Source organism: Pseudomonas sp. WSY_20 (genome assembly GCF_043104335.1).
Lineage (GTDB): Bacteria > Pseudomonadota > Gammaproteobacteria > Pseudomonadales > Pseudomonadaceae > Aquipseudomonas > Aquipseudomonas parafulva_B.
Genome location: NZ_JBICKP010000014.1, coordinates 1 through 113,477, shown reverse-complemented (window position 1 = coordinate 113,477; position 113,477 = coordinate 1). Strand labels below are relative to the sequence as shown.

General features: G+C 60.8%; 111 protein-coding genes and 1 tRNA gene (1 of these 112 running past the window's edge). 42 read left to right on the top strand and 70 right to left on the bottom strand.

The features are described from left to right. A protein-coding gene (locus ACF8E5_RS02700; protein ID WP_392474879.1) for a hypothetical protein crosses the window boundary here: on the top strand, positions 1-258 show its final stretch. The gene continues 615 nt to the left of window position 1, outside the view; the window shows 258 of its 873 coding nt (coding positions 616-873); the start codon falls outside the window, past its left edge; the stop codon is at positions 256-258. On the opposite strand, the gene ACF8E5_RS02695 is transcribed toward ACF8E5_RS02700, so the two are convergent. The 12 genes from ACF8E5_RS02695 to ACF8E5_RS02640 all read right to left on the bottom strand — a co-directional run bounded on the left by ACF8E5_RS02695 (position 237) and on the right by ACF8E5_RS02640 (position 10,154). Next, positions 237-722 carry a nuclear transport factor 2 family protein gene (locus tag ACF8E5_RS02695; protein ID WP_392474878.1) on the bottom strand — a complete coding sequence of 162 codons (486 nt, stop codon included), beginning with the start codon at positions 720-722 and terminating at the stop codon, positions 237-239. The two genes, ACF8E5_RS02700 and ACF8E5_RS02695, sit on opposite strands and share 22 nt — an antisense overlap. Before the next feature lie 75 nt (positions 723-797). Beyond that, positions 798-2,078 (bottom strand): CynX/NimT family MFS transporter, encoded by a 1,281-nt coding sequence (locus tag ACF8E5_RS02690; protein WP_392474877.1) that lies wholly within the window; start codon positions 2,076-2,078, stop codon positions 798-800. Positions 2,079-2,199: 121 nt separating this feature from the next. Then, on the bottom strand, positions 2,200-3,246 hold the full coding sequence (gene hisC / locus ACF8E5_RS02685) for a histidinol-phosphate transaminase (protein WP_058637510.1): 1,047 nt from the start codon (positions 3,244-3,246) through the stop codon (positions 2,200-2,202). A 2-nt stretch (positions 3,247-3,248) separates the two neighbouring features. Continuing rightward, positions 3,249-4,574: a histidinol dehydrogenase gene (gene hisD / locus ACF8E5_RS02680; protein ID WP_145255740.1), complete on the bottom strand. Its 1,326-nt coding sequence runs from the start codon at positions 4,572-4,574 to the stop codon at positions 3,249-3,251. Between the two features lie 126 nt (positions 4,575-4,700). Further along, a complete protein-coding gene (hisG, locus tag ACF8E5_RS02675) occupies positions 4,701-5,336 on the bottom strand; it encodes an ATP phosphoribosyltransferase (protein WP_058604418.1) in 636 nt (211 codons plus the stop codon). 121 nt (positions 5,337-5,457) lie between these two features. Next, positions 5,458-6,723: a UDP-N-acetylglucosamine 1-carboxyvinyltransferase gene (gene murA, locus ACF8E5_RS02670; protein ID WP_058604417.1), complete on the bottom strand. Its 1,266-nt coding sequence runs from the start codon at positions 6,721-6,723 to the stop codon at positions 5,458-5,460. 23 nt (positions 6,724-6,746) lie between these two features. Further along, positions 6,747-6,986, bottom strand: coding sequence for a BolA family protein (locus ACF8E5_RS02665; RefSeq protein WP_058637508.1), 240 nt, complete (start codon positions 6,984-6,986; stop codon positions 6,747-6,749). Between the two features lie 117 nt (positions 6,987-7,103). Continuing rightward, positions 7,104-7,409 (bottom strand): lipid asymmetry maintenance protein MlaB, encoded by a 306-nt coding sequence (locus ACF8E5_RS02660; RefSeq protein WP_058637507.1) that lies wholly within the window; start codon positions 7,407-7,409, stop codon positions 7,104-7,106. After that, positions 7,406-8,053, bottom strand: coding sequence for a phospholipid-binding protein MlaC (locus tag ACF8E5_RS02655; RefSeq protein WP_058637506.1), 648 nt, complete (start codon positions 8,051-8,053; stop codon positions 7,406-7,408). The genes ACF8E5_RS02660 and ACF8E5_RS02655 overlap by 4 nt, the downstream gene beginning before the upstream one ends. 9 nt (positions 8,054-8,062) lie before the next feature. Further along, positions 8,063-8,548, bottom strand: coding sequence for an outer membrane lipid asymmetry maintenance protein MlaD (gene mlaD, locus ACF8E5_RS02650; RefSeq protein WP_023533426.1), 486 nt, complete (start codon positions 8,546-8,548; stop codon positions 8,063-8,065). Beyond that, positions 8,548-9,345: a lipid asymmetry maintenance ABC transporter permease subunit MlaE gene (gene mlaE, locus ACF8E5_RS02645; RefSeq protein WP_058604415.1), complete on the bottom strand. Its 798-nt coding sequence runs from the start codon at positions 9,343-9,345 to the stop codon at positions 8,548-8,550. Before mlaE ends, mlaD begins: the two co-directional genes overlap by 1 nt. Then, positions 9,345-10,154, bottom strand: a complete 810-nt coding sequence (locus ACF8E5_RS02640) for an ATP-binding cassette domain-containing protein (protein WP_023533446.1) — start codon at positions 10,152-10,154, stop codon at positions 9,345-9,347. The genes mlaE and ACF8E5_RS02640 overlap by 1 nt, the downstream gene beginning before the upstream one ends. Positions 10,155-10,401: 247 nt before the next feature. On the opposite strand from ACF8E5_RS02640, the gene ACF8E5_RS02635 reads away from it, so the two are divergent. From ACF8E5_RS02635 to ACF8E5_RS02590, 10 genes are all read left to right on the top strand, one after another. Beyond that, positions 10,402-11,376 carry a KpsF/GutQ family sugar-phosphate isomerase gene (locus ACF8E5_RS02635; RefSeq protein WP_058637505.1) on the top strand — a complete coding sequence of 325 codons (975 nt, stop codon included), beginning with the start codon at positions 10,402-10,404 and terminating at the stop codon, positions 11,374-11,376. A gap of 11 nt (positions 11,377-11,387) precedes the next feature. Further along, the gene (locus ACF8E5_RS02630) at positions 11,388-11,912 is read left to right on the top strand and encodes an HAD family hydrolase (RefSeq protein ID WP_078479049.1); all 525 of its coding nucleotides are present in this window, start codon (positions 11,388-11,390) and stop codon (positions 11,910-11,912) included. A gap of 8 nt (positions 11,913-11,920) precedes the next feature. Further along, positions 11,921-12,493 carry an LPS export ABC transporter periplasmic protein LptC gene (gene lptC, locus ACF8E5_RS02625; protein WP_196121712.1) on the top strand — a complete coding sequence of 191 codons (573 nt, stop codon included), beginning with the start codon at positions 11,921-11,923 and terminating at the stop codon, positions 12,491-12,493. Then, positions 12,480-13,004: a lipopolysaccharide transport periplasmic protein LptA gene (gene lptA / locus ACF8E5_RS02620; protein ID WP_078479051.1), complete on the top strand. Its 525-nt coding sequence runs from the start codon at positions 12,480-12,482 to the stop codon at positions 13,002-13,004. Before lptC ends, lptA begins: the two co-directional genes overlap by 14 nt. Continuing rightward, positions 13,005-13,730 carry an LPS export ABC transporter ATP-binding protein gene (gene lptB, locus ACF8E5_RS02615; protein WP_058604413.1) on the top strand — a complete coding sequence of 242 codons (726 nt, stop codon included), beginning with the start codon at positions 13,005-13,007 and terminating at the stop codon, positions 13,728-13,730. Between the two features lie 175 nt (positions 13,731-13,905). Next, positions 13,906-15,399, top strand: coding sequence for an RNA polymerase factor sigma-54 (locus tag ACF8E5_RS02610; protein WP_058637503.1), 1,494 nt, complete (start codon positions 13,906-13,908; stop codon positions 15,397-15,399). An 81-nt stretch (positions 15,400-15,480) separates the two neighbouring features. Further along, complete coding sequence (gene hpf, locus ACF8E5_RS02605; RefSeq protein WP_058604411.1) at positions 15,481-15,789, top strand: ribosome hibernation-promoting factor, HPF/YfiA family; 309 nt, start codon at positions 15,481-15,483, stop codon at positions 15,787-15,789. Between the two features lie 12 nt (positions 15,790-15,801). Further along, positions 15,802-16,266, top strand: a complete 465-nt coding sequence (ptsN, locus tag ACF8E5_RS02600; protein ID WP_027913742.1) for a PTS IIA-like nitrogen regulatory protein PtsN — start codon at positions 15,802-15,804, stop codon at positions 16,264-16,266. Positions 16,267-16,268: 2 nt separating this feature from the next. Beyond that, on the top strand, positions 16,269-17,123 hold the full coding sequence (rapZ, locus tag ACF8E5_RS02595) for an RNase adapter RapZ (protein WP_058637502.1): 855 nt from the start codon (positions 16,269-16,271) through the stop codon (positions 17,121-17,123). Positions 17,124-17,142: 19 nt separating this feature from the next. Further along, positions 17,143-17,415, top strand: a complete 273-nt coding sequence (locus tag ACF8E5_RS02590; protein ID WP_058637501.1) for an HPr family phosphocarrier protein — start codon at positions 17,143-17,145, stop codon at positions 17,413-17,415. Positions 17,416-17,500: 85 nt separating this feature from the next. On the opposite strand, the gene ACF8E5_RS02585 is transcribed toward ACF8E5_RS02590, so the two are convergent. From ACF8E5_RS02585 to pmbA, 6 genes are all read right to left on the bottom strand, one after another. Further along, complete coding sequence (locus tag ACF8E5_RS02585) at positions 17,501-18,388, bottom strand: ZIP family metal transporter (RefSeq protein WP_392474891.1); 888 nt, start codon at positions 18,386-18,388, stop codon at positions 17,501-17,503. An 11-nt stretch (positions 18,389-18,399) separates the two neighbouring features. Further along, positions 18,400-19,011 carry a superoxide dismutase gene (locus ACF8E5_RS02580; protein WP_196185427.1) on the bottom strand — a complete coding sequence of 204 codons (612 nt, stop codon included), beginning with the start codon at positions 19,009-19,011 and terminating at the stop codon, positions 18,400-18,402. Between the two features lies 1 nt (position 19,012). After that, on the bottom strand, positions 19,013-19,441 hold the full coding sequence (locus tag ACF8E5_RS02575; protein ID WP_100852174.1) for a hypothetical protein: 429 nt from the start codon (positions 19,439-19,441) through the stop codon (positions 19,013-19,015). Positions 19,442-19,468: 27 nt separating this feature from the next. Next, the gene (locus ACF8E5_RS02570) at positions 19,469-20,845 is read right to left on the bottom strand and encodes a class II fumarate hydratase (RefSeq protein ID WP_392474876.1); all 1,377 of its coding nucleotides are present in this window, start codon (positions 20,843-20,845) and stop codon (positions 19,469-19,471) included. Next, a complete protein-coding gene (locus ACF8E5_RS02565; protein ID WP_058637550.1) occupies positions 20,820-21,239 on the bottom strand; it encodes a hypothetical protein in 420 nt (139 codons plus the stop codon). The genes ACF8E5_RS02570 and ACF8E5_RS02565 overlap by 26 nt, the downstream gene beginning before the upstream one ends. A 159-nt stretch (positions 21,240-21,398) precedes the next feature. Continuing rightward, entirely contained in the window at positions 21,399-22,745 is a 1,347-nt protein-coding gene (gene pmbA / locus ACF8E5_RS02560) for a metalloprotease PmbA (protein ID WP_144964403.1), read from the bottom strand. Between the two features lie 109 nt (positions 22,746-22,854). Between pmbA and yjgA the strand changes: the two genes are divergently transcribed. After that, entirely contained in the window at positions 22,855-23,376 is a 522-nt protein-coding gene (gene yjgA, locus ACF8E5_RS02555; protein WP_058637496.1) for a ribosome biogenesis factor YjgA, read from the top strand. A 35-nt stretch (positions 23,377-23,411) separates the two neighbouring features. Here the strand turns inward: yjgA and tldD are convergent, their stop codons facing one another. The 8 genes from tldD to mreB form a co-directional block, all read right to left on the bottom strand. After that, a complete protein-coding gene (gene tldD, locus ACF8E5_RS02550; RefSeq protein WP_058604405.1) occupies positions 23,412-24,851 on the bottom strand; it encodes a metalloprotease TldD in 1,440 nt (479 codons plus the stop codon). A gap of 2 nt (positions 24,852-24,853) precedes the next feature. Next, positions 24,854-25,705 (bottom strand): carbon-nitrogen hydrolase family protein, encoded by an 852-nt coding sequence (locus ACF8E5_RS02545; protein WP_392474875.1) that lies wholly within the window; start codon positions 25,703-25,705, stop codon positions 24,854-24,856. A gap of 14 nt (positions 25,706-25,719) precedes the next feature. After that, positions 25,720-29,529 carry a YhdP family protein gene (locus tag ACF8E5_RS02540; protein WP_392474874.1) on the bottom strand — a complete coding sequence of 1,270 codons (3,810 nt, stop codon included), beginning with the start codon at positions 29,527-29,529 and terminating at the stop codon, positions 25,720-25,722. An 82-nt stretch (positions 29,530-29,611) separates the two neighbouring features. After that, complete coding sequence (rng, locus tag ACF8E5_RS02535) at positions 29,612-31,069, bottom strand: ribonuclease G (RefSeq protein ID WP_058604402.1); 1,458 nt, start codon at positions 31,067-31,069, stop codon at positions 29,612-29,614. Between the two features lie 55 nt (positions 31,070-31,124). Further along, positions 31,125-31,754 carry a nucleoside triphosphate pyrophosphatase gene (locus tag ACF8E5_RS02530; RefSeq protein ID WP_058637492.1) on the bottom strand — a complete coding sequence of 210 codons (630 nt, stop codon included), beginning with the start codon at positions 31,752-31,754 and terminating at the stop codon, positions 31,125-31,127. 33 nt (positions 31,755-31,787) lie between these two features. After that, complete coding sequence (gene mreD, locus ACF8E5_RS02525; protein ID WP_058637491.1) at positions 31,788-32,276, bottom strand: rod shape-determining protein MreD; 489 nt, start codon at positions 32,274-32,276, stop codon at positions 31,788-31,790. Next, positions 32,276-33,307: a rod shape-determining protein MreC gene (gene mreC, locus ACF8E5_RS02520; RefSeq protein ID WP_230384360.1), complete on the bottom strand. Its 1,032-nt coding sequence runs from the start codon at positions 33,305-33,307 to the stop codon at positions 32,276-32,278. The genes mreD and mreC overlap by 1 nt, the downstream gene beginning before the upstream one ends. A 206-nt stretch (positions 33,308-33,513) precedes the next feature. Next, on the bottom strand, positions 33,514-34,551 hold the full coding sequence (gene mreB, locus ACF8E5_RS02515) for a rod shape-determining protein MreB (protein WP_003255163.1): 1,038 nt from the start codon (positions 34,549-34,551) through the stop codon (positions 33,514-33,516). Between the two features lie 206 nt (positions 34,552-34,757). On the opposite strand from mreB, the gene gatC reads away from it, so the two are divergent. The 5 genes from gatC to ACF8E5_RS02490 all read left to right on the top strand — a co-directional run bounded on the left by gatC (position 34,758) and on the right by ACF8E5_RS02490 (position 39,568). After that, positions 34,758-35,045, top strand: coding sequence for an Asp-tRNA(Asn)/Glu-tRNA(Gln) amidotransferase subunit GatC (gene gatC, locus ACF8E5_RS02510; RefSeq protein ID WP_023533299.1), 288 nt, complete (start codon positions 34,758-34,760; stop codon positions 35,043-35,045). Between the two features lie 15 nt (positions 35,046-35,060). Then, entirely contained in the window at positions 35,061-36,512 is a 1,452-nt protein-coding gene (gatA, locus tag ACF8E5_RS02505; protein WP_392474872.1) for an Asp-tRNA(Asn)/Glu-tRNA(Gln) amidotransferase subunit GatA, read from the top strand. A gap of 11 nt (positions 36,513-36,523) precedes the next feature. Next, positions 36,524-37,969: an Asp-tRNA(Asn)/Glu-tRNA(Gln) amidotransferase subunit GatB gene (gene gatB / locus ACF8E5_RS02500; RefSeq protein WP_182139080.1), complete on the top strand. Its 1,446-nt coding sequence runs from the start codon at positions 36,524-36,526 to the stop codon at positions 37,967-37,969. Positions 37,970-38,090: 121 nt separating this feature from the next. Then, positions 38,091-38,465 carry a septal ring lytic transglycosylase RlpA family protein gene (locus ACF8E5_RS02495; RefSeq protein WP_078479061.1) on the top strand — a complete coding sequence of 125 codons (375 nt, stop codon included), beginning with the start codon at positions 38,091-38,093 and terminating at the stop codon, positions 38,463-38,465. A gap of 59 nt (positions 38,466-38,524) precedes the next feature. Then, complete coding sequence (locus tag ACF8E5_RS02490; RefSeq protein ID WP_058604398.1) at positions 38,525-39,568, top strand: calcium/sodium antiporter; 1,044 nt, start codon at positions 38,525-38,527, stop codon at positions 39,566-39,568. Between the two features lie 15 nt (positions 39,569-39,583). Here ACF8E5_RS02490 and ACF8E5_RS02485 read toward each other — a convergent pair whose 3' ends face one another. The 4 genes from ACF8E5_RS02485 to ACF8E5_RS02470 all read right to left on the bottom strand — a co-directional run bounded on the left by ACF8E5_RS02485 (position 39,584) and on the right by ACF8E5_RS02470 (position 43,988). Next, positions 39,584-40,945 (bottom strand): amino acid permease, encoded by a 1,362-nt coding sequence (locus tag ACF8E5_RS02485; protein WP_058637488.1) that lies wholly within the window; start codon positions 40,943-40,945, stop codon positions 39,584-39,586. Positions 40,946-41,001: 56 nt separating this feature from the next. Continuing rightward, a complete protein-coding gene (locus ACF8E5_RS02480) occupies positions 41,002-41,943 on the bottom strand; it encodes an AEC family transporter (RefSeq protein ID WP_078479064.1) in 942 nt (313 codons plus the stop codon). 228 nt (positions 41,944-42,171) lie between these two features. Then, positions 42,172-42,732 carry a response regulator transcription factor gene (locus tag ACF8E5_RS02475; RefSeq protein WP_058637486.1) on the bottom strand — a complete coding sequence of 187 codons (561 nt, stop codon included), beginning with the start codon at positions 42,730-42,732 and terminating at the stop codon, positions 42,172-42,174. Beyond that, a complete protein-coding gene (locus tag ACF8E5_RS02470; protein WP_196121706.1) occupies positions 42,732-43,988 on the bottom strand; it encodes an ATP-binding protein in 1,257 nt (418 codons plus the stop codon). The genes ACF8E5_RS02475 and ACF8E5_RS02470 overlap by 1 nt, the downstream gene beginning before the upstream one ends. A gap of 201 nt (positions 43,989-44,189) precedes the next feature. On the opposite strand from ACF8E5_RS02470, the gene ACF8E5_RS02465 reads away from it, so the two are divergent. The 9 genes from ACF8E5_RS02465 (at position 44,190) to ACF8E5_RS02425 (ending at position 55,841) form a co-directional block, all read left to right on the top strand. After that, positions 44,190-44,906, top strand: a complete 717-nt coding sequence (locus ACF8E5_RS02465) for an SIMPL domain-containing protein (RefSeq protein ID WP_058604393.1) — start codon at positions 44,190-44,192, stop codon at positions 44,904-44,906. Between the two features lie 374 nt (positions 44,907-45,280). Next, entirely contained in the window at positions 45,281-46,906 is a 1,626-nt protein-coding gene (locus ACF8E5_RS02460) for an ABC transporter substrate-binding protein (RefSeq protein WP_058637484.1), read from the top strand. A 138-nt stretch (positions 46,907-47,044) separates the two neighbouring features. Continuing rightward, on the top strand, positions 47,045-48,637 hold the full coding sequence (locus tag ACF8E5_RS02455) for an ABC transporter substrate-binding protein (RefSeq protein WP_392474871.1): 1,593 nt from the start codon (positions 47,045-47,047) through the stop codon (positions 48,635-48,637). 161 nt (positions 48,638-48,798) lie between these two features. Beyond that, the gene (locus tag ACF8E5_RS02450) at positions 48,799-50,178 is read left to right on the top strand and encodes an OprD family porin (protein ID WP_144964413.1); all 1,380 of its coding nucleotides are present in this window, start codon (positions 48,799-48,801) and stop codon (positions 50,176-50,178) included. Positions 50,179-50,247: 69 nt separating this feature from the next. Then, positions 50,248-51,858, top strand: coding sequence for an ABC transporter substrate-binding protein (locus ACF8E5_RS02445; RefSeq protein WP_392474870.1), 1,611 nt, complete (start codon positions 50,248-50,250; stop codon positions 51,856-51,858). An 88-nt stretch (positions 51,859-51,946) separates the two neighbouring features. Further along, the gene (locus ACF8E5_RS02440; protein ID WP_058637549.1) at positions 51,947-52,957 is read left to right on the top strand and encodes an ABC transporter permease subunit; all 1,011 of its coding nucleotides are present in this window, start codon (positions 51,947-51,949) and stop codon (positions 52,955-52,957) included. A 9-nt stretch (positions 52,958-52,966) separates the two neighbouring features. Further along, a complete protein-coding gene (locus ACF8E5_RS02435; RefSeq protein WP_144964415.1) occupies positions 52,967-53,893 on the top strand; it encodes an ABC transporter permease subunit in 927 nt (308 codons plus the stop codon). Between the two features lie 11 nt (positions 53,894-53,904). Further along, entirely contained in the window at positions 53,905-54,873 is a 969-nt protein-coding gene (locus ACF8E5_RS02430) for an ABC transporter ATP-binding protein (protein WP_145255776.1), read from the top strand. Further along, positions 54,873-55,841: a peptide ABC transporter ATP-binding protein gene (locus ACF8E5_RS02425; RefSeq protein ID WP_058604386.1), complete on the top strand. Its 969-nt coding sequence runs from the start codon at positions 54,873-54,875 to the stop codon at positions 55,839-55,841. Before ACF8E5_RS02430 ends, ACF8E5_RS02425 begins: the two co-directional genes overlap by 1 nt. 221 nt (positions 55,842-56,062) lie before the next feature. Here the strand turns inward: ACF8E5_RS02425 and ACF8E5_RS02420 are convergent, their stop codons facing one another. Continuing rightward, the gene (locus ACF8E5_RS02420) at positions 56,063-56,962 is read right to left on the bottom strand and encodes a hypothetical protein (RefSeq protein WP_078479070.1); all 900 of its coding nucleotides are present in this window, start codon (positions 56,960-56,962) and stop codon (positions 56,063-56,065) included. 211 nt (positions 56,963-57,173) lie between these two features. Here ACF8E5_RS02420 and ACF8E5_RS02415 point away from each other — a divergent pair, with 211 nt between their 5' ends. The 4 genes from ACF8E5_RS02415 (at position 57,174) to ACF8E5_RS02400 (ending at position 60,945) form a co-directional block, all read left to right on the top strand. After that, positions 57,174-57,974 carry a helix-turn-helix domain-containing protein gene (locus ACF8E5_RS02415; RefSeq protein WP_392474869.1) on the top strand — a complete coding sequence of 267 codons (801 nt, stop codon included), beginning with the start codon at positions 57,174-57,176 and terminating at the stop codon, positions 57,972-57,974. Positions 57,975-58,037: 63 nt separating this feature from the next. Continuing rightward, positions 58,038-59,444 (top strand): FAD-binding oxidoreductase, encoded by a 1,407-nt coding sequence (locus tag ACF8E5_RS02410; protein ID WP_058637476.1) that lies wholly within the window; start codon positions 58,038-58,040, stop codon positions 59,442-59,444. Between the two features lie 28 nt (positions 59,445-59,472). Then, complete coding sequence (locus ACF8E5_RS02405; protein WP_058604382.1) at positions 59,473-59,814, top strand: cupin domain-containing protein; 342 nt, start codon at positions 59,473-59,475, stop codon at positions 59,812-59,814. 51 nt (positions 59,815-59,865) lie between these two features. After that, positions 59,866-60,945 carry a polyamine ABC transporter substrate-binding protein gene (locus ACF8E5_RS02400; protein ID WP_027913706.1) on the top strand — a complete coding sequence of 360 codons (1,080 nt, stop codon included), beginning with the start codon at positions 59,866-59,868 and terminating at the stop codon, positions 60,943-60,945. A 109-nt stretch (positions 60,946-61,054) separates the two neighbouring features. Here ACF8E5_RS02400 and ACF8E5_RS02395 read toward each other — a convergent pair whose 3' ends face one another. Beyond that, complete coding sequence (locus ACF8E5_RS02395; protein ID WP_078479072.1) at positions 61,055-62,638, bottom strand: peptide chain release factor 3; 1,584 nt, start codon at positions 62,636-62,638, stop codon at positions 61,055-61,057. Between the two features lie 512 nt (positions 62,639-63,150). Here ACF8E5_RS02395 and ACF8E5_RS02390 point away from each other — a divergent pair. From ACF8E5_RS02390 to ACF8E5_RS02365, 6 genes are all read left to right on the top strand, one after another. Further along, positions 63,151-63,864, top strand: coding sequence for an ABC transporter permease (locus ACF8E5_RS02390; RefSeq protein WP_027913703.1), 714 nt, complete (start codon positions 63,151-63,153; stop codon positions 63,862-63,864). Between the two features lie 13 nt (positions 63,865-63,877). Then, entirely contained in the window at positions 63,878-64,789 is a 912-nt protein-coding gene (locus tag ACF8E5_RS02385) for a glycine betaine ABC transporter substrate-binding protein (RefSeq protein ID WP_058637469.1), read from the top strand. Next, positions 64,786-65,439 (top strand): ABC transporter permease, encoded by a 654-nt coding sequence (locus ACF8E5_RS02380; protein ID WP_023533317.1) that lies wholly within the window; start codon positions 64,786-64,788, stop codon positions 65,437-65,439. The genes ACF8E5_RS02385 and ACF8E5_RS02380 overlap by 4 nt, the downstream gene beginning before the upstream one ends. Further along, entirely contained in the window at positions 65,436-66,593 is a 1,158-nt protein-coding gene (locus ACF8E5_RS02375; protein ID WP_058637468.1) for a betaine/proline/choline family ABC transporter ATP-binding protein, read from the top strand. Before ACF8E5_RS02380 ends, ACF8E5_RS02375 begins: the two co-directional genes overlap by 4 nt. 468 nt (positions 66,594-67,061) lie before the next feature. Beyond that, positions 67,062-68,225 (top strand): type III PLP-dependent enzyme, encoded by a 1,164-nt coding sequence (locus tag ACF8E5_RS02370; RefSeq protein WP_058637467.1) that lies wholly within the window; start codon positions 67,062-67,064, stop codon positions 68,223-68,225. Positions 68,226-68,415: 190 nt separating this feature from the next. Beyond that, the gene (locus ACF8E5_RS02365; RefSeq protein WP_392474868.1) at positions 68,416-70,971 is read left to right on the top strand and encodes a PepSY domain-containing protein; all 2,556 of its coding nucleotides are present in this window, start codon (positions 68,416-68,418) and stop codon (positions 70,969-70,971) included. 58 nt (positions 70,972-71,029) lie between these two features. Here the strand turns inward: ACF8E5_RS02365 and ACF8E5_RS02360 are convergent, their stop codons facing one another. From ACF8E5_RS02360 to trmJ, 22 genes are all read right to left on the bottom strand, one after another. Then, the gene (locus tag ACF8E5_RS02360) at positions 71,030-71,821 is read right to left on the bottom strand and encodes an amidohydrolase (RefSeq protein ID WP_058604374.1); all 792 of its coding nucleotides are present in this window, start codon (positions 71,819-71,821) and stop codon (positions 71,030-71,032) included. Further along, complete coding sequence (locus tag ACF8E5_RS02355) at positions 71,809-72,957, bottom strand: pyridoxal phosphate-dependent aminotransferase (protein WP_058637465.1); 1,149 nt, start codon at positions 72,955-72,957, stop codon at positions 71,809-71,811. Before ACF8E5_RS02355 ends, ACF8E5_RS02360 begins: the two co-directional genes overlap by 13 nt. A gap of 138 nt (positions 72,958-73,095) precedes the next feature. Beyond that, a complete protein-coding gene (locus ACF8E5_RS02350) occupies positions 73,096-73,644 on the bottom strand; it encodes a hypothetical protein (RefSeq protein WP_058637464.1) in 549 nt (182 codons plus the stop codon). A gap of 268 nt (positions 73,645-73,912) precedes the next feature. Continuing rightward, positions 73,913-75,376, bottom strand: a complete 1,464-nt coding sequence (gene der, locus ACF8E5_RS02345; RefSeq protein ID WP_023533412.1) for a ribosome biogenesis GTPase Der — start codon at positions 75,374-75,376, stop codon at positions 73,913-73,915. 115 nt (positions 75,377-75,491) lie between these two features. Beyond that, complete coding sequence (gene bamB / locus ACF8E5_RS02340) at positions 75,492-76,634, bottom strand: outer membrane protein assembly factor BamB (RefSeq protein WP_058637463.1); 1,143 nt, start codon at positions 76,632-76,634, stop codon at positions 75,492-75,494. Beyond that, complete coding sequence (locus tag ACF8E5_RS02335) at positions 76,635-77,276, bottom strand: tetratricopeptide repeat protein (RefSeq protein WP_392474867.1); 642 nt, start codon at positions 77,274-77,276, stop codon at positions 76,635-76,637. Positions 77,277-77,315: 39 nt separating this feature from the next. Then, positions 77,316-78,605, bottom strand: a complete 1,290-nt coding sequence (gene hisS / locus ACF8E5_RS02330; RefSeq protein ID WP_058637461.1) for a histidine--tRNA ligase — start codon at positions 78,603-78,605, stop codon at positions 77,316-77,318. 25 nt (positions 78,606-78,630) lie between these two features. Then, a complete protein-coding gene (gene ispG, locus ACF8E5_RS02325; protein ID WP_058637460.1) occupies positions 78,631-79,740 on the bottom strand; it encodes a flavodoxin-dependent (E)-4-hydroxy-3-methylbut-2-enyl-diphosphate synthase in 1,110 nt (369 codons plus the stop codon). 3 nt (positions 79,741-79,743) lie between these two features. Beyond that, positions 79,744-80,754, bottom strand: a complete 1,011-nt coding sequence (locus tag ACF8E5_RS02320; RefSeq protein ID WP_078479077.1) for a RodZ family helix-turn-helix domain-containing protein — start codon at positions 80,752-80,754, stop codon at positions 79,744-79,746. Continuing rightward, positions 80,751-81,512, bottom strand: a complete 762-nt coding sequence (pilW, locus tag ACF8E5_RS02315) for a type IV pilus biogenesis/stability protein PilW (RefSeq protein WP_058637458.1) — start codon at positions 81,510-81,512, stop codon at positions 80,751-80,753. Before pilW ends, ACF8E5_RS02320 begins: the two co-directional genes overlap by 4 nt. 13 nt (positions 81,513-81,525) lie before the next feature. Next, positions 81,526-82,671 carry a 23S rRNA (adenine(2503)-C(2))-methyltransferase RlmN gene (gene rlmN / locus ACF8E5_RS02310; RefSeq protein WP_078479078.1) on the bottom strand — a complete coding sequence of 382 codons (1,146 nt, stop codon included), beginning with the start codon at positions 82,669-82,671 and terminating at the stop codon, positions 81,526-81,528. Positions 82,672-82,699: 28 nt separating this feature from the next. Beyond that, a complete protein-coding gene (ndk, locus tag ACF8E5_RS02305) occupies positions 82,700-83,125 on the bottom strand; it encodes a nucleoside-diphosphate kinase (protein ID WP_023533373.1) in 426 nt (141 codons plus the stop codon). Between the two features lie 88 nt (positions 83,126-83,213). Further along, complete coding sequence (gene iscX / locus ACF8E5_RS02300) at positions 83,214-83,414, bottom strand: Fe-S cluster assembly protein IscX (RefSeq protein ID WP_023533289.1); 201 nt, start codon at positions 83,412-83,414, stop codon at positions 83,214-83,216. A gap of 10 nt (positions 83,415-83,424) precedes the next feature. After that, positions 83,425-83,766: an ISC system 2Fe-2S type ferredoxin gene (gene fdx / locus ACF8E5_RS02295; RefSeq protein WP_058637455.1), complete on the bottom strand. Its 342-nt coding sequence runs from the start codon at positions 83,764-83,766 to the stop codon at positions 83,425-83,427. A gap of 3 nt (positions 83,767-83,769) precedes the next feature. Beyond that, complete coding sequence (gene hscA / locus ACF8E5_RS02290) at positions 83,770-85,635, bottom strand: Fe-S protein assembly chaperone HscA (RefSeq protein ID WP_196142572.1); 1,866 nt, start codon at positions 85,633-85,635, stop codon at positions 83,770-83,772. Between the two features lie 42 nt (positions 85,636-85,677). Continuing rightward, a complete protein-coding gene (gene hscB, locus ACF8E5_RS02285) occupies positions 85,678-86,199 on the bottom strand; it encodes a co-chaperone HscB (protein WP_392474866.1) in 522 nt (173 codons plus the stop codon). Positions 86,200-86,207: 8 nt separating this feature from the next. After that, the gene (gene iscA / locus ACF8E5_RS02280) at positions 86,208-86,531 is read right to left on the bottom strand and encodes an iron-sulfur cluster assembly protein IscA (protein WP_023533425.1); all 324 of its coding nucleotides are present in this window, start codon (positions 86,529-86,531) and stop codon (positions 86,208-86,210) included. A 29-nt stretch (positions 86,532-86,560) separates the two neighbouring features. Then, positions 86,561-86,947: a Fe-S cluster assembly scaffold IscU gene (gene iscU, locus ACF8E5_RS02275; protein WP_003248539.1), complete on the bottom strand. Its 387-nt coding sequence runs from the start codon at positions 86,945-86,947 to the stop codon at positions 86,561-86,563. Between the two features lie 46 nt (positions 86,948-86,993). After that, entirely contained in the window at positions 86,994-88,208 is a 1,215-nt protein-coding gene (locus ACF8E5_RS02270; protein ID WP_058637453.1) for an IscS subfamily cysteine desulfurase, read from the bottom strand. 45 nt (positions 88,209-88,253) lie between these two features. Further along, positions 88,254-88,745 (bottom strand): Fe-S cluster assembly transcriptional regulator IscR, encoded by a 492-nt coding sequence (gene iscR / locus ACF8E5_RS02265; protein WP_023533322.1) that lies wholly within the window; start codon positions 88,743-88,745, stop codon positions 88,254-88,256. 182 nt (positions 88,746-88,927) lie between these two features. Further along, a complete protein-coding gene (cysE, locus tag ACF8E5_RS02260; RefSeq protein ID WP_326383371.1) occupies positions 88,928-89,713 on the bottom strand; it encodes a serine O-acetyltransferase in 786 nt (261 codons plus the stop codon). Positions 89,714-89,716: 3 nt separating this feature from the next. Next, positions 89,717-90,472, bottom strand: a complete 756-nt coding sequence (gene trmJ / locus ACF8E5_RS02255) for a tRNA (cytosine(32)/uridine(32)-2'-O)-methyltransferase TrmJ (protein WP_145255812.1) — start codon at positions 90,470-90,472, stop codon at positions 89,717-89,719. Between the two features lie 150 nt (positions 90,473-90,622). Here trmJ and suhB point away from each other — a divergent pair, with 150 nt between their 5' ends. Continuing rightward, positions 90,623-91,441, top strand: a complete 819-nt coding sequence (gene suhB / locus ACF8E5_RS02250) for an inositol-phosphate phosphatase (RefSeq protein ID WP_058604358.1) — start codon at positions 90,623-90,625, stop codon at positions 91,439-91,441. A 102-nt stretch (positions 91,442-91,543) separates the two neighbouring features. On the opposite strand, the gene ACF8E5_RS02245 is transcribed toward suhB, so the two are convergent. The 6 genes from ACF8E5_RS02245 to queA form a co-directional block, all read right to left on the bottom strand. Next, positions 91,544-92,086, bottom strand: a complete 543-nt coding sequence (locus tag ACF8E5_RS02245) for a glycine zipper 2TM domain-containing protein (RefSeq protein WP_392474865.1) — start codon at positions 92,084-92,086, stop codon at positions 91,544-91,546. Positions 92,087-92,204: 118 nt separating this feature from the next. After that, complete coding sequence (gene secF / locus ACF8E5_RS02240; RefSeq protein ID WP_058637451.1) at positions 92,205-93,113, bottom strand: protein translocase subunit SecF; 909 nt, start codon at positions 93,111-93,113, stop codon at positions 92,205-92,207. Between the two features lie 10 nt (positions 93,114-93,123). Next, positions 93,124-94,986 (bottom strand): protein translocase subunit SecD, encoded by a 1,863-nt coding sequence (gene secD, locus ACF8E5_RS02235; protein ID WP_392474864.1) that lies wholly within the window; start codon positions 94,984-94,986, stop codon positions 93,124-93,126. Between the two features lie 64 nt (positions 94,987-95,050). Next, a complete protein-coding gene (yajC, locus tag ACF8E5_RS02230; protein ID WP_023533309.1) occupies positions 95,051-95,386 on the bottom strand; it encodes a preprotein translocase subunit YajC in 336 nt (111 codons plus the stop codon). A 44-nt stretch (positions 95,387-95,430) separates the two neighbouring features. Next, positions 95,431-96,546 (bottom strand): tRNA guanosine(34) transglycosylase Tgt, encoded by a 1,116-nt coding sequence (gene tgt, locus ACF8E5_RS02225; RefSeq protein WP_178091268.1) that lies wholly within the window; start codon positions 96,544-96,546, stop codon positions 95,431-95,433. Between the two features lie 14 nt (positions 96,547-96,560). Next, a complete protein-coding gene (queA, locus tag ACF8E5_RS02220) occupies positions 96,561-97,610 on the bottom strand; it encodes a tRNA preQ1(34) S-adenosylmethionine ribosyltransferase-isomerase QueA (RefSeq protein WP_392474863.1) in 1,050 nt (349 codons plus the stop codon). Positions 97,611-97,715: 105 nt separating this feature from the next. Here queA and ACF8E5_RS02215 point away from each other — a divergent pair. Next, a tRNA-Leu gene (locus tag ACF8E5_RS02215) sits at positions 97,716-97,800 on the top strand. Positions 97,801-99,111: 1,311 nt separating this feature from the next. Here the strand turns inward: ACF8E5_RS02215 and ACF8E5_RS02210 are convergent. The 5 genes from ACF8E5_RS02210 to ACF8E5_RS02190 all read right to left on the bottom strand — a co-directional run bounded on the left by ACF8E5_RS02210 (position 99,112) and on the right by ACF8E5_RS02190 (position 104,393). Next, the gene (locus ACF8E5_RS02210) at positions 99,112-101,109 is read right to left on the bottom strand and encodes a relaxase/mobilization nuclease domain-containing protein (RefSeq protein WP_392474862.1); all 1,998 of its coding nucleotides are present in this window, start codon (positions 101,107-101,109) and stop codon (positions 99,112-99,114) included. Further along, positions 101,106-101,474: a plasmid mobilization protein gene (locus ACF8E5_RS02205; RefSeq protein WP_392474861.1), complete on the bottom strand. Its 369-nt coding sequence runs from the start codon at positions 101,472-101,474 to the stop codon at positions 101,106-101,108. Before ACF8E5_RS02205 ends, ACF8E5_RS02210 begins: the two co-directional genes overlap by 4 nt. A gap of 408 nt (positions 101,475-101,882) precedes the next feature. After that, a complete protein-coding gene (locus ACF8E5_RS02200) occupies positions 101,883-102,428 on the bottom strand; it encodes a hypothetical protein (protein WP_392474860.1) in 546 nt (181 codons plus the stop codon). An 18-nt stretch (positions 102,429-102,446) separates the two neighbouring features. Beyond that, positions 102,447-102,992 (bottom strand): hypothetical protein, encoded by a 546-nt coding sequence (locus ACF8E5_RS02195; RefSeq protein ID WP_392474859.1) that lies wholly within the window; start codon positions 102,990-102,992, stop codon positions 102,447-102,449. Between the two features lie 81 nt (positions 102,993-103,073). Continuing rightward, positions 103,074-104,393 carry a tyrosine-type recombinase/integrase gene (locus ACF8E5_RS02190; RefSeq protein ID WP_392474858.1) on the bottom strand — a complete coding sequence of 440 codons (1,320 nt, stop codon included), beginning with the start codon at positions 104,391-104,393 and terminating at the stop codon, positions 103,074-103,076. A 416-nt stretch (positions 104,394-104,809) separates the two neighbouring features. Here ACF8E5_RS02190 and ACF8E5_RS02185 point away from each other — a divergent pair, with 416 nt between their 5' ends. Further along, the gene (locus ACF8E5_RS02185; protein WP_058604354.1) at positions 104,810-105,457 is read left to right on the top strand and encodes a trypsin-like peptidase domain-containing protein; all 648 of its coding nucleotides are present in this window, start codon (positions 104,810-104,812) and stop codon (positions 105,455-105,457) included. On the opposite strand, the gene ACF8E5_RS02180 is transcribed toward ACF8E5_RS02185, so the two are convergent. After that, positions 105,458-106,513, bottom strand: a complete 1,056-nt coding sequence (locus tag ACF8E5_RS02180) for a diguanylate cyclase (RefSeq protein WP_392474857.1) — start codon at positions 106,511-106,513, stop codon at positions 105,458-105,460. It lies immediately after the preceding gene. 246 nt (positions 106,514-106,759) lie between these two features. Between ACF8E5_RS02180 and ACF8E5_RS02175 the strand changes: the two genes are divergently transcribed. After that, positions 106,760-107,653: a bestrophin family protein gene (locus ACF8E5_RS02175; protein WP_058637447.1), complete on the top strand. Its 894-nt coding sequence runs from the start codon at positions 106,760-106,762 to the stop codon at positions 107,651-107,653. 33 nt (positions 107,654-107,686) lie between these two features. Here the strand turns inward: ACF8E5_RS02175 and phnE are convergent, their stop codons facing one another. The 4 genes from phnE to ACF8E5_RS02155 are packed head-to-tail and all read right to left on the bottom strand — an operon-like array spanning position 107,687 to position 110,941. After that, entirely contained in the window at positions 107,687-108,454 is a 768-nt protein-coding gene (phnE, locus tag ACF8E5_RS02170; RefSeq protein ID WP_392474856.1) for a phosphonate ABC transporter, permease protein PhnE, read from the bottom strand. Further along, the gene (locus ACF8E5_RS02165) at positions 108,451-109,278 is read right to left on the bottom strand and encodes an ABC transporter permease (protein ID WP_100852195.1); all 828 of its coding nucleotides are present in this window, start codon (positions 109,276-109,278) and stop codon (positions 108,451-108,453) included. Before ACF8E5_RS02165 ends, phnE begins: the two co-directional genes overlap by 4 nt. Beyond that, on the bottom strand, positions 109,272-110,078 hold the full coding sequence (locus tag ACF8E5_RS02160) for a phosphonate ABC transporter ATP-binding protein (protein WP_078479450.1): 807 nt from the start codon (positions 110,076-110,078) through the stop codon (positions 109,272-109,274). Before ACF8E5_RS02160 ends, ACF8E5_RS02165 begins: the two co-directional genes overlap by 7 nt. A gap of 8 nt (positions 110,079-110,086) precedes the next feature. After that, positions 110,087-110,941, bottom strand: coding sequence for a putative selenate ABC transporter substrate-binding protein (locus tag ACF8E5_RS02155; protein WP_058604349.1), 855 nt, complete (start codon positions 110,939-110,941; stop codon positions 110,087-110,089). Positions 110,942-111,136: 195 nt separating this feature from the next. On the opposite strand from ACF8E5_RS02155, the gene selD reads away from it, so the two are divergent. After that, positions 111,137-112,171, top strand: a complete 1,035-nt coding sequence (selD, locus tag ACF8E5_RS02150) for a selenide, water dikinase SelD (RefSeq protein WP_392474855.1) — start codon at positions 111,137-111,139, stop codon at positions 112,169-112,171. Continuing rightward, positions 112,171-113,304, top strand: coding sequence for a tRNA 2-selenouridine(34) synthase MnmH (gene mnmH, locus ACF8E5_RS02145; RefSeq protein WP_392474853.1), 1,134 nt, complete (start codon positions 112,171-112,173; stop codon positions 113,302-113,304). Before selD ends, mnmH begins: the two co-directional genes overlap by 1 nt. Positions 113,305-113,477: the final 173 nt, after the last annotated feature.

The following is a 113,477-nucleotide window of genomic DNA, read 5'->3' as shown; positions in this document are numbered from 1 at the left end:
GACGAGCTGCCCTTTGTCTGGAACGAGGTAGTAATCGGCGCTTGGGATGAAGCCCACGCGGGCGATTTGCCCATCCAGTCATTCTTCTACATCGACGGGGAGTACGGTGCCCTGGAGCAAGCTCAAGCTGATCAAAAAGACTGGCACCGCACCCATGGCGGCTTCATACCCGTGATCAAGATACGGCTACCCTGGCAGGCCGGCGAGCGTGCCACGTTCACCTATCATGAGCCTGATCAGGCGGTCGCCGCCCCTTGAGCGTGCTGGTACGCGCGCAAGCCCTTGAATGCCTGGTGGCGTACTTTCGCTTGCAGCCAGGGTGTCCAGCCCAGCAGCAGCCCTGGCGCACCCAAGGCCTGGCGGGACCAGGCCCACAGGTCGAAGTTGTCTTCATGCCGGTGTATCAGCCCATCGCGGATTTCAAAACGTGCCTGGATGGTGTTGACCACGCCTCGTCCGGTCTGGGCGAAGACGTAAGTGGCAATCCATTGCGCCGAACCACCGCGCTCATCGGCACGCACGTTGTCGTAGCGCAGGGAGAAATCCTTGGCGCGCCGGGTCAGCATCCGCCACATGTCGTCGGCGTCCTTGCCACGCAGCGTGCCGAAGACCGGATCACTGAACACCACGTCATCGCTGTAACAGGCGACCATGGCCTGGGCATCAAGCCGTTGGAAAGCCTGGTAGAAACGGGTGATCAACTCGCGGTTGGCATCGCTCATCAAAGGGGCTTCCTGAGGGTGAAAACCGCACGATAATCTGCCTCGCCGGGTTACGCCAGTACCACCGCGAAGCTATCAGACCTTCTCGCTGGTAACCTGCACATGCAACGCGCGCCCGGCCCCCAGGCCGAACACGATGGCCCCTGCACCGAGCACGGCAAACACCCAACCCAAAGCATTCCAGCCTCCGGTCAGGTCATGCACCAGGCCCACGGCGAACGGGCCCATCGACGCCAGCGTGTAGCCAACGCCCTGAGCCATGCTGGAGAGGTTCGCCGCCACATGCGCATCCCTTGAGCGCAGCACGATCAAGGTCAGAGCCAGGGCAAACGTGCCGCCTTGGCCCAGGCCCAGCAGCACTGCCCAGCCCCACAGCCCCGACAAGGGTGCGTAGAGGCAGCCGAACAGCCCGCACAGGGTCACCAGCATGACCACCACGATCGCCAGGCGCTGATCACGCCCACGGGTGGCCAGCCAAGGTGCCGCAAGCGAGCTGACCAGCTGCATGATCACCGACCCCGACAGCACCAGGCCCGCCTGGGTTGGACTGAGGCCGCGGCCAATCAGAATCGAGGGCAGCCAGCCGAAGACAATGTAGGCGAGCGAGGACTGCAGCCCCATGTACAGCGTGACCTGCCATGCCAGCGGATCACGCCAAAGGCCACGCACGCGATAGGCGACCTTGTGCACGCCATGACCGTTGCGCGCCTGCGGCAGCCATACCAGCATGGCCAGCACGGCCGGTAGCATCCAGAACCCCAGTGCCGGGGCCCAGTTGTCGCCCAACGCGTGCGCCAACGGCACGGTCGCCCCCGCCGCCATCGCCGCCCCCAGGCACAGCGCCATGGTATAGACGCCGGTCAGCGTGCCGGCATGCTGTGGAAAGTCGCGCTTGACGATACCCGGCAGCAGTACACCGATGATGCCGATACTGGCACCGGCCACCAGGCTGCCCAGAAACAGACCTGTCGTGCCCAGGACACTGCGCAGTACGATGCCCAGCGCCAAGGTCGCCAGAATGCCCAGCACCACCCGTTCGCTGCCCAGACGGCGCGCCAGCATGGGCGCGAGCGGCGCGAACAAGCCCAGGCACAGCACCGGCAATGTCGTCAGCAGGCCTGCCTGCGCTGCGCTGAGCCCCAGCCCGTCGGAAACCTGCCCCAGCACCGGCGCCATGCTCGACAACGAAGGGCGCAGGTTCAAGGCCACCAGTACCAGGCCGAGTAACAGCAGCCAGGGCTTGTGCCTGATCGGCGGCTGGCGCTGTACCTGCTCGTCGTCCGCCTCGGCGTCGATGAGCAACGGGTCGCGGTCAGGATCCACTGCGGGGGTTTTGGGCGTTCTAGGTTCAGGCATTGGTAACTCGTGTCAGAAGGCGAGCAGGATCAGGTGCGTCGCCTGGTCCGCACTCGTGGTTCGATAACCTTGAAAAAGGCATTCGCCATGACCCTTGCAGGACATGGCGAACGCAACGGCGTCAGACCAGGGCGTCGAGCAACGCCTGATTCATTTCAGGAGTGCCAATGGTGATGCGCAGGAACTGATCGATCCGCGCCTGCTTGAAGTGACGCACGATCACCCCTTGCTCGCGTAGCCGGGCTGCGAGGGCGGCGGCATCGTGTTGGGGATGGCGGGCGAAGACGAAGTTGGCTGCCGATGGCAGCACCTCGAAGCCACGCGCTTGCAACTCGCCCACCAGCGATTCGCGACTGTCGATCACTTTCTGGCAGGTCTGCTGGAAATAAGCGCGATCGGCGAATGCCGCTGCCGCACCGACGATGGCGGCGCGGTCCAGCGGGTAGGAGTTGAAACTGTTCTTGATCCGCTCCAGCGCCTCGATCAGGTCCGGATGACCTACCGCCAGGCCCACCCGCAGGCCGGCCAGGGAGCGCGATTTCGACAGGGTCTGGGTGACCAGCAAATTGTCGTAACGGCCTACCAGGCTGATCGCCGTCTGACCGCCGAAATCGATATAGGCCTCATCGACGACCACCACCGAATCCGGGTTCTGCTGCAACAGCTGCTCGATGGCCTGCAACGGCATCAGGCAGCCAGTCGGCGCATTGGGATTGGGGAAAATGATGCCGGCATTGGGCTTGCGGTAATCCTCGACGCGAATCTGGAACTGCTCGTCCAGAGGCACCTGCTCGTAGGCAATACCGTACAGCCCGCAATACACTGGATAGAAGCTGTAGCTGATGTCTGGGAACAGCAGAGGTGCATCGTGCTGGAACAGGCCATGGAAGATGTGCGCCAGCACCTCGTCCGAGCCGTTGCCGACAAACACCTGGGCAGCGGTGATGCCGTAGTAGTCCGCTACCGCCTGCTTCAGGTGATCGCCATTGGGATCAGGGTAAAGGCGCAGGCTGTCGTTGATTTCACCGCGCATGGCTTCGAGCGCCTTGGGCGACGGGCCATAGGGGTTCTCGTTGGTGTTCAGCTTGACCAGGCGGGCAAGCTTGGGTTGCTCACCAGGGACATAGGGCACCAGCGCCTTGACGAAAGGGCTCCAGAATCGACTCATGTTCAGTTCCCCTTCTCGGTAGTCAGAATGCGGTATTCGGCGCTGCGCGCGTGAGCGGTCAGCGACTCGCCGCGGGCCAGCACGGAGGCCGTGCGCCCCAGTTCGGACGCGCCCTGCTCCGAACAGAAGATGATCGATGAACGTTTCTGGAAGTCATAGACCCCCAGCGGCGACGAGAAGCGTGCAGTGCCGGAGGTGGGCAATACATGGTTCGGGCCCGCGCAGTAGTCACCCAGCGCCTCGCTGGTGTGACGCCCCATGAAGATGGCGCCGGCATGACGGATGTGCGGCAGCCACGCCTGTGGATTTGCCACTGACAACTCGAGGTGCTCAGGCGCGATACGGTTAGCCACCTCAATGGCCTGCTGCATGTCGCGCACCTGGATCAATGCACCCCGCCCATTGACCGACTTCTCGATGATGTCGGCCCGCTCCATGGTCGGCAGCAGCTTGTCGATGCTCGCCGCGACGCGGTCGAGGAAAGCGGCGTCCGGGCTTACCAGGATGGCCTGGGCGTCCTCGTCGTGCTCGGCCTGGGAGAACAGGTCCATGGCGATCCAGTCAGGATCGGTCTGGCCGTCACACACCACCAGGATCTCGGAGGGGCCGGCGATCATGTCGATCCCGACCTGCCCGAACACATGACGCTTGGCCGTGGCGACATAGATGTTGCCCGGGCCGACGATCTTGTCGACCTTGGGTACGCTGGCAGTGCCATAGGCCAGGGCAGCCACCGCCTGGGCGCCACCGACGGTGAACACCCGATCGACACCGGCGATACAGGCCGCGGCCAGCACCAGTTCGTTGACCTCGCCACGCGGTGTGGGCACCACCATGACCACCTCGCCCACACCCGCCACCTTGGCTGGAATGGCGTTCATCAGCACGGATGAGGGGTAGGACGCCTTGCCGCCAGGTACGTACAACCCGGCGCGATCCAGCGGGGTAACCTTCTGGCCCAGCACTGTGCCATCGGCTTCGGTGTACTGCCAGGAGTCCTGTTTTTGCCGCTCGTGGTAAAGGCGCACGCGCTGGGCGGCTTTTTCAAGGGCCGCACGCTGGGTGTCGGTGATGCGCGTCAGTGCAAGCTCAAGCCGCTGATGATCGAGGATCAAGTCCTGGATGGAGTCGGCTTGCAGGCCATCGAAGCGCTGGGTGAACTCTACCAAGGCGTCGTCGCCGCGCTCGCGCACAGCCTTGATGATGTCGAGCACGCGCTGGTTGACCGCCTCATCGGACACACTCTCCCAGCTCAGCAGATGATCCAGATGTCGGGCGAAGTCCGGGTCAGCAGCGTTGAGACGGGCAATTGCAGTGGACACGGTCATGGCGAGGGCCTCGGTTGATAGCGAATGCTCAGGCGCCCTAGGCTACCAGTCCATCCGCGCGGGCACCTGAGAAAAGTGGCTATGACGCGGATAGACGGGCGCGACAGCAAAGGTCGCGCGCAGAAGTCAGCCGCGGTGTCGCGATTCGACCGCTTTGCGCAGGGTGTCGATCAGGCTTTGGATGCGGGCGTGCTGCATTTTCATGGAGGCCTTGTTGACCACCAGGCGGGAACTGATGTCGGCGATCATCTCTTGGGGTTCCAGGCCGTTGGCACGCAAGGTGTTACCGGTATCGACCACGTCGATGATCTTGTCGGCCAGGTTGATCAGCGGCGCCAGCTCCATGGAACCGTACAGCTTGATGATGTCGACTTGGCGGCCTTGCTCGGCATAGTAACGCTTGGCCACGTTGACGAACTTGGTGGCCACCCGCAGACGCCCCTTGGGCTCTGGCGCACCGACCACCCCGGCCGTCATCAGCTTGCAGCGAGCAATCTGCAGGTCCAGCGGTTCGTAGAGGCCTTGGCCGCCGTACTCCATCAGCACGTCTTTGCCGGCCACGCCCAGGTCGGCGGCGCCATGCTCGACATAGGTCGGCACGTCGGTGGCACGCACGATCAGCAAGCGTACGTCGTCCTGCGTGGTGGGAATGATCAGCTTGCGGCTCTTGTCCGGGTTCTCGGTAGGTGCGATACCGGCTTCGGCCAGCAACGGCAGGGTATCGTCGAGAATTCGGCCTTTGGAAAGCGCGATGGTCAGCATTGGAACGTCAGTCCTTAAGCGGCTACTGCTGGCCAGGTCAACGACCTGGCGGCATTCAATTCATGAGGCACAGGCAGGGCAAGCGAGGCTGCAAGCCTTCCTACACTGCGCCAACGGGCTCCTAGCCCGGAACGCGACGGATCTTCGCGCCCAGCATCTGCAGTTTTTCCTCGATGCACTCGTAACCACGGTCGATGTGGTAGATGCGATCAATCAGGGTGTCGCCCTCGGCAACCAGGGCCGACAGTACCAGACTGGCCGATGCGCGCAAGTCGGTGGCCATGACCGGGGCGCCCTTGAGCGCATTGACGCCAGTGACGATGGCCGTGTTGCCCTCGACCTGGATCTGCGCGCCCATACGGTGCATTTCATACACGTGCATGAAGCGGTTTTCAAAGATTGTCTCGATGACAGCGCCAGTGCCTTCGGCGATGGCGTTGAGCGAGATGAACTGCGCCTGCATGTCGGTCGGGAACGCAGGATAGGGCGCGGTGCGCAGGTTGACAGCCTTGGGCCGCTTGCCGTGCATGTCCAGCTCGATCCAGTCCGCGCCGGTGTTGATATCGGCACCGGCTTCCTTGAGTTTTTCCAGTACGGCTTCAAGGATGGTTGGATCGGTGTCCTTGACCTTGACGCGGCCACCGGTCACGGCAGCGGCGACCAGGTAGGTACCGGTCTCGATACGGTCGGGCATGACCCGGTAGTTGGCCGAACCCAAACGCTCCACGCCATCGATGGTGATGGTGTCGGTGCCCGCGCCCTGCACGTTACCGCCCATGGCATTGATGAAGTTGGCCAAGTCGACCACTTCAGGCTCGCGCGCGGCGTTCTGCAACACGCTGCGGCCTTTGGCCAGGGCTGCGGCCATCATGATGTTCTCGGTGCCGGTCACGCTGACGGTATCGAAGAAGAAGTGCGCACCACGCAGCCCGCCTTCAGGCGCCTTGGCCTTGATGTAGCCGGCCTCGACTTCGATCGTTGCCCCCATGGCCTCCAGGCCGCGGATGTGCAGGTCGACCGGGCGTGAGCCAATGGCGCAACCGCCGGGCAAGGCCACTTCGGCTTCACCGAAGCGGGCGACCATGGGGCCGAGCACCAGGATCGAGGCACGCATGGTCTTGACCAGTTCATACGGCGCGACCAGGGTCTTGATGCTGCGCGGGTCGATTTCCACAGCCAGCTTTTCGTCGATCACAGGCTCGATGCCCATGCGCCCGAACAGCTCGATCATGGTAGTGATGTCGTGCAGGTGCGGCAGGTTGCCTACGGTGACCGGGCCATCGGCCAGCAAGGTGGCGGCCAGGATCGGCAGGGCGGCGTTTTTCGCACCCGAAATGCGGATCTCGCCGTCAAGACGAGCGCCACCAGTGATAATCAGTTTGTCCATTTGGAATCTCGCCGCCTTGTGGCTCAGGTGCGCTCAGCCCAAGCTGCGCTGCTGAAAAATTTCATGGTTACCGCATGAATGCTGCCATCGGCGATCCATGGATTGAGGTGGGCGTAGATCGCCTGCTGACGCTTGACCGGGCTAAGGCCAGCCAGCTCGTCGCTGATCACGTTCAACTGGAAGTTGCAGCCTTCGCCTTCAACTTCGACCCGGGAACCCGGCAATTTTTCTTCAAGGAAGCTTTTAACTTCTAGGGCCTGCATGCTCAACCTCAATCGGCGCCCGATGCGCACGGGTCGGCCATCATACAAAAAAGCCCCTCGCCTGCGAAGCCCAACGAAGGGGTTCACTGACCGAGGGGCGATTCTACCGCTAGCGCTTCAGCTCGCCAGCACCTCGTCGAGGTCATAAACCTGGGCGATGTCGCGCATGTCATCAGGCATGCCACGCACCTGGCAACGCTTGCCAGCGGCCTGGGCGTCGCGCAGGAAAGCCAGTAACAGCGACAGACCCACGCTCGTGGAGCGCTCCACAGCCGTGCAGTCGATGATCAACTGCGCGTCACCGCTGGCCTTGATCAGCGCCTGGCCCTGCTTGCGCAGCGCAGGGCCACTGCGGTAGTCCAGCACGCCGGCCAGGCGCAGTACGCCAGGCTCGGTCATGCTTGCGGTGGCGGCCTGGCTCATTTGACAGCCTTTTCCGGCGAGCTGTCGGCGCTCTGCTTGGCCTTGGCCACTTCACCGGCCCAGCCGTCGATGGTCTTGTCCAAGTCGTTGCCGTTGCGCTGCATGGCATCGGCGAACTGGTCACGGAACAGCTTGCCGATGTTGATGCCGTTGACAATCACATTGCGGACCTTCCACTCGCCAGCGATGTTCTGCAACGTGTACTGCACCGGGTATACCGCGCCGTTGTTGCCGGTGACCTTCATGCCAACACTGGCACGCTTGCCATCATCGGCCTTGGTCGGGTCGACCACGATTCCTTCGTTGTTGTATTCGAGCAGGGCATTGCCGTAGAACTGCAGCAGGCTGCGCTTGAAGTTTTCCTGGAAACGCTGCATCTGCTCAGGCGTGGCCTTGCGCGAATACTTGACGGTCATGATGCTCCTGGAGATACCGTCGGCATCGACCACCGGACCGAGAATCCGATTGAGCGACTCGTAGAACGCATTGGGGTTGGCCTTGTACTGCTGCTTGTTGGCCTTCAGATCAGTCAACAGCTCGTTGGTGGTGCTCTGGATTACATCGTGGGGCGATTGTGCCGCCACGGCCAGCAAGGGGAAAGCCGCCAGCAGAACCAGCAGGCCACGTCGCAGAATCGATATCATGGAAACTCCTCAGTTGTCCGGTTGCGCGTCTCTGGGTTCCTTGCCAACGGAGTTGAGCAGGAACTTGCCAATCAGGTCTTCGAGTACCAGCGACGACTGGGTGTCGTGAATGGTCGCACCCTCCTTGAGTACGTCTTCCTCACCGCCCACGCTGATACCGATGTATTTCTCGCCAAGCAGCCCGGCCGTCAGGATCGACGCCGTGGAGTCGGTCGGCAGGTTATCCACCGACTTGTCCAGTTGCAGCGTCACCCGACCGGTGTACGAATCACGGTCCAGGTCGATGGCGGTGACCTTGCCGATGGTAACCCCGGCCATGGTCACCTTGGCTCTGACAGTCAAACCGGCGATGTTGTCGAAGTAGGCATAGACTTTGTACGTATCGGTGGCCGGGCTGGCCGATAGGCCACTGACACGCAGGGCCAGCATCAGCAACGCCAGAATGCCGGCCAGGAGGAACAGGCCGACACCGATTTCCAGGGTGCGGTTTTGCATCAGAAATCTCCAAACATCAAAGCGGTCAGAATAAAGTCCAGACCCAGTACAGCCAGCGAGGCATAGACCACGGTCTTGGTAGTGGCACGGCTGATCCCTTCAGAAGTGGGCTCGCAGTCGTACCCTTGGAACACGGCAATCCAGGTAGTAACGAAGGCGAACACCAGGCTCTTGATCAGCCCGTTGAGCACATCGTCGGTGAAGGAGACACTGTTCTGCATGTTGGCCCAGAAAGACCCCTCGTAGACGCCCAGCCAGTCGACCGCCACCCACGAGCCACCCCAGATACCGACCACGCTGAAGATCAGCGCCAGCAACGGCAGCGAGATGAACCCTGCCCATAGGCGCGGCGCAACAATGTATTTGAGGGGGTCGACGCCGATCATCTCGAGGCTGGAAAGCTGCTCGGTCGACTTCATGTTGCCGATCTCGGCCGTCAGAGCAGAACCGGCCCGGCCTGCGAACAGCAAGGCGGTAACGACCGGGCCCAGTTCGCGCAGCAGGGTCAGGGCGACCATCTGCCCTACCGCCTGCTCGGAGCCGTACTTTGTAAGGATGCTGTAGCCCTGCAGGGCCAGCACCATGCCGATGAACATGCCCGAGACCACCACGATGGCCAAGGACAGCACACCCACCGAATACAGTTGGCGAGTGAGCAACTGAAAGCCGCCGCCGATGCCGCCGCGCCCAACCAGCGCATGGAACAGAAACAGGCAGGACCGCCCCAGCACCGCCAGCACGTCAATGGCCGAGCGCCCCAGCAGGCGCACACGTTCAAGAATGGATTTCTGACGCATCAGCGCGCCCCCAGCAGGTCGGCGCGGTAATCGGGCGCAGGGAAGTGGAACGGCACGGGGCCATCGGGATCGCCTTTCATGAACTGGCGAATGCGCGGGTTATCCGAACCCATCAATTCGTCCGGGGTACCTTGCCCCAGCACCTGGCCATCGCCCACCACATAGATGTAGTCGGCGATGCTGGCAGTTTCTGCCAGGTCATGGGACACCACGATGCTGGTAATGCCCAGGGCATCGTTGAGCAGGCGGATCAGGCGCACCAGCACGCCCATGGCGATCGGGTCCTGGCCCACGAAGGGCTCGTCGTACATGAGGATCTGCGGGTCCAGTGCGATGGCCCGAGCCAGGGCCACGCGCCGCTTCATGCCGCCGGACAGTTCGTCCGGCATCAGGTCGATGGCGCCGCGCAAGCCTACTGCCTGCAGTTTCATCAGCACGATGTCGCGAATCATCTCGTCTGGCAGTTGGGTGTGCACGCGCAGGGGGAACGCCACGTTCTCGAAGACATCGAGGTCGGTGAACAGGGCGCCGCTCTGGAACAGCACGCCCATCTGCTTGCGTGCATCGAACAGGTCACTGCGTGAAAGCGCCGGCAGGTTCTGCCCGGCCACCCACACTTCCCCGCTTGCAGGGCGCAGTTGCGCACCCATCAGACGAAGCAACGTGGTCTTGCCGCAACCCGATGGCCCCATGATGCCGGTGACCTTGCCGCGTGGGATACGGATGTCGACATTGTTGAAAATGCTGCGTGAACCGCGTTTGAAGGTAACCCCCTTCAACTCGACCGCGCAGGCGCTATCCACACTCATCTAGACTCCTTGCTAGTGCAGCCCTGTCCTAGTGGACGTCAGCCTTCATCGGGAAGGCACACGCCCCGGGCCAGGCCGAATAGCCGCGAACTATAACACCGCTCTGAACGCCGCCCCAAGGCCGTACCGTCCGCTGTTCAGCTAGTCGACAGCGTTTGGGGATATTGCCTACGACAATCGAAAGCGTGAGGGTTTCAATCATTACCGCTATAATCGCCGCCTTTTTATCAGACACTGCTTTTTCGACATGAGCCAATCCAGCGAGCTGATCCAATCCGCCCAGCGCACCCTGCGCCTGGAACTCGAGGCCGTCACGGCCCTGATCGAGCGTATCGGCGACGACTTCGTCAAGGCCTGCGAGCTGATCCTGGCCAGCAAGGGCCGGGTCGTGGTGGTCGGCATGGGCAAGTCCGGGCATATCGGCAACAAGATCGCCGCCACCCTGGCCAGCACCGGCACGCCAGCCTTCTTCGTGCACCCGGCCGAAGCCAGTCACGGCGACATGGGCATGATCACCCGCGACGACGTGATTCTCGCGCTGTCGAACTCCGGCAGCACTGCCGAAATCATCACCTTGCTACCACTGATCAAGCGCCTGGGCATCAAGCTGGTGAGCCTGACCGGCAACCCGGCCTCTTCCCTGGCCCAGGCCGCCGACGTCAACCTTGACGCCAGCGTCGCCCAGGAAGCCTGCCCGCTGAACCTGGCACCCACATCCTCTACTACCGCCTCGCTGGTACTGGGGGATGCCCTTGCCATCGCCCTGCTCGAAGCACGCGGGTTCACGGCCGAAGACTTTGCTTTCTCGCACCCCGGCGGTGCACTTGGACGCAGGCTGCTGCTAAAGGTCGAGAACGTGATGCATGCCGGCGACGACCTGCCCAGGGTCACGCGCGGCACGCTGCTCAAGGACGCCCTGCTCGAGATGTCCCGCAAAGGCCTGGGCATGACCGTGATCATCGAAAACGATGGCACCCTGGCCGGCGTCTTCACCGACGGCGACCTGCGCCGCAGCCTGGACCGCAACATCGACGTGCGCACCGCCTTGATCGAGGAGGTGATGACCGTACACGGCAAAACCGCCCGGGCTGAAATGCTGGCTGCCGAGGCATTGAAAATCATGGAAGACAACAAGATTGGCGCCCTGGTGGTGGTGGACGCCCACGACCGCCCCACCGGCGCCCTGAACATGCACGATCTGCTGCGCGCTGGCGTACTGTGAGGAGCTCCACGATGAATCAGGATCTGATACAACGCGCCAAGACCGTCAAACTGGCGGTCTTCGACGTCGATGGCGTGCTCACCGACGGGCGCCTCTATTTTCTTGAGGACGGCAGCGAGTTCAAGACCTTCAATACCCTCGACGGGCATGGCATCAAGATGCTGATGGCATCAGGCGTCACCACCGCGATCATCAGCGGACGCAAGACACCGGTCGTCGAGCGCAGGGCGAAGAACCTGGGTATCGCGCATCTGTATCAGGGGCGCGAGGACAAACTCGTGGTGCTCGACGGCCTGCTCGCCGAGCTGGGCCTGAGCTATGATCAGGTGGCCTACCTTGGCGACGACCTGCCGGACTTGCCGGTCATTCGTCGCGTGGCACTGGGCATGGCCGTGGCCAATGCGGCGCCGTTCGTGCGCGAACACGCTCATGGCGTGACCCAGGCCCGCGGGGGCGAAGGTGCCGCGCGCGAATTCTGCGAACTCATCATGCAGGCCCAGGGCACCCTGGATGCTGCCAACGCCAACTACCTTTAAGGTTGCCCATGTTCAGCAAGAAAGCCAGAAACATCGTGCTGCTCGGGGTCATTGCGGCCCTGCTGGTGGCCGTCGGCTACTGGAACGTCAGCCCGGAGAGTTTCCTGGAGAAGCCAGTCGCCCAGGTCGACGAAAGCGCCATCGACTACTACGCCATTAACGCCCAGAGCGTCCAGTTTCTGCCCGATGGCAGGCTCCAGTACGAAATGACCGCCGACAAAGTCGAACATCTCAAGGCCAGCGAGGTCACGATGTTGACCACGCCGGACTTGCACCTGTACCGCGGCACGGCGTTTCCGTGGCATGTACAAAGCACCCGCGCCGAGGTCAACCCCGATGGCAGCGAGGTCGAGTTGATCGACAATGTGCGCGTTGCCCGCACTGACGAACAGAAGCGTGAGACCATCATCACCAGCTCGCGCATGACCGTGTTCCCGCAGAAGCAATATGCGCAGACCGAGCAAGCCGTTAGAATCGACGGCGCCGGTGGGACGACCACGGGCAAAGGAATGAAAGCGTACCTGAAAGAAGGCAGGATGGACCTGCTCTCTAACGTAAGAGGACAGTATGAGGCTCGTTAAAACCCTCCCCCTTTTGCTCAGCCTGAGCGCAGCACTGGGAAGCGCGAGCGCCCTCGCCCTGCCGAACGACCGTGACCAGCCGATTCGCATCCAGGCCGACAATGCGCACCTGGACGACAAGAAAGGCGTGGCCACCTACACCGGTGACGTGATCATCACCCAGGGCTCGATGATGATCAAAGGCAACACCGTGACCATCACTCGCACGAACGGTGGCGATATCGACGTGGTTACTTCGGTGGGCAACCTGGCCTACTTCGAGCAGCAACAAAGCGCGTCCAAGGCGGACAAGATGAAAGGCTGGGGCGTTACCATCCAGTACCAGGCCCAGAGAGACCTGGTGGTACTTACCGACCGAGCCAAGGTGGAGAACGAAGGCAACACCACCGAAGGCGAGAAAATCGTCTACAACACCCAGACACAAGTGGCCACTGCCGGTCGGGGTGGCAACGTAACCACGCCGCGTCAGCGCATCGACATGGTGATCCAGCCCAAGAAGAAGGCCGAGTAAATGGCAACCCTCAAAGCCCAGCACCTGGCCAAGAGCTACAAGGGCCGCCAGGTCGTGCGAGACGTCAGCCTGTCGATCGACAGCGGTCAGATCGTCGGCCTGCTCGGCCCCAACGGCGCCGGCAAGACCACGTGCTTCTACATGATCGTCGGCCTGGTTCAGGCCGATCAGGGGCGCGTGCTGATCGACAGCCTCGATGTCAGCCACCAGCCCATGCACGGTCGCGCCCAGGCCGGTATCGGCTATCTTCCGCAGGAAGCGTCGATCTTCCGCAAGCTGACTGTGGCCGACAACATCAAGGCGATCCTGGAAACCCGCAAGGACCTCGACCGCGAGGGCCAGCGCCAGGCGCTCGAAAGTCTGCTCCAGGAATTCCACATCACCCACATTCGCGACAACCTGGGCATGAGCCTGTCCGGTGGTGAGCGCCGACGGGTCGAGATTGCGCGGGCATTGGCAACCGCGCCAAAATTCATTCTGCTCGACGAGCCCTTCGCAGGCGTAGACCCGATTTCGGTCGGCGATATCAAGCAGATCATTCATCACCTCAAGGCCAAGGGCATCGGTGTGCTGATCACGGACCACAACGTGCGTGAAACGCTCGATATCTGTGAAACGGCCTACATCGTCAACGACGGTCGCCTGATCGCCGAGGGCGATGCCCAGACCATCCTGGCCAATGACCTGGTGAAAGAAGTTTACCTGGGGCACGAGTTCAGGCTTTGATCAAGACGCGCGCCTTGGGCACGGACAAAGACGCCCACAAGTTGGGCCAAGTTGTTACAGTGCTCTAGGCAAACGCTACAATTTAAGGCATAAATCTTGCTTGAAATGGCGCCCCGGCGCCCTCGTGTAGTGGAAGGCGCATGTGCGCCGGCGAACAAGGTACAAAGCATCTGCCATGAAACCATCGCTCGTCCTAAAAATGGGCCAGCAACTGACGATGACACCGCAGTTGCAACAGGCCATCCGCCTGCTCCAGCTTTCCACCCTGGACCTTCAGCAGGAAATCCAGGAAGCCCTGGAGTCCAATCCGATGCTCGAGCGCCAGGAAGACGGCGACGACTTCGACAACACCGACCCCATGGCGGATAACGCCGAGAACAAACCCACCAGCGACGTTCAGGACAACAGCTTCCAGGAAACCACTGCCAGCGCCGAGAACCTCGAGGACGGCGAGTGGAACGAACGCATTCCCAACGAGCTTCCCGTCGACACCGCCTGGGAAGACATCTACCAGACAAGCGCCAGCAGCCTGCCGAGCAATGACGACGACGAGTGGGATTTCACTACCCGCACTTCGGCTGGGGAGAGCTTGCAAAGCCACCTGCTGTGGCAGTTGAACCTTGCCCCGATGTCCGACACCGACCGCCTCATTGCAGTCACCTTGATCGACAGCATCAACAACCAGGGCTACCTGGAAGACAGCCTGGACGAGATTTGTGCAGGGTTTGACCCCGAGCTCGACATCGAGCTGGACGAAGTCGAGGCAGTGCTGCACCGCATCCAGCAATTCGAACCTGCCGGTGTGGGCGCCCGTACGCTGGGCGAATGCCTGTTGCTACAACTGCGCCAGCTGCCGGCCAGCACCCCGTGGATGACCGAGGCCATGCGCCTGGTCAGCGACTTCATCGATCTGCTGGGAAGCCGCGACTACAGCCAGCTCATGCGCCGCATGAAACTCAAGGAAGACGAGCTGCGCCAGGTCATCGAACTGGTGCAGAGCCTTAACCCCCGCCCAGGGTCGCAAATCGAGTCCAGCGAGCCCGAGTACGTGGTGCCGGATGTGATCGTGCGCAAGGACAGCGAGCGATGGCTGGTGGAACTGAACCAGGAGGCGGTGCCACGTCTGCGCGTGAACGCGCAATACGCCGGGTTCGTGCGCCGCGCCGACACCAGTGCCGACAACACCTTCATGCGCAACCAGCTGCAGGAAGCCCGCTGGTTCATCAAGAGCCTGCAAAGTCGTAATGAAACCTTGATGAAGGTGGCTACGCAGATCGTCGAGCACCAGCGCGGCTTCCTGGACCACGGCGACGAGGCAATGAAGCCGCTGGTGCTGCATGACATCGCAGAAGCCGTGGGCATGCACGAATCGACCATTTCCCGGGTCACCACCCAGAAGTACATGCACACGCCGCGTGGCATCTACGAGCTGAAATACTTTTTCTCGAGCCACGTCAGCACCTCCGAGGGCGGTGAATGCTCGTCCACGGCGATCCGCGCGATCATCAAGAAACTGGTTGCGGCGGAAAATCAGAAAAAGCCATTGAGTGACAGCAAGATCGCTGGTTTACTGGAGGCACAAGGCATCCAGGTCGCCCGTCGCACCGTCGCCAAGTACCGCGAGTCCCTGGGTATCGCACCCTCGAGCGAGCGCAAGCGATTGATGTAGCCCCTGAGATGTGCCACCGCGTTTGTGTGGCAGGTGCAACACCTGCCTCTTTGATGCACGGGCAACAAAAGGAGAAGCTGTATGCAAGTCAATATCAGTGGACAGCATGTAGAAGTCACCCAGCCAATGCGCGATTACGTGCTCGAAAAGCTCGCCCGCGTGGAGAGTCACTTCGACAAGATCACTAACGTGCAGGTCATCATGAAAGTCGAGAAGCTGCAGCAGAAGGTCGAAGCGACCTTGCAGATTCCTGGCGGTGAAGTGGTAGCCAACGCCGAACACGAAGACATGTATGCAGCGATCGACGCCTTGGCCGACAAGCTCGACCGCCAACTGAAAAAACACAAGGAAAAACAGCAAAGCCTGCTGCAAGGTGCAGCAGCCCGCTGATCCCCCTCATCCATGATCCGACTTGAAACCATCCTGACCCCCGGCCGTTCCCTCGTGAACGTGCCGGGCGGCAGCAAGAAGCGCGCCCTTGAAAAGGTCGCCACCCTGATTGCCGATCAAGTGCCTGAACTTGAAATGCAAGACGTCTTCGAAAAACTGGTGGCCCGCGAAAAGTTGGGCTCTACCGGTTTCGGTAATGGCATCGCCATTCCCCATTGCCGCCTTGAAGGGTGCTCCTCACCGGTCAGCGCCCTTCTGCACCTCGACGCGCCTATTGATTATGACGCGATCGATGGCGCGCCCGTGGACCTGCTTTTCGTTCTGCTGGTTCCGGTTGCGGCCACCGACGCCCATCTTGAACTGCTGCGCCAGATAGCCAGCATGCTCGATCGCAAGGACGTTCGTGATCGCTTGCGTGCAGCCCAGAGCAGCGAGGCCTTGTTCCAGGTCGTCCTGGACGTGCAGAACGAGCATTGAACATGCGCTTGATCATCGTCAGTGGCCGGTCAGGCTCCGGTAAGAGCACGGCCCTCGATGTCCTTGAAGACAACGGGTTCTACTGCATCGACAACCTGCCCGCCGGGTTGCTGCCGCAGTTGGCGGAAAGCGCGTTGCTCAACACCGAGTTGCCGCAGCCCAAGGTTGCCGTATCGATTGACGCGCGTAACCTGCCGAGCCATTTGTCGCGTTTTCCCGAACTGCTTGAACAAGCGCGTGCCCGTCACATCCAGTGCGACGTGCTGTACCTCGATGCCGACGAAGACACGTTGCTCAAGCGCTTCTCCGAAACCCGCCGGCGCCACCCGTTGACCAATGCTGATCGCTCACTGGCCGAGGCGATCCGCGTCGAACGGGATTTGCTGGGGCCGATCGCCGATCTGGCCGACCTCAAGATCGATACCACGCGCCTGAATCTCTATCAGTTGCGCGACTCGATCAAACTACGCCTGTTGGACAAGCCAGAGCCGGGTACGGCTTTTCTAGTGGAGTCATTCGGCTTCAAGCGGGGTATGCCGGTCGATGCCGACCTGGTGTTCGACGTGCGTTGCCTGCCCAACCCCTACTGGAAGCCAGAGCTGCGCGGGCACTCCGGCCTTGAACAGCCCGTGATTGATTACCTCGCCGCCCAGCCGGACGTCGAAGAGATGTTCACCGACATTTCCAGCTACCTGCTCAAGTGGCTGCCACGGTTCGCCGCCAGCAACCGTGCCTATGTCACCATCGCCATCGGATGCACTGGCGGCCATCATCGCTCGGTGTACCTCACCGAACGGCTGGGCCAGTTGCTCCAGCAATCTTTGAAAAACGTCCAGGTTCGCCACCGCGACCTCTAGCCCAAGGATCCGCCAGCTCATGCCCGCCCGCGAAATCACCATCATCAACAAACTGGGTCTGCATGCCCGGGCGGCAGCCAAATTCGTCGGGGTTGCCGGTCGCTTTCCCTGCCAGGTCAGGGTGGGTCGTGCACCGGACAAGCTGGTCGATGGCAAGAGCATCATGGGGGTCATGATGCTGGCGGCGGGCAAAGGCACTCAGGTCTACCTGCATACCGAAGGCGAGCAGGACAGTGAAGCCATGGAGGCACTGGTCGAGTTGATCAACAACTATTTCGACGAGGGGGAGTGAACCCTCAGCACGGCCAGCACGCGTTTCCATCGACCGTCGCCAAGTGCGCCACCCTCCTCCTTGCGCCCGAAGTCTCGCGGGCGCTTCAGGACAGCGCAGTATCCATCACCATCATCAGGCAGAAACCGATGCACAGCCCCAGGCTGGCCAGGCGGTGATTACCGTGGCTGCGTGATTCGGGGATGATTTCCTGGGTCACGACCAGCAGCATCGCACCTGCAGCGCAGGCGAGGCCCAGCGGCAAGAGCAGTTGCGCCACATTCACAAGCCAGGCGCAGATAACGGCCGCCACTGGCTCCACCAGACCGGAGGCGGCGCCGATGAGAAAGGCCTTGAAGCGTGACATGCCTGCGCCGGCAAGTACCAGCGCAATGACCAGCCCCTCCGGTACATCCTGCAAGGCGATGCCCATTGCCAGGCTATCAGCGTCTGCCATGCCCCCGCCCGCTGATACGCCTATGGCCATGCCCTCTGGAATGTTGTGGGCGATGATGGCGAAAACGAACAGCCACATGCGCGAGGCGATGACCGGTTCGCCAGAGGTCAGCCCTGGGGGTGAGCCTGCCGAGAGTTTCAAGTCCACCAGATAAAGGCACAGCGCGCCTGTCAGCAGGCCTGCGCTGATGAGGCCGCCGGCTCCCCAAGCCCCAAAGCCGATTGCCTGAGCGGCCTCCAGCCCAGGCACCAGCAGCGAGAAGGCCGTGGCCGCCAGCATCACGCCAGCACCAAAGCCCAACAGGGTGTCCGCCAGCGCCACAGGCATGGTGCGAATTACCAGTACGGGGACCGCACCCAGGGCCGTCCCCAATGCGCATAGCGCGCCGCCCTCCAACGCCCGCAACATACGTGGGTCCAGGTCGAGCCAGGCAAGTGCGCGCGCCACCAACAGCGCGGTGCCGGCCAGCAGCAACAGGGTGCCAAGCGCCAGCCTGAACAAGCGCACGCTGTTGACGGTCATCACTTCGGCGCGCATGCCTGCCTGGCTCATTTCACGGCATCGAGGTAGCGGCGGTTCACTTGCGCCCAGTCGATGACGTTGTAGAAAGCGCCAATGTACTCAGGCCGACGATTCTGATACTTCAGGTAGTACGCGTGCTCCCAGACGTCCAGGCCGAGAATCGGCGTATGGCCTTGCATCAACGGGCTGTCCTGGTTGCCGCTGCTCTCGACCACAAGGGTCTGCTGCGGTGTAACGCTGAGCCAGGCCCAGCCACTGCCGAAGCGGGTCAGAGCGGCCTTGGTGAAGGCTTCCTTGAATGCCTCGAAGCCACCCAATTGTGTCTCGATGGCACGGGCTACCTCGCCCTGGGGTTCACCTCCACCATGGGGGGACATCACCGTCCAGAACAGACTGTGGTTGGCATGTCCGCCGCCATGGTTGATCACGGCGCCTCGCATCTTTTCAGGTAACTGCTCGACCGCCGCCACCAGTTTTTCCACAGGCCAGTCGGCCCATTCGCTGTTCTCGACCGCTGCGTTGAGGCCATTGACGTACGTCTGGTGATGCTTGGTGTGATGGATTTCCATGGTCTGCGTGTCGATGTGCGGTTCCAGCGCATCGTAGGCATAGGGCAGTGCAGGCAATGCATGGGGCATGTCAATGGACTCCGTGGGCAGGTTGAAGTGAACAGGCGCTGTGCCGATTGAGCAGGTGCTCGGTGCGCGGGTACTGGCCATGTTCGGCGATGAAACTCAACAACTCGGTATAGGTGCGGGCGCTGTGGCGCAGTGCTGCATCACGCAGCGCCCGTGGCAGGCACACGTCCTGACTGGCCTGTAATAGCCGTTGGTGCACGGCGCACAGGTAATCGGCGCTTTCATGGGGCTGCTGCAGGCGCAGGTGCAAGTCGGCCAGGTTGTGATGCGCAATCACCAATGAGGCCACGGCTTCATCGGCATCCTGCCAGCGCGTGAACAGCACCTGGGCCAATGCCAGGGCCTGGAGGTAGTGTTCGCGAGCGTCCACCAGCTCACCTTGCGAGAACAGGTGATTGGCGATTTGCGTGATGCGTTTCCAGTGCTGCATGACGAGCCTCCAGGGCCATTTCACCCATCAGATACCACCGGCGGTCAGCTTTTCCGGGTTCAGCAAGGCCTGCAACCGATCACGGGAAAGGTCGGTGTGTTCGAGCGCCACATCAATGATGGGGCGCCCTTGCGCGTAAGCGGCCTTGGCGATTTCGGCTGCCTTGAGGTAACCAATGATCGGGTTCAGCGCCGTGACCAGGATCGGGTTGCGCGCCAGCGCCTCGTTGAGTTTGTGTTCATTGACCTTGAATGTGGCAATGGCCTTGTCTGCCAGTAACCGGCTGGCATTGGCCATCAGTTCGATGCTTTCGAGCAGGTTACGGGCAATGACCGGCAACATGACGTTGAGCTCGAAGTTGCCGGACTGCCCCGCTACCGCGATCGTTGCGTCATTGCCGATAACCTGGGCGGCGACCATGGCGGTGGCTTCAGGAATCACCGGGTTGACCTTTCCAGGCATGATCGAAGAGCCGGGTTGCAAGCCCTGCAGCTCGATTTCACCCAGGCCCGCCAATGGCCCTGAGTTCATCCAGCGCAGGTCGTTGGCGATCTTCATCAGCGCCACCGCCGTGGTCTTGAGCTGGCCGGACAGTGCAACGGCCGTGTCCTGGGAGCCGATTACCGCAAACAGATTCTGGGCAGGGCGAAACGCTACGCCAGTCAGCGCGCTGAGGTGACGGGCGAAGCCGGCGGCGAAATCAGGGTGGGCATTGATGCCGGTGCCTACGGCCGTGCCCCCTTGGGCCAGGGCCTGCAGGCTGGGCAAGGTGGCCTCGATATGCGCCTTGGCCCCGGTGACCTGCGCCGCCCAACCATCGAGCACTTGGCTCATGCGCACAGGCATGGCGTCCATCAAGTGCGTGCGGCCTGTCTTGATATACGGACGAACCTGGACCGACTTGGCTTCGATCACCTGCACGAGGTGGCTTAGCGCTGGCAGCAGTTGCTCGTGAAGCGCCAGGGCGGCGCTGACATGAATGGTGGTCGGAATGATGTCATTGCTGCTCTGCCCGCAATTGACGTGATCATTGGGATTGACCGCGTCGCTGGAGACCCGGCTGGCCAGCGTTGCGATCACTTCGTTGGCGTTCATGTTGGAACTGGTGCCGGAACCGGTCTGGAACACATCGACCGGAAAATGCACGCTGAAGTCTTCTGCCAGCAGTTGCTGTACCGCCGTGACGATCGCCTGGCCTTGCTGCGCGGACAACTGCTCCAGTTCGACGTTGGCGTTGGCCGCCGCGGCCTTGGCCAGCAGCAGCGCGCGTATGAACTGGGCTGGCATGCGCTGGCCACTGATGGGGAAGTTGTCGACCGCACGCTGGGTCTGCGCGCCGTACAGCGCGTCTGCCGGCACGTGCAACTCGCCCATGCTGTCACGCTCGATGCGGGTATTGGTCATCATCGGATCCTTGCATCAATTCATCGGGGGAAATCGAGGGCAGCAGACGGCAATTGGCCAGTTGCAGGGCATAGGGCTGCCAGCGTTGGTTCTGCTCCTGCCGGTCGAGGTTGCGCAGGATCAACAGTGGCCGCCAGGCCTGATCCAGGCACTGGCAGCGCCAATGCCAAGGCAGCATGCGGTCGCAGGCGGTATCGAGCAGCAGGCGAAAGGACGTCAATGCCACGGTCCAGGGGGACGTTTGGGTGCAGCACACCAGGTAACGCCCTTCCGCCAGGTAATGTTCGATCAGGCGCGGCTCATCGGGCTCGAGGGCACAGCGGATCCGGCGACTGAGCCAGCGCCAGTTTTCGAGATAGGGCAGTTCGCGGAGGGCGGTAGTCATGAACATCATCATCGTGTAGCTGTGAAATGATATTCATTATTAATTGATAAATAGAATCAGTTCAACCGGTAGATGGTGTTGAGTATCCGCTGATTGATTTTTTGCCGTTAATAGATAGGACCGCCGCGATGGGCCGCACAGCGGCCCCACGGTCTCAAATGAAAAGGATCAACTGCCAGCAACCATCATCCGCTCGATCAGCACCGAGCCTGTGTGAATGTTGCTACGGGTCTCCAAGTCGCTGCCAATGGCCACGATCTGCTGGAACATGTCCTTCATGTTGCCCGCGATGGTGACTTCCTGGACAGCGTGCTGAATCTCCCCATTCTCGATCCAGAAACCAGCCGCGCCCCGGGAATAGTCCCCTGTCACCATGTTCAGGCCATGCCCCATCAATTCGGTAACCAACAGGCCGCGCCCCATGCGCCGGATCAATGCCGCCTGGTCGTCGCTGCCATGGGTGACGAACAGGTTGTGCACGCCGCCTGAGTTGGCGGTGCTGGGCAGACCCAGTTTGCGGCCTGAGTAGGTACCGAGCAGGTAGGACACTAATTGGCCCTTGTCCACGAACGGTTTGGCATAGGTCGCCAGGCCATCACCATCGAAGGCTGCGCTGCCCAATGCGCGCGGAATGTGAGGGCGCTCGTCCAAGGTCAGCCAGGCTGGAAACAACTGTTGGCCGAGGGCGCCCTCCAGGAAGGAAGACTTGCGGTACAGGTTCCCACCGGAAACCGCCGACAGGAAGCTGCCGAACAGCCCGCCTGCCAATTCGGCCGAGAACAGTACCGGCACCTCACAGGTCGGCACCGGCCGTGCGCCCAGGCGACTGGCAGCCCGTTGGGCGGCACGGATGCCGATACTGCGCGGGTCAGCCAGCAGGTGGCCTTGGCGATTGACGTCGTACCAGTAGTCACGCTGCATCTGCCCATCGCCCTCGGCGATCATCACGCAGCTCAGGCTGTGACGCGTGGAGGCGTAGCCACCGACAAAGCCGTTGCTGTTGCCATACACCCTGCACCCCTGGTGGGTGTTGAGCGAGGTGCCATCGGCATTGAGAATCCGAGGATCAGCGTCGAATGCAGCCGCTTCGCACGCCAAGGCCATTTCAATGGCCTTCTCCGGCTCCAGGTTCCAGTCGTGATAAAGGTCGAGGTCCGGGATATCGCGGGCCATCAGGGCGGCGTCGGCAAGCCCGGCGCATTCGTCCTCGGAGGTGTGCTTGGCAATGGCCAGCGCGGCTGCAACGGTTTCGCGAATGGCATCCGGACCACTGGCCGAGGTGCTGGCCGAGCCTTTGCGCTGCCCCACGTACAGGGTGATGCCAAAGCCCTGGTCACGGTTGAATTCTACCGTCTCGACCTCGCGCTGGCGGACCGTGGTGGACAGGCCCTGCTCCAGCGACACCGCCACCTCGCAGGCGCTGGCGCCCTGGCGGCGGGCCTCGGCAATGATCGCTTCGACCTGCTCTTGCAAGGCTGGCAGATCGTTCGGGCCGATACTCTGGACTGCACTCATGGTTTTCTCCACTCAGAATTCTGCGTTCGGCAAGGGCCATTCAACGGCCGGGCCGGACAAGCGGCCCCCGACTGGTTATCATGGCGGCGATCTTTAGCGGACTGCCACCATGGTTGATTCAAACGACGACGCCTTCGACGGCGAAAAAAGCAAAACCCAGATCAAGCGCGAACTGCATGCGCTGGTCGAACTCGGCGAGCGGCTCACCACCCTCAAGGCCGATACCCTGGCGCGCCTGCCCTTGACCGATGAACTGCGCAAGGCATTGGCCGAAGCCAGCAAGCACACCGCACATGGGGCTCGCAAACGCCACATGTCGTTCGTCGGCAAGCTGATGCGTGTCCAGGACCTGGACGCCATTCATGCCCTGCTGGAACAGATGGACAGCTCCACTCGCCAGTACAACGAGCGTTTCCACAGTCTTGAACGCTGGCGTGATCGATTGATCGACGGCAACGACGAGGACCTCGAACGGTTCGTCAACGAATACCCGGAGACCGACCGCCAGCAGTTGCGCTCGCTGGTGCGCCATGCCCAGCACGAGAAGGCCAGGAACAAACCCCCTGCCGCTTCGCGCAAGGTGTTCAAGTACATTCGCGATCTGGACGAGCTGCAGCGCGGGCTGCGCTGATCGCGGCGGGGCCGCCATGCGGCCCCAGCCGACCCTCACGCCCCGGTACCGCCCACCGTGATCGCATCGAGTTTCAAGGTCGGTTGGCCTACTCCGACCGGCACGGACTGCCCGTCCTTGCCACATGTGCCTACCCCACTGTCGAGCGACAGGTCGTTGCCGACCATCGACACACGGCTCATCGCCTCCGGGCCATTGCCAATCAAGGTCGCGCCTTTGACCGGTGCGGTGATCTTGCCATCCTCGATCAGGTAGGCCTCGCTGGTCGAAAACACGAACTTGCCGCTGGTGATGTCCACCTGCCCGCCACCTAAATTCGCGCAGTAGATGCCCTTCTTCACCGAAGCGATGATTTCCTGTGGGTCACTCTCACCGGCTCGCATGTAGGTGTTGGTCATGCGCGGCATCGGCAAGTGGGCATAGGATTCCCGCCGACCGTTGCCCGTCACCGCCATGCCCATCAGGCGCGCGTTGAGCTTGTCCTGCATGTACCCCTTGAGCACGCCGTTTTCGATCAGGGTGGTGCACTCGGTTGGCGTCCCCTCGTCGTCCACGCTCAAGGACCCACGCCGACCTTCCAGGGTGCCATCATCGACGATGGTGCAGAGGCTGGACGCGACCTTCTGGCCTATCCGGCCGCTGAATGCCGAACTGCCCTTGCGGTTGAAATCGCCTTCCAGGCCATGGCCGACCGCCTCGTGCAGCAGCACGCCGGACCAGCCAGGCCCCAACACCACGGGCAAGGTGCCGGCAGGCGCGGCAACGGCTTCCAGGTTCACCAACGCCTGGCGCAGTGCTTCGCGGGCATAGCCCATTACTCGCTCCTCAGTGAAGAAGCGATAGTCGGTGCGCCCGCCGCCGCCCTGCCCGCCGCGTTCGCGACGGCCGTTCTGCTCGACGATGACACTGACGTTGAAGCGCACCAGGGGCCGCACGTCGGCCGCCAGGCTGCCGTCGGCGGCCGCGACCAGAATTCGCTCCCAGACGCCCGCCATGCTGACGCTGACCTGCTGGATACGCGGGTCCAGCGCGCGGGTGGCGGCATCGACACGCTTGAGCAGCTCGACCTTCTCGGCACGGCTGAGCACGTCCAATGGGTTATCCGCCGGGTAGAGCGTGGTCACGTCCTGGGCACGAAACGCCTGGACCGTGCCGTTCTGACCGGCACGGGAAATCGACCGCGCGGCGCGTGCGGCAGAGGTCAAGGCTTCGAGGTTGATGGCATTGCTGTAGGCGAAACCGGTTTTTTCGCCGGCCTGGGCACGAACACCGACCCCCTGGTCGAGGTTGAAGCTGCCCTCTTTGACAATCCCATCCTCCAGCGCCCAGGTTTCCGAAATCTGGCCCTGGAAATACAGGTCAGCGGCGTCGATGCCAGGGCCGGCCAATTCACCCAGCACACTTTGCAGGCTGTCCAGGGTCAAGCCGCCTGGGGTCAGGAGCTGCTCGCTGACGGTGGATAACATCTGGCTCATAGTCACTCCGAAGTGTGCGCAGGCCGCAATGCGTCCTGCAAGAAGAAGCGCCGGTGATCGATCACCGGCATGCGCGCCCGAATGGACGCCTGTTCGTCACTGTCGCGCTCGGCAAGCAGTACCGCTTCGCCTTGCGCCTGTTGCGCCACGATGCGCCCCCATGGGTCGACGATCGCCGCGTGGCCGTGGGTCTGGCGCTGGCCGGGGTGTAGCCCGCCTTGGGCTGCGGCCAGCATGTAGCATTGTGTCTCGATGGCGCGTGCGCGGATCAGCACGTCCCAATGCGCCGCCCCAGTCACCGCCGTGAAGGCCGACGGTGCACTGATCAGCTCCGCCCCGGCTGCCCGCAGATGGCTGTACAACTCGGGAAAGCGCAGGTCGTAGCACACGCTCAGGCCCAACCGCCCGACCGGCGTATCGGCAACCACCACTTGCGCACCTGGGGCATAGTCATCGGATTCACGATAACGGCCACGATTGTCGGCAACATCCACATCGAACAGGTGCAACTTGTCGTACCGCGCCACCTGCTGCCCATGCTCGTCGATCAGCAACGAGCAGGCATGTGGCTTGGCCCGGGGCTGACCATTCGGTGGCAGGGCAATGGTGCCTGCGACAATCCATAACCTGAGGTCGCAGGCCACGCGTTTCAACCAGGGCAGGATCGGGCCTTCGCCAAGGGCCTCGGCGCGGCCGATGGCCGCAGCGTCTGCACGCCCCATGGCAGCGAAGTTCTCTGGCAGCACAGCCAGCCTGGCGCCACCTGAAGCCGCCTGCTCCAAAAGCCTGCTCGCCTGACGCAGGTTACCCTGCACATCATCCTGGCTGACCATCTGGATTACCGCAGCCTTCATCGACTCTCCTGACGCTATTTCTGGAATGGTTTCACAAAGGTAATCTTAGGCTCTTTCCACGGCCCAACTACCCGGTAATGCACGCTGGCAAAGCGCGACACCCGGTCGCCGATCAGGCGGTCGACCAGAAACAGTGCGCCGCCCACGGCCGGGGCGCCGACGATCAACGCTGCCAGGGGGAGGTTGTTGGTGACCGGCAGGCTGACCTGCAGGTTGGCAGCGACCCGCTCACGCACCATGTCCAGCGTACCATCGAGTTCGAAATCGCTCGACGGGCCGGTGACCTTGATCGGCGTGCGGGTTACGTAGACCCCTTCACTGGCCACCAGCAGCCCCTTGAGTCGGTCGTAGGCCAGGCCCTTTTCGAACAGGTCGGAGAAGTCCAGGCGCAAGCGCCGGCCGATGGCGTTGAAGTTCAATAAGCCAAATACCCGCAACGCTTGCGCCCCACCGTCTACCTCGACGAACTGCCCGCTGTGCAGCACCGCATCGAGGCTGCCGGAGAAGCGTTTCAGGCTGATCGCCGCCGGGGATCCCGGCCACCGCCCGTCCACGTCCATGCGAAAGTCCCGGCTGGTTACCGTCGGGGCAAAGCCCCAGGCCGTGAGCACATCGCCCAGTTGCTTGCCCTGCACGCGGCCTTTGTACCAGCTCGTGCCGCCCGCGCCATCCCAACCACCGCTGCCGTCGATACGCAGCCCCTTGAGGTTCAGATCGATGTCGCTGGCGTTCACACCGGTACGGGTCGGGCGCAGCTTGATCGCAGCGCTGCCGTACAGATCGTCACCGCGGTAGAACCTATCGATGCGTACGTCCAGCGGCGGCACCTTGCGCGGGTCGAAGGACGCCAGCGGATCGGCGCCGTCTTCGTCCTGCGCCTGGTCGGCATTGCCTGCAGGCAGGCGCAAGGTTTGCAGCCGCACGACGATAGGGGCGCCTTCGGCGTCTGGCACACGCGCGTCACCCACCACCTGCCGACTGTCCAAGCGCACGTCCCAGGCCGCCGACCCACGTGCCAGGCGCACCCTCGACTGGTTCAGTTCCGTACCGTAAGCCTTCAGGGTTCCTATGCTCAGGTCCACGCTCTGCAAAGTCTGCCGCGCACTGCCGCCGGGATCGTCGCCCCCGAGCTTCTGCGCCTGAGCCTGCCAAGGGTCAAGGTCCAGGGTATCGAGGTGCCCACGAACGCGCAGGCCGCGCCCGCCAGGAGGCTGCACTTGCCCAGCGCCAAGCAGCAACTCGCCAGCACCCTGGTCCAGGTGCTCGGCGGGTGCTACATAGGCCAGCCGGGCGAGATCGGTGTAGGCGGCGTCGATGCGCCGTTGCGCGCCTTGCAGGTTCATGCTGAAACGGCTGGCCCGGCTGTCGGCGGGCGCTTTGCCAAAGGGTGCCGGCAGGTCGATCGACAGGCCTTTGAGGTCCGAATCGACGCTCAACAGGTTTTCACGTGCGCCAATGCTCAACTGCAGCTGGTACGGTAGCTCGCCCGAGGCTGGCAGTGACTGGTCGAAATGCAGCCATTGGGTCAGCGCCTGCAGCGAAACCCGACCGCTGGCACTGATTCGTGTCTGCATCTGCCCCGGTTCGCCTTCAGCCGCGATCTGCGCAGTGACCGGCTTGCCGAATGCCTGCAGGGAAATGCCCTTGCCACTGAGGCCCTTGTCATAGTCGAAGCTGAAGTCGCCCTTCAAGCGCGTGAGCTCAAGCTCAGGCGAAGCGATCTTGAGCCGCGCATCGCGCGTGGCGAAATCCACCTTTACCTTGGGCTGCTGCCCATGGGCCAGCGGTATGTCCAGCTTGACCTTGCCTTTGAGGGGGCCCTCGCCTTCCCAGCCGGCGAAGATCTCATGGGTGCCGATGGGCGCTTGCTTGAGTATCTTGAGCCCGTCCACCAGGCCACCGTCGAAATTGCCGTCCAAGTGCAAGTGGCTATCACCGTTGCCTTCCACATGTGGAATGTCGACGTTCACGTCGCTGACCTTGGTATCGAGCAGCACGCCGCGTTGTGCCTTGATGCGCACACCGCTGTCCTCGATGAACACGTCCCCGTCCACATGCTGTACCTGTGGCCAGCCGGGCTGGAAGTCCAAGGTGGCATCATGCACCTTGAAGAACAGGCTGATGCTGCGGGCTTCGGGCCTGGCGCCGTGATTGAGCGAGCCTTGGTACTGGAAATAACCCTGGTCGACGCTGCCTTTGACGATTGCGCTGCGCAGCCATTGGTCCAGGGCCGGGCTCAATACCTCAGGCAGGTACTTGGCGGTGTAGCGGCCATCGCCATCGGTCAGACCGACACGCAGGTCCATGTAGTCTTCACGGCCTTGCTCGAACAACAGGCGGATGAGGAAGTCGCCTGCTATCTTGCCCTCCTCGCCCACGACCTTCAGATAAGGGGCAATCAGGGTGAAACCTGCCTTGTCCAGCGTCCAGGTCAGGCGCGCATTGGCTTTCTGGTAGTGCCAGGGTTTGGCGAAGATCGGATCCAGGTGCAGCATGAACGCGTCGGTATCCAGACGCAGCTCGCCGTGCCCAAGGTCGCCGCTGATGCTGCCATTCACGTTACCGGCAGCCGGGGCACCGTGATACGCATCGAAACCCACGCGCTCCAGGTTGCCTTCAAACGCCAACCGGCGATCACCGTCGGCATGGGGCCGGGCCGTCAGTTGCACGTTGCGCAAGGCACCTGTGACATTGAGGCCATCGACCACCGCCAGCGCCTGCTGGCCCATGGGCGCCAAGGCGTGGATCAACGGCGTGAGGGGGGTCAGCTCCAGACGATCGGCCTGCACCTGCCAGCTTTCACCAGCCGGCGCAGCACCGTTGCGCTGCCTCAACCGCAGCCGCGACGCCCAATGCGTGTCGCCTAGGTCCATCGCCAGTGAGTCGACAACGACGTCGAAGCCCTCATCCTGACGCTTGAACCAGGCATTGAGGGCCAGATTGTCTACCTTGGCCGGTTTGCGCGTGTCATAGGCCCCTTCAAGGTGCGGCGCATTCAGGCGTACGGCGCCCTGGTGCAACTGGCGGTCGCGCCAGTCGAACCAGGCCTCGCCGCCAGCCTGAAGCACCTGGGCATGCCACTGCCCCAACAGCCGAGGCGGCAACCAGCGCGCCCAGTCACTGTCCGGCAGGTTGAGGTAGCCGTCTACCTGCGCGTCACGCCAGGCCTCGGCCGAAGCCCGGCTGCGCGCGCTCAGCGTCAGTGGTTGGCCATCTGGCAAGGTTGCCCGTAGGTCCAGCGATTGCCGCGAAGGCCCTGCCAGCAAGCCTGCGCTGACATAGGTCAGCGTCAGCGGATCACGCTGCCAGGCGTGCAGGGTGACCTGACTGTCGAACACATCGACCCGCCCAAGCCGGCGCAGGTCCTTGAGCAATTGTTCGGGTTGCAGCGGTGCGTCGTCCTGCTTGGGCAGGCCCTCGAGCTTCCACTCGCCGTTTTCATCCTCGCGGGCGATCAGTTGCAGGCCGGCCAGCTGGATGCGCGCCAGGCGCACTTGACGTGCGACCAGGCTGCCCCAGACATCCGGCACCACGATGACGTCATCGAGCCGCAAGGCCGTGGCGCCTTCACCGATTTGCAGGTCGTGTACGGTCAGCACCGGTGACAGCCTGCTCCAGCGGCCCTGGAGCGCGCCAATGTGCACGGGCACACCCAGTGCCTCGGCGACCTTGGCCTGCACCGTGCTGCGGTACTCGGCCACCAGCGGCACCAAGGCCCGGCCGAGGCTGGCGTACAGCGCCACTGCGATAAGCAGCAAGGCGCAAGCCCCCAATCCCCAACGGGTCAGGACACTCAGAACGCGGCTTAGACGTCCCATGGCCATGGCCCTCCAGGTCGTATATGCATAATGGCCCGTGGTGCCGTTTTCGCCATGCCGACCGAAGCGCGTCGGGTTTCAGCAGGCCTCAGAGCAGCACCACGTCATACTGCTCTTGCGAATACATCGACTCGACCTGGAAGCGAATGGTTCGCCCGATGAATGCCTCGAGTTCAGCCACGTTGCCAGACTCTTCGTCCAACAGGCGATCGACCACCTTCTGATTGGCCAGCACGCGATAGCCTTCAGCCTGGTAAGCGCGGGCTTCACGCAGGATTTCGCGAAAAATCTCGTAACAGATGGTTTCGGGGGTTTTGAGCTTGCCTCGTCCCTGGCAGGCCTGGCACGGTTCGCACAGCACCTGCTCAAGGCTCTCCCGGGTGCGCTTGCGGGTCATCTGTACCAGGCCCAACTCGGTGATGCCGATGATGTTGGTTTTGGCGTGGTCGCGCTCCAGCTGTTTTTCCAGCGTTCGCAGCACTTGGCGCTGGTGATCCTCGTCCTCCATGTCGATGAAGTCGATGATGATGATGCCGCCAATGTTGCGCAGCCGCAGTTGCCGGGCAATGGCGGTGGCGGCCTCCAGGTTGGTCTTGAAGATGGTTTCTTCCAGGTTGCGGTGGCCCACGAAAGCGCCGGTGTTGACGTCGATGGTTGTCATCGCCTCGGCCGGATCGACCACCAGGTAGCCACCCGACTTCAGTGGCACCTTGCGATCCAGGGCGCGCTGGATTTCGTCTTCGACACCGTACAGGTCGAAGATGGGCCTTTCGCCTGGGTAGTGTTCGAGACGGTCGGCGATTTCAGGCATCAGCTCTTGCACGAACTGCGTGGTGCGCTGGAAGGTTTCCCGAGAGTCGATGCGGATTTTTTCGATCTTCGGGTTGACCAGGTCGCGCAGGGTACGCAGCGCCAGGCCCAGGTCCTCGTAGATGACCAGGGGTGCGCCACAGGTCTTGATCTGCGCCCCGATCTGCTCCCATAACCGTCGCAGGTAGCGGATGTCCTGCAGGATTTCCTCAGCCCGCGCGCCCTCGGCGGCGGTGCGCAGGATGAAGCCGCCGGCCCCTTGTATGTTCTCGCTGTCTACGCAGTCGCTGACCACGCGTTTAAGGCGTTCACGCTCGGCCTCGTCCTCGATCTTGAGCGAAATGCCCACGTGGCTGCTGCGGGGCATGTAGACCAGGTAGCGCGACGGGATCGACAACTGGGTGGTCAGCCGCGCGCCCTTGCTGCCGATGGGGTCCTTGGTGACCTGCACCACCAGCGCCTGGCCTTCATGGACCAGGGCGGTGATGTTTTCCACCGCCGAGCCTTCGCGCTGCGAAATTTCCGAGGCATGGATGAATGCGGCCCGTTCCAGCCCGATGTCCACGAACGCCGCCTGCATGCCGGGCAGCACCCTGACCACCTTGCCCTTGTAGATATTGCCGACGATGCCGCGACGCTGGGTGCGCTCGACGTGCACTTCCTGCAGTACCCCGTTTTCCACCACCGCCACGCGTGACTCCATCGGGGTGATGTTGATCAGGATCTCTTCGCTCATGGCAGGTTCTCGTCCAGGGTCTTGTTCTAATGATGGATGGCGCAAACGGTGCTGGCTACTGCGGGCGTGTCACCTCAGGTGTCGAGGCCGCCGGTTGCCAGCAAGCGATGCCGAAGCGCTCGAGCAACTGTGCCGTTTCACTCAATGGCAGACCGACCACGGCCGAATAGCTGCCCATTAGCCCGGTGACGAATACCGCGCCCAGCCCTTGGATGGCATAGCCGCCCGCTTTGTCCGCTGGCTCGCCGCTGGCCCAGTAGCGCTGGGCCTCCTGCTGGTCGATGAGGCGAAAGCGGACAGTGCTGCTGACACACAGGCTCTCCACACGCTTGCCGTCATCGAGCGCCACTGCCGTCAATACCTGGTGTTCGCGGCCAGACAACCGGGCCAACATGCCAAGCGCGTCGTCACGGTGCTCGGGCTTGCCGAGAATGCGGCCGTCAAGCACCACGGCCGTGTCAGCGCCCAGCACCACAGCGCCTGCGTTCGCCATCTTGGCAGGTTCGAGACTGGCGCGACCGGCTGCAGCCTTGGCTTTGGCCAGGCGCTGCACATACGCCTCTGCGCTTTCGCCAGGCAGCGGGGTTTCATCGATGGGCGCGCTGGCCACCCTGAAGGGCACACCGATCTGCGTCAGCAGCTCACGCCGCCGTGGAGAGCCGGAAGCCAGGTATAGCGGGGTCATTCGGACATCTCCCTGTCAGCGGCCACCAAGCCGTCAATTGATGTGCAAGCGTCGGCGAAGATCGCGCAAGGCAAAGCTGATCCATGGCCAGAGCAGCGCGCTGATCACGGCCGACCAGACCAGCGCCAGGGTTGGCAGGCGATTGCCGGTCAGGGCGCTGAGCCACAGCTGAAGCAACTGCGCAATGCCGAAGACCACCAGAATGATCAGGCTTTGCTGCCACATGGGGAACATGCGCAGGCGCTGTTGCAGGGACAGCACGAGGAATGTGATCAGGGTGAGGATCAACGCGTTCTGCCCCAACAGGGTGCCGTACAGCACGTCCTCGGCCAGGCCAAGCATGAACGCTGTGGCCATGCCGACCTTGTGCGGCACGTTCAAGGTCCAGAACGACACCAGCAACGCCAGCCACATGGGGCGAAAGACTTCCATGAACTGCGGCATGGGCGAGACGCTGAGCAGCAGGCCGACGACAAACGTCAGCCAGATGACCCAACCATTGTTGCGGCGCGATGCGGCCATCACTGCCTCCGGGGTTGAGTGGGCACAGCGGGTGCTGCGGCCGGGCTTGCAGGCTGTGCAGCAGGCGCCGTTGCAGGCATACCGGGCTGGGTGGCAGGCGCAGGGGTCGCGGCAGGGGCGGTGTTTGCGGGCGTGCCGTTCACAGGCGTGCCTTGACCGGTCGTACCAGTACCCTGAGCAGGAACCGCCCCCCCCTTGCGGTCCGCTTCTTCCTGGGCAATCGCGGCATCGGTGGCGCGCTGCTCGGGCGTGCGCCGGTCGCTGAACACCAGCAGCATGTAACGGCTACGGTTGAGCGCCGCGGTGGGGATGGCGCGCACGATGGCGAATGGCTGGCCGGAATCGTGGATCACCTCGTTGACGGTGGCCACGGGATAACCGGCGGGGAAACGTTGGCCCATGCCGGAGCTGACCAGCAGGTCGCCTTCCTTGATGTCCGCCGTATCGGCCACATGGCGCAGCTCGAGGCGCTCAGGGTTACCGGTACCGCTGGCGATGGCGCGCAAACCGTTGCGGTTGACCTGCACGGGAATGCTATGGGTGGTGTCGGTGAGCAGCAAGACCCGCGAGGTATAGGGCATCAGTTCGACCACCTGCCCCATCAAGCCGCGGGCGTCGAGCACCGGTTGACCGAGAAACACGCCATCGCGCTCACCCTTGTTGATCAGGATGCGGTGGGTGAAGGGGTTGGGGTCGACACCGATCAACTCGGCAACTTCGACCTTTTCGTCGACCAGCGCCGAGGAATTGAGCAGCTCCCGCAGGCGCACGTTCTGCTCGGTCAACGCCGCCAGCTTCTGCAGGCGGCCTTGCAGCAGCAGGGCCTCGGTCTTGAGTTTCTCGTTTTCGGCAATCAGCTCGTTGCGGCTGCCGAACTGGCCCGCCACCCCTTGCCAGGCGCGTTGCGGCAAGTCGGTGATCCAGTACGATTCCATGAGCACCAGGCCCATCTGGCTGCGGACAGGCTTGAGCAGGTCGAAGCGCGCGTCGACGACCATCAACGCGACCGACACCACCACCAGGACGAGCAGGCGAACGCCCAGCGAGGGGCCCTTGGAGAAAAGCGGTTTAATGGGCCGTTCCTCGTGGACGACTCAGGAAGTCATTGGACATGGGACAAGGCACCAGCCTGGTTGCGAATTGATGGATGAGGCACCCAAACGGGCACCGGCCAGCACATACAGGTAGCACTGTGCGTGCTACCTGTAAACCGGGGCTCACGAGCAGCGAGTAAGCGTCACTCGCTCGAGAGCAGGTCCATTGCGTGCTTATCCATCATTTCCAGGGCTCGACCGCCCCCGCGTGCGACACAGGTCAGCGGGTCTTCGGCGACGATGACCGGCAGCCCGGTTTCCTGGGCCAGTAGCTTGTCCAGGTCACGCAGCAGTGCGCCGCCGCCGGTCAACACCAGGCCACGTTCGGCGATGTCGGAAGCCAGTTCAGGTGGCGATTGCTCCAGGGCACTCTTGACCGCCTGGACGATGGTCGCCAGCGACTCCTGCAGCGCTTCGAGCACTTCGTTGGAGTTCAGAGTGAACGCACGCGGTACGCCTTCGGCCAGGTTACGGCCGCGGACATCGACTTCACGCACTTCACCGCCCGGGTAGGCAGTACCGATTTCCTGCTTGATGCGCTCGGCGGTGGATTCGCCGATCAGGCTGCCGTAGTTACGGCGCACGTAGGTCACGATGGCTTCGTCGAAGCGGTCGCCACCCACACGCACCGATTCGGCATACACCACGCCGTTGAGCGAGATCAGCGCGATTTCGGTGGTACCGCCGCCGATGTCGACGACCATGGAGCCACGGGCCTCTTCGACCGGCAGGCCGGCACCGATGGCAGCGGCCATGGGTTCTTCGATCAGGAACACTTCGCGGGCACCTGCACCCAGGGCCGACTCGCGAATGGCGCGGCGCTCAACCTGGGTGGACTTGCACGGCACGCAGATCAGCACGCGAGGGCTGGGCTGCAGGAAGCTGTTCTCATGAACCTTGTTGATAAAGTATTGCAACATTTTTTCGCAGACGCTGAAGTCGGCGATCACGCCGTCCTTCATCGGACGAATGGCTGCGATGTTGCCAGGCGTACGGCCCAGCATGCGTTTGGCTTCGGTACCGACGGCGACGACGCTTTTCTGATTGCCATGGGTACGGATGGCAACAACCGAGGGCTCATTCAGGACGATACCGCGCTCACGCACGTAAATTAGGGTGTTGGCAGTACCCAGGTCGATGGACAGATCGCTGGAAAACATGCCACGCAGTTTCTTGAACATGGGAAAGTGACCCTGGGGAAAGCGTGGGTAAAAAAGTGCGGCAAACTCTAACAATGGCAGGGATTTTGGGCAAGGAGCCAATATGTTAAATTGGCTGTTTTTCCGAGCATGCCAGCCGATGATCGCGGCCATTGGACCGCCAAAAAGCTGACATGTTCCTCATTGCGGACACTGAATCCGTTCTTTCTATCCTTCTGGAGATCCCCATGGCGCTTGAACGCTGCGACGTGGAAAAGATCGCGCATCTGGCCCGACTGGGCCTAAATGATGGCGAACTGCCACGCATTACCGACGCCTTGAACAGCATCCTCGGGTTGGTCGACCAGATGCAAGCGGTGGACACCGCCGGCATCGAACCCCTGGCTCACCCCCTGGAGGCCAGCCAGCGCCTGCGCCCCGACCAGGTCACCGAGCACAACCAGCGCGACGCTTATCAGGCCGTCGCCCCGCAGACCGAGAACGGTCTGTACCTGGTTCCGAAAGTCATCGAGTAAGGGATAGAGCCTGCCATGCATCAATTGACCCTGGCCGAGATCGCCCGCGGACTCGCCGACAAGTCGTTTTCCTCCGAAGAGCTGACCAGCGCCCTGCTGGACCGTATCAAGCAGCTCGACCCACAGCTCAACAGCTTCATCACCGTGACCGACGAGCTGGCCCTGGGCCAGGCACGTGCCGCCGATGCCCGCCGTGCCGCTGGCGAAGGCGGGGCATTGCTGGGCGCGCCCATTGCCCACAAGGACCTGTTCTGCACACAGGGCGTGCGCACCAGCTGCGCCTCGAAGATGCTCGATACCTTCAAGGCGCCCTATGACGCCACCGTGGTGGCCAAGCTTGCCGAAGCCGGCATGGTGACGCTGGGCAAGACCAACATGGACGAGTTCGCCATGGGTTCGGCCAACGAATCGAGCCACTACGGCGCGGTGAAGAACCCCTGGAACCTCGAGCACGTACCCGGTGGCTCGTCCGGCGGCTCGGCCGCTGCCGTAGCCGCGCGCCTGTTGCCGGTGACCACCGGCACCGACACCGGCGGCTCGATCCGTCAGCCGGCCGCGCTGACCAACCTCACCGGCCTCAAGCCCACTTACGGGCGCGTCTCGCGCTGGGGCATGATCGCCTATGCCTCAAGCCTGGATCAGGGCGGCCCCCTGGCCCGCACGGCCGAGGACTGCGCGCTATTGCTGCAAGGCATGGCCGGCTTCGACGCCAAGGACTCGACCAGCATCGAGGAGCCGGTTCCCGACTACAGCGCCACCCTGGGTGATTCGCTGCAAGGGCTGCGCATCGGTCTGCCGAAGGAGTACTTCGGTGCTGGCCTGGACCCGCGCATTGCCGACCTCGTACAGGCCAGCGTCAAGGAACTGGAAAAGCTCGGCGCGGTGGTCAAGGAAATCAGCCTGCCGAACATGCAGCACGCCATCCCGGCGTACTATGTGATCGCCCCGGCAGAAGCGTCCTCGAACCTGTCGCGTTTCGACGGTGTTCGCTTCGGTCATCGCTGCGAAGCGCCCAAGGACCTGACCGACCTGTACAAGCGTTCCCGTGGCGAAGGCTTCGGCGCCGAAGTGCAGCGCCGGATCATGGTCGGCACCTACGCCCTGTCGGCGGGCTACTATGACGCCTACTACGTGAAGGCCCAGCAAATTCGCCGCCTGATCAAGAACGACTTCATGGCTGCCTTCAAGGACGTCGACCTGATTCTCGGCCCGACCACCCCCAACCCGGCCTGGAAACTGGGCGCCAAGAGCAGCGATCCGGTTGCCGCCTACCTCGAGGACGTCTACACCATCACGGCCAACCTCGCGGGCCTGCCAGGCCTCTCGATGCCAGCCGGCTTCGTCGATGGCCTGCCGGTGGGCGTGCAGTTGCTGGCGCCCTACTTCCAGGAAGGCCGCCTGCTTAACGTAGCCCATCGCTACCAGCAGGTGACCGATTGGCACACCCGCGCCCCTAACAGCTTCTGAGGAACAGACACATGCAATGGGAAGTTGTGATCGGGCTGGAAATCCACACTCAGCTCGCCACCCAGTCGAAAATCTTTTCCGGTAGTGCCACCACGTTTGGCTCGCAACCCAATACGCAGGCGAGCCTGGTCGACCTGGGCATGCCAGGTGTACTGCCGGTCCTGAACCAGGAAGCGGTACGCATGGCGTGCATGTTCGGCCTGGCCATCGATGCCGAAATCGGCAAGCGCAACGTGTTCGCGCGCAAGAACTACTTCTACCCTGACCTGCCCAAGGGCTACCAGATTAGCCAGATGGACCTGCCCATTGTGGGCAAGGGCCATCTGGACATCGCCCTGGAAGACGGCACCATCAAGCGCATTGGCGTGACCCGCGCCCACCTGGAAGAAGATGCGGGCAAGAGCCTGCACGAAGATTTCAGCGGCTCCACCGGCATCGACCTGAACCGTGCCGGCACCCCGCTGCTGGAAATCGTGTCCGAGCCCGACATGCGCAGCGCCAAGGAAGCGGTGGCCTACGTCAAGGCCATCCATGCGCTGGTGCGCTACCTGGGCATCTGCGACGGCAACATGGCCGAAGGGTCGCTGCGCTGCGACTGCAACGTGTCGATCCGGCCCAAGGGCCAGACCGAGTTTGGCACTCGCTGCGAGATCAAGAACGTCAACTCGTTCCGCTTCATCGAGCGCGCGATCAACAGCGAAATCCAACGCCAGATCGACTTGATCGAGGACGGCGGCAAGGTGGTCCAGGAAACGCGCCTGTACGATCCGAACAAGGACGAAACCCGTTCCATGCGCAGCAAGGAGGAAGCCAACGACTACCGTTACTTCCCCGACCCGGACCTGCTGCCGGTGGTCATCGAGGACAGCTTCCTGGAAACCGTGCGCGCCGGCTTGCCGGAACTGCCCACCCAGAAAGTCGAGCGCTTCCAGAGCCAGTACGGGCTGTCGGCGTACGATGCCAACGTACTGGCCTCGAGCCGTGAACAGGCGGACTACTTCGAGGAGGTGGTCAAGCTCGGGGGCGACGCCAAAATGGCCGCCAACTGGGTCATGGTCGAGCTGGGCAGCCTGCTCAACAAGCTCGGCATCGAGATCGACCAGGCCCCGGTCACCGCCGCACAGCTGGGCGGCATGCTGGTGCGCATCCGCGACAACACCATCAGCGGCAAGATCGCCAAGACCGTGTTCGAGGCCATGGCCGCAGGTGAAGGCGATGCCGACACCATCATCGAAAGCCGTGGCCTCAAGCAGGTCACCGACAGTGGCGCTATCGAATCGATGCTCGACGAGGTGCTGGCGGCCAATGCCGAACAGGTCGAACAGTACCGCGCCGCCGACGAGGCCAAGCGCGGCAAGATGTTCGGCTTCTTCGTCGGCCAAGCCATGAAGGCATCCAAGGGCAAGGCCAACCCTGGGCAGGTGAATCAGCTGCTCAAGACCAAGCTCGAAGGTTGACCGTACCCTCCAGCGGGGGCTCGCCCTCGCTGACAGACCAGCCGAGGCTGACCAGCGCACCCTGGTCAACCTTGGTTTGTCCCGCGCCCGGTCACAAGCTGCGGCGCACTGGAGTACCTGCATGTTGAAACGTTCTCTGGCCAGTTTGGCCCTCTTTTCCTGTCTGGCAGGCTGCGCCAGCCATGACATCGACCCGCGAGGATATGACCGCACGGGTACTGCCTCCTACTACGGTGCCCGCCATCACGGCAAACGCACCGCCAGCGGCGAGGCGTTCAATCAGCATGGCCTGACGGCGGCTCATCGCAACCTGCCGTTCGGCAGCCGGGTGCTGGTGACCAACCTGGCCAATCGACGCAGCGTCGTGGTCCGTATCAATGACCGCGGCCCGCACGCCCGCAGTCGACTGATCGACCTGTCTCGGGCTGCCGCTGAAAAAATCGGCATGGTGCGTAGCGGAACAGCGCGCGTGCGAGTACAAGGTCTTAGTGACTGACGCCCAGGAGCCCTACCATTTTCGATCTGGCCACCCTCCCCACGTTCAGCCTGCTGCAGCTGGGCATCGCCTTGCTGCTGTTGGTCGCAGGCGCCGAACTGCTGGTACGGGCTGCACTGCGCCTGGCGCAACGCCTTCATGTCCGGCCGCTGATCATCGGGCTGAGCCTGGTGGCATTCGGCAGCACCGCACCCCAGTTGACCCTCAGCCTGCAGGCCGCCTACCAAGGCGCACCGGACGTTGCCGTGGGCAGCGTCATCGGCAGCAACATCTTCAATGTGCTGGCCATTCTTGGCCTGGCAGCCCTGGTCATTCCGCTTCGCGTCTCTCGCCAGCTGGTACGCCTGGATATCCCGTTGATGATCCTGGCCAGTGCCTTGGTCTACGGGTTGGCTGCCAATGGCTATCTGGGACGCGTTGAAGGCGTGTTGCTGCTGCTGGGGCTGGTGGGTTATCTGGCCATGCTCTGGCACCAGTCCCGTCACTACGCACGCACCTACCCTGCCCCGCCATCGGTGCCACAAAGCCCGGCGCGCTTCTGGTGCGCTGCGCTGCTGTTGGTGATGGCAGGCCTGGGGCTGCTGAGCCTGGCCGGTCATCTGCTGCTCGACGCGGCCGTGGAGGTGGCCACCGACCTGGGCCTGTCCGAGCGCGTCATCGGCCTTACGGTGGTGGCCATCTGCACATCGTTGCCGGAATTGGCGGCAGCCCTGATCGCTGCCTTGCGCGGTGAACGCGAGATCGCCGTGGGCACGGTGATCGGCAGCAACCTGTTCAACCTGCTGGGCGTGTTGGGCCTGACCGCCGTGGTGACCCCCGAGCCCTTGTCGATTTCGCCCAATGCACTGGATTTCGACCTGCCCGTCATGCTGGGCGTGGCCGCGTTGAGCTTGCCGGTGTTTTATTCGGGTTATCGCATCACCCGGGCCGAAGGACTGGTGTTCCTGTGCCTGTACCTGGCCTACGGCCTGCACATCGCCGCGTTCACCATGGGCATGCCACTGGCCGAGCGCCTGGAGCGCCTGATGCTGCTCTATGTATTGCCCGTGCTGGCGGTGGTGTTGGTGTACACCACGGTGCGCGCCTGGCGCCGCCAGCATTGAGTACCGAGCGTCAGGTCAGCGGCTGGCCTGACGAGCCTTCTTCAACTTGAAGGCTACCCACAGCAGCAGGATCCAGCCCGGGATCAACATCACAGAGATGCGAATAGGTGGCGTCAGGTACATCACCACCAAAATCAGCACGATGAAGGCCAGGCACAGGTAGTTGGTGAACGGATGACCCAAGCTCTTGTAGAAGGGCTGTACTCCTGCCGCGCGCTTGGCCTTGCGGAACTTGAGGTGGGTGATGCTGATGCTGGCCCAGTTGATCACCAATGCCGACACCGCCAGTGCCATCAGCAGGCCAAAGGCTTGGCCGGGCATCAGGTAATTGATCACCACGCACAGGCCCGTGGCCAGGGCAGAAATGCCTAAAGCTGCCAGGGGTACACCGCTGCGGCTGACCTTGAGCAACTGACGTGGGGCATCGCCTTGGCTGGCCAGGCCGAACAGCATGCGGCTGTTGGCGTACACGCAGCTGTTGTAAACCGACAGCGCCGCTGTCAGGACCACGATGTTGAGGACGGTCGCGACCAGGTCGCTGTCCAGTTCATGGAAAATCATCACGAACGGGCTACCGCCTTGTACCACTTTCTGCCAAGGGTACAGCGAAAGCAGCACCGCAAGCGCGCCGATGTAGAAGATCAGGATCCGGTAGACCACCTGGTTGGTGGCCTTGGGTATGCTCTGGCGCGGATTGTCGGCCTCGGCGGCCGTGATGCCTACCAGTTCCAGGCCACCGAACGAAAACATGATCACGGCCAGGGCCATGACCAGGCCGGTCACGCCATTGGGGAAGAACCCGCCGTATTGCCACAGGTTGGCCACACTGGCATCCGGGCCGCCGCTGCCGGTGCTGAGCAACCAGGCGCCGAAACCTATCATGCTGACGATGGCCACGATTTTTACCAAGGCGAACCAGAACTCCATCTCACCATAAACCTTCACCTGGGTGAGGTTGATCAGGTTGATCACCACGAAAAAGATCGCGGCCGTGGCCCAGGTTGGAAACTCAGGCCACCAGTACTGGACGTAGATACCCACCGCCGTCAGCTCGGCCATGCCGACCAACACGTAGACTACCCAGTAGTTCCAGCCAGACACGAAGCCTGCGAACTCGCTCCAGTACTGGTGGGCAAAATGGCTGAAGCTACCGGCGACCGGCTCTTCCACGACCATTTCCCCAAGCTGGCGCATGATCAGGAAAGCCATCAGGCCAGCAATGGCATAGCCCAGCAAGACCGAGGGGCCGGCCAGCTGAATGGTCTGGGCGATGCCCAGGAACAACCCTGTGCCGATGGCGCCGCCGAGCGCGATCAGCTGGATGTGACGATTCTTCAGCCCGCGCTGTAACCGCTCGGGCGTGCTCTGGTCTTGCATGAAGTGTCCTTTCGCTCAGTGAGGCAATGCTGTTGCTGTTGTTTGCAGTCAAGGATCTAGATCCATCCGCCCCACTGCAAGATGAAAATACCAATGTTGGTGGTGATCGCGGCCATTAGCGTGGTGATCACGATGATCGAAGCGGCCAATTCATGGTTGCCGTTGGCCGCCCGCGCCATCACGTAGCTGGCCGCTGCGGTAGGGCTGCCGATGTAGAGGAACAGGATGCCCAGTTCAGCGCCGCGAAAACCACAAAGCCAGGCGCCAAGGGTACCGATCAGCGGCAGCCAGGCCATTTTTACCAGGCTGGCGTCCACGGCCAGCCGGCCGCTGTCGCGCAGAGCCGTCAGCGACAGGGTGCCGCCAATGCAGATCAGGGCCAGGGGCAGCGTCATCTGCGCCAGGTAATCACCGGAGGTAAGCAGCCAATTTGGCAACGGGACTTGGCCGTAGGCCATGGGAATGGCGACCAGCACGCTGAGGATCAGCGGGTTTTTCAGGATGCTTTTGAGAATGCTCCACGGGTCGGACTTCAGATCGGGGCTGTAGACCGCCAGCACGATGGCAGACAACGAGTTGTACAACAGGATCACCAACCCGGCCAACACTGCACCCAATGAGATGCCATAGTCGCCGTACAAGCTTGCGGCCAGTGCCAGGCCAATCACGCCGTTGTTGCCGCGAAAGGCCCCTTGGGTGTAGATGCCTCGGTCGGCCCACGGGCTGCGCCAGACGGCCATGCCCCAGGCGATGGCAAATCCGGCCAGGGTGGCCACCGTGAAATAGAGCATGATCCCAGGCCGGACCGCAGCCGCCAGGTCGGCATGATAGATGCCCAGAAACAGCAAGGCCGGCATGCAGACGTTGAACACCAGTTGCGAGGCGACCTTGTTGAAGTTGTCGTCGATCAGGTGGATACGGCGAAGCAACACGCCCAAAAACAACATGGCGAAAACGGGCGCCGTGATGTTCAGCGTCTGGATGAGAAGGGCAAGCATGGGCGCACAATCCTGAAAGGGGGGTTGCCGTTAGGGGGCTAATGATACGCCAACGGCCAGGATTTGCGGGCATTGTGCCGTGATGGCCTTGCAAGCGGCCCTGCTGGAGTACTGAACCGGACGCGATGGGCCGCACAGCGGCCGCAGGATTTCAAACTCGCAGCCCCATTACATCTGGGCTCATCGCGGCCGGTCCGGCGTCCGCCAAGATCGCGCCTGCAGCAGCATTCAGCGCCGCACTGGCCGCTTCTGCAATTTGCGCTGCAATGTCCGGCGGTGCATGCCCAGCGCGCGCGCGGTCGCCGAGATGTTGCCCTCGTGCTCGTTCAGCACGCGCTGGATGTGTTCCCACTGCAGACGGTCCACGGACATGGGGTTTTCCGGCACCAGCGTGTCCAGGTCGGTGTGCTCGGACAGCAAGGCCGCCAGCACGTCGTCAGCGTCAGCCGGTTTGCACAGGTAGTTGCAGGCGCCGCGCTTGACCGCTTCCACTGCCGTGGCGATGCTCGAGTACCCGGTCAGGATGACGACCCGCATTTCCGGGTCCAGCTCCAGCAGCTTGGGCAGCAGCACCAGGCCCGAATCCCCGTCCATTTTCAGGTCGAGCGTGGCGTAGTCCGGCAGGTCTTGCTGGGCCAAGATCAAACCTTCTTCGGCCGAGCTGGCGGTGCTCACCCGAAAGCCCCTGCGGCTCATGGCCCGGGCCATCACCCGGGTAAAGGTAGCATCGTCGTCCACCAGCAGCAGGTGCGGCAGCTCTTCGGTTTCGACCTGGTTTTCTTCACTCATCATGCTTCTCCTCGCGTGCCGTGTGGCAGGCGCAATTCGGTCAGGGTGCCACCTTGTTCATGACTATAGAGTTTCACTGAGCCACCCGCACGGGTGACGCTGGCCTTGCTCAGGAACAGGCCCAGGCCGAAGCCCTTGCCCTTGGTGGTAATGAAAGGTTTGCCAATGGCTTCGGCGATGGCTGGCGGTACGCCAGGGCCATGGTCGCGGATGCTGATGACGATGTCCTGGTGATCCCAATCCAGGCGCACCTCCAGGTCATCGGGACAGGCATCGGCGGCGTTGTTCAACAGGTTGAGCAGCGCCTGGGTCAGATCAGGCGGCGGCGTCAGCCGGGGGACAAGACCATCACGCAGGCGCTGGAAGCGGTAACTGGCTTCCGGGCGCATCAGGTGCCAGCGGTTGAGGGCCTCGTCGAGCCAGACGGTGACGTCCTGCTCGACGATGGCCAGCCGGCGATTGGCCTCGGCTGCGCGAACCAGCTGTTGCAGGGTTTCCTTGCACAGCTTGACCTGGTCCTGAAGGATCTGCAGGTCTTCCTGCAGCAGCGGATCAGTGTGATCCTGGCGCATCTCGTTGAGCAACACGCTCATCGTCGCCAGCGGCGTACCCAGCTCGTGGGCTGCGCCCGCAGCCTGGGTGGCCACGGCCAGCAACTGCTCATCGCGCAGGCTTTCTTCGCGGCGCTCCGAGCGCAGCTGCTCCTGGCGCCGAAGTTCCTCGGCCATGCGCGCGGCAAAGAAGGTGATCACCGCGGCGGCCAGCGCAATGCTCAGCCACATGCCGTAGACCTGCATCTTGTCCCGTGCCAGTGGCAGGCCTTCGAGCGGGTAGAACTGCACCAGCAGCAGGCTGTAGGCCGTCAGCGCGATGCCCGACAGAATCAGCGAATACAGCCAGGGCAGCGTAACCGCCGCGATCGCCAGCGGCACCAGGTAGTAGGACACGAAGGGGTTGGTCGAGCCGCCGGAGTAGTACAGCAGGGCGCTGTGTATCAACAGGTCGCACGCCAGTTGCAGGGCATATTCGAGTTCGGTGACCGGCAGCGACAGGCGCAGGCGCAGGGCCGTGAACGCGCACAGCAGCGAGGACAAGGCCAGGGTGCCGGCCAGCGACAGCCAGGGCAGTGGCAACAGCTCGGTCCAGTAGGCCACGCCCACCGAGCCGGCCTGGGCGGCCAACACAAGAACGCGAATGACGGTCAGTCGCCAGAGGTTCTGGCGTGTAGCGGACAGCGGTTGTACGGCGGCGAGCATGAGCTCTCCTGATGAGTGCTCCAGAAAATCGGCTGGAGTATACCGAAGCGGGACATGCTGCTGCAGTGATGCGGCAAACCGCCACACTTTGTCACAGCTTCATGGGGCCAGCGCTGAACCCACTACACTGTTCCCGGTCTGATGGGCCATGCGTGGAATGGATGGCCACACCCCACGCTTTCATCTGCCAAGGAGCACCTTATGCTAATCCAACGTCGCGGCGCTGCCCTTCTCTTGTCCTGCGGTCTGCTGGCCAGCCTGCCAGCGCTGGCCGCCGATGAACCGCGCTTCAACCAGGTGTCGCTGCGCGCCGAAGTGAGCAAGGAAGTGGCACGCGACCTGATGGTCGTGACCCTCTACAGCGAAGCGCAGAACACCGACCCGAGCAAGCTTGCCAAGCAGATCACCGAGACCATGAACAAGGCCGTGCAGCAGTCGCGCCAGGTCAAGGACGTCAAGATCAGCCAGGGCAGCCGCAACAGCTACCCGGTGTACGACACCAAGGGCCAGAAAATCACCGGCTGGCGCGAGCGTGCCGAGCTGCGGCTCGAAAGCGCGGACTTCCCGGCGCTTTCACAGCTCACCGCCGAGCTGCTGCAAGACCTGAAAATGGGCGGCATGGACTTCTCCATCGCACCGGCTACCCGCAAGTCCAGCGAAGACGCGCTGCTCAAGGAGGCCGTCGACGCGTTCAAGGCGCGCGCCCAGTTGGCCACCGAAGCCCTGGGCGGCAGCGGTTACAAGGTGGTCAGCCTCAACTTGAACAGCAGCGGCTACCCACGTCCTTACCTGCGCAGTGCGCCGATGGCGATGAAAGCCATGGCAGCAGACGAGGCTGCGCCCGCGCCGGACATCGAGGCGGGCACCAGCGAAGTGAGCATGAACGCCGATGGCTTGATCGAAGTTCAGATGCCCTGACCTCAAGGGGGCAGGAGCAGGTCCAAGGCCAGCCCCTGACCAGCAGCAGATGCCCTGGCGCCTTCACTGGCCCGCCAGGGCATTTCTTCTTCCCCTAACGGTTAGCCCGCATTTTAAGAGATTTCCTACACCCTCTTAAGCCTTTCCCGACATCTTCCTTTAATCAGCAATATTCTGAAAAAAGCCACCATTTTGCCCTCGCAAACGTTTAACTCCGTCAAAAGTTACACCGATGCGACATTCATGTACTCCCGTGCCACATTTCAAGTCCAGACTAACCTTGTGCATATTGCATTGGGCCCACCCCTGCATAAGTATCCGCAGGTCGGCTCACGAGGCCGCCTCTTCTGAACAATGACAACAATGAGGCCAACATGCTCAAACATGCAGTCATTCCGTTCCTGCTAGGCGCAGGTTTGCTCACCGGCGCGCCGTCGGCCTTCGCCGCTTCCAACCTGGTGTTCTGTTCAGAAGGCAGCCCGGCCGGTTTCGACCCGGGGCAATACACCACCGGTACCGATTTCGACGCCTCTGCCGAAACGGTTTTCAACCGGTTGACTCAGTTCGAGCGAGGCGGCACCGCGGTCATTCCTGGGCTGGCAACGCGCTGGGAGGTGGCGGAGGATGGCAAGACCTACACCTTCCACCTGCGCGAAGGCGTGAAGTTCCACACCACCGATTACTTCAAGCCCACCCGCCCGTTTAATGCGGACGACGTGCTGTTCACGTTCAACCGCATGCTCGACAAGGACCATCCGTTCCGCAAGGCCTACCCCACCGAGTTCCCATACTTCACCGACATGGGCATGGACAAGAACATCGCCGGCGTCGAGAAACTGGACGACCATACGGTCAAGTTCACTCTCAACGACGTCGACGCCGCTTTCATCCAGAACCTGGCCATGAGCTTTGCGTCCATCCAGTCCGCCGAGTACGCCGACCAGTTGCTCAAGAATGGCAAGGCCGCCGACATCAACCAGAAGCCGATCGGCACCGGCCCGTTCGTGTTCAGCAAGTACCAGAAAGACGCGCAGATTCGCTTCAAGGGTAACAAGGACTACTGGAAACCCGAGGACGTGAAGATCGACAACCTGATCTTCGCCATCACCACCGATGCTTCGGTGCGCATGCAGAAACTCAAGAAGAACGAGTGCCAGGTCACGCTGTTCCCGCGCCCGGCCGATATCGCCCCGCTCAAGCAGGACCCCAAGCTGCAGATGCCCCAGCAGGCGGGCTTCAACCTGGGCTACATCGCCTACAACGTGATGGACCAGGTCAAGGGCAGCAACCAGCCCAACCCCATGGCTCAACTCAAGGTGCGCCAGGCGCTGGACATGGCCGTGGACAAGCAGAAAATCATCGAGTCGGTCTACCAGGGGGCAGGCCAGCTGGCGGTCAATGCCATGCCACCGACCCAGTGGTCGTATGACAGCAGCATCAAGGACGCTCCCTACGACCCGGACAAGGCCCGCCAATTGCTCAAGGAAGCGGGCATCAAGGACGGCACCGAAATCACTCTTTGGGCCATGCCGGTCCAGCGCCCATACAACCCCAACGCCAAGCTGATGGCCGAGATGCTCCAGGCAGACTGGGCCAAGGTCGGTATCAAGGCCAAGATCGTCAGCTATGAATGGGGCGAGTACATCAAGCGCTCCAAGGCGGGCGAACAGGGCGCCATGCTCATTGGCTGGAGCGGGGACAATGGCGACCCTGACAACTGGCTGGGCACCTTGTATGGCTGCGACGCCATCGACGGCAACAACTTCTCCAAGTGGTGCTACAAGCCCTACGATGACTTGATCAAGCAGGCCAAGGCCACCTCCGACCAGGCCAAGCGCACCGAGCTTTATCAGAAAGCCCAGCACATCCTCAAGGAACAGGTGCCGATCACCCCGATCGCCCACTCCACCGTCTACCAGCCCATGAGTGCCAAGGTGAAGGACTTCAAGATCAGTCCATTTGCCCTGAACGCGTTCTACGGCGTCAGCGTGGACAAATAGCCTGAGGGCTGCGCCCGCCTGACGGGCGCCTGACCCACCCAATCCATACCCCGTCGTCCCGCTGCCAAGCGTGCGGGACAGGCGAACTGTTGCCGCGATTCGTGCCCGGAGCCGGCCCCGCACCCAAAAGGACTTAGCATGCGCCACGTGACCCGACTTTCTACACTGCTCGCCCTGACCCTCCTCGGCCAGACGCCAGCGGTGCTGGCCAACAACCTGGTGTTCTGCTCCGAAGGCAGCCCGGCCGGTTTCGATACCGCCCAATACACCACCGCCACCGACAATGACGCCGCCCAGCCGATCTACAACCGCCTGGTGGAGTTCGAACGCGGCGGCACGGCGGTGCACCCTGCCCTGGCCACCCGCTGGGAAGTCAGCGAGAACGGCCTGCGCTACACCTTTCACCTGCGCGAAGGCGTGAGCTTTCACAGCAACAAGGCCTTCACCCCCAGCCGTCCCTTCAACGCAGACGACGTGCTGTTCACCTTCAACCGCATGCTCGACAGGCAGCACCCGTTTCGCAAGGCCTACCCCACCGAGTTTCCCTACTTCGTCAGCATGGGCCTGGACAAGAACATTGCAGGCGTCGAAAAGACCGACCCATACACCGTGGTGTTCACGCTGCACACGGTAGACGCCGCGTTCATCCAGAACCTGGCCATGAGCGTTGCATCGATCCTGTCCGCCGAATACGCCGAGCAACTGCTCAAGACCGGGCGGCCCAGCGACATCAACCAGCAACCGATAGGCACCGGCCCGTTCGTGTTCCAGCGTTACCAGAAGGACTCGCAGATCCGCTACAAGGCCAACCGTGCCTACTGGGCGCCCGAGCAGGTGAAGCTCGACAACCTGGTGTTCTCGATCAATGTCGACCCGTCGGTGCGCATCCAGAAACTGCGCCGCAACGAGTGCCAGGTCACCCTGCATCCGCGGCCGGCCGACCTGCCAGGGCTCAAGCAGGACCCCAAAGTGCAGGTCTTGCAGCAAGCAGGGTTCAACCTGGGCTATATCGCCTACAACACCCAGCACCCGCCATTCGACCGGCTTGAGGTGCGCCAGGCCATGGACATGGCGGTCAACAAGCAAGCCATCCTGCAGGCGGTGTACCAGCAAGCCGGGCAACGGGCGGTCAACGCGATGCCGCCCACACAGTGGTCCTACGACACCAGCATCACCGATGCACCCCATGACCCGGACAAAGCCCGCCAGCTGCTCGAGCAGGCCGGGGTCAAGCCTGGCACCGAAATCACCCTGTGGGCCATGCCGGTGCAACGCCCCTACAACCCTAACGCCAAGCTGATGGCCGAAATGCTCCAAGCCGATTGGAGCAAGCTGGGCTTCAAAGTGCGCATTGTCAGCTACGAATGGGGCGAATACATCAAGCGCCTCAAGAGCGGTGAGCACGATGTGGCGCTGATCGGTTGGACTGGTGACAACGGCGACCCCGACAACTGGCTGGGCACGCTATACAGCTGCGATGCCATTGGCAGCAACAACTACTCGCAATGGTGCGACCCGCAGTACGACAGCCTGGTCAAGCAAGCCAAGCAGGTCACCGACCAGGCCCAGCGCACCACGCTCTATCAGCAAGCCCAGCAGCGGCTCAAGCAGCAGGTGCCGATCACGCCAGTGGCCCACTCAACTGTCAATCAGCCCCTGAGCACCCAAGTGTCCGGGTTCAAGGTCAGCCCGTTCGGACGCAACGATTTTTCCGGCGTCAGCGTCGATTAGCACCGCCGGGCAGGCGTGGCGCGCAGGTGGGGAGACCCGCGCGCCATGCCTGACCATCGTCCGCTTCAGCCTCGGTGATCCCGGGGCGCCCCAGGCAACACGGCAACACCCACCCGGCCCACAAGGCCGGCAATAACTAGAAATGAAAAGGAGCTTCTATCGTGAGACTGTTCAATTCGAGCGCGCTGGCGTTAGCCATAGGCGCGGCAACCTCCACCGCCCACGCCGACCCACAGAGCCAAGCCTACCTGCCGCTCACCGTCGCAGCCCAAAGCGCCCAGGCGCAGGCCAAGGGTTTCGTCGATGGCCAGAGCTTGAGCGGGACGACGCGCAACTGGTACGCCCGCGAACGCGCCACCCGCGCACCGCTATGGCGCTACTACAAGAGCGACGGTACCCGTCACCCCACCCACACGCGTGAAAACTGGGTGCAGGGCACCATCCTCAATTACACCTCGGGCTTTACCCAGGGCACGGTAGGCTTTGCCGTGGAGGCAGCCGGCTACAATGCCATCGCCCTGCAGCAGGATCGCGAAGCGATTGCAGGGCCGAACAACCGTACCCTGACCCACAGCGACGGCGATGCCATCGGCCAGTGGAGCAAACTGGGGTTGGGTAACGTCAAGGCGCGTATATCCAATACCACCCTGACCCTCGGTCGTCAGGCCGTCGATACCCCGATGATCGCTTTCATCGGCAACCGCGCCCTGCCCTCCAGTTTTCAGGGCGCATTCCTGCACAGCGCTGAATTCGACAACCTGACGTTCGACCTGGGTACCTTCGACCGGGTCTCGCCACGTACCGAGCAGAGCCTGAGCAAGTTCCGCAGCGAATACGGGGCGGCCGGGGTAGAAACCGACCGCGCCAGCACGGTCGGTATCAACTACCAGCCCCTCAAGAGCCTGACCACCAGCCTGTACGCCACCAAGGTCGACGATTTCTGGAACCAGTACTATTTCGGCGCCAATCACCTGTTCGGCGACAGCGCCGTGCTCAGCCTGTCCACGGGTCTTAACTACTACAAGACGGTGGACGCCGGCAGCCGCAAGATGGGCGACATCGACAACGACACCTACAGCCTGTCGCTGGGCCTGACCCATCAGGCGCACACCCTTACCGCCGCCTGGCAGCAGGTCAATGGCAACGAGTACTTCGACTACCTCCACGAAACCAACGGCATCTACCTGGCCAACTCGCTGCTGTCGGACTTCAACGGCCCGAACGAGAAATCGCTGCAGCTATCCTATGTGCTCAACATGGCCTACTACGGCGTGCCAGGGCTGAAATTCAACCTGTACAACGCGCGTGGCTGGGGCATCGACGGCACCCATTACCGAGGCAGCGCCTACGACGTCCAAGGCCTCGATGGCGAGACCCATTACGAGTGGGGCATCGGCACCAGCTACGCGGTACAGAGCGGACCGCTCAAGGACACCAGCATCCGCGCTACCTACACCACGCACCGCGCAAGCAAGGCACAGGGCGATGGCAGCCTGAACGAATTCAGGCTCGTGACCACCATTCCGTTCAACATCCTCTGACCGGCCGCCCGGCCCGCTTGCCAGCGGGTCGGGCGTCAGGCTGGAGCACAACGCAGGGAGAATTGATCCATGCAAGCTGTGACCAAGAAGACATCGGCATTGCGCCTGTTGCTGGCAACGCTGATCCTGGGCAGTACGTCTCAGCTGGCCGCCAAGCCGCTGGTGGTGTGCACCGAGGCCAGCCCCGAAGGGTTCGACGTGGTGCAATACACCACGGCGGTGACGTTCGACGCTGCAGCTGAAACCCTCTTCAACCGCCTGGTGGACTTCAAGCCCGGCACCACGGATGTACAACCAGCCCTGGCCGAGCGCTGGGACATTTCTGCCGACGGCCTGACCTATACCTTCCACCTTCGCCGTGGGGTCAAGTTCCACACCACCGACTATTTCAAGCCCAGCCGCGATCTGAACGCCGACGATGTGCTTTGGAGCTTGCGCCGCCAGCTTGACCCGAACCACCCCTGGCACGACAAGACCAGCATCGGCTACCCCTACTTCGAGAGCATGGCCTTCAAATCGTTGCTCAAGTCGGTGGACAAGACCGACGACTACACCGTGGTGATCACCCTGACCCGGCCCGAGGCGCCTTTCCTGCGCGACATGGCCATGGGCTTCACATCCATCTATTCCGCCGAGTACGGCGATCAGTTGTTGGCAGCCGGCAAAACGGCAGAGCTCAACAGCAAGCCAATCGGCACCGGGCCGTTCATTTTCCAGCGCTACAACAAAGATGCCCAGGTGCGCTTCAAGCCCAACCCGGACTACTTCCGTGGCAAGCCGCCCGCCGATGCCCTGGTTTTCGCCATCGCCACCGACAGTAACGTGCGCCTGCAGAAGTTGCGCGCCAACGAGTGCCAGGTTGCGCTGTATCCCAAACCGGACGATGTGCCGTCGATCATGGCGGATCCGCGCCTGAAGGTCGCGCAGACCGAAGCGCTGGTGACCGGCTACATTGCCATGAACACCCAGCATCCGTACCTGAGTGATGTACGCGTGCGCAAGGCGATCAACATGGCATTCGACCGCCAGCCCCACGTCGACCAGCTGTTCGGCAAAGGCAATGCGCTGGTCGGCATCAACCCGTATCCCCCTTCGATGATCGGCTACAACACCGCCAACCAGAACCCGCCACGCGATCTGGACCAGGCGCGTGCGCTGCTTAAACAAGCCGGTGTACCCCAGGGCACGGTCATCACCCTGTTCACCCGCAATGGCGGCGGCCCGACCAACCCAAATCCGCGACTGTCCGCCGAGATGCTTCAGTCCGACCTGGCGCAGATCGGCCTTAAGCTGGATATCCGTGTCATGGAATGGGCCGAAATGCTGCGCCGTGCCAAGAAAGGCGAGGCGGACCTGGTGTCCAGTGGCTGGGCCGGCGACAACGGCGACCCGGACAACTTCCTCACCCCCTTGCTTAGCTGCGAGGCGGCCAGCAATGGCGAGAACTATGCACGCTGGTGCAACTCGAAATTCCAGGCATTGATCACCCGCGCCCGCGAGGTGAGCGACAACGACGAGCGTGCCAGGCTCTATAGCGAGGCATTGACGGTGTACGATGAGGACCAGCCCTGGATCAGCATGGCCCACCCCAAGGTGTTCACGGCCATGCGTGACAACGTGGAGGGCTACGTGATCAGCCCCCTGACCAGCAACAACTTCGCTACCACCCGAGTGAAGTAGAACAACAACGACCGCCGTTGCCCTGTGGGCAATGGCGGCTCTGCCGTGGCAGGTACCTGCCATGCGGCCTGATGAGGTAACTGCGACCATGTTGAGTTTTATTGCCCGGCGCCTCGGCCTGTTGATCCCGACCTTTTTCGGCATCACCTTGCTGACCTTCGCGCTGATACGCCTGATCCCCGGTGACCCGGTGGAAGTGATGATGGGCGAACGCAGGGTCGACCCGCAAATGCATGCCGAGGCCATGGAACGGCTAGGCCTGAACAAACCGTTGCCAGCCCAGTACCTGGACTACATCGGCAAGCTGGCCCAGGGCGACCTGGGCGAGTCGCTGCGCACGCGCGAGAGCGTATGGAGCGAGTTCACCACCTTGTTCCCGGCCACCCTGGAACTGGCCATGGCCGCCTTGCTGTTCGCCGGCGTGGTCGGCTTGCTGGCCGGGGTGATCGCCGCGCTCAAGCGCGGCTCGCTGTTCGACCATGGGGTGATGGGGATTTCGCTGGCCGGCTACTCGATGCCGATCTTCTGGTGGGGCCTGATCCTGATCATGTTCTTCTCGGTGAGCCTGGGCTGGACTCCGGTATCCGGGCGCATCGACCTGCTCTATGACATCGAACCCAAGACCGGCTTCATGCTCATCGACACCCTGCTCAGCGATGAAGAAGGCTCGTTCAAGGATGCGGTGATGCACCTGATTCTGCCGGCCATCGTCCTCGGTACCATCCCGCTGGCCGTGATCGCGCGCATGACGCGCTCCTCCATGCTCGAAGTGCTGCGCGAGGACTACATCCGCACGGCGCGCGCCAAAGGGCTTTCCCCGGCCCGGGTCGTGTTCATGCACGGCTTGCGCAACGCCCTGATTCCCGTCTTGACCGTGTTCGGCCTGCAGGTCGGCACCTTGCTGGCCGGTGCAGTGTTGACCGAAACCATCTTCTCCTGGCCGGGCATCGGCAAATGGCTGATCGAAGCCATCGGTGCCCGTGACTACCCCGTGGTCCAGAACGGCATTCTGTTGATTGCCTGCCTGGTGATCCTGGTCAACTTCGTCGTGGACATTCTCTACGGCTTGGCCAACCCACGCATCCGTCATCAGCGCTGAGGCCCCGTCATGACCAACCCGACTGCAAAAAACCTGTCCCCGGTCAGCCCGGTGGACCAGAGCCTTCTCTACCCCTCGCCCTACAAGGAATTCTGGCAGGCATTCGCGCGCAACAAGGGCGCGGTGATGGGCCTGGCGTTCATGTGCGTGGTGGTGTTCTGCGCGCTGTTTGCGCCCTGGGTCGCACCCCACGACCCCAGCGAGCAGTACCGCGATTTTCTACTGACTCCCCCGGTGTGGCTGGAGGGCGGCACCTGGCAGTTCATCCTGGGCACCGATGAGCTTGGCCGCGACCTGCTCTCGCGCTTGATCCAGGGGGCGCGCCTGTCCTTGCTGATCGGCTTGTCATCGGTGGTGATATCGCTGATCCCCGGCATTCTGCTCGGGTTGCTGGCAGGCTTCTTCCCGCATTTCGTCGGCCCTTCGATCATGCGCCTGATGGACGTGATGCTGGCCCTGCCCTCGCTGCTACTGGCCGTCGCCATCGTCGCCATCCTCGGCCCTGGCCTGATCAACACCGTGATCGCCATTGCCATCGTCTCGCTGCCCTCGTACGTGCGCCTGACCCGCGCCGCCGTGATGGGCGAGCTTAACCGCGACTACGTCACCGCCGCCCGGCTGGCAGGTGCTGGGCTGTGGCGCCTGATGTTCGTGACCGTGCTGCCCAACTGCATGGCGCCGCTGATCGTGCAGGCCACCTTGAGCTTTTCCTCGGCCATTCTCGATGCCGCCGCCCTGGGCTTCCTGGGCCTTGGCGTGCAACCCCCGACGCCGGAGTGGGGCACCATGCTGGCCTCGGCCAGGGATTACATCGAGCGCGCCTGGTGGGTGGTGAGCCTGCCGGGCCTGACCATCCTGCTCAGCGTACTGGCGATCAACCTGATGGGTGATGGCCTGCGCGATGCGCTCGACCCCAAACTCAAGAACGCCGCCTGAGGAGCACAGCCATGTCTTTGTTGCAGATCAACAACCTCAACGTGCGTTTTGGCGACGCGGACGCCGTGCCGGTGGTGGACGGGCTGGACTTGCAGGTTCATGCCGGCGAAATCCTGGCCATCGTCGGCGAGTCCGGTTCGGGCAAATCGGTGACCATGATGGCCCTGATGGGCCTGATCGAGGCCCCGGGCCGGATCACCGCCGATGCCATGACCTTCGACGGTACCGACATGCTCACCCTCAGCGGCCGGCAACGGCGCAAGGTGGTGGGCAAGGATATCGCCATGGTCTTCCAGGACCCGATGACGGCCCTGAACCCCAGCTACACCGTGGGTTATCAGATCGAAGAAGTGCTGCGTCAACACTTGGGCCTCAAGGGCAAGGCGGCGCGGCAACGGGCCCTGGAACTGCTGCAGAAGGTCGAGATCCCGGCCGCCGAGAGTCGCCTGGACGCCTATCCGCATCAACTGTCCGGCGGCATGAGCCAACGGGTGGCCATCGCCATGGCCATTGCCGGCGAGCCCAAGCTGCTGATCGCCGACGAGCCGACCACGGCGCTGGACGTGACCATCCAGGCGCAGATCATGGAGCTGCTGGTCAACCTGCAGCAGGAGCGCAACATGGCCCTGATCCTGATCACCCATGACCTGGCGGTCGTGGCCGAGACCGCGCGCCGGGTGTGCGTGATGTATGCAGGCCAGGCTGTGGAGGTGGGCCAGGTGCCAGAGCTGTTCGACATCCCTGCCCACCCCTATACCGAAGCCCTGCTGGCGGCGATTCCCGAGCACAGCCTGGGTGCCGAGCGATTGGCCACCCTGCCCGGCATCGTTCCGGGCCGCTATGACCGCCCCACGGGTTGCCTGCTGTCGCCACGCTGCCCGTATGTGCAGGACAACTGTCGACACCAGCGCCCGGCCCTGGACCCCAAAGCCCAGAGCCTGGCCCGCTGTTTCTACCCACTGAACCAGGAGGTGGCGTGATGGCCGTCGTTCTATCGGCCCGGGACCTGACCCGGCATTACGAAGTCTCCCGCGGGTTGTTCAAGGGCCATGCGCTGGTACGCGCGCTCAATGGCGTTTCGTTCGAGCTGGAGGCGGGCAAGACGTTGGCGGTGGTCGGTGAGTCCGGTTGCGGCAAGTCGACCCTGGCCCGCGCCCTGACCCTGATCGAGCAGCCCACCTCAGGCTCGCTGCAGATCGCAGGTACCGAGGTAACCGGTGCCAGCAAGGTCGAGCGCAAGCAACTGCGCCGGGACGTACAAATGGTCTTCCAAAGCCCTTACGCCTCGCTCAACCCGCGGCAGAAGATCGGTGACCAACTGGCCGAGCCGTTGCTGATCAACACCACGCTGAGCAAGGCGCAGCGGCGTGACAGGGTGCAGAAGATGATGGAGCAGGTGGGGCTGCGCCCGGAGCATTACCAGCGCTATCCGCACATGTTCTCGGGTGGACAACGCCAGCGTATCGCGCTGGCACGGGCCATGATGTTGCAGCCCAAGGTGTTGGTGGCCGACGAACCGACGTCTGCGCTGGATGTGTCGATCCAGGCCCAAGTGCTGAATTTGTTCATGGACATGCAACAGCAGTACGGTACCGGTTACGTGTTCATCTCTCACAACCTGGCGGTAGTACGGCACGTGGCCGACGATGTACTGGTCATGTACCTGGGCAGACCGGCGGAGATGGGGCCCAAAGCCGATATCTACGAAAAGCCGCTGCATCCGTATACCCAGGCCCTGCTGTCTGCCACACCCGCTATTCATCCAGATCCGTCCAAACCGCGTATCCGCATTGCCGGCGAGCTGCCCAACCCGCTCAACCCGCCGGATGGCTGCGCTTTTCACAAACGCTGCCCCTACGCGACCGATCGCTGCGCCAATGAAGTACCGGCGTTCAGGCAGGTGGAGACCCGGCAGGTGGCTTGTCACTATGCGGAGCAGTTTCTCTAATGAAGGTATGGATCGGCCGGTCCGGCGGGCCGGCAAGACCGCTGCCAATTCACTGGCTTTCAGAACCGGTGCAAGACGACAGATCGACAAGTAAGACATAAACGAAAAGGGCCGCTAAGCGGCCCTTTTCGTCAGTGCATGAACAGTGCAATCAGAATGATGATTGGAATCGGTACACCCAGCAGCCATAGCAATATCGAGCGCATGTTCGTTCTCCTTACTTAGCGTTGAATAGTGCGGTGAGCGACGTAGTCGCCTTCAAGCCACTGAACCTGGTCGCGACGACGACCACCGTACAGCGCGGCGAGGCTGGCGAAGAAGGCGCCGCACAGAAGGGCCACGAAGGTCCACAGGGCAGTCCAGGCAGCCACTTTGGCGGCGGTGTCTGCAGCCTGCTTGGCATCGGTCTTCAGTTGTTGAACTTGAGCCATGACTTGGTCGACGCGCGCTTCAGCTTCCGGCTGGGACAGGCGGGTGCGCTGGGCAACCAGCTGCGCCAGGTAGGCACGGTCTTCAGGTGCCAGGGCGCCGTCCCCGGCGAGACCTTTGGCCAAGATGCGAGCGGCAACACCATTGGCCGCATCATCGCTGACAGGCGCTGGGCCCTCGCCACGGAACAGGCCGTCGACGAAGTAGTCCAGGGACTCGTCCGAGGCATTGGAGGCGGCAGCACCACCGGCAGCGGCGGTCATGCCGGCCGCTTGAGTCGCTGCACTGGCACCTGCACCGACGATGTTGCCGGCGGTACCCAGTACCAGCATGGCCGTCACCAAGGTAGCCACGGCCCACGACAGGAAGCCGTGTGCAGTGTCGCGGAAATACACTTCGTCACCGTGCAGATTGGCCCATTTCACGCGCAGACGGCCGGCAATGTAGCCGCCCATGCCCGAAGCGATGATCTGGGTCAGCAGCAACCAGACAATGGTGGAAATACCCAGGGCTTTGGCACTGGCCCCTTCATCTGCCCACGGCGAGGTCGCGGCAAAGCCGAGCCCTGCACCGAGCACTACCAGAAGGAGAGAGATGGCAGCAGCACCGGCTGCGCCAGCGAAGATCGCTGCCCAGGAAACACCTGAGCGGCTTTGAGTATCGACAACGGGATAGTCGGCAGATGAGATCATGATGTGGTCGCCTGTGTTGTTAGCGAGAAGTCCATTCGCGCATTAAACGTTGCAGCCGCTGTGCCAGTTGCCATAAAAAATCCCGCCCTTTTAAATCAATGAGTTACAAAAACAGGTTAATTATTGATCGTGCAAAATACGCGAATCGGCCTCTAGCATCAGGTGTTCTGCAATTCTTGTCGCCACGCCAGGGAACAGGCATGATCCTGCCATGACCCTGCCCGATGGCCCGTCCCAGACGCCGATCACCGCCGACACCGTGATGCGCTACCACCTGTGCTGGAAGTATCGCGATCTCGATGGCGTGATGGCGCTGTACCACCCCGACATTCAATACCACGACTTCTTCCAGAATCGCGTGCTGAGCCATGCCGAGCTGCGTGCGTACGTGAGCGCCTGCCTGCCCCATGCCGCCGGCGAGGACATCGTGCACAGCGACCGTATCCGCGTCGATGGCTGTACGGCGTACATTCAGTACCAGGTCACCGTGCAGGGCGGGGACGGCCTGGTGGCGTTCCAGTCCAGCGAGGCGATCACGGTAAAGGACGGCCTGATCTGGCAGGTCAATGAGTACGCCACACTCGTGCGTCAGCAAAGTGCCGGCAGCACCCGTTGCACTTCACGGCCCGCCACCAGCCGGCTAGGTCTGTCCCCGCGTCAGTTGTCGACCATGGCGCAAGACCTTGAACACTACTTTCAGCGACAACGCCCGTACCTGGATCCTGAGCTGAGCCTGCAACAGGTCGCTCAGGCCAGCGGTTACAGCCGCAATCAGATTTCCTACCTGTTGAACCAGGTGCTGGGCCAGAGCTTTTATCGCTACGTCAACCAGGCGCGCCTGCAGCACCTGATGACGATCCTGGCAACTGACAACGGCCAGTCGTCCATCGATGACCTGGCGTTCAACGCCGGTTTCAACTCGCTGTCCGCGTTCTACAAGTGCTTTCGCGAGCACACCGGGCTGACGCCCAAGGCCTACCTCAAACAGATTTCCTCGCGTGCACGCACGTAAGACAAGCGCTGCCGTTGCCCACTAGCATCGCTCCATCACCTGACCGCTTGTGGAGCCCGGCCCATGCAGCCCCTGCGTACCCTCAGCTTGTGGATGGACCAGCTGCAAGAGCCGCTGCGCGCGCGCCCTGCCCTGCGTGAAAACGTCGAGGCAGACGTCTGCATCATCGGCGCTGGCTACACAGGCCTGTGGACCGCTTACTACCTCAAGCGCCAAGCGCCGCACCTCAACATCGTGGTGATCGAGGCCAACATCGCCGGGTTCGGTGCCTCGGGGCGCAACGGCGGATGGCTGATGGGCAATTTGCTGGGTGAAGATCGCCTGCTGGCCAGCCTGTCGCCGCTGCAGCGCCGCGCCAGCATCGACCTGCTGCATGACATTCCGGACGAAGTACAGCGCGTCTTGCACCGCGAACAGCTCGATTGCGACTACCGCAAGGGCGGCGTGTTGTACTGCGCGGCGCGGTATCCCGAGCAGGAGCGAAGCCTGCGTGCCTACCTGGACCACTTGTACAACCTGGGCATGACCGAGGACGATTACCGCTGGCTGCGCCCAGCACAACTGCAGGGCCAGTTGCGCGTGAGCAACGCCTATGGCGCCATCTACAGTCCGCACACGGCCACGATACAGCCGGCCAAGCTCGTCCGTGGCCTGGCCAGCGCGGTCGAGGCCATGGGGGTGCCAATTTACGAGAACACACCGGCGCTGGACTGGCAGCCTGGCGAAGTGACCACCCCGTTGGCACGCCTGCGGTGCAACTGGATCGTCCCGGCGGTGGAAGGCTATGCCGCCAGCTTGCCGCCGTTGGGCAAACACCAGTTGCCGGTTCAGAGCCTGATGGTGGCCACCGAACCCTTGCCGCAAGCCACGTGGGCGCAGATCGGCCTCGACCAGGGGCAAGCCTTCAGCGAGGGCAGCCGGCAAGTGACCTATGGTCAGCGCACCGCCGACGATCGCCTGGTGTTCGGTGCCCGCGGTGGCTACCGCTTCGGTGGCAGGTTACGCGAGGACTTCAACCTCCAGGCCCATGAGATCGAGCTGCGTCGCTACCTGTTCAGCGAGCTGTTTCCACAACTGCGCCATGTGCGCATCACCCATTCGTGGGGCGGCAACCTGGGCATGGCGCGGCGCTTCCGGCCGCACATGCTGTGCGACCGCCAGCGGGGTATCGCGTTGGCAGGTGGCTACGGCGGCGAAGGCGTAGGCGCGACCAACCTGGGCGGTCGCACCCTGGCCGCACTTATCCTGAATCAGCAGAACGCGCTTACCGGACAGCCCTGGGTACACGACAACAGGCCGCTATCGAGCTTGGCCAGCTGGCCTGCGGAGCCCAGCCGCTGGCTGGGGTACAACGCCATCATCCAGAGCTTCGTCCACGAGGATCGCACCCTGGCCAACCCCGCGACACCGCCATGGAGACGGCAACTGGCCACCAAGCTGGCAGATTTCATGGAAGGCTTCATGCACTGATTCTTCACCCAAACAGGATCGACCTGTCATGAGCATCACTCAGTTCAAACGGGCAGACAGCGCCGTTTTACAGTCCAGCAGCCCTGTTGCCGTACCCCTCGGCCAGCCCGTGGCGGTGACATCGATCACGTGCGTGCAACGCAGCGATGGCGTGGAAACGGGCATCTGGGAATGCACCCCAGGGCGCTGGCGACGGCAAATCACGCAACAGGAGTTCTGCCATTTCATCAAGGGCCGCTGCACTTTTACCCCTGACGATGGCGAGCCCCTGGTCATAGAAGCCGGAGACGCATTGATGCTACCGGCCAACAGCACCGGCACCTGGGATATCCAGGAAACCGTGCGCAAGACCTACGTACTCATCTTCTGATCCGCTGATCGCCTGCCTTCGATAACAACACACAAAGCAAGGTGACCCGACATGCGCACGCTAATCATCGCCCCCTTGATGCTGGCCGCCAGCGTGGCCAGCGCGGCAGAAACCGTCAAGATCTACAACTGGTCCAGTTATATAGCGCCCGACACTTTGAAGCAGTTCCAGCAAGCCACCGGCATCGTGCCCACCTACGACGTCTACGACAGCAATGAGACCCTCGATGGCAAGTTGATGACCGGCAATTCCGGCTACGACGTGGTGTTTCCCTCCAACCATTTCATGGCCCGGCAAATCCAGGGCAAAGCCCTCAAGCGGCTGGACAAGTCGCAGTTGCCCAACTGGAAGAACCTCAACCCGGTGCTACTCAAGGCACTGGAAGGCAATGATCCGGGCAACCAGTACGGGTTCCCGTACCTCTGGGGCAGCACGGGCATTGGCTACAACATCGACAAGGTCAAAGCCGTATTGGGCGACGACGCGCCGGTCGATTCCTGGGACCTGATCTTCAAGCCGCAGTACATGAGCAAGCTCAAAGGGTGTGGCGTGGCGGTACTGGACAATGGCCCCGAGTTGCTGCCCATCGCCCTGCACTACCTGGGACTGCCCCACCACAGCCAGAACCCGGCCGACTATGACAAGGCCAAGGCGCTGCTGATGCAGGTGCGGCCGTACATCAGCTATTTCCACTCATCCAAGTACACGGCGGACCTGGCCAATGGCGACGTCTGCGTCGTGGTCGGGTTCTCGGGGGATGTGCTCCAGGCAAAAAATCGCGCCGAGGAGGCCCACAACGGGGTCAAGGTCGGCTACTCGATACCCAAGGAGGGGGCGCCGATGTGGTTCGACATGGTGGCCATGCCCGCCGATGCGCCGGACGAAAAGGCCGGGTATGCCTACATGAACTACCTGCTGGAGCCGCAGGTGATGGCCGCCATCAGCAACCACGTGCAATACGCCAACGCCAACCTGCAAGCCGATGCGCTGGTTGACCCGGCGCTCAAGGCCAACACCATGATCTATCCGAGCGAAGCGGTGATGGGCAAGTTGTACGCGCTTGAAGCGATGCCAGCCAAGATTGACCGTATCAGGACACGTATCTGGACCAGTGTGAAGGCGGGCAACTGATGCCTGCCCTTGCGGGGGCGGCGTCAAACGGTTGAGATGAGCGAGACGGGCGTCGAGCCGCCCTCTTCGCCCAACGGCCTGGCCACCGAAGTGGCCGGGCCCTTTACGCTCAGTGGTGCTCGCGCGTGGCGCGGAACTTGACGTCAGGCCAGCGCTCTTCCATCAGCGACAGGTTGACCCGGGTAGGGGCCAGGTAAGTCAGGTGCCCGCCACCATCGATGGCCAGGTTCTCCATGGCCTTGTTCTGGAATTCCTCCAACTTCTTCTTGTCATCGCAGGCGATCCAGCGCGCCGACCATACGGTGATGGGCTCATAGGCGCACTCGACCTTGTACTCTTCCTTCAGGCGACTGGCCACCACGTCGAACTGCAGCACACCGACCGCACCGAGGATGATGTCGTTGCTGCGCTCGGGGAAGAACACCTGGGTAGCACCTTCTTCGGCCAGCTGCTGCAGGCCCTGACGCAACTGCTTGGATTTCAGCGGGTCTTTCAGGCGCACGCGGCGGAACAGTTCCGGGGCGAAGTGCGGGATACCGGTGAAGCCCAGCGCCTCGCCTTCGGTGAAGGTGTCACCGATCTGAATGGTGCCGTGGTTGTGCAAACCGATGATGTCGCCGGCGTAGGCTTCTTCGAGCTGCTCACGCTCGGAAGAGAAGAAGGTCAGCGCATCACCGATGCGCAGGTCCTTGTTCAGCCGCACGTGGCGCATTTTCATGCCCTTTTCGTACTTGCCCGAGCAAATGCGCATGAAGGCGATACGGTCGCGGTGTTTCGGGTCCATGTTCGCCTGGATCTTGAACACGAAGCCGGTGAATTTCTCTTCCACGGGCTCGACGGTACGCTCGTGGGCAACACGGCCCAGCGGGCGCGGCGCCCAGTCGACGACGGCATCGAGCACGTGGTCGACACCGAAGTTACCCAGTGCGGTACCGAAGAACACAGGGGTCAGTTGACCGTTGATGAATTCGTCCTGGTCGAACGCGTGGCAAGCGCCCTGCACCAGCTCCAGCTGCTCGACGAACGCGTCGTACTGGTCGCCCAGGTGAGCGCGGGCTTCGTCCGAGTCCAGCTTGCGAATGATCCTGGCTTCGGTACGCTCGTGGCCATGGCCCGGCGTGTAGACGATGATGTAGTCACCGGTCAGGTGGTACACACCCTTGAAGTCACGGTAGCAGCCGATAGGCCAGGTAATCGGCGCGGCCTTGATCTTCAGAACGGCTTCGATTTCGTCGAGCAGTTCGATCGGGTCGCGGATGTCACGGTCGAGCTTGTTGATGAAGCTGACGATGGGCGTATCGCGCAGGCGACACACGTCCATCAGGGCAATGGTACGCGGCTCTACACCTTTACCGCCGTCGAGCACCATCAGCGCCGAGTCCACGGCCGTCAAGGTGCGATAGGTGTCTTCGGAGAAGTCTTCGTGGCCGGGGGTGTCGAGCAGGTTGATCATGTGCTCGCGGTACGGGAACTGCATCACCGAGGTGGTGATGGAGATGCCGCGCTGCTTTTCCATTTCCATCCAGTCGGAGGTGGCGTGGCGGTCGGACTTGCGCGACTTCACGGTGCCGGCGACGGAGATGGCCTTGCCCATCAGCAACAGCTTCTCGGTGATGGTGGTCTTACCGGCGTCGGGGTGGGAAATGATTGCGAAAGTGCGGCGCTTCGCGACTTCGGCGGCCTGGTTGGTCATGGGAAATCGCCTGACTGGGGGATCAAAAAGGGGCAGCATCATACCTGAAATTCGACTCGGCGAAAATCGGCCAGTGGCGGACGGTCGGGTACCGCCCCGTCCCTCGCTGGCAAGTCAGCGCCTACCTGAGGTGCGCAAACGCCTGCCGTGCGGGGATGGGAACTGGCGCTGCACAGGCAGAACGCGAATACGTGCAAGACCAGTGCTTTCAACGTCTACAGCTGCATTTATCGATTCTTTTCACTTGCTAGATCGCTGTTAACCAGTGATTAGTGCTGGCCAAACGCCCCCTGAGATGGGAACCTTTGCGCCCGAGGAGACGTCCACTCCCCTGTAAACCGCTTCGGTTGGGGAACGGTTTCACCAGCGTTTTCGAACCCGACGGGGTTTGGCTCATGGCCTGATCGGCGCCTATGGCTCGCATCGGGCTGCTAATCGCGAACACACCACCGCTGCCTCTCGGGGCTGGCCAAGAAGAAGTGTGCTCGCCGACGACAAGAAGGAGTCCACCTGTGGCGACACGCTACGGAAAAGGGCTGTTGGGATGGGCCGCCGTGCTCGTCATCCTGGCCCTGCTGGTCCATTGGATCGGCCTCGACACGATCGCGCGCTACCGCGATGATCTGACGTTCTACCTGCAAGCGCACCTGGTTCTGGTGCTGGCTTCGATGGCGGCGGCATTGGCCGTGGGCATCCCCGCCGGCATTGCCTTGAGTCGACCGCATAGGGTCGACAAAGCCGAGCGGTTCATGCAGTTCTTCAACATTGGCAACACCATCCCCCCCCTGGCTGTACTGGCCATCGCCCTGAGCGTACTAGGTATCGGCGCAGGCCCTGCCATTTTCGCCCTGTTTCTCGCCTCCCTCCTGCCCATCGTGCGCAATACCTACGAAGGGCTTAAAAACGTTCCCGCCTCGCTCAAGGAAGCCGCTACCGGTATCGGCATGACGCCGCGCCAGCAGTTGTGGCAGGTGGAGCTGCCCAATGCCGTGCCCATCATCGTCGGTGGCGTGCGTGTAGCACTGGCGCTGAACGTGGGCACCGCCCCGCTCGCCTTCCTGATCGGTGCCAACAGCCTGGGCAGCCTGATTTTCCCCGGCATTGCCCTTAACAACCAGCCCCAGCTCTTGCTGGGCGCCGCTTGTACGGCACTGCTGGCATTGCTGCTGGACGCACTGGTGACGTTCGCCAGCAAGCGCTGGCTGGAACGTGGCCTGGCCCAATAACCCGAGGAAAACCATGAAGAACGCAATCGCCTTGCTCCTGGGCGCGGTCCTGCTGTCGGCGGGTTTTGCCCAGGCGGCAGACAAACCGTTGATCCGTATCGGCGCCCGGGTGTTCACCGAACAGACCGTGCTGGCCGAAATCACTGCTCAATACCTGCGCGCCAATGGCTTCGAGGTGCGCGTCACTGGCGGCCTGGGCAGCAGCCTGGCCCGACAGGCGCAGGAAACCGGGCAGCTTGACCTGATGTGGGAATACACCGGGGTCTCGCTGGTGTCCTACAACCATGTGGAAGAACGCATGCCCAGCGCGGCGGCCACCTATGCCCGGGTCAAGGCTCTGGATGCCGAAAAAGGACTGGTCTGGCTCAAGCCTTCCAAGTTCAGCAACACCTATGCATTGGCATTGCCCAGCGAAGTGGCCAAGGCCTACCCACAGGTCAACACCATCAGCCAGTTGAACCAGGTGTTGATGGACGAGCAGGCGCGCAAGCATGTGGTTGCGCTGGACACCGAGTTCGCCAACCGGCCCGACGGCCTGGATGGCCTGCAGGCGCGATATGGCATGCACCTGGAGCGCGCCAACATCCGTCAGATGGACGCAGGCCTGGTCTACACCGCGCTGCGCAATGCCCAGGTGTTCGCAGGCCTGGTGTACACCACCGATGGCCGACTCAACGCGTTCAAGCTCAAGCTGCTTGAAGACGACAAGCACTACTTCCCGGATTACACGGCAGGCCCGGTGGTGCGCAAGGCCGTGCTCGACGCTCATCCGCAGTTGGCCAGCCTGCTCGCCCCCCTTGCCGAACAATTGGACGACGAGACCATGCGCCAACTCAACGCCAAGGTCGATGTGCAGCACCAAAGCCCCTCCTCGGTCGCAGCCGCCTTCCTGCGAGAACATCCCCTGAAGGAGGTGACGCCATGACATTGTTCGATACCTTCGCGCACCTGGACTGGGCCCTGGTGTTGCAGCTGACCTGGCAGCACATCATGTTGGTGGGCGTGGCCGTGGGCCTGGCCATCCTGATCGGCGTGCCGCTGGGCATCGTCATGACCCGCTTCCCCTTCCTGGCCGGGCCCGTGCAGGCCAGCGCCACGGTGCTGCTGACCATCCCGTCGATCGCCCTGTTCGGGCTGCTGTTGCCGTTCTACTCCACCTTCGGCCAGGGCCTGGGCCCGCTGCCTGCCATCACGGCGGTGTTCCTCTATTCCCTGCTACCAATCTTGCGTAACACCTACCTGGCGCTGACCAACGTCGAGCCCGGTATTCGCGAGGCTGCCCGGGGCATCGGCATGACCTTCGGTCAACGCCTGCGCATGGTCGAGTTGCCCATCGCAGTACCGGTGATCCTCGCCGGCGTGCGTACTGCCGTGGTGATGAACATCGGCGTGATGACCATCGCCGCCACCATTGGGGCCGGTGGCCTGGGCGTACTCATCCTCACCTCCATCAGCCGCAGCGACATGTCGATGCTGCTGGTCGGCGCAGTACTGGTCAGCCTGCTGGCGATCATCGCCGACCTGCTCCTGCAAACCCTGCAACGTGCCCTGACTCCAGAAGGAATGCGCTCATGATCGAACTGAAGAACCTCAGCAAGACCTTCAACGTCAACGGCAAGGACGTCAAGGCCGTGGACGCGGTCAGCCTCACGGTCAACGAAGGCGAAATCTGCGTGTTCCTGGGCCCGTCAGGGTGCGGCAAGAGCACCACCCTGAAGATGATCAACCGCCTGATTACCCCCACCTCGGGGCAGGTGTTCATCAATGGCGAAGACACCAGCGGCCTGGACGAAGTCAGCCTGCGTCGTCACATCGGCTATGTGATCCAGCAGATCGGCCTGTTTCCGAACATGACCATCGAGGAGAACATTACCGTCGTGCCGCGCCTGCTCGGGTGGGACAAGCAGCGCTGCGCCGAGCGCGCCCGCGAGCTGATGCACATGATCAAGCTCGAGCCCAAGCAGTACCTGCAGCGCTACCCCCGCGAACTCTCCGGTGGCCAGCAGCAGCGGATCGGGGTGATCCGCGCCCTTGCAGCCGACGCCCCGGTGCTGTTGATGGACGAGCCGTTCGGCGCCGTGGATCCCATCAACCGGGAGATGATCCAGAACGAATTCTTCGAGATGCAGCGGGCCTTGAACAAGACCGTGATCATGGTCAGCCATGACATCGACGAGGCTATCAAGCTGGGCGACAAGATTGCCATCTTCCGGGCGGGCAAGCTGTTGCAGCTGGATCACCCAGACACCTTGCTGGCGCACCCGGCCGATGACTTCGTGAGCAACTTCGTCGGCCAGGACAGCACCCTCAAGCGGCTACTGCTGGTCCGTGCCGAAGATGCGGCTGACAATGCCCCGGCGGTGAGCCCGCAGACCCCAGTGGCTGATGCGCTGGAACTGCTGGACGAACATGATCGCCGCTACGTGGTGGTGACCGACGCCACGAACAAGGCGCTCGGCTATGTGCGCCGACGCGACATGCACCGCCAGCAAGGCACGTGCGCCGACTTCCTGCGGCCATTCAACGCCACGGCGGCACACGATGAAAACCTGCGTATCCTGTTGTCGCGCATGTACGAGTTCAACCGCGCCTGGCTGCCGGTACTGGACGCCGAGCAGGTGTTCCTGGGCGAGGTCACCCAGGAGTCGATTGCGGCCTACCTGAGCTCGGGCCGCTCACGCGGGGCGAAATCCACCATTGTCTCGCCCGCCGAGATGGTGACGTCCTAAAAGCCTTTCATCGCAAAAAAGGCGTGACGAGGGCGGACGGAATAAAAAATTCATGGACCGTTTTCTGAACGCCAGTACCAGGCTCGGGTGGCCATAAATATGAACACCCGAGCCTACCTGCCGCACCGCTCGATCATCTCCAAATGCGCCTCGTGCCCAAGCGGAGGGGCTTGGGTTTACGCACCCTGCCCAGGGCTATTCCACAATTCTTTACGTCTGACGCGCACTGGGGAACACCAGCCGTTCACATGGGTCGTTAATCCCAGGCGTGGCAACTCGAACATCGCCGATTCGCCAGGGATTGCCTGTTGATTCTGCCGAGTTCACGCCCTAAAGTGCGCGCCGAACGTCCATGCTGGAAACGATCCATCCGGCTCAAGTACTGAGTAGGCGAACCAAAGTGGGGATACGGAGGGCGTTCAGTTTGCAGCCACTTAAATTTTCAGTTTGCCCATGGAGTCCCTGAGCATGTCGATCCAGGTCGAAGACTATTTCGCACGCGACACCTTCCAGAAGATGAAGGCGTTTGCCGACAAGCAGGAAACGCCGTTCGTACTCATCGATACCCAGATGATCAGCAAGGCTTATGACGACCTGCGCGCGGGGTTCGAATTCGCCAAGGTGTACTACGCCGTCAAGGCCAACCCAGCCGTCGAGATCATCGACCTGCTCAAGGACAAGGGCTCGAACTTCGACATCGCCTCCATCTACGAGCTGGACAAGGTGATGAACCAGGGTGTCAGCGCCGATCGCATCAGCTACGGCAACACCATCAAGAAATCCAAGGACATTCGTTACTTCTTCGAGAAGGGTGTGCGCCTGTACGCCACCGACTCCGAGGCCGACCTGCGCAACATCGCCAAGGCCGCGCCGGGCTCGAAGGTGTATGTGCGTATCCTGACCGAAGGCTCCACCACTGCCGACTGGCCGCTGTCGCGCAAGTTCGGTTGCCAGACCGACATGGCCATGGACCTGTTGATCCTCGCCCGTGACCTGGGCCTGGTGCCCTATGGCATCTCCTTCCATGTGGGCTCGCAACAGCGCGACATCAGCGTGTGGGACGCCGCTATCGCCAAGGTGAAGGTGATCTTCGAGCGGCTCAAGGAAGAAGACGGCATCGAACTGAAGCTGATCAACATGGGCGGCGGCTTCCCGGCCAACTACATCACCCGTACCAACAGCCTGGAAACCTACGCCGAGGAAATCATTCGCTTCCTCAAGGAAGACTTCGGCGACGACTTGCCGGAAATCATCCTGGAGCCGGGCCGTTCGCTGATTGCCAACGCCGGCATCCTGGTCAGCGAAGTGGTGCTGGTAGCACGCAAGTCGCGCACGGCCGTCGAGCGCTGGATCTACACCGACGTCGGCAAATTCTCGGGCCTGATCGAAACCATGGACGAGTCCATCAAGTTCCCGATCTGGACCGAGAAAAAGGGCGAAACCGAGGAAGTGGTCATCGCCGGCCCTACCTGTGACAGCGCCGACATCATGTACGAGCACTACAAGTATGGTCTGCCGCTGAACCTGGCAATCGGCGATCGCCTGTACTGGCTGTCGACCGGTGCCTACACCACCAGCTACAGCGCGGTGGAGTTCAATGGGTTCCCGCCGCTCAAAGCCTACTATCTGTAATCCATGACGGGGCCCAAAGGCCCCGTTTTCATGCCTGCGCAATAAAGCCGACCGCACCTCGATCCCCGGCGTCACACCAGCAGCTAATCACCTTGTGAATGTGAACGAATCTCAATTGCCGCGTGCAGGAGCTTCCATTAACATCCGCCAGCGCTACGCAGGGTGCGGCGGCGATACAAGGTGAACGAAGGTGCTGAAGAAGACGCTGTTCCAGCTGCATTGGTTATTCGGCATCACGGCCGGGCTGGTACTTGCAGTAATGGGTATCACTGGGGCGCTCTATTCGTTTCAGGACGAACTGCTGAGCGCGCTCAATGCCGATGTGCTGCGCGTAGAGGTACGGCCTGACGGCGTGCTGCCGCCTGCTGAGTTGGTGCAACGTGTCGAAGCCCAGCAACACGACAAGGTCGCCATGCTGTGGGTCGATGTTCGTGAAGGCGAAGCTGCCAGGATCTTTTTCACCCCTGCACCGGGCGAGCGGCGCGGTCCGTTGCGCTACGCAGACCCGTATACGGGCCAGCTGCTGGGCGAAGTGTCGGGGCAAGGCTTCTTCACCCTCATGCTTACGCTTCACCGCTTTCTGGCCATGGGCGACACGGGCAGGCAGATCACCGGTGCCTCGACGCTGCTGCTGGTGTTCTTCTGCCTGTCGGGCCTGTACCTGCGGTGGCCGCGCCATGCCACAAACTGGCGAACCTGGCTGACGCTGGATTGGGCCAAAAAAGGCCGTGCGTTCAACTGGGACCTGCACGCCGTAGCAGGCACCTGGTGCCTGCTCTTCTACCTGTTGTTCGCCCTGACGGGCCTGTTCTGGTCCTACGAATGGTACCGGGAGGGTCTGAACCGGCTACTGGCCGATCCGCCGGTCGCCGGGCAGCCGCAGCCGCAACTGAAAAAAGACCGGCGCTCCGGAGCTGCGTCTATCGACCCAAAGGCACCGGCGCTGAACGTCGACTACGACGCCATCTGGGCCAGCCTGCGCAACGCCGCAGGTCCACGCCTTGCCAGTTACAACCTGCGCCTGCCCCCAGTCGGCGGTCAACCTGCCAATCTGTTCTATCTGCTGGATAACGCCGACCATCCCAGGGCCTTCGACACCTTGGTCCTGGACCCTGCCAGTGGCAAGGTCAGCCTTCACGAACGCTACAGTGATAAATCATTCAAGGCCCAATTGCTCCAGAGCGTGTACGCACTGCATGTCGGGGAATACTTCGGCCTGGTTGGGCGCATCGTCCTGACCTTGGCCAGCCTGGCCATGCCGGTCTTCTTCGTCACAGGCTGGCTGCTCTACCTGGATCGACGGCGCAAGAAACGTCAGGTTAGGGCTGCCCGCCGCCACGTGACCCCCGATGAAGTCAACAGCGAGAGCTGGCTGATCGGCTACGCCAGCCAGAGTGGTATGGCCGAGCAGCTGGCCTGGCAAAGCGCCGGGCAACTACAGGCGGCAGGCTTGCCGGCGCAGGTCAGGGCGTTGGGTACGTTGTGTGAAGAGGATCTGCGTGCGGCACGCCGTGCGTTGTTCGTCGTCAGCACCTTCGGGGATGCAGAAGCCCCTGACAACGCGCGAGGCTTTGAGCGCAACGTGCTGGGTCAGCCTTTGCCCTTGCAAACACTCAGCTATGCCCTGCTGGCGCTGGGTGATCGTCAATACCCACAGTTCTGCGGGTTCGCCCGCCGGCTTCAGGCGTGGTTGACCGAGCGTGGTGCTCACTGTGCATTTAGCCCCGTGGAGGTCGACAACGCCGATCAGGCGGCCCTTCAGCAATGGCATCAGGCGCTGGCACTGCTGACCGGCACCGCGCCGGTATCCGCTTGGCAAGCCCCCCGTTTCGGCAACTGGTCGCTGACCCGCCGTGAACTGCTCAACCCTGGCAGCCAGGGCCAGCCGGTGTATCTGCTCGGCCTGCAGGCGCAGAAGCCTGCCGTGTGGGAAGCCGGCGACCTGGTGGAGATTATGCCGCTCAACGGTCGGCCAAGGGTCGATGCCTTCGTCAGAGACCTGGGGCTGGACGCCGACACGCACGTGCAGGTCGAGGGGGTGGTAGTCAGGCTTGCTCAGGCACTCGCAGACCGTCAGTTACCTGCCGTCGGTGGGCATCTGGTCGGGCTTCATGCCCAGGCGGTGGTGGACGCACTGGTGCCGCTCGGCAGCCGCGACTATTCCATCGCCTCGATTGCCAGTGACGGGGTGCTGGAGCTGATCGTGCGCCAGGAGCGACACCCAAGTGGCGACTTGGGCGTAGGCTCTGGTTGGCTGACCGAATACCTGCCGCTCGATGGCACACTGAGCCTGAGGCTAAAGCGCAACAGTGGCTTCCATATGCCCCAGGGCAATGTACCGATGATCCTGATCGGCAACGGTACTGGCCTTGCGGGCCTGCGCAGTCTGCTAAGGGCCCGCGTCGCTGCGGGCGAGCGGCGTAACTGGCTGCTGTACGGCGAACGCAATCGCGCCCATGATTTTCTGTGTGGCAAGGAGCTGCAAGGGTTGCTCGCCGCTGGGGATCTGGCACGGCTGGACCTGGCGTTCTCTCGCGACCAAGCCGAAAAAATCTACGTGCAGGATGTGTTGTTGCAACAGGCCGCGCTGTTTGAACGCTGGATGAATGAAGGTGCCTGCGTATACGTCTGCGGCAGCCTGCAGGGCATGGCCGCTGGCGTCGATGCGGCACTTGCAGGCCTGCTTGGAGATGCTGCCGTGCAACGGCTGATCGAGGAGGGGCGATACCGGCGGGATGTGTACTGATCGGCAACAGGCAAAGCCGGCGTCCTGGCAGTAATCCTCCAGGATGCCGGCGCTGCGATCAGTGCAGCTCGAAGGTATCGGCATCCAGGTTGGCCGGGAACTTGGCTCTGTAAGCGGCCAGTTCCGAGGCACTCAATACCACGGTGAACACGCCATCGGCCTCTCCAGCACTGAGCAAGCTCTCGCCCTGAAAATCCAGCACCTGGCTGTCACCGCTGTACGCGAAGCTCTTGCCGTCAATGCCCACCCGGTTCACCGCCGCCACATAGCACAGGTTTTCGATCCCTCGCGCCGGCAACAGGCGGTTCCAGTGCAGGCGCCGCGCCGCCGGCCAGTTGGCTGTGTACAACAGCAGGTCGGTGTCGGTGGCATCCCGGCTCCAGACCGGGAAGCGCAGGTCGTAGCAGATGAGCGGGCGAATGCGCCAGCCCTTGAGCTCGAACTGCACCTGCCGCTCGCCCGGCGTGTAGTGCTCGTGCTCACCGGCCATGCGGAACAGGTGACGCTTGTCGTAGTGCAGGATCTCGCCATCAGGCCGTGCCCAGAGCAGGCGGTTACGGTGGCTGCCATCGGCTGCCTGAATGATCACGCTGCCCGTGACCACGGCGTTGCACTTCTGCGCTTGAGCCTTGAGCCACTTGTACGTGGGGCCATTCTCCGGCTCGGCGAGGCTTTCGGACTGCATGGAAAACCCGGTGGTGAACATTTCCGGCAAGATCACCAGGTCCACCTCGCCCACCTGCTCAAGCAGCACGTCGAAATGGGCGAAATTGGCTTCCCGGTCGTGCCAGGCCAGGGTGGTCTGCACCAGAGCCAGCCTGAGGTCTGGCAGCGTACTTAGATCGCGCATAGTTTCTCCGCTGCCTGACGCAGCGTCTCCTCTCGTTTGGCAAAGCACAGGCGCAGCAGCCGTTGACCGGGAACAGCTTGCTGATAGAACACCGAGATCGGGATGGTGGCCACACCATGCTCGCGGGTCAACCACGTCGCCATCTGCACGTCATCGAGGTCCGGACGAATATGCGAATAATCAACCAGCTGAAAATAAGTGCCGGCCGTGGGGGTGAACCTGAATCGCGAATCTTGCAACAAGCCGCAGCACAGGTCGCGCTTGGCTTGATAGAAAGCCGGTAACGCATCGACATGTTCGGGATGCTCGGCCATGAAGTCAGCCAGGGCGTACTGCAAAGGAGTCACGCCACAAAAGTTGACGTATTGATGCACCTTGCGCAGTTCGGTGGTGAGGGCCGGCGGTGCGATGACATAGCCCGTCTTCCAGCCGGTGACGTGATATGTCTTGCCAAAGGAACTGACCACGAACGCACGTCTGTAGAGCTGCTCGTGAGCCAGTACGCAAGCATGCTGCACGTCGTCATAGACCAGGTGCTCGTAGACTTCATCGCTCAGTACGTAGATGTCTCGATTGGCGATCAGCTGCGCCAGCTGGTCCAGATCCTTCCGGGACAGCAAGGCACCGCTTGGGTTATGGGGCGAGTTGAGCACGACCAGACGTGTGCGTGGCGTAAGTGCGTCCGCGAACTGCTGCCAATCGATGGCAAAGTCGCTGGGGTCCAGCTGCAGATGCACGCAACGGCCCCCGGCCAGTGCCACCGAGGGCGCGTAGCTGTCGTAGCAGGGGTCGAAGATGATGACCTCGTCCCCTGGCCGCACAACAGCCTGGATAGCGCAGAAGATCGCCTCCGTCGCGCCGGGCGTAATCGTCACTTCATGGTCGGGGTCTACCGTCGCACCATAGAGGCGCTTGACCTTCAAGGCCACCTGCTGGCGTAAGGCTGCAAGGCCCGACATTGGCGCGTATTGATTGTGACCCGCCATGACATGTCGGCCCACCGACTCGAGCAGGGCCTGGGGCCCGTTGAAATCCGGGAAGCCCTGCGAAAGGTTCAGCGCCCCGGTCTGGGCGGCGAGCTCTGACATGGTGGTAAAGATGGTCGTGCCGACGTTCGGCAATTTGCTGGGGATCATGGCGCCCTCGCTCCTGGTGCAGCCGGCACGGGAAGAAAGCACGAGCATAGCGGATCGTTTCGTCGGTAAGAAGCCGGTCAGAGCGTGAGTCGCACGTCACAAGCTTTCCCGACGATCACTGTCGGGGCTAGCTCCACCCTATGCCTGGGTGACGAACTCCAGTATGAAAGTCGCTGCGGGCGCCACATCCGTAGTATGGAAACGCAACCTGTCGCTTGGCTGGCTCTCCCAGACAGGTATGTTTTTCGTATCATTAGGCTTGATGCTGAACCAGGTCCAGCCAACTGGGACTTTTTTGTAGCCGACTAACACGCGATCGTGGGCCGAGACATGGCGGGCATCGAGGGTTTGCAATTGAACCTGATTCACATTGGGCTCGCCGTCAATGTTCCCGGCCAGGTGGATAATTTGCAGGGCAGGACCGGGCGTGCCCAGCTCTGTGTCCGATGCATGAAGGACACGCCCACCACGTCCAGTAACCTGCTTGCCTGCTGACGTTCGAAATTCAAACGCCATACCCCCCTCGAGCGATGGGTGAGCGAGCATTCCGATGTCGAAGCACTCGGGCGTATCAAGCGTTCCGGCTACCTGCAGTTCATTCAAATGATTGACGATAATTGCGTGACGTTCGCCATCCTTGAGCAGATAGAGCTTACCCTTGGCTTTTTGTAAAAAGATATCGTTCATGATGTTCCCTTTGATTGATCCAGCACAGCATTCACAGGTACGTGAATAGCCAATGAGCCACCAATGAGGAGCACAGACTCAGCGCCTCGTGCACTACCCGCACACAAACTACCGGTGCAAAGTGGAAGGCGGCATAGATCAATGTTTCCTCCCGAGCTTGGCGGCATGGCCGTACTCGTGAGGAAACAGGAAACAGGGTGCGGCGCTGGAGACGCGCGGCACGGGGGGCGAAGCATGGAACGGGCAGCGTGACGCGCCCAGCAGGCGCCTATCGCTTATCGCGACGTTTCTTCTCAGCCTTCTTGTGATGCGACATCAAGCGACGCTTCTTGTTGACCTGCCGGTCTGTGAGGGTGTTCTTCTTGCCCTCGTACGGGTTCTCACCGCCCTTGTACTCGATGCGAATCGGCGTGCCGACCAGCTTGAGCACGCGACGGTAAGTGTTTTCCAGGTAACGCGAGTACGACTTGGGAATGCTGTCGGTCTGGTTGCCGTGGATCACGATCAGCGGCGGGTTGGCCCCACCCAAGTGCGCATAACGCAGCTTGATGCGACGGCCATTGACCAGCGGCGGCTGGTGCTCGCTGACGGCGTCTTCGAGGATCTGCGTCAGACGGCTGGTCGGCCAGCGGGTCACAGCTGAGGTGAATGCGGCCTGCACCGACTTGTACAGGTTGCCCACGCCGGTGCCGTGCAGGGCCGAAATGAAGTGGATATCGGCGAAGTCAACGAAGAACAGCCGGCGCTCCAGTTCGGTCTTCACATAGGCACGCTCACCCGGCTCCATGCCATCCCACTTGTTCAGGGCGATGACGATGGCGCGGCCAGCTTCCAGGGCAAAGCCCAGCAGGTTCAGGTCATGATCGACCACACCTTCGCGAGCATCCATGACGAAGATCACCACGTTAGCGTCCTTGATCGCCTGCAGCGTCTTGACCACCGAGAACTTTTCGACTTCCTCGTGGATCTTGCCGCGCTTGCGCACACCGGCGGTGTCGATGAAGGTGTACTTGTCACCATCACGCTCGAACGGGATGTAGATACTGTCGCGGGTGGTACCCGGCTCGTCGTAAACCACCACGCGCTCTTCACCGAGCATGCGGTTGACCAGGGTCGACTTGCCGACGTTGGGGCGACCAATGATGGCGATCTTGATGCCATCCTTTTCGCTTGGGCCAGGGATGCGCACGGCCTCTTCGCCTTCGGCGACATCCTGGTCCAAGGCTTCTTCTTCGGCATCGCGCGGCAAGTGGCCGAGTACGGCCTCCATCAACGCATTGATACCTCGACCCTGGGAGCCTGCTACCGGAATGGCATTGCCCATGCCCATCGGCGAGAACTCGGCGCGGGCAACGTCAGCGTCGATATTGTCGATCTTGTTGGCGACCAGGATCGCCGCCTTGTTGCGCTTGCGCAGGTGCTCGGCAATCATTTGGTCTGCCGCCGTCATGCCTGCACGGGCATCGACCAGGAACAGCACATAGTCGGCTTCTTCGATGGCCATGAGCGACTGCTCGGCCATTTTTTCGTCCATGCCCACTTCATCACCGGTGATGCCACCGGTGTCGATGAGGATGAAGGAGCGACCCTGCCAGCTGGCATCGCCGTACTGGCGATCACGGGTCAGGCCCGACAGGTCACCCACGATGGCATCGCGGGTCTTGGTCAGGCGGTTGAACATGGTGGATTTGCCGACGTTCGGGCGGCCCACCAGGGCGATTACGGGAACCATTCGGCTCTCCACTCTTGAATTCTTGAAAATACAAAGGCCGCTGCAAGGCAGCGGCCGGAGTTCGGGCGGCGTGTCCTACGCCGCAGCCTGAAGCCGCACGGCTTCAAGCATAGCTTCAGCGGATGGTCAGTGCCTCGAGCTTGCCGCTGTTGCCGAAGACATAGATGGTATCCCCAACCACCAGTGGCCGTGCGCGCAGGCCACTGCTGTCGACACGCTCACGGCCAACGAAGCGACCGTCGACCTGGCTGAGCAGGTGCAGGTAGCCTTCGAAGTCGCCTACTGCCACGTAGCTGCTGTACACCTCGGGGGCGGTCAGCTGGCGACGGGCCATGGCATCGTTGGACCACAAGGCGCTAGAGGATCGCTCATCGACGCTTTCCACGGTACCCGAGGCTTCGCTCACGTAGACGTTGCCAAAGCCTTGGGCGACCCCTACGTAGCTGGAGGCATCACGCTGCCAGAGCACGCGGCCGCTTTCCAAGTCCAGGCCCGCAACGCGCCCCTGGTACGTGCTGACGTACAGGGTACCACCAGAAAGCAGCAGGCCGCCGTCGATGTCGACGACACGCTCAAGCTCCGAACGGCCCTGCGGGATCGCCACACGGCTTTCCCATACAGGTACGCCATTGCTGATGTCGACTGCCACGACCTTGCCGGTGGAAAGGCCCGCGACTGCCAGGCGGTTGGTCACGACGGGCGCGCCGGTGCCGCGAAGGGTCAGTACCGCCGGGGTGCTTTCATAGATCCAGCGACGGTCACCAGTGGCGGCATCCAGCCCGATCAGGCGATCGTCCTGGGTCTGCACCACCACCACATCACCGTTGTTGGCCGGAGGCGCCAGCACTTCGCTGGTCACGCGGGCGCGCCAGCGCTCCTCACCGGTGCTCGAATCCAAGGCGATCACTTCACCCTTGAGGGTGCCGAGCATCACCAGGCCATAGCCTACGCCAACCGCACCGGAAACCGGCAGGTCAAGGTCCTTGTTCCACACCACGTTGCCCGTGATGCGGTCCAGGGCATAGACATCCCCAGTGACGTCGGAGGCATAGATCCGGTCATTCTCGATGGCCGGCACGAGGGTGTTGTAGGTCTCACCCTGGCCATCACCGATGGAGCGGCTCCACTGCTTCTTGAGCACCACTTCCTCGGTGAACTTGGTCAGTTCGGCAGGAGGCAGTTCCTTCTTGCTGTTGCTGCTGCACCCTGCGGCCAATACCGCCAAGGTCAGCACTGCTGCTTGTTTCCAACCGATCACTTACGCGTCCCCTCTGGCCAGATCATCGAGCTTCAACTGCAAGCCACCCACTGCCGCCTCGTCGGACAACGCAGCCTTGGCCTTTTCGTAGGCACCGTGCGCGTCAGCAGCGCGGCCCAGCTGTACCAGCAGGTCCCCTTTCAACTCCTCGCGACTGGCGAGGAAGGCTTTCTCGGCATCCCCATCCAGCAACTTGAAGGCATCCTCGGCCTTGTTCTGGGCAGCCAGCACACGGGCCAGACGCTGGCGTGCGATCTCGCCAAGGGTGGCGTCTGCTGGCTTGTCCACAATAGCCTTGAGCTCGCCAGCGGCATCGTCGAGCTTGCCGCTCTCGACCGCTACCTTGGCCACGAACAGGCTGCCGTACTGGGCATAGGTCGTGCCGCCGAACTCGCTCTTGAGCTTGCCGGCCAGTTCCGCAACCCGGGTGGCGTCCGGCTGACCCGTAGGCGTGAGGCTGGTTTCCAACAGCGCCTGATACAGCTGCGAGGCACCTTGCGACTGGTTGTTCTGGTACTTGTGCCAGGTGTTCCACCCCAGCACCACCACGCCGGCGAGCAGCGCGCCGGTCAGCAGCGGCTTGCCGTTACGGTTCCACCAGTCCTTGACCCCTGCCAGGTCATCATCATCGGTACTCGACACCCCAATACTCCTTTTCGCCTATTCGCTCGTTGAACCGCGTTACGCGTGTGCGATCGCGGTTTCCAGGTGCCCTGCAAGGGCATCCCAGGCAATGTTCTGTTGTTCGCCCTGACCACGCAGGGGTTTGAAGCCGACTTCCTGTTTGGCCAACTCGTCATCGCCAAGAATCAAGGCGAACAGCGCGCCGCTCTTGTCGGCTTTCTTGAACTGGCTCTTGAAACTGCCCCCGCCCGCATTCACGGCCAGACGCAGGCCGGGCAGACGGTCACGCACCGCTTCGGACAGTCGCAGGCCCGCCAACTCGGCCTGCTCGCCAAACGCGCAGAGGTAGACATCGACCTGACGGCTGATGGAGTCCGGTACCTTGCCCAGGGTTTCGAGCAGCAGAATCAGACGCTCGATACCCATGGCAAAGCCAACGCCAGGGGTAGGCTTGCCGCCCATTTGCTCCACCAGCCCATCGTAGCGGCCGCCGGCACATACGGTGCCCTGGGCGCCAAGCTTGTCAGTGACCCATTCGAAGACGGTCTTGCTGTAGTAATCCAGCCCCCGCACCAGCTTGGTGTTGAGCACGAATGGAATGCCGGCAGCGTCCAGGCGGGCCTTCAGGCCTACGAAGTGCGCACGGGATTCTTCGTCCAGGTAATCTTCGAGCTTCGGCGCATCGACCAGCACCGCCTGGGTATTGGTGTCCTTGCTGTCGAGGATGCGCAGCGGATTGCTCTTGAGGCGGCGCTGGCTGTCTTCGTCCAGTTGCTCCAGGCGCGCGGACAGGAACTCTACCAACGCGTCGCGGTAGCGGGCGCGCGCTTGGCTGGTGCCAAGGCTGTTGAGTTCGAGCTTGACCGCATCCTGAATACCCAGCAAGCCCCACAGGCGCCAGGTCAGCATGATCAACTCGGCATCGATGTCCGGGCCATCGAGGTTGAACACCTCCACACCGATCTGGTGGAACTGCCGGTAGCGGCCCTTCTGGGGGCGCTCGTGGCGGAACATTTGCCCGATGTACCACAGCTTCTGCACCTGGCCATTACCGGTGATGCCATGCTCCAGCACCGCGCGGACGCAGGCCGCCGTCCCTTCCGGACGCAACGTGAGCGAGTCGCCGTTGCGGTCCTCGAAGGTGTACATCTCCTTTTCGACAATATCGGTCACTTCACCGATCGAGCGCTTGAACAGCTCGGTGAATTCCACGATGGGCGTGCGGATCTGGCTGTACCCGTAGGTGTCCAGCAGGCCGGCAACGGTACCTTCGAAATAGCGCCACAACGGCGACTGCTCAGGCAGGATGTCGTTCATGCCACGGATGGCTTGCAGCGATTTGCTCACGAATGATCCTTACGAATTCTGTGTATCAGCCACGGACGATCAGTGCCGCGTCGGCTTCGACCTTCTCGGCCGCTTTCTGTCGGATGAGCCTTTCGAGATCATCGACCAAGTTGTCGTTGGTCAGTTTCTGCGCAGGTTTACCGTCGATGTAGACCAGGTTGGGCGTACCACCGGTGAGGCCGACATGCGCTTCCTTGGCCTCCCCCGGGCCATTGACCACACAGCCGATGACGGCCACGTCCAACGGTACCAGCAGGTCCTCGAGGCGCCCTTCGAGCTCGTTCATGGTTTTTACCACATCGAAATTCTGCCGCGAGCAGCTCGGGCAGGCGATGAAGTTGATGCCTCGTGAACGCAAATGCAGGGACTTGAGGATGTCATAGCCTACCTTGACCTCCTCCACCGGGTCTGCCGCCAGCGAAATGCGGATGGTATCGCCAATGCCTTCGGCCAGCAGCATACCTAGGCCAACGGCAGATTTCACCGTACCCGAACGCAGGCCACCGGCTTCGGTGATCCCCAGGTGCAGGGGTTGCACGATTTGCCGCGCCAGCAGGCGATAGGCTTCGACGGCCATGAACACGTCCGACGCCTTGACGCTCACCTTGAAATCCTGGAAGTCGAGGCGATCAAGGTGCTCCACATGACGCAGCGCCGATTCGACCAGGGCAGCGGGCGTAGGCTCGCCGTACTTTTTCTGCAGGTCCTTTTCCAGTGAGCCTGCGTTGACCCCGATACGAATCGGGATACCGCGGTCGCGAGCGGCGTCCACGACGGCCCTGACCCGGTCTTCACGACCGATGTTGCCGGGGTTGATGCGCAGGCAGTCCACACCCAGCTCGGCCACGCGCAAGGCGATCTTGTAGTCGAAGTGAATGTCGGCGACCAGCGGCACACTGACCTGCTGCTTGATGCGGCCGAAGGCTTCGGCGGCGTCCATGTCAGGTACCGAGACGCGAACGATGTCCACACCGGCATCGACCAGACGTTGGATCTGCCCCACCGTGGCGGCGACATCATTGGTATCGGTGTTGGTCATGCTCTGCACTGCAATGGGCGCATCACCACCCACCGGCACATTGCCGACCCATATCTTGCGGGATTCGCGACGTTTGATCGGGGATTGGCCGTGCATGAATTACTGTCCCAACTTCAGGCGAGCGGTTTCGCCACTGGTGAACGGGGCAACGTCGACGGACTGGCCGTTGTAGCTGACCTTGGCGCCACGGGCAAAGCCCAGGCGTAGCGCAAAGGGCGCCTTGCCAGTCAGCTCGAGGTTATCCCCCTTGCGCTTGATGCCGCTGAACAGCACCTTGCCGTTGCCATCGGAAACCTGGGTCCAGCAATCGGCGACGAACTCAATCGCGACCTTGCCGCTGCCCGCTGGCGCAGCTGCGGGCTCGGCTGCGTCTGCACTTGTCGCAGGTGTGGCTGCCGTCGGCGCGCTGACAACAGGGGTAGCAGTGGCCGGCACCGGAGCCGGCTGAGGCGTTGCGGTGCCAGTTACCGGAGCCGACCCAGCGGCTGGCGTGTCGGCCGCCGGTGCCTGACTGGTACTTGCAGCCTGCTGCTCGTCGGTGCTCTGAGCCAGCGGCAGGGGGGCGCTTTCAGGTTGCTGGGCGGCAGAGACGGCTTGGTCTTCGGGTTCGTCAAGCGGGTGAATCTGGGTGGTGCCGTCGGCGCTTTCGACCTCAACATGCTCAAGGGCAACGCTAGAGAGGTCCTTGCCGCGCATGCTGCCCTGGTCCTGCCACCAGACGAAACCGCCACCCACCACAGCCAGCAGCAACAACAGGCTGACCCCGCGCAGGATATTGTGGGACAACCGTGAAGGCTCTTCGATACGCCCCAGCGAATGGACGTCGCTGCCTTTGGCGTGAGTGCCGGTGTAGCGATCGAAGGCTTCGACCAAGGCGGCCTGGTCCAGCTCCATCAACTTGGCATAGGCGCGAATGTAGCCTCGGGCGAAGGTATGCCCGGGCAGCTTGTCGAAGGCGCCGGTTTCCACATGGTTGAGCGAGCTGACAGTAAGATTGAGCTTGCGGGCCACCTCGGCTTGGGACCAGCCCCGTTTCTCACGGGCCAGGCGCAACAGCTCACCAGGGTTCTGGCCAGGCGCTACAGCTACTTCGGGATGCGCGGCGTTCATCGTTGCTCCGACAGGTATTGCTGATATTCCGGCGTACCGGGATAAAGTCGTTGTAATTGCTGCCCCAACTCGGCCACCGTGCCTTGTTCGTCGAACACCTTGGCAAGGCGGCTGCCCAGCAGCAGGCTCCGGGCATCGTGGCCACTCAACCGGCTGAAACGATCGTAGTAATCCCGGGCCGGCACATAATGCCTGTTTTCGTAGGACAACTCAGCCATTTCCAGCAACGCTTGTGGTTGTCGCTGGTTAAGCTGCAATGCTTTTTGCAAATAGGCGTGGGCCTGATCGCGCTGGCCGAGCCTCAAGGCTGTCAGGCCAAGGTTTTCATAAACCCGTGAACGCTCAGGATACAGGGTATCGGCGCTGGCAAGGCGAAACATCTGCTGCGCTTCGGCAAACCGCCCTTGAGCATAAAGGAAACTGCCGTAATTGTTGCGAATTCGCGTGGTGCCGGCACCCGCCGCGAGCGCTTGCTTGAAATGACGCTCCGCCAACAAAGGCTCGTCTTCGGCCTGATAGACCAATGCCAAGGCTGCATGCGCGTCGGCATCGTTGCCATCCAGCGCCAATGCCTTTGCCAAGGGCGCCTTGGCCTGGCCTAGCATCCCCTGTTGCAGGTAGCCCAGCCCCAGTTGCACATAAGCGCGCCCGGCCTCGACCCTGCGCTGTTCAGCCACCTGCGCATCGCTCCCTCCACCCGACATGCAGCCGGCGAGCAGCGAAAGCGCAAGGATCGGCAGCGCAGCGCGCAGGTTCATAGGCCAGCTCCGGTCAGTGGGCGGCCGGGCTGTCCGACCGCTCGGCGTCTGCCGACAGCTGCCGGACGGCGATGTAACGTTCGCTGCGCCGGGTGCGGTCATTGACCTGCCCCACCAGCTGACCGCAGGCTGCATCGATGTCATCACCGCGGGTGGTGCGCGTCGTCACGTTGTAGCCGCCGTGGTGCAGCAGGTCCTGGAAACGACGAATGGCGTTGTTGCTGGGGCGCTCGTAACCGGAGTGCGGGAACGGGTTGAATGGAATCAGGTTGATCTTGCACGGCACGTCGCGCAGCAGTTCGATCATCTGCGCCGCATGCTCGGGCTGGTCGTTGACGTCCTTGAGCAGGGTGTACTCGATGGTGAGCACACGCTTGCCACCCAGGGTCGCCATGTAACCCATGCACGAGTCAAGCAGCATCTTGAGCGGGTACTTCTTGTTGATCGGTACCAGCTTGTTGCGCAGCTCGTCATTGGGCGCATGCAACGACAAGGCCAGGGACACATCGATGTGCTTGGCCAGCTCGTCGATCATCGGCACGACACCCGAGGTGGACAGGGTGACGCGACGCTTGGAGATGCCATAGCCCAGATCTTCCATCATGATCTTCATGGCGGCGATGACATTGTCGAAATTGAGCAGGGGTTCGCCCATGCCCATCATGACCACGTTGGTGATAGCGCGGTCGATCTTGGCAGGCACGGTCCCGAAGGATTTGTTCGCAAGCCACACCTGGCCGATCACTTCGGCGGCGGTGAGGTTGCTGTTGAAGCCTTGTTTACCGGTGGAGCAGAAGCTGCAGTCCAGGGCACAACCGGCTTGCGACGACACGCACAGGGTGCCGCGATCGTCGGTGGGAATGTAGACGGTTTCGACGCAGCTGCCAGAGGCAACGCGGATCACCCACTTGCGGGTGCCGTCTGCGGAAATGTCTTCGCTGACCACTTCCGGCGGGCGAATTTCGGCAACGGCCTCGAGCTTTTCACGCAAGACCTTGCCGACGTTCGTCATGGCGGCGAAATCATCGACGCCAAAGTGGTGAATCCATTTCATCACCTGACCGGCGCGGAAGCGCTTCTCTCCGATGGAATCGAAGAATTGTTCCATTTCCTGCAGGGTCAAACCCAGCAGGTTGATTTTGTCAGTCGATGTCGTCATGGATTCACCCTCACCCGTAAGCTTTCGCTTAGCGAGTGGTTACCTCGGTAGCAGCGAAGAAGTAAGCGATTTCGCGAGCGGCAGCAGCTTCGGAGTCCGAACCGTGAACGGCGTTGGCGTCGATGGACTCGGCGAAGTCGGCGCGGATGGTGCCGGCAGCTGCTTCTTTAGGGTTGGTAGCGCCCATCAGCTCACGGTTCTTGGCAATGGCGTTCTCGCCTTCCAGGACCTGAACGACAACCGGACCGGAAGTCATGAAGGCAACCAAGTCACCGAAGAAGCCGCGCTCGCTGTGCTCGGCGTAGAAGCCTTCGGCCTCGGCCTTGGACAGTTGCTTGATTTTCGAGGCAACGATTTTCAGGCCGGCTTCTTCGAAGCGAGTGGTGATCTTGCCGATGACGTTCTTGGCAACGGCGTCAGGCTTGATGATGGAGAAAGTACGTTGAACAGCCATGGAAAACTCCAGAATATGAGTGTTACGAAAAATTAAACCCGCGAATTATACGCGGGTTCCAAGGGATTGCCTAACCTGCGGTACGTGTTCAGTCGGCTTCGTCGATCCAGGCCGCCTGGATGGCCTCGAGCACCTTCTCGCCGGCGCGCGACGGATCGTCGCTGAAACCAGGCAATGCCACCACCCAACGGTGCAAATCGACAAAATTCACATAGCGAGGATCGACGTCCGGCTTGCTTTCTGCAAGCTCGATGGCGATATCAAGTACATCAATCCATTTCAGACTCATGTCCAGGACCTCAGTGCGGCGCTTCGGCAGCGTGGTTGAGCGAATACTTGGGGATCTCGATGGTGAGGTCCTGACCGGCTACCACCACCTGGCAACCCAGGCGCGACTGCGCTTCCAGGCCCCACGCCTTGTCCAGCATGTCTTCTTCGAGCTCGTCGGCTTCTTCGAGGGAATCGAAGCCCTTGCGCACGATGCAGTGGCACGTAGTGCAAGCCTTCACACCGCCGCAGGCGCTCTCCATCTCGATGTGATGGTCGTGGGCCAGCTCCAGGATGTTTGTGCCGGCAGGCACGTCCACGGTCAGCCCGTCCGGGCAGAACTTCTCATGCGGCAGGAATGTCACCAGCGGCATCGGTTACTCCTCGATCTCATTCAGGTTGCGCCCGGCCAGTGCGGCTTTGACCGTCGAATCAAGGCGTCGGGCGGCAAATGCGTCGGTCACCTGCGACAGACGCTTGGTCTGTTGCTCGATGGCAGCGCCATCGGTGCCCGCCAGCAAATCACGTAGTTCTTGCATCTGGAATTCAATGGCATGGCGCTCTTCTTCGCTGAGCAAGCGCTGACCATCGGCGTCCAGGGCGCCCTGCACCGCTTCGAGCAGCCGCTCGGCGTCCACCTGGTGCTCACGCAACTGGCGGGCCTGCTTGTCGATACCGGCATGCTCGAAAGAGTCCTTGAGCATGCGCGCGATTTCGCCATCGGTCAGGCCGTAGGACGGCTTGACCTGAATGCTGGCTTCCACGCCCGATGCCAGTTCGCGGGCAGCGACGCTGAGCAGGCCGTCGGCATCGACCTGGAAGGTGACGCGAATTTTCGCCGCCCCTGCCACCATGGCCGGGATGCCGCGCAGTTCAAAGCGCGCCAGTGACCGGCAATCGCTGATCAGTTCGCGCTCGCCCTGCAGCACATGGATCATCATGGCCGACTGGCCGTCTTTGTAGGTGGTGAATTCCTGAGCGCGCGCCACCGGGATGGTGGTGTTGCGCGGGATCACTTTCTCCATGAGCCCGCCCATGGTCTCAAGGCCCAGCGACAGTGGAATCACATCGAGTAGCAACAGCTCGCCGCCTTCGCGACGATTGCCGGCCAGGGTATCGGCCTGGATCGCGGCACCGATGGCCACGACCTGATCGGGGTCGATGGAGGTCAGCGGGCTACGACCGAACAGGCCACCGACGGCATCGCGAACACGAGGCACGCGCGTGGAGCCACCAACCATGACCACGGCGCTTACGTCCTCGAGCTCGACACCGCTGTCACGCACGGCACGGCGGCAGGCCTTGAGGCTGCGCGCCACCAGCGGCTCGATCATCGCATCGAAACCGGCACGGGTGAGCTCACCCTGCCAGGCGCCATGGGTGACGCTCACCACCTCGGCATCGGTCAACGCTTCCTTGGCGGCGCAAGCGGTCTGCAGCAGCGCACGCTGGGTAGCCGGATCAAGGTCGGAGGACAGGCCCGCCTGCTCGATGATCCAGCCTGCAATGGCGTGGTCGAAGTCATCGCCACCCAGGGCGGTATCGCCGCCGGTGGCCAGCACCTCGAACACCCCCGCCGTCAGGCGCAGGATGGAGATATCGAAGGTACCGCCACCCAGGTCGTAGATGGCGACCACGCCCTCGGCGTTCTGGTCAAGGCCATAGGCCACGGCGGCAGCAGTGGGCTCGTTGAGCAGACGCAGTACGTTCAGGCCAGCCAGGCGTGCCGCATCCTTGGTGGCTTGGCGCTGGGCGTCGTCGAAATAGGCTGGAACGGTGATCACCGCACCTACCAGTTCACCTCCCAACGTCGCCTCGGCACGCTCGCGCAGCACCTTGAGGATGTCTGCCGACACCTGCACCGGGCTCTTGGGGCCCTGTACCGTGTCGATGAAGGGCATGTGCGATTCGCCACCGACGAAGCGGTAGGGCAACTGCTCGCCCAACTGCTTGACGTCGGCCAGGCCGCGACCCATCAGGCGCTTGACCGACAGCACGGTGTTCAGTGGATCGCTGGAGGCGGCGTCACGCGCTGCTTGCCCGACGTCGCTGCCGCCAGCTTCGAGGTAACGCACCGCCGAAGGCAGAATCACATTACCTTGCGCATCGGGCAGGGGCTCGCTGACGCCACTGCGCAATGCAGCAACCAGAGAATTGGTGGTGCCCAGGTCAATCCCTACCGCCAGGCGGCGCTCATGGGGCTGGGGCGTTTGACCGGGTTCGGCAATCTGCAATAGGGCCATGCTTATCTGAATACCTTAGGTGCCATCACGGGCAGCACCGGGTTAATCGTCGAGGCGCTCTTCCAGTTGGCGCACTTCTTGGGCGAGCTTGTCGAGGAATTGCATGCGGCGCATCAGGCGTTCGGCCTGTTCACGCGCGTCGGCAACATCCCAGCAGGCGGCGAAAACCTCGTTGAGCGTGTCCTGAGCAGCCTTCAGGCGCTTCTTGAACACGGCCACGCCATCGAGGTCGGCTTCGTCCTGGAGGTCTTCGAGCTCTTCACGCCACTGCATCTGTTGCAACAGGAAATCCGGATCATGGACCGTGACCTCCTGCGGCACTTCGTGGCCACCGATCGCCAACAGGTAGCGCGCACGGCGTGGCGCACTGCGCAGCGTCTGGTAGGCGTCGTTGAGGGCAGCGGATTTCTCCAGCGCGGAGCGTTGCTCGCGCTCGGAGGCGTCGGCAAACCGATCAGGATGGACTTCGCGGGCCAGCTCGCGGTAGCGAGTGGCCAGCATCTCCAGGTCCAGTCGAAAACTCGGCTGCAAGTCAAACAGTGCAAAATGACAAGGAGTACCCACGGCCGGCCTCAGACGTTGAAGCTTTCGCCGCAGCCACACTCACCGCGCACGTTGGGGTTGTTGAACTTGAACCCTTCGTTCAACCCTTCCTTGACGAAGTCCAGCTCGGTGCCGTCAAGATAAACCAGGCTCTTGGGATCGATGATCACCTTGACGCCATGGTTCTCGAACACCTGGTCCTCGCCCGCCAGCTCGTCGACGAACTCCAGCACGTAGGCCAGGCCCGAGCAACCGGTGGTGCGTACGCCAAGGCGAATGCCTTCACCCTTGCCACGCCCTTCCAGGGAACGCCGCACATGGTTGGCGGCGGCTTCTGTCATGCTGATAGCCATGAGAACTCCTTACCTTGCAACGGGCGACGTTAGATCAAGCCTTTCTTCTGCTTGTAATCGCGAACAGCAGCCTTGATGGCATCTTCGGCGAGTACCGAGCAGTGGATCTTGACCGGCGGCAACGCCAGTTCTTCAGCCAGCTGCGTGTTCTTGATGGTCTCGGCTTCGTCCAGAGTCTTGCCCTTCATCCACTCGGTGGCCAGGGAGCTGGAAGCGATGGCCGAACCGCAGCCGTAGGTCTTGAACTTGGCGTCTTCGATCACGCCCTGCTCGTTGACCTTGATCTGCAGGCGCATCACGTCGCCACACGCCGGTGCGCCGACCATGCCGGTGCCGACATCCGGGTCCTCGGCATTCATCTTGCCGACGTTGCGCGGGTTTTCGTAGTGGTCGATGACCTTTTCACTGTATGCCATGGTGCAATTCCTTCCTCATCAGGGAGCCGCTCTTGCCGGCGACTGCTTAGTGGGCGGCCCACTCGATCTTGGAGATGTCGACGCCGTCTTTGTACATGTCCCAGAGTGGGGACAGTTCACGCAGCTTGTTCACGGCCTCGCAGACTTTCTGCGCGGCGTAGTCAACTTCTTCTTCGGTGGTGAAACGGCCGAAGGAGAAGCGGATGGAGCTGTGTGCCAGCTCGTCGTTACGGCCCAGTGCACGCAGCACGTAGGACGGCTCGAGCGAGGCGGAGGTGCACGCCGAGCCGGACGAGACGGCGATGTCCTTGAGCGACATCAGCAGCGATTCGCCCTCGACATAGTTGAAGCTCAGGTTCAGGTTGTGCGGCACGCGAGCAGTCAGGCTGCCGTTGACGTACAGCTCTTCGAGGCTGGAGACCTGCTTGAAGAAGCGGTCGCTCAAGGCCTTGATGCGTGCGTTTTCAGCCGCCATGTCCTGCTTGGCAATGGCGAATGCCTCGCCCATGCCGACAATCTGGTGAGTCGGCAGCGTACCCGAACGCATGCCGCGCTCATGACCGCCGCCGTGCATGGCTGCCTCAAGGCGTACCCGCGGCTTGCGGCTGACATAGAGCGCGCCGATCCCCTTGGGGCCGTAGACCTTGTGCGCGGAGAACGACATCAGGTCGACCTTGAGCTTCTGCAGGTCGATTTCGACCTTGCCGGCAGACTGAGCGGCATCGACATGGAACAGCACGCCGCGCGAACGGGTCAGTTCACCGATGGCGGCGATGTCGTTGATCGAGCCGACTTCGTTGTTCACGTGCATCAGCGACACCAGGATAGTGTCGTCACGCAGGACCGCCTCGACCATGGCCGGGGTGACGATGCCATCTTCGCCCGGCTCCAGGTAGGTGACCTCGAACCCCTCACGCTCGAGCTGGCGAGCGGTATCGAGTACCGCCTTGTGCTCGATCTTGGAGGTGATGATGTGCTTGCCCTTGGTCTGATAGAAGTGCGCAACACCCTTCAGGGCCAGGTTGTCGGACTCGGTGGCACCGCTGGTCCAGACGATTTCGCGCGGATCGGCATTGATCAGCTCAGCGACCTGACGGCGACCGTTCTCGACCGCTTCCTCGGCCTTCCAGCCAAACACATGGGAACGCGAAGCCGGGTTACCGAAGTTACCGTCGGCCGTCAGGCACTCGGCCATCTTCTGGGCTACGCGTGGATCGACCGGGGTGGTCGCGGAGTAATCGAGGTAGATCGGCAACTTCATTTTTCTCTCCTATCAGGCGGTGGCGTCGCTCGTCGTCCCGAAGGATCAATCGACGGCGGACGTCTCAATCTTGTCCAGCGGGGCAGACAGACCGGCGACGCGACGCAGGTCCTGGCGCTGGGCGACTTCCTGCACCTCGCGGCGCATGACGAGGTCGGCCAGACTGATGCCACTGAGGAACTCGTGGATCTGCTGACTGAGGTCGCACCACAGGTGGTGGGTCAGGCAGGTATCACCGGCATGGCAGTCCCCGAGCCCTTGGCAGCGGGTGGCATCGACCGATTCGTTGACCGCGTCGATGACCTGGGCGACCTGGATGGTTTCCATGCCGCGCGACAGCTGATAGCCGCCACCGGGGCCGCGAACACTGGAAACCAGGCTGCTGCGGCGCAGCTTGGCGAACAGCTGTTCCAGATAGGAAAGGGATATGCCCTGGCGCTCGGAGATGTCGGCCAAAGACACCGGCCCATGCTGCGCGTGCAACGCCAGGTCGAGCATGGCAGTCACGGCGTATCGGCCTTTGGTAGTCAGTCGCATGGCTATTGGGTACCACGGGAGTTACGGGATGTGTGCAAGTATGCGATTCCCGAGCATTTAAGTCAACTATTAGACCTAGTGCCTTAGTCGGGTTTGCATGAGGGGAGGCGGCCGCGATTGTAGCAGACACGGGGGCGATAACACACGCCCCTGTGCCAGACACCGCGCCTGGCGCGGCGGGATCAATGCGACTGGATGTCGCGCTTGGCCAACTGCGCCTGTTCGGTGAAGTCATCTTCTGGCAGTGCAGGAAGCTCCTTGGCACAGTAATCGCTGCCCATTCGCGTGAGCGCCCCGCACATACCCTCCAGGCGCTCATCGACGGCCTGCAGATGATCGAGCATCTGGCCAATGGCGCGGGCGACCGGGTCAGGCATATCGCCACTGACCCCATAGGCATCGAAACCGATCTTCTCGGCCATGGCCTTGCGCCGTGCCTCGACATCGCCCTGCTCGTCCTTGACGATGATGCGCCCGGGGATGCCGACAGCCGTCGCACCGGCGGGCACGGCCTTGGTCACGACCGCGTTGGAACCGATCTTGGCCCCAGCACCCACGGTGAATGGCCCCAGCACCTTCGCCCCTGCCCCGACCACCACGCCATCTTCGAGCGTTGGATGGCGCTTGCCTTTATTCCAGCTGGTGCCGCCCAGCGTTACGCCTTGGTAGAGCGTGACGTCGTCACCAATCTCGGCGGTTTCGCCAATGACGATGCCCATGCCGTGGTCGATGAAGAACCGCCGACCGATGGTGGCGCCCGGGTGAATCTCGATACCGGTCAACCAGCGACCGAAGTTGGACACCAAGCGTGCCAGCCACTTGAAATCCCGCCGCCACAGGGCATTGCCCAACCGGTGCAGCCAGATGGCATGCATGCCGGGGTAGCAGGTCAGCACCTCGAAAGCGTTGCGCGCCGCCGGGTCACGGTGGAATACACTTTGAATATCTTCACGCAGACGTTCCAGCATCTGTCAGTCCTTCCGTTTATGCGGCTCACCCCGGACCACCTTCTGGGTCTCGGTAAGAATGCCGCGCAAAATGCTCATTTCCGTGCGCTCCACTGCCACCCGACCGTATAGCCGGCGAAGCCGCGGCATCAGGTGCTTGGGCTTGTCGGGGTCAAGGAAGCCAATGCCAACCAGGGTTTTCTCCAGGTGGTCGTAGAACAGCTCCATCTCATCCATGGTCGCCAAGGCATCGGCGTCGGGCTTCTCGACCTGGGCCGGCGAGCGGTCGGTCGCAAGGCTGGCCAGGCGCACTTCATAGGCAAGCACCTGAACGGCGGCGGCCAGGTTCAGCGAACTGAATTCCGGGTTGGACGGAATATGCACATGGAAGTGACATCGCTGTAGCTCTTCGTTGGTCAGCCCGGCATGCTCGCGCCCGAACACCAGGGCGATCTGCTCGCCCCCGGCGGCGTGCTGCACTGCCTTGTCGCCGCACTCACGAGGGCCGATGAGCGGCCATGGGATGCTGCGCTCGCGTGCGCTGGTGCCCATCACCAGGTTGCAGCCGACCAGCGCCTGCTCCAGGCTGTCGACAACGACGGCGTCATTGAGCACATCGTCCGCGCCGGAGGCGCGAGCACTGGCCTCTTCGGCAGGAAACTGCCTGGGCTGCACCAGCACCAGACGCGACAAGCCCATGTTCTTCATGGCGCGCGCAGCGCCGCCGATATTGCCGGGGTGGCTGGTATTGACCAGCACGACACGAATATTCTGCAGCAAGGTCTCGTGCTCACAGTGGCGGAAATCAGGGCCTGGAATCTTACAGAACCGACAGGCGTAACGCCACGCACGCGAATGCGCACTTCTGCCGCCCTATTTTTCTGATAGAATGTTCGGCTTTCTTCTTTAACATCTCCAGGTGACCCGCCCATGCAGCCTATGCTGAATATCGCCCTGCGCGCCGCTCGCAGCGCCAGTGAACTGATCTTCCGCTCCATCGAACGCCTGGATAGCATCAAGGTCGATGAGAAAGAGGCCAAGGACTACGTTTCCGAAGTCGATCGTGCCGCCGAACAGAGCATCGTCAATGCTCTGCGCAAGGCCTACCCGAACCACTCCATCCTGGGCGAGGAAACCGGCCTGCACGCCGGCTCCGGCGAAGAAGGCAAGGACTACCTGTGGGTCATCGACCCGCTGGACGGCACCACCAACTTCCTGCGCGGCATCCCGCACTTCGCCGTCAGCATCGCCTGCAAGTACCGTGGCCGCCTCGAACACGCCGTGATCGTCGACCCGGTTCGCCAGGAAGAATTCACCGCCAGCCGTGGCCGTGGCGCCCAGCTCAATGGTCGCCGCCTGCGCGTCAGCTCGCGTACCAGCCTGGACGGCGCCCTGCTGGGCACCGGCTTCCCGTTCCGGGACAATCAGATGGCCGACCTGGACAACTACCTGGGCATGTTCCGTAGCCTGATCGGCCAGACCGCCGGCATCCGCCGCGCTGGCTCAGCGAGCCTGGACCTGGCCTATGTTGCCGCAGGCCGTTTCGATGCATTCTGGGAGTCGGGCCTTTCCGAATGGGACATGGCCGCAGGCGTGCTCCTGATTCAGGAAGCGGGCGGCCTGGTGAGCGACTTCAATGGCGGCCATGACTTCCTCGACAAAGGTCACATCGTCGCCGGCAACATCAAGTGCTTCAAGGCAGTACTGACTGCCATCCAACCGCACCTGCCAGAAAGCATGAAGCGTTGAACATTTGACGCAGGAAAACAAAAGCACCCCTCGGGGTGCTTTTTTCATGCCTGCAAGCCATGCATCAGTGGCGCCGGCACAGGGCCAACGCCGGCAGCAAGATCACTGACCCGCGTCGCTGAGAATCAACTTGCCGTTCTTGTCCACCGGAATGGTGGGCCCTGGCTCACGATTCATTTTCACCTGGCCGACCTGATCGCCGATGGTGTACTTGACGTTGTAGCCCACCACTTTTTCACTGACGTCATTGACCGTGTTGCAGCGGGTCTGGGTCGTGGTATAGGTGTCACGCTGCTGCATGCCCTCCTGCACCTTGTTGCCCGCATAACCACCCCCCACCGCACCGGCCACGGTCGCGATTTTCTTGCCGGTGCCGCCGCCGATCTGGTTGCCCAACAGGCCACCGGCCAGCGCGCCGACCACGGTGCCGGCGATTTGATGCTGATCCTTGACTGGCGCTTGGCGAGTAACGGTCACGTCCTTGCACACTTCGCGCGGGATCTTGACCTGCTGCTTGATCGGCTGCACGTCGGTGACCTGAGCATACTCAGGCCCTTTGTTCACCAAGCTGTAGGTCGCCACAGCACCTCCGGCAGTGACACCGACAGCACCTAGCACCGCACCCACCAGCATTGATTTATTCACGTGAACCTCCTGATCGTACATACGGGACTTGGCCCGCTTTCTCCTTGCCTTGGAGCAAAAAAAAGGGCGCGAGTTCAACACTCGCGCCCTTTCGTCCGCCAAGCGGAGCGTCAGTGGGTCATGGACGGTCGTCCACACCCTCGGTCTTGGCCGGCGGAATCAGGTCTTCGCTGTTCAGGTTGAGCCAGATCAGCACCACGTTGGCGATATAGATCGACGAGTAGGTACCGGCCATGACGCCGATGAACAGTGCCAGCGAGAAGCCAAACAGGTTGTCACCGCCGAAGAACAGCAAGGCAGCAATGGCCAGCAAGGTGGACACCGAAGTCGCCACGGTACGCAGCAACGTCTGGGTGGTGGAGACGTTGATGTTTTCGATCAGAGACGCCTTGCGCATGACCCGGAAGTTCTCGCGCACCCGGTCGAACACGACGATGGTGTCGTTGAGCGAGTAGCCGATAATGGCCAGCACCGCCGCCAGCACCGTCAGGTCGAAGGTGATCTGGAAGAACGACAGAATGCCCAGGGTCACGATCACGTCGTGGATCAGCGAGATGATGGCCCCCACAGCGAATTTCCACTGGAAGCGGAACGCCAGGTAGATAAGGATGCCACCCAGCGCCAGGAGCATGCCCATGCCGCCCTGGTCACGCAGCTCTTCACCCACTTGCGGGCCGACGAACTCAACACGCTTGACGGTGGCAGGGTTGTCACCGCCTGCCTTCTGCAGGGCCGCGGCTACCTTGTTGCCCAGCTGCGGGTCGTCACCCGGCATGCGCACGAGCAGGTCGGTGGTGGCACCGAAGCTCTGCACCACTGCTTCGTGGAAACCCGACTCGACCAGCTCGGCCCGCACCGCCTTGAGATCGGCCGGGCGCTCGTAGGTCAGCTCGATCAACGTGCCGCCGGTGAAGTCCAGGCCAAAGTTCAGGCCCTTTTGCCACCAGCTGAACAGGGCCAGCACGGTGAGCAGTACGGTGACGCCGAAGGCGACATTGCGTACGCCCATGAAATTGATGGTTTTCATCGCAGCTCCCTCAAACCCACAGCTTCTTGATGTCACGCCCGCCACAGGTCAGGTTGACCATTGCGCGGGTCACCATGACGGCGGTGAACATCGAGGTGAAAATCCCGAGGGACATGGTGACCGCAAAGCCCTTGACCGGGCCGGTACCCATGGCGAACAGGATACCGCCGACCAGCAGGCTGGTCAGGTTGGCGTCGATGATCGCGGTATAGGCGCGGTTGAAACCTTCATGGATGGCGCGCTGCACCGACATGCCGGCTTTGAGCTCTTCGCGGATACGCGAGAAGATCAGTACGTTGGCGTCCACCGCCATACCCATGGTCAGTACGATACCGGCAATACCCGGCAGGGTAAGGGTGGCGCCAAGCAACGACATCAGGGCCAGCAGCAGCACCATGTTACCCGCCAGGGCGATGGTGGCTATGACACCGAAGCCGCGGTAGATGGCAATGATGAACAGCGAGACGAACAGCATACCCCACAGCGAGGCGTCGATGCCCTTGGTGATGTTGTCGGCACCCAGGCTTGGGCCGATGGTACGCTCTTCGGCAAAGTACATCGGTGCGGCCAGGCCACCAGCACGCAGCAGCAGGGCCAGCTCGGACGATTCGCCCTGGCCGTTCAGCCCCGTGATACGGAACTGGCTACCCAGCGGCGACTGGATGGTCGCCAGGCTGATGATCTTCTTCTCTTCCTGGAAGCTCTGGACCGCAACGTCCTTCTCGACACCGTCGACCGTCTGCTTCACGTAGCGCGTGACAGGCTTCTGCTCGATGAAGATCACCGCCATGCTGCGACCGACGTTGCTGCGGGTAGCGCGGCTCATCAGTTCGCCGCCATGCCCGTCCAAACGAATGTTCACCTGCGGGCGGCCATGCTCATCGAAGCTGGCCTGGGCGTCGGTCACCTGGTCACCGGTGATGATCAGGCCACGCTCGACGGGCGCCGAACGCCCCCCTTCACGGAACTCGAACACTTCGGTGGTGGCTTTGGACGCGCCCGGCTCGGCACCGAAACGGAACTCCAGGTTCGCCGTCTTGCCCAGGATACGCTTGGCTTCGGCAGTGTCCTGCACACCCGGCAGCTCGACCACGATGCGGTTGGCGCCCTGGCGCTGCACCAGTGGCTCGGCGACGCCCAGCTCGTTGACACGGTTGCGCACGGTGGTGAGGTTCTGCTTGATCGAGTATTCGCGAATCTCGGCCACTTTCGCCTGAGACAGCGCCAGACGCAGCACGGCGAGGTCGTTGCGCTCGGTGGTGGTCAGGTCGAAATCGTTGAAATTCTTGCGGATCAGGGCGCGTGCCTGTTCGCGTGTAGCATTGTCAGCAAAGCCGAGCATGATGCCGCCGTCCTGCTGCGGCAGGCTGCGGTAGCGGACCCGCTCCTTGCGCAGCAAGGTCTTGACCTCGCCTTCGTAGACTTTCATGCGGGCGCTCATGGCCTTGTCCATGTCCACTTCAAGCAGGAAGTGCACGCCACCGGACAGGTCCAGGCCCAGCTTCATGGGGCTGGCACCCAGGTTGCGCAACCACTGCGGGGTGGTTTGTGCCAGGTTCAGCGCCACGACATAGTCATCGCCCAGCGCCTTGCGCACCACATCCTTGGCGGGCAGCTGGTCTTCCTGATTGGTCAGACGAATCAGGCCACTGCCCTTCTCACCCAGGCTCACGCCTTTGACTGCGATGTTCGCCTCGACCAGCGCCTTGCTGACGCGATCGAGATCGGCCTGGTTGACCTGCAGCGCCGAGCTGGCACCGCTGATCTGCACGGCCGGGTCATCCGGGTAGAGGTTGGGAGCGGAATAAATGAAACCGATCGCCAGCACCAGCAGGATCAGTGCGTATTTCCACAGAGGGTATTTGTTCAGCATCACGCCGCCCGTTCAAGACGCGGGGCGCGTTGCGCGCCCCGACTGGAAAAATGAAACCGGTAACTCAGATAGCCTTGAGCGTACCTTTTGGCAGGGTCGCGGCAATGGCGCCCTTCTGGAACTTCAGCTCGACAGTGTCGGACACTTCCAGCACCACGAAATCATCGGCCACTTTGACGATCTTGCCGGCGATACCGCCGTTGGTGACAACTTCGTCACCTTTTTGCAAGTTGCCCAGCAGGTTCTTCTGCTCTTTGGCGCGCTTGGCCTGTGGACGCCAGATCATCAGGTAGAAGATGACCAGGAAACCAACCAGGAAAATCCACTCGAAACCAGTACCGGCGGGGCCGGCGGCAGGGGCTGCAGCGTCCGCGTATGCGGCGGGGATCAAGAAGCTCATGGGTGCACTCCTAATGCAAATATTTTAATAATGGATGCAGACAGTCAGTCCAAGGGCGGTACAACAAGCCCGCGCTTGGCGTAGAAGGCGTCGACGAAGGCGGCCAATTTACCTTGTTGAATAGCCTCGCGTAAACCGGCCATCAAGCGCTGGTAATGGCGCAAGTTATGGATGGTATTCAACATGCTGCTGAGCATTTCGCCGCACTTGTCCAGGTGATGCAGATAGGCGCGGGAGAAGTTGCTGCAGGTGTAGCAGTCACAGGTCGGATCCAGTGGCGATTCATCATGGCGATGGAACGCGTTGCGGATCTTGATCACCCCCGTGTCGACGAACAGGTGGCCGTTGCGCGCATTGCGCGTAGGCATCACGCAGTCGAACATGTCGACGCCGCGGCGCACACCCTCAACGAGATCCTCTGGTTTGCCTACCCCCATAAGGTAACGAGGTTTGTCAGCCGGCATTTGCCCTGGCAAGTAGTCCAGCACCTTGATCATCTCGTGCTTGGGCTCACCCACCGACAGGCCGCCAATGGCCAGGCCGTCGAAGCCGATGTTCTCGAGCCCCTCCAGCGAGCGCATGCGCAGGTCCTGGTACATGCCGCCCTGAACGATGCCGAACAGCGCGGCGGTGTTGTCGGCATGGGCGTTCTTCGAGCGCTGGGCCCAGCGTAGCGACAGCTCCATGGAGGTACGAGCGATGTCGTGCTCGGCAGGGTACGGGGTGCACTCGTCGAAGATCATCACCACGTCCGAGCCCAGGTCGCGTTGCACCTGCATGGATTCCTCCGGGCCCATGAACACCTTGGAGCCGTCCACGGGAGAGGCGAAGGTCACGCCTTCTTCCTTGATCTTGCGCATGGCGCCCAGGCTGAAGACCTGGAAGCCACCGGAATCGGTAAGAATCGGGCCTTTCCACTGCATGAAATCGTGCAGGCCGTTGTGCTTCTTGATTACCTCGGTGCCTGGGCGCAGCCACAGGTGGAAGGTGTTGCCCAGGATCATCTCGGCGCCAATGGCCTCGATGTCACGGGGCAGCATGCCCTTGACCGTGCCATAGGTGCCCACCGGCATGAACGCCGGGGTTTCGACCGTGCCACGGGGGAAGGTGATGCGGCCACGACGGGCCTTGCCGTCGGTGGCCAGCAGTTCGAAGGACATTCGGCAGGTGCGACTCATGCTTGCTCCTCGGGGCCGCGAGGCGCCGGATTGCGGGTGATGAACATGGCATCACCGTAACTGAAGAAGCGGTACCCCTGCTCGACCGCCGCCGCGTAGGCATCCATGGTCTCGGGGTAACCGGCGAAGGCCGAGACCAGCATCAGCAGCGTGGACTCGGGCAGGTGGAAGTTGGTGACCAGCGCATCGACCACGTGGAACGGGCGACCGGGGTAGATGAAGATATCGGTGTCACCGCTGAAGGGCTTGAGCTGGCCATCACGGGCGGCGCTTTCGAGCGACCGCACACTGGTGGTGCCCACGGCGATCACACGCCCGCCACGGGCGCGGCAGGCCTCGATGGCGTCGACCACAGACTGGCTCACTTCGAGCCATTCCTTATGCATGTGGTGGTCTTCGATCTTGTCGACCCGCACTGGCTGGAATGTGCCTGCCCCCACGTGGAGGGTGACGAACGCCTGCTCTACCCCCTTGGCGGCGATCTGCTCGAGCAGTGCTTCGTCGAAATGCAGGCCCGCCGTGGGGGCGGCGACAGCACCTGCCTTTTCGGCGTAGACCGTCTGGTAGCGCTCCCGGTCGGCGCCTTCGTCAGGGCGATCGATGTAGGGCGGCAGCGGCATGTGACCAACCCGGTCGAGCAGCGGCAACACCTCTTCGGTGAAACGCAGCTCGAACAAGGTGTCATGGCGCGCGACCATTTCAGCTTCACCACCACCGTCCACGAGAATGACCGTGCCCACTTTGGGCGCCTTGCTCGCCCGCACGTGAGCCAGCACGCGATGGCTGTCGAGCACGCGCTCGACCAGCATTTCAAGCTTGCCCCCGGACGCCTTCTGGCCGAACAGCCGTGCCGGAATGACCCGGGTGTTGTTGAACACCATCAGGTCGCCAGGGCGCAGGTAGCCGAGCAGATCGGGGAATTGTCGGTGCTCGAGTGCACCGCTTGGCCCATCGAGCACCAGCAGGCGGCTGCCATGGCGCTCGGCCAATGGATGGCGGGCGATCAGGGAATCGGGAAGTTCGAAGGAGAAATCGGCAACGCGCATGATGATGTTCGGTTCGGCAGGGCCGGGAAGTTTAGCCCAAGGAATGAAAATTGACCATGAAAGACGATTGACCGACCGACGGCACCTCTCTATACTGCGCGCCACGCCCTGATGGCGGAATTGGTAGACGCGGCGGATTCAAAATCCGTTTTCGAAAGGAGTGGGAGTTCGAGTCTCCCTCGGGGCACCATCATTTTCCTTGTAAATCAAGGACTTAGAGAAGGGGTAGAAAGAAATTTCTACCCCTTTTTCTATCCAAAAAATCTACCCTTCTCAAACCCATTTCCCTCGGAAAATGCGGCTCCAAGCATCACACCACGCGAAACCAAGATCATACACTCACAAAAAAGTCAATAGATTTTATGGATACTCAAAAACCTTCGCTTCTCCGGCAAGGTCGATTTTTGTGGTTGAACTTGTTCAAGCATGAAAATTGAGCACATATAAATCTTATATAAAAGCACCGATTAAGGTCTAACCCTAAGCTTTAAAATTTGTGAATTATTGTCCGACCTTAAATATATTTTCAATTTACTATTGACACGATATTTTGTTGAATTTAAGCCATTAATTGACGGTCATAAAAATAAAAAACTCAAAAAAATTCATAGAAAAATTAAAATAATATCGGACTCAATTTTCAACCAACTAACGGAATCGGACAAAATACGCAACGTTTTTTATTCTCGGTACTGTTATACACGAAAGAAATTTCAGGCTCTAAAAAGGGCGATTCTATGAGTTTTATTTTTTGGAAAAATTACTGGCCTTCGACGCGTTCCGCCTTATTGGCGAACTTGGTTCGCAATATCCAGATGGTTTTATACGTTCTTAAATGTGCATTTCAACGTGGATGTGAGATTTTAGGTATATGACTATCAACCTGTTGCACATCGCTTGAATTTGACCCATTTAAATCATCGCAGCAGAAAATTTGAAGGGGTTAGGGGTTAGGTCATGCGGGTGTGGGTGTGTACGTGTACGTGTACATGTACGTGTCTTGAAAACCCTAAGGGGTTTCCGCTTTTAAAGCTTTACCAGCTAAGCTCTTTCAGGCATAGCTGGTCTTCCTTGTTTAAGAGTTAAAAACAAGTTTCGCTCGCCTGAAATTTTCAGGGTCTAAATCAGTAATACTCAGTTTAGACTTTGAACACTTAATGGTTGTATTAGCACCACACCGGAACCCTGTTCAACATATATCTCTATATGGCTGGCGGGTTGAGAAATTTCCAGTATCCCCGTTTTATTTCTCTTCGCTTGAACAACGAAACAATCACCTATATCTCCTACATTGTTCAAGGCGTGAATACTGAATTTCTTATAGTTATGGAATTTTTAAGGCAAGAGAGACTTGAAGAGTTAAAATTATATGTTATAACTTTAATTACAAGTTGAAACTGCCGCAATCAGCATCAACGCCGAACCCTGAATACTAACCATATTCGGGGTTCACTTATTTATGTTTTAGCATTTCTATTCTAAAAGTCAAATTATAGTCCGTCTAAATGCTAATACGGTTGTATCTAATTTTTCTTTTGCTTTTCACATCTGCGTTCTTCAACTCTCCATCAATTGGAGCACCTGAACCATCATCATCAATTAGCTTTTGAACATAAGCCGAACATATTTCACGCTCATGGTTATCTAATTGATTAACCTTCTCCGTGATATCATCATACAGAGCCGCGTCTGGAATAATATTTTCGTTATCTTCTAAAACGTCTTGAGCGTGCCTTAAGATTTCAATCCTCTTGTAGTCCGTATGTTTGCCAATAAGGCTTTCAATAAAATTATGGAAATCAGTTTCTACATCTGCAATATGTGCAGCTTCAACTTTTTCTTGATGCTCTGGTGTTGATTGCAATTCGTCAACCCTGTCACTCAATAGATGATTGAATTCTTCTTTCCAAGCTCGACCAGCATTAGCATATGCCGTTGCTATTTCGATATTGATATTAGCGAACTCATCTTGTTCAGATGTTCGTGCATTTTCCATGTTTGAACCAAAGCAGATGCGGCAAGTGATGCTGCCGTGCGTGATGCAAAGCATGCCTGTTGTGACTTTTGACAAAATTTCTTTAAAGCTATCCGCTGGTGATGTTTTGTCACTGAACTCGTCTTCCAACTCATCAAATAAGCTATCGAAATTGCTTTCCTGTTCAACTTGCTTGATAGGCTCTTGTAGCTTCTCTGGTGTGTTTTGAACAGGCATCGGCATGACTGGTGGAGCAATGACAGGCTCAACTGGTTTAGGCTCTTCTACGGCTTCCTTGGCCTGCCATTTCTGAGCTTGCAATTCATAGTCAACTTTTCTTTGCTCAAGCTCTTTCAAGTCTTGTTGAGTGGGTTTATATCCTGACAATGTGAAGCCTTTGGCTTCAAGATTCATCATCTTGAACTCCATCCACATTTTCTTTTTTGCGTAGTCTGGTCCGCTGACATACAGTGGTCCCGGCTTCTTCATGTCAGTTGTAAGACGTTGAAGCCCAGCCTTTATACTGTCTCTTGATAAGTCTTGAAATGTAACTTTTGAAGGGTCTTTATGATATTCAAAAGCCTTCTGGCTGGTAGAGCTTTTAAAGAAATGCTCCACATTGTTGCCGGATTCTTGATATGTAAATTTATTTTCAAGGACCGTTTTGTATTTATTCTTTTTAAGAAACTCAACATCTTCATTTGTAGAAAGGTTTAATTCATCATTGTATCTACGAGATTTTTTTGAATAGTGCTCCATCAATTGACTGAATTGATGCTGCTCTTGAAGCTTGTTTTTTAGCTTCGAGTATTGAATACCCAACTCACTAGCCTTGAATGCTTGGCCTTCTTTTTCTAATGAATAGGCGTTTTGTCCATTCGGGATAATATCAAAGCCTTGCTCGTGTAGGTTAGCAAGGAAAGCAGTAGTTGTGAGTGCATCTTTAAAAGCAATTTCAATTTCTTCTTTGAATGCTTTCTTGTGGGATTTTATACCTCTCACTTCAAGAGATTTTTCGTTGCTGCTCTCTGGCGGCTTTGTTTTTAAGTCAGGATTTAAAGATTTTCTGTTAGTGACTTGAAATAGTCCGTACTTCTTTTCGAGCTCGGTTAGCTTCTGCTCTATGATTAGATAATCATCAACCTGATTATATATTTTATTGTTAAAGTCTCTGGGTGCCCAAATAAAGTGAACGTGAATTTGTTCAGTGTCTGTATGAACAGCAAAAGCATGCTCACGGCTTAATCCGTGAGTAACTGAATAAAGTTCTTTTGCTATGGCAAGGGCTTGTTCTGGTGTAATTTTGTCGGATGGGTCAAATGATACCATTTCGTGAAAGCTGGTATTTTGTTGTTTACCCCTGCAAGCTTTGTCGAGTTTCTTTGCTAAAAACTCGATAAACTCCTGAGTTGTTCCTGTTTGAAGTCTGTTGCTATCTACAAGAGTGGCTTTCTTCAACGCATATCCAAGGGTATTCTGGGTTTCTCCTTTACTTTTCTGCGTGCTGAGTTTTTTTCTAATCATGTTGTCCTTGTGGTAGTTGTTATTTCTTCTTTTGTCTCACGCTCCGTTACTGCTGCATAAACTGCACTCAACAACCTTTTCATTTCTTCAAAGCTTTTTGTATCTATGTTTTTTTGACTGTTAAGCTGCTTAGCAATTTGATTTAAATTATTACCCATGTTTTCAAGATGTTTCACGATATAGTGTATATTTCTATTTAGGTCGGGGTTATTCACCTCGATGATTTTGCAGCCATCAATTCCTATTTTTTCAATGTATTTAGCTTGGCTAATATCTAACGCCTTCGCATTAGCTACAATTTTATCTTTTGCCTCTTTTGAAATCCTAATATTGAGCTGCTCACCGCTTCTTTTCTTTTTGCTCATAGTTACCCTCGTAGTTGGTTTGTGTTTTTTCTGGAATGTCCGAAGGCATTTCAGCTACCTGCTTTTGATTTTATTTTCAAACGAAGTGCAGAAAATCGAGCAGGGAAGTAAGTGAAAAATGTCGAAGACTTTTGAACGGTAGGAGAAAAACGAAGTTTTTATCCTATACATTCCCATTGCTCGCCTTCTTTTTATTGACTTAATATTATTACGCTAACTCAAGTTTAAAAGATTTCAATAGTGTATAGGAACAATAGGCGTTGATGACATGCCTAGGAAGCTACCTAGGACAATGCTTAGGACAGGTATAGGAAATACATAGAAATAAAAAGGCCACCTGATTAGGTAGCCCTTTCACCAAATGATATCAAGCAGCACTGAGAGGACTGAATAGTGTTTGGGCAACCATTAGAAAACCATGCCGCTGTCACTTGCTGACTTCAATCGTTCACCGTGAGGACTTTTATTGAACTGCTGAACCTTCTTATAGGTCATCAACTTCTTAGGACTATCCGCATCGTATTTGCTAGAGAAAGCTTGAAACTCGTTTTCGCCTACGGTTTTGATATGAAGCTGGAGTTCGGGGCTTTCCATTCCGTAGAGTTCAACAAAGCCGGTAATTTCACTCTCTCTGGCAATCATGATTGCTTCTTTACTCACTTGGTCGTAAGTATAAAAGGTTGCCTTAACCATGATGGCATTGCCCAATGAGGTGTCAGCTCGACCAAAATATTTATTATCATAAGCTTCAAAGACTACTCCGCCATTCATTTCCTTAGTCTGGCCAAGCCATTTGTAGCCCTCAATGACCTTAGCTACTGACTTAATAGGACCGGAATATTCAACGCTAGTCCTATCGTGGTCAAGCTCTACTCGTTCATATGCTTGTGCGGTAGATGCCAATGATGAAGCGGACAAAATTACTGAAAAGCACAATCCGATGGTCTTTTTCATTATTAAACTAAGCCTTCCTCAAAAAAAAGTTCCGTCTTCTTCTGCCGACTTTAGTCTTTCACCATAGGGGCTTTTATTGAACTGTTGGACTTTTTTGTAGGTCATCAACTTTTTGGGATTATCAAAGTCATATTTACTGGAAAAAGCTTGGAACTCATTTTCACCTACGGTTTTGATATGCATCTGCAATTCTGGGCTTTCCATTCCGTACAGTTCAACAAAGCCGGTAATTTCACTCTGCCTACCAATCATGATGGCCTCTTTACTTACTTGGTCGTAAGTATAGAAGGTGGCCTTTACCATGATGGCATCTCCCAATGAGGTGTCAGCTCGACCGAAATATTTATTATCATATGCTTCAAAGACTACGCCACCATTCATTTCCTTGGTCTGGCCGAGCCATTTGTAGCCCTCAATGACCTTAGCTACTGACTTAATAGGGCCGGAATATTCAACGCTAGTCCTATCGTGTTCAAGCTCTACTCTTTCGTAAGCCTGAACGGTAGATGCTAAGGATGATGCGGCCAGAACTACTGAAAAACACAATCCGATGGTTTTCTTCATCTCTCTTCCTTGCCATTCAATGAAAATCGGTAAGCCATCACTATGCTACCACAAGGAAAGATTCTAACTCCAGCGTGAAATTTAGACTGAAAACTTGTATTTCAAATTTTCAACAGCTTTCAATTTGGCGGCTGGCGTCGGACCTTCGGAGTATCTATCAAAGGTCATTCTTAGCAGCCCATCTGCTTTGTGACCTACCAAAGATATGATGACAAGGTTCTTAACGTCAGCACGTTCTAACGTTGTGATTACAGTTTTCCGTATGCTGTGGAAAACGCATCGCTTATCAAAGCCAAGCTCTGTTTTGAATACCGAAAACTGATTACCTAAGCCTTTAGATTTAGTTTCATACTTTCCGCCTTTGCTTGTTTTCAACAAATAGCCATCGACCGACGAACTTACAAGCCGCTTTACAGTTTTCATAAGAGCCGGATGAATTGGAACAAAACGAACGGACGCTTGCGTTTTGCCTTCTGTGATGTGGAAACAATCAACGCCATCTTCCCTAACAACTGACGATGTTTTTAAACGGCAAATTTCTTCAATCCTTGCCCCAGTATAAGCTGCTATCTCAATCAAGTCGGCTAGCTGACGCTTACCTTTTTCGACTGCTTTACTATGCAACATGTTAACTTCATCAGCCGTGAATGCTCGTCTTTCGTCCTCTTTGAGCGTTCCACGTCTGACCTGACTTAACTCATGACTCTTAAAAGGGTTGATTGGGTAACGCTCTTTGAATGGCGGTTCTTTTTTTATCAAGAAATTATAGAAGGCATTAAACGAAAACAGATACTGTTTCTTGGTCTTCGGCTCGAGATTTTTTGATATCAAGAATGCAGCAACTGCTTCATAGTCTAGAAGCAAGTTTTCCGATTTTAAAAAAGCATCAAGAGCCTTAATCCTCTTAATATGTCTATCAACGGTATTCAAGTCAACTTTACGTTGATTTAGTTCATAGTTATAGAAAGCATCAAGGCGACTTTTAAAAAATGGGGTTTTGGGTGAGTAATCTGAGCGACCAGCAGCAATATCAATTGCTTCATTAACAAGGTCGATGCTCAGCTTTTTGTCATGTGCATATTGGATGACTTCAAAACCCATTTTTGTTTCGTTGGTGGCGGGTTTTCCTTGAACTTTATCAAGATTTATTGCCCGTTGATGCTTTTCAACTATTTGAAGAACATCATCACGGAAATTACCAATTTCACCGTTACGGGCTTTTTCAATTTCGGCTTTCCATTGATGCAACCATCTTAATTTAAGAACATGGGCTTCCGAGCGGTTGCCGGTTTTGAGACTTTTAGTCAGAACCTTACGCCCGGCGAAGGCTTCCCGTGCTGCTTCTGGAACGTCCAGACGGACGTGGTAGGTGCCAGATTTCAGGACTAAAAAATCGGTCATAGCAGCAGCCCTTGGCTAGTGATTTCTACCCAAAATTCTATCCAAAATTTCTACCCAAAGCCACTGTAAGCCTTTAAACACGCGGCCTTACTGGCTTGCAGCATGATTATGAGGGAGTTCGAGTCTCCCTCGGGGCACCAAATCCGAAAAGCCGACCTTAAATGGTCGGCTTTTTTTTGCGCCGTGAAAACCGCTCAGTGCATCACATTTGCCTGGCGTCAGCCTATTGATTCGCTGGTGCCTGAACATGAAGCAATGCTATTGGCCAGTGGCCATACCCTCCGCCTACTCTCATTTCGTCGGATAACAACCGAACGCATTGCCTAACTGATGGCATTTAGCCATAGTGCGACTCCCCTCAACCCCCTCCTCTTGTGTGATCAATGAAAACAACCGCGCCCTGTATGGCGGCAATGATGCTGCTGAGTGGGTGCAATGGAGTGCCAACGTCCTACGTTTCAGACCCGGTCTACAGTCAAGCTTTCGTGGTGACGTCCGGAGCGCCGCTGCCCATGCTGCTGATGGCAAGCGCCATCCAGTGGAATGCGGATTATGCAGTCACCGCCAAACACACCCCTTTCCTGCGCAACGTGGTCCATGAAGGCCTGGGCGATGTGGTGTTCTTCAAGCACAAGGCCAGTGAAATACCGCGTTGGCGTCAATATGTGCCTGGAGAAGCGGTGACGGCGGTGGGTTACAACAGCTTGATGATGCCCGTGCAGGGCAAGGGCCACGCGCTCTCGTCACTGGTCCGGCTCGATGGCACCCCTGGCAGCGTGTTCTATTCGGTGCACGACGGGCCGATCACCAAGGGGATGTCTGGCGGCCCGGTATTCGCCGATGACGGTAACGTGGTAGGCATCAACATCGCCATCATCCCCACCAGCGGCATTGATGCCGTCAGGCGACCGGATCTGGTGGGCAAGGACCGGGTCAGTGTGTTCATGTCCTTCAGCGAGATCGACAAGGAGTGGCGGCGCTACCAGTACATGCTGGCGCGCAAGTCCAAGCCTCAGGCCCCAACGTCGGTCAAAGGCTTTGTGGCTGTGGCTGCAAAACCCTGATCAGGCGGGTTCAGAGGCCTGGGGCGCCAGGACGATGCAATTTCGCCCGGCGCGCTTGGCGGCATACAACGCCATATCGGCGGCATGCAGCCAGGCTTGGGCATCGGTAATACCTGCATGGTAAGGGGCGATACCGATGCTCAGGCTCAAGTTAAGGTGCGGCAGCGCTGGGTCGCGGAACGCCTCCACGGCCAGGCGCAGCCGCTCAAGCACTTCCCTTGCCTGCCCTGGCGTCGTGTCAGGCAGCATCACGCAGAATTCGTCCCCGCCATAGCGCGCCGCAGGGTCATGCTTGCGCAAGTGCAAGGAAAGCGTGGCACTGATCACCCGCAGGATATTGTCACCCACCTGATGGCCATGACGGTCATTGATCTGCTTGAAGTGGTCGACGTCGATCAGGGCAAGGCAACTGCTCCCTGTGCTAGCTCGGCAACGTGCAAATTCGCCCAGCAGCAGTTCCTGCCACGCCCCGTGATTGCGCAAGCCCGTGAGGCTGTCGGTCTGGCTCAGGCGGGCCAGTGCACGTTTATGCTGGCCCAACTGGACGGTCACCTGATAGCAGATCATGCCGATGGCCATGGGGTAGATCAGCAGGATCGGCAGGCACGCCAGCATCTGCGCCTGCGTGGTGGCCGGAAAAAGCGGCGGCGCGAACAGCCATAGGCCCAGGGCGATGCCGACACCCTGGGCAAGTACCGTTTTCATGAATAGGGGCCAGCCACCGGCCGCAATCTTGTCCATGGCGATCATCGACAGGATGATCACGCTGGGCAGTGGGTTGAGCCCCATGACACCCGCCCAGCAACCCCCGGCGAAGCCATCGACCACCAAGTTGCGCTGCTCGGCCTTGTAGGGCTGGGCGGATACCCGAGCAATCTGAAACGCCAGGTGCGGCCAGACAAAACCGTGTGCCAGTAACAGCGCCCACACCCATCCCCCTGGCTGCAATGGCGCGATTCCGATCATCACACAAAAGAAGCCTAGGCCAGTTCCGATGGCGCGTGGGGCATACATGCGTTTGGCGAAGGAAAGGCCCGTGCCGGTGCGCTCGATCATGGTGGGATACCGAGAAGATAAGGCTGAAGGTGCACGGTACAACTGCGAAGCATGTGCATGCTGAGGCAAGGCATTGTGCCACCATCCAAATCAGGCCGGCAAACGCGTCTGGATGAAATGCATACACTCATTTGGGATGTCGCCTCAGCACCTGTCAGCCCCACATGCGCTGCCACAACCTCATCCAGAACCTTCGGCGCGACCCGACGTCCCATCCAAGGTCCTGAACCGTTTAAGGTGCGCCATTTGAAAGACGTCATCCTCCGCAAATACCGCTTGGTCGTGAAAACCTTCGGCTACATCGGTTGGTCACTGTTCTGGCTGCTGATCTGGGACGTACTGGTCACTATTGATTTCATGCTCTTTCTCAACAGCAAGTTCACTCTGCCCCTGATACCGCTTTCGCTGATGGGTTCGGCGCTGGTTGTGCTGGTAAGCTTTCGTAACAGCAGCGCCTACAACCGCTGGTGGGAGGCACGTACTTTGTGGGGTGCCCTGGTCAACAGTTCCCGCAGCTTTGCCCGCCAGACGCTGACCCTGATCGATGACCCCGACGAGGGGCTCAATCCGGTCAAGGCGACCCTGCTGCGTCGGCACATCGCCTACATCAACTGCCTGGCAGCGCACCTGAAAGGGGAGAAATGCCCGCAGGAGCTGGTGGCGTTTATCCCTGAGGCAGAATTCGAGCGGCACCACGGCTCCAACAATTTTGCCAATGACATCTTGAGTGGTTCGGCCGCGTTACTGGCCAGGGAATATCAGGAGGGCCGGCTGGACAGCATCCGCTTGGCTCGCCTTGAGTCCACGCTGGTGGACTTGTCCAATGCACAAGGGGGCATGGAGCGAATCGCCAATACGCCACTGCCCTACCCTTATGTTTATTTCCCCCGGTTGTTCATCACGCTGTTCTGCTTGATCGTACCGGTCGGCCTGGTGGAGTCGCTGGAGTGGTTCACGCCCCTGGCCTCCACGGTTGTAGGCTTCATGCTGCTGGCGATCGAGCGCATCGGTACCGACTTGCAGAGCCCATTCCGCTTCAGCGAACACCAGATCCAGATGGATACCATCTGCGAGACGATCGAGCGCAACCTGGAATCGATGCAGCGCGGGGCGCAATCGGCCGAGGCCGTGAGCGCTTGAGAACAGGCAGCGGCCGCAGGGCCGCTGGCCTGATCAGGCCCTTACGAAACGCTGGCGCAGTACATCACTGAGCGCATCGACCAGGAACACCAGCACCAGCATCCCGATGATCACCGTACTGGCCTGGGCTTCCTGAAACAGACTCAAGGTGGTGTAGAGCATCTGCCCCAAGCCTCCAGCACCCACAAAGCCCAGCACACTGGCCATGCGTATATTGTTTTCCCAACGGTACAAGCTGTAGGCCAGCAACTGCGGCCACAGGTTAGGCAAGGTGCCGTAGCAGAAGGCTGCTACCTGCCCCGCGCCTTGCAGGCGAATGGCTGCGGCAGGTTCAGGCGAGGCGTTTTCCAGCGCCTCGGCAAACAGACGCCCCAGTACGCCGGCGGTGTGCAGCGCCAACGCCAGGGTGCCAGCGTTTGGCCCAAGTCCAGCTGCCAGCACGGTCAGCGCGGCCCACACAAGCTCCGGAATGGCGCGCAGCGCATTGAGCAGCAACCGGGCCAGCCCCTGCAACGGCCAGCCAAACCGGCCCGCCGCCGGCATCGCCAGCAACAGGCCCATGACGACGGCCAGCAACGTGCCGATACCGGACATGGCCAGGGTTTCCAATGCGCCATGCGCCACCGCACGCAGATGCTCGCTGGACAGGTCCGGGGTCAGGAACCGTCCGGCATACTCACCCATTTGGGCCAGCCCACCATTGCCGATCAACGCCCCGAAATCCAACCCCAAATAGGCGAACGAACCGACGATGGCTGCCAGCAGCGCGGCCAACAGGGCCAGGTTGATCAGCCGATTCATGCAAGCCTCCCGCGCAATAGGCGGCTGAGCCCATCGGCAAGCATCACCAGGGCCAGGAACGTCAACAACATGCTGGCTACCTCGGCGCCAGCGAACATGCGCATGGACAGGTCGATCTGCTGACCCAGCCCGCCGGCCCCCACGAACCCCATCACCACCGATGCCCGTACTGCACATTCCCACCGGTATACTGTGTAGGACACCGCTTCGCTGACGGCATTGGGCAAGATGCCGTAGAAAAAGGCGGCCAGCCGTCCACTGCCCGCCTGCAATAAGGCGTGGGCGGGCCGCTGGTCCACCGATTCGAAGATTTCCGCATACACCTTGCCCAGCATGCCGCTGTAGGTAATGGCGATTGCCAGCACCCCGGCCGTGGGCCCGAGGCCTACGGCGCGCACGAACAACAGTGCCCAGACGATCTCAGGCACGCTGCGCAGGAAGATCAGCACGCCCCGTACGGGCAGCCGCACCAGGCGCGACCAGGCACCCGGGCGCCCGCCACGTGAGGCAGCGCTCAGGGACAAGGCGCGGCTGGCCAGCAACCCTGCCGGCACGGCCAGCAGCCAGGCTAGCGCCATGCCGGCGGTGGCCACAGCCAAGGTCTGCAGGGTGGCCTCAAGCAACAGCTCGAGAAAGTCGCGCTCATGTGCAGGTGGCCAGAATGCCCCCGTGAAACTCGCCATCTGCTCGCGGTTTTCGGCCTGTAACAGCACGGCCGGGTTCAACTCGCTCAACTGGATACCCGGCCACAGGATCGCAATGGCCAGCAACCCGATCAGTATTCTTGGCGCCATTGCCGGATCACGTTGACTGGCGTTCAGCATCTGGGCAACTGCACGTGGGGGCTCGCATTAAGGCCGTGCTTGGCCACCAGCTGCTCGTTGGCGTACAGCGCTTGCAGCAGCTCATCGGTCACAGCCTCGGCTGGGCAATCAAACAGCACCTGCCCTTCGCGTATGCCGATCACCCGGGGAAAGTGGGCCAGAGCCAATTCGACCGCATGCAGGCTGGCTACCAGCGCCACGCCAGTGGCCTGGGCATGCCGGTTGAGCAGCGCCAGGCTGTGATCGGCCAATACCGGGTCCATCGCCGACACCGGCTCGTCGGCGAGCATGATACGAGGCTGCTGATACAGCACCCGCGCAATACCCACCCGCTGAAGCTGGCCGCCTGACAGTTGACCGCACTGCACGAACAGCTTGTCTGCTAGCCCCAGTTCGGCCAAGACCTGGCGCGCACCAGGCACATCGCAGGGATACAACAGGTTGAGCAGGCTGCGACCAAGCCCCCACTGGCCCAGACGGCCCGCCAGCACGGCAGTGACCACCCGCTGGCGCGGCGGCAGTGGCGGCGCCTGGTGAACCAGACCTACCTGGGCCCGCAGGCGCTGCCGGGCCCCTGCCGACAACGCCCATGGTTGCTGCCCGAGCACCTCCAGACGGCCGCTGCTCGGCCTGGTCGCCGTGGCCATCAGGTGCAGCAAGCTGGACTTGCCCGCCCCCGACGGGCCGATGATGGCGACGCGCTCAGCCTGCGCGATGCGCAAGGTCACGCCCTCCAGGGCGCGCACCGCGCCATGCCGCAAGCTTGCGCCTTGCAGCGCGATGACTGCTTCAGAAGGCACGGCAGACGTCACTTGAGCAAGCCAGCCTCGCGGGCGGCTTGCTCGGTGCCCGCGTAGTTTTCCGGCTTGGTTTCGATGAAGCGGCTGGCTGCCTGCAGGTCGAGAATGGCTTTCTGCTCTGGATCGGCGGGGTCAAGGTTCAGGAAGGCCTGTTTGATCTTTTCCTTGAGGGCCGGGTCCATGTTGCCACGCACCGTCCAGTTGTAGTCGAAATAGGTCGGGGTCGTGGCGAACACGCGCACCTTGGCGGTATCGACCTTGCCGGCGTCCACCAGTTTCTGCCAAACGCTGGCGTTGAGCACACCGGCATCGACCTTGCCAGCCTGTACCCAGGCCACGGTGGCGTCGTGGGCACCGGAATAGGCTACGCGGCTGAAGTACCCTTCAGGTTTGATGTTGTCCTGCTTGAGCATGAAATAGCGTGGCATCAAGCTACCGGACGTGGAAGAAATGGACCCGAAGGCGAAGGACTTGCCCTTGAGGTCCGCCAGGCTTTTTACTGCAGGGTTGGCAGTGATGAACTTGGAGGTGAATTGGGCGTCCTGCTCGCGTTGCACCAGCGGCGTGGCAGTCGGATCCTTCAGGTGCACCTGCACGAACGTGAACCCGCCCAGCCACGCCAGGTCCAGCCGGTCGGAGGCCAGCGACTCGACCACGGCCGGGTAGTCAGCCACCGGCACGAACTTCACCTGCATGCCCAACTGCTTGGACAAGTATTCGCCCAAGGGTTTGAACTTGCGTTGCAGTTCGGTGGGCGCTTCGTCGGGAATGGCGCTGACACGCAGTGTCTCTGCGGCCTGGACGGCCAGGGCACAGCAGGACAGCACGAGGCTGGCGGCGAGCGCCAAGGGACGTTTGAGCATGGGTTTCTCCGGTTCAATAGCGGGGAATGGGGTGAGTTCGAGGCTGCGCGCAATAACAGGCAGTGCAGGTGGGCTGCCTTGCCGACGTGCAGTTTGCAGCTCGATGCGAGTCATTGACCCGAAGATTATAAGAGCCGCAGGCCCAATGACCAGCTTTGCTACAATCGCGCGATAAATTGACCTGCCGAGGTACACATGAGCGAGCCGATTCGCCTGACCCAGTACAGCCACGGTGCCGGCTGTGGCTGCAAGATATCCCCCAAGGTGCTGGACGTCATCCTGGCCGAAAGCGGTGCCCAGGCCCTGGACCCGAAGCTCTGGGTCGGCAATGCGTCGCGCGACGATGCCGCCGTGTATGCCCTGGACGAGGAGCGCGGTGTGGTGTCGACCACCGACTTCTTCATGCCCATCGTCGATGACCCCTACGATTTCGGCCGCATCGCGGCAACCAACGCCATCAGCGATATCTACGCCATGGGCGGTGATCCCCTGATGGCCATCGCCATCCTGGGCTGGCCCGTCAACGTCCTGGCACCAGAGGTTGCCCGTGAGGTGATCCGCGGTGGCCGGGCGGTATGCGCCGAAGCCGGTATCCCGCTTGCCGGTGGTCATTCCATCGATGCACCCGAGCCGATTTTCGGCCTGGCGGTGACCGGCGTGGTCAGCAAGCGCCATCTCAAGCGCAACGACACCGCCACGGCGGGCTGCCGCCTGTATCTGACCAAGCCCCTGGGCATCGGCATCCTCACCACCGCCGAGAAGAAAGCCGTGCTGCGCGAGCAGGATCGAGGCGTGGCGCGCGACTGGATGTGTACCCTGAACACACCAGGCAGCCGCTTTGGCAAGCTCGACGGGGTCAAGGCCATGACGGACGTCACCGGGTTCGGCCTGCTAGGCCATCTGGTTGAGCTTGCAGAAGGCAGCGGCCTGACCGCACACCTGGACTACGCCAAGGTGCCCCGCCTGCCGAGGGTCGAGCACTACCTCGCCGCCGGCTGCATTCCAGGGGGGACGCTGCGCAACTTCGAGAGCTACGGGCACAAGCTAGGCGCGCTCAGTGACGATCAGAAGCACTTGCTGTGCGACCCGCAGACCAGCGGCGGGCTGCTGGTGGCCGTAACCCCGGAAGGTGAGGACGCATTTCTCGCGGCAGCTGCTGACCTGGGCTTGCAGCTGTCGCCTATCGGCTACCTGGCGGAGCGACAGCGCCACGCAGTCGAGGTCGTCTGATGCGGCCCGACTGCACTGATTTCCGCCAGTTGTTCCTTGACGATGTGCCGATGATGGACATGCGTGCGCCCGTCGAGTTTGCCAAAGGCGCCTTTCCCGGCGTGGTCAACCTGCCCCTGATGAACGATGTGGAACGGCAGAAGGTTGGCACCTGCTACAAGCAGCAGGGCCAGGCTGCCGCCATCGCCCTGGGTCATCAACTGGTGGGCGGCGCCACCAAGCAGGCTCGTCTGGAGGCGTGGGTGGCATTCACCCAGGCTCACCCGGAAGGCTATCTGTATTGCTTTCGTGGCGGCCTGCGCTCGCAGATCGTCCAAGGGTGGTTGCGCGATGAAGCCGGTATTCGCTACCCGCGTATCACCGGGGGCTACAAAGCGATGCGCAACTACCTGCTCGAGACCACGGAGCAGGCCGTAAGCGAGTGCGATTTCGTGTTGGTTGGCGGCTTGACCGGTACTGGCAAGACCGATGTGCTGCAACAGCTGGGCAACGTACTGGACCTTGAAGGCCATGCCAATCATCGCGGGTCGAGCTTTGGCAAACGCGCCACCGGGCAACCGGCTCAGATCGACTTCGAGAACCAGCTGGCCATCGATGTGCTTAAAAAGCGCGCGCAAGGCATTGGCCAGTTCGTGCTAGAGGATGAAGGCCGCATCGTTGGCAGCTGCACGGTGCCTTTGTCTTTGTATCAGCGCATGCAGCACTACCCGCTGGTGTGGCTGGAGGACAGTTTCGATGGCCGGGTCGAGCGCATCCTGCGTGACTATGTCATCGACCTCATTGCCGAATTCATCGCCCTGCATGGCGAGCAAGCCGGGCAGCAATTGTTCGCGCAGCGCATGTTGCAGAGCATGGCCAACATCCGCAAGCGCCTGGGCGGTGAGCGCCATCAGCGGCTCACGGCGCTGCTTGAGCAGGCCCTGGGAGAGCAATTGCGTAGTGGCTGCGTGGACCTGCACCGAGGCTGGATCGAGGGGTTGCTCAACGAGTACTACGACCCGATGTATGCCTATCAGCGTGAGGCGAAGGCCGAGCGGATCGAGTTTGTTGGGGATGCTGTGCAGGTGCGGGAGTATCTGGAGCAACGCGCGCGGCGAGGGATAGGATTGAGTCAAGCAGCCCGATTAGGTTAGCAACTCTCAGCTCTCGACCCTACTCATCTCTTGATCTTGATCTTGATCTTACTCTTGCTCTTGATCTTGCTCTTGCTCTTGCTCTTGCTCTTGCTCTTGCTCTTGATCTTGCTCTTGCTCTTGCTCTTGCTCTTGCTCTTGCTCTTGATCTTGATCTTGCTCTTGATCTTGAT

Coding starts and splice junctions, on each gene's coding strand:
- ACF8E5_RS02695 (WP_392474878.1), bottom strand. CDS start 722: ATGAGCGATGCCAACCGCGAGTTGATCACCCGTTTCTACCAGGCTTTC.
- ACF8E5_RS02690 (WP_392474877.1), bottom strand. CDS start 2,078: ATGCCTGAACCTAGAACGCCCAAAACCCCCGCAGTGGATCCTGACCGC.
- hisC (WP_058637510.1), bottom strand. CDS start 3,246: ATGAGTCGATTCTGGAGCCCTTTCGTCAAGGCGCTGGTGCCCTATGTC.
- hisD (WP_145255740.1), bottom strand. CDS start 4,574: ATGACCGTGTCCACTGCAATTGCCCGTCTCAACGCTGCTGACCCGGAC.
- hisG (WP_058604418.1), bottom strand. CDS start 5,336: ATGCTGACCATCGCGCTTTCCAAAGGCCGAATTCTCGACGATACCCTG.
- murA (WP_058604417.1), bottom strand. CDS start 6,723: ATGGACAAACTGATTATCACTGGTGGCGCTCGTCTTGACGGCGAGATC.
- ACF8E5_RS02665 (WP_058637508.1), bottom strand. CDS start 6,986: ATGCAGGCCCTAGAAGTTAAAAGCTTCCTTGAAGAAAAATTGCCGGGT.
- ACF8E5_RS02660 (WP_058637507.1), bottom strand. CDS start 7,409: ATGAGCCAGGCCGCCACCGCAAGCATGACCGAGCCTGGCGTACTGCGC.
- ACF8E5_RS02655 (WP_058637506.1), bottom strand. CDS start 8,053: ATGATATCGATTCTGCGACGTGGCCTGCTGGTTCTGCTGGCGGCTTTC.
- mlaD (WP_023533426.1), bottom strand. CDS start 8,548: ATGCAAAACCGCACCCTGGAAATCGGTGTCGGCCTGTTCCTCCTGGCC.
- mlaE (WP_058604415.1), bottom strand. CDS start 9,345: ATGCGTCAGAAATCCATTCTTGAACGTGTGCGCCTGCTGGGGCGCTCG.
- ACF8E5_RS02640 (WP_023533446.1), bottom strand. CDS start 10,154: ATGAGTGTGGATAGCGCCTGCGCGGTCGAGTTGAAGGGGGTTACCTTC.
- ACF8E5_RS02635 (WP_058637505.1), top strand. CDS start 10,402: ATGAGCCAATCCAGCGAGCTGATCCAATCCGCCCAGCGCACCCTGCGC.
- ACF8E5_RS02630 (WP_078479049.1), top strand. CDS start 11,388: ATGAATCAGGATCTGATACAACGCGCCAAGACCGTCAAACTGGCGGTC.
- lptC (WP_196121712.1), top strand. CDS start 11,921: ATGTTCAGCAAGAAAGCCAGAAACATCGTGCTGCTCGGGGTCATTGCG.
- lptA (WP_078479051.1), top strand. CDS start 12,480: ATGAGGCTCGTTAAAACCCTCCCCCTTTTGCTCAGCCTGAGCGCAGCA.
- lptB (WP_058604413.1), top strand. CDS start 13,005: ATGGCAACCCTCAAAGCCCAGCACCTGGCCAAGAGCTACAAGGGCCGC.
- ACF8E5_RS02610 (WP_058637503.1), top strand. CDS start 13,906: ATGAAACCATCGCTCGTCCTAAAAATGGGCCAGCAACTGACGATGACA.
- hpf (WP_058604411.1), top strand. CDS start 15,481: ATGCAAGTCAATATCAGTGGACAGCATGTAGAAGTCACCCAGCCAATG.
- ptsN (WP_027913742.1), top strand. CDS start 15,802: ATGATCCGACTTGAAACCATCCTGACCCCCGGCCGTTCCCTCGTGAAC.
- rapZ (WP_058637502.1), top strand. CDS start 16,269: ATGCGCTTGATCATCGTCAGTGGCCGGTCAGGCTCCGGTAAGAGCACG.
- ACF8E5_RS02590 (WP_058637501.1), top strand. CDS start 17,143: ATGCCCGCCCGCGAAATCACCATCATCAACAAACTGGGTCTGCATGCC.
- ACF8E5_RS02585 (WP_392474891.1), bottom strand. CDS start 18,388: ATGCGCGCCGAAGTGATGACCGTCAACAGCGTGCGCTTGTTCAGGCTG.
- ACF8E5_RS02580 (WP_196185427.1), bottom strand. CDS start 19,011: ATGCCCCATGCATTGCCTGCACTGCCCTATGCCTACGATGCGCTGGAA.
- ACF8E5_RS02575 (WP_100852174.1), bottom strand. CDS start 19,441: ATGCAGCACTGGAAACGCATCACGCAAATCGCCAATCACCTGTTCTCG.
- ACF8E5_RS02570 (WP_392474876.1), bottom strand. CDS start 20,845: ATGACCAATACCCGCATCGAGCGTGACAGCATGGGCGAGTTGCACGTG.
- ACF8E5_RS02565 (WP_058637550.1), bottom strand. CDS start 21,239: ATGATGTTCATGACTACCGCCCTCCGCGAACTGCCCTATCTCGAAAAC.
- pmbA (WP_144964403.1), bottom strand. CDS start 22,745: ATGAGTGCAGTCCAGAGTATCGGCCCGAACGATCTGCCAGCCTTGCAA.
- yjgA (WP_058637496.1), top strand. CDS start 22,855: ATGGTTGATTCAAACGACGACGCCTTCGACGGCGAAAAAAGCAAAACC.
- tldD (WP_058604405.1), bottom strand. CDS start 24,851: ATGAGCCAGATGTTATCCACCGTCAGCGAGCAGCTCCTGACCCCAGGC.
- ACF8E5_RS02545 (WP_392474875.1), bottom strand. CDS start 25,705: ATGAAGGCTGCGGTAATCCAGATGGTCAGCCAGGATGATGTGCAGGGT.
- ACF8E5_RS02540 (WP_392474874.1), bottom strand. CDS start 29,529: ATGGCCATGGGACGTCTAAGCCGCGTTCTGAGTGTCCTGACCCGTTGG.
- rng (WP_058604402.1), bottom strand. CDS start 31,069: ATGAGCGAAGAGATCCTGATCAACATCACCCCGATGGAGTCACGCGTG.
- ACF8E5_RS02530 (WP_058637492.1), bottom strand. CDS start 31,754: ATGACCCCGCTATACCTGGCTTCCGGCTCTCCACGGCGGCGTGAGCTG.
- mreD (WP_058637491.1), bottom strand. CDS start 32,276: ATGGCCGCATCGCGCCGCAACAATGGTTGGGTCATCTGGCTGACGTTT.
- mreB (WP_003255163.1), bottom strand. CDS start 34,551: ATGTTCAAGAAACTGCGTGGCATGTTTTCCAGCGATCTGTCCATCGAC.
- gatC (WP_023533299.1), top strand. CDS start 34,758: ATGGCGCTTGAACGCTGCGACGTGGAAAAGATCGCGCATCTGGCCCGA.
- gatA (WP_392474872.1), top strand. CDS start 35,061: ATGCATCAATTGACCCTGGCCGAGATCGCCCGCGGACTCGCCGACAAG.
- gatB (WP_182139080.1), top strand. CDS start 36,524: ATGCAATGGGAAGTTGTGATCGGGCTGGAAATCCACACTCAGCTCGCC.
- ACF8E5_RS02495 (WP_078479061.1), top strand. CDS start 38,091: ATGTTGAAACGTTCTCTGGCCAGTTTGGCCCTCTTTTCCTGTCTGGCA.
- ACF8E5_RS02485 (WP_058637488.1), bottom strand. CDS start 40,945: ATGCAAGACCAGAGCACGCCCGAGCGGTTACAGCGCGGGCTGAAGAAT.
- ACF8E5_RS02480 (WP_078479064.1), bottom strand. CDS start 41,943: ATGCTTGCCCTTCTCATCCAGACGCTGAACATCACGGCGCCCGTTTTC.
- ACF8E5_RS02475 (WP_058637486.1), bottom strand. CDS start 42,732: ATGAGTGAAGAAAACCAGGTCGAAACCGAAGAGCTGCCGCACCTGCTG.
- ACF8E5_RS02470 (WP_196121706.1), bottom strand. CDS start 43,988: ATGCTCGCCGCCGTACAACCGCTGTCCGCTACACGCCAGAACCTCTGG.
- ACF8E5_RS02465 (WP_058604393.1), top strand. CDS start 44,190: ATGCTAATCCAACGTCGCGGCGCTGCCCTTCTCTTGTCCTGCGGTCTG.
- ACF8E5_RS02460 (WP_058637484.1), top strand. CDS start 45,281: ATGCTCAAACATGCAGTCATTCCGTTCCTGCTAGGCGCAGGTTTGCTC.
- ACF8E5_RS02455 (WP_392474871.1), top strand. CDS start 47,045: ATGCGCCACGTGACCCGACTTTCTACACTGCTCGCCCTGACCCTCCTC.
- ACF8E5_RS02445 (WP_392474870.1), top strand. CDS start 50,248: ATGCAAGCTGTGACCAAGAAGACATCGGCATTGCGCCTGTTGCTGGCA.
- ACF8E5_RS02440 (WP_058637549.1), top strand. CDS start 51,947: ATGTTGAGTTTTATTGCCCGGCGCCTCGGCCTGTTGATCCCGACCTTT.
- ACF8E5_RS02435 (WP_144964415.1), top strand. CDS start 52,967: ATGACCAACCCGACTGCAAAAAACCTGTCCCCGGTCAGCCCGGTGGAC.
- ACF8E5_RS02430 (WP_145255776.1), top strand. CDS start 53,905: ATGTCTTTGTTGCAGATCAACAACCTCAACGTGCGTTTTGGCGACGCG.
- ACF8E5_RS02425 (WP_058604386.1), top strand. CDS start 54,873: ATGGCCGTCGTTCTATCGGCCCGGGACCTGACCCGGCATTACGAAGTC.
- ACF8E5_RS02420 (WP_078479070.1), bottom strand. CDS start 56,962: ATGATCTCATCTGCCGACTATCCCGTTGTCGATACTCAAAGCCGCTCA.
- ACF8E5_RS02415 (WP_392474869.1), top strand. CDS start 57,174: ATGACCCTGCCCGATGGCCCGTCCCAGACGCCGATCACCGCCGACACC.
- ACF8E5_RS02410 (WP_058637476.1), top strand. CDS start 58,038: ATGCAGCCCCTGCGTACCCTCAGCTTGTGGATGGACCAGCTGCAAGAG.
- ACF8E5_RS02405 (WP_058604382.1), top strand. CDS start 59,473: ATGAGCATCACTCAGTTCAAACGGGCAGACAGCGCCGTTTTACAGTCC.
- ACF8E5_RS02400 (WP_027913706.1), top strand. CDS start 59,866: ATGCGCACGCTAATCATCGCCCCCTTGATGCTGGCCGCCAGCGTGGCC.
- ACF8E5_RS02395 (WP_078479072.1), bottom strand. CDS start 62,638: ATGACCAACCAGGCCGCCGAAGTCGCGAAGCGCCGCACTTTCGCAATC.
- ACF8E5_RS02385 (WP_058637469.1), top strand. CDS start 63,878: ATGAAGAACGCAATCGCCTTGCTCCTGGGCGCGGTCCTGCTGTCGGCG.
- ACF8E5_RS02380 (WP_023533317.1), top strand. CDS start 64,786: ATGACATTGTTCGATACCTTCGCGCACCTGGACTGGGCCCTGGTGTTG.
- ACF8E5_RS02375 (WP_058637468.1), top strand. CDS start 65,436: ATGATCGAACTGAAGAACCTCAGCAAGACCTTCAACGTCAACGGCAAG.
- ACF8E5_RS02370 (WP_058637467.1), top strand. CDS start 67,062: ATGTCGATCCAGGTCGAAGACTATTTCGCACGCGACACCTTCCAGAAG.
- ACF8E5_RS02360 (WP_058604374.1), bottom strand. CDS start 71,821: ATGCGCGATCTAAGTACGCTGCCAGACCTCAGGCTGGCTCTGGTGCAG.
- ACF8E5_RS02355 (WP_058637465.1), bottom strand. CDS start 72,957: ATGATCCCCAGCAAATTGCCGAACGTCGGCACGACCATCTTTACCACC.
- ACF8E5_RS02350 (WP_058637464.1), bottom strand. CDS start 73,644: ATGAACGATATCTTTTTACAAAAAGCCAAGGGTAAGCTCTATCTGCTC.
- der (WP_023533412.1), bottom strand. CDS start 75,376: ATGGTTCCCGTAATCGCCCTGGTGGGCCGCCCGAACGTCGGCAAATCC.
- ispG (WP_058637460.1), bottom strand. CDS start 79,740: ATGCACGGCCAATCCCCGATCAAACGTCGCGAATCCCGCAAGATATGG.
- ACF8E5_RS02320 (WP_078479077.1), bottom strand. CDS start 80,754: ATGAACGCCGCGCATCCCGAAGTAGCTGTAGCGCCTGGCCAGAACCCT.
- pilW (WP_058637458.1), bottom strand. CDS start 81,512: ATGAACCTGCGCGCTGCGCTGCCGATCCTTGCGCTTTCGCTGCTCGCC.
- rlmN (WP_078479078.1), bottom strand. CDS start 82,671: ATGACGACATCGACTGACAAAATCAACCTGCTGGGTTTGACCCTGCAG.
- ndk (WP_023533373.1), bottom strand. CDS start 83,125: ATGGCTGTTCAACGTACTTTCTCCATCATCAAGCCTGACGCCGTTGCC.
- iscX (WP_023533289.1), bottom strand. CDS start 83,414: ATGAGTCTGAAATGGATTGATGTACTTGATATCGCCATCGAGCTTGCA.
- fdx (WP_058637455.1), bottom strand. CDS start 83,766: ATGCCGCTGGTGACATTCCTGCCGCATGAGAAGTTCTGCCCGGACGGG.
- hscA (WP_196142572.1), bottom strand. CDS start 85,635: ATGGCCCTATTGCAGATTGCCGAACCCGGTCAAACGCCCCAGCCCCAT.
- iscA (WP_023533425.1), bottom strand. CDS start 86,531: ATGGCTATCAGCATGACAGAAGCCGCCGCCAACCATGTGCGGCGTTCC.
- iscU (WP_003248539.1), bottom strand. CDS start 86,947: ATGGCATACAGTGAAAAGGTCATCGACCACTACGAAAACCCGCGCAAC.
- ACF8E5_RS02270 (WP_058637453.1), bottom strand. CDS start 88,208: ATGAAGTTGCCGATCTACCTCGATTACTCCGCGACCACCCCGGTCGAT.
- iscR (WP_023533322.1), bottom strand. CDS start 88,745: ATGCGACTGACTACCAAAGGCCGATACGCCGTGACTGCCATGCTCGAC.
- cysE (WP_326383371.1), bottom strand. CDS start 89,713: ATGCTGGAACGTCTGCGTGAAGATATTCAAAGTGTATTCCACCGTGAC.
- suhB (WP_058604358.1), top strand. CDS start 90,623: ATGCAGCCTATGCTGAATATCGCCCTGCGCGCCGCTCGCAGCGCCAGT.
- secF (WP_058637451.1), bottom strand. CDS start 93,113: ATGAAAACCATCAATTTCATGGGCGTACGCAATGTCGCCTTCGGCGTC.
- secD (WP_392474864.1), bottom strand. CDS start 94,986: ATGCTGAACAAATACCCTCTGTGGAAATACGCACTGATCCTGCTGGTG.
- yajC (WP_023533309.1), bottom strand. CDS start 95,386: ATGAGCTTCTTGATCCCCGCCGCATACGCGGACGCTGCAGCCCCTGCC.
- tgt (WP_178091268.1), bottom strand. CDS start 96,546: ATGTCCTTCGAACTGCTGGCCACCGACGGCAAGGCCCGTCGTGGCCGC.
- queA (WP_392474863.1), bottom strand. CDS start 97,610: ATGCGCGTTGCCGATTTCTCCTTCGAACTTCCCGATTCCCTGATCGCC.
- ACF8E5_RS02210 (WP_392474862.1), bottom strand. CDS start 101,109: ATGATTAGAAAAAAACTCAGCACGCAGAAAAGTAAAGGAGAAACCCAG.
- ACF8E5_RS02205 (WP_392474861.1), bottom strand. CDS start 101,474: ATGAGCAAAAAGAAAAGAAGCGGTGAGCAGCTCAATATTAGGATTTCA.
- ACF8E5_RS02200 (WP_392474860.1), bottom strand. CDS start 102,428: ATGAAAAAGACCATCGGATTGTGCTTTTCAGTAATTTTGTCCGCTTCA.
- ACF8E5_RS02195 (WP_392474859.1), bottom strand. CDS start 102,992: ATGAAGAAAACCATCGGATTGTGTTTTTCAGTAGTTCTGGCCGCATCA.
- ACF8E5_RS02190 (WP_392474858.1), bottom strand. CDS start 104,393: ATGACCGATTTTTTAGTCCTGAAATCTGGCACCTACCACGTCCGTCTG.
- ACF8E5_RS02185 (WP_058604354.1), top strand. CDS start 104,810: ATGCTGCTGAGTGGGTGCAATGGAGTGCCAACGTCCTACGTTTCAGAC.
- ACF8E5_RS02180 (WP_392474857.1), bottom strand. CDS start 106,513: ATGATCGAGCGCACCGGCACGGGCCTTTCCTTCGCCAAACGCATGTAT.
- phnE (WP_392474856.1), bottom strand. CDS start 108,454: ATGAATCGGCTGATCAACCTGGCCCTGTTGGCCGCGCTGCTGGCAGCC.
- ACF8E5_RS02165 (WP_100852195.1), bottom strand. CDS start 109,278: ATGCTGAACGCCAGTCAACGTGATCCGGCAATGGCGCCAAGAATACTG.
- ACF8E5_RS02155 (WP_058604349.1), bottom strand. CDS start 110,941: ATGCTCAAACGTCCCTTGGCGCTCGCCGCCAGCCTCGTGCTGTCCTGC.
- selD (WP_392474855.1), top strand. CDS start 111,137: ATGAGCGAGCCGATTCGCCTGACCCAGTACAGCCACGGTGCCGGCTGT.
- mnmH (WP_392474853.1), top strand. CDS start 112,171: ATGCGGCCCGACTGCACTGATTTCCGCCAGTTGTTCCTTGACGATGTG.